This is a genomic window from Pseudoalteromonas sp. 2CM41L (genome assembly GCF_023161905.1).
In the GTDB taxonomy this organism is placed as follows: domain Bacteria; phylum Pseudomonadota; class Gammaproteobacteria; order Enterobacterales; family Alteromonadaceae; genus Pseudoalteromonas; species Pseudoalteromonas atlantica.
Genome location: NZ_JALNTN010000003.1, coordinates 1 through 115,343, shown reverse-complemented (window position 1 = coordinate 115,343; position 115,343 = coordinate 1). Strand labels below are relative to the sequence as shown.

Genomic DNA, 115,343 nt, shown 5'->3' with positions numbered 1-115,343 from the left:
GAGCCGCTTGTCAGTTAAGTGCCCTCCACTTAGTTCTAATAACGTGGGCGTGTTGACCTTTGGCGTTTGAATTTGCAGCAGTATGTTTGGTTTTTAGGCAAGGCAGAGCCTATGAAGTGTGGTTACTCCCCATAAATAGGCGATAACGTAGCATAAATGCCAAACATACGCTGCCCTTTGGGTTCTGCCTAGGGGCGATAAACTCTTTCTTGCCTACATGGATGTAGATAAGGGGCGTGAGCAGGACGCGGAAGCTTTGCTCGGTTTTTACTTATTCTTACATGGATGTAAGTCATTAGAATAACGCAGGAGCAGTTATCGAGCCCACTAGGTTACAAACCTCGCGTCGCGATTTGATCGCCCCTAGATTGAACAAATCTCAATCCGCAAAGATCAACACGCCCTATACACGTAAATTTAAAACACCTAAACATACTGCTATTCGCTTAAAGCGCTATGGCATCTAGTTTATTTATGCACCCTAAGGAACCCTATGTTTGATTTAATAAGCAAACGCAGCGCTAATTTAAAAAATGATGTATTAGCCGGCCTAACCGCTGTGCTTACGCTCATTCCCGAAGCTGTTGCGTTTACCTTTGTAGCGGGAATTGACCCAATGATGGGGCTTTATGGCTCATTTTTTGTTGGCTTTATTACCGCCGTGTTTGGCGGCCGCCCAGGTATGATTTCGGGTGCTGCTGGCTCTATGGCTGTAGTCACCACCGCCTTTATTATTATGTTTGGGCTCGAATACTTGTTGGCCGCCGTGGTATTAACCGGTGTGCTGCAAGTTGTGTTTGGCGCTTTTAAAATGGGCAAATTTATTAGGCTGTTACCTCACCCTGTAATGCTTGGCTTTGTAAATGGCTTAGCTATTGTGATTGGTATGGCGCAATTTGGCCAATTTAAAGAAAACGTTCGCGTAGTTTACGATAAGCAACACGATATGTTTACCTACGCAGGCGATTGGATGCAACTAACCAGCCCAGCTATGCTTACCATGACGGGGCTAATTGCGTTAACTATGGCAATTGTGTATTTTTTACCGCGCTATACTAAAGCAATTCCTGCCCCTCTTGCTGCAATAGCAGTATCTACAGCGCTGGTCACCTTTACGCCACTTGAGTCCAGAGTCTGCCAAGTTATTGCAAAAAGCCGGTGATTTGGTTGAGGTTAACATTGTTGAAGACCCTAAATACCCTGTAGCCAACGACGCTATGGCGTAACACGTCACTTAGGTAACTCACTAAAAAAGCTCAGAATTTCCCGAGCTTTTTATAAATATTGATGAAGGGCTATGAAGGTAGATAAATTAAAGTTTACTAATCTTTTATTTTATATTAATGAGATCTATAAATTTAAAAGATAAACTGCTCGTTTTTTACTCCTAATACGTTATGGTATTTAAATAATAAATATACATAATAAAGTTAAGGAGCAGCCATGAATACCCCGCAATCAGATCATATCCCGCAAGAAGCCTTTGATTGGTTCGACGAATACGCCCACGGTTTAATGGACCGACGTACATTTATGAAAAAACTAGGTGGGTTAGCTGCACTTGGGTTTTCAATGAGTGTACTTACATCAGCGCTATTACCTAATTATGCGTTTGCAGAGCAAGTATCATTTAACGATGATGATATTAAAGCCACCTACGAAGAATTTGATTCGCCAAACGGGCATGGTAAAGGCAAAGGCTACTTAGCAGTACCTAGCAAAATTGAAGGTAAACTGCCGGCTGTATTAGTTATTCACGAAAACCGTGGTTTAAATCCATATATTAAAGATGTAGCCAGGCGCTTAGCCAAAAAAGGCTTTATTGCCTTTGCACCCGACGCACTCTTTGCGCTTGGTGGCTACCCAGGCAATGACGATGAAGGCCGCGCCATGCAAAAAACCATGGACAGAGCTAAAATTCAAAACGACTTTGTAGCTGGGGCTCACTTTTTAAAAAATCATTCTAATAGTAACGGCAAACTGGGAGCTGTAGGCTTTTGTTTTGGTGGTTATATTGTTAATTACTTAGCGGCGGTTGAGAGTGGTTTACTGAGCGCGGGCGTGCCCTTTTATGGCACACCTGCCAGTGAGTCACTGCACAAAAATATTAAAGCGCCTTTAATGATTCAATTAGGTGAGCTTGATAAACGCGTTAACGCTACATGGCCTGATTATGAAAAAAGCTTAAAAGCTAACAATGTTGAGTACACTATGCACATGTACGAAGGCGCTAATCATGGTTTTCATAACGACTCTACTGGGCGTTATGATGAGCAAAAAGCAGAACTTGCTTGGCAGCGTACCTTAGCGTTTTTTAATGAAAAACTAAGTTAACAATAAGGTAATGCCACCAGCTTGAAATGGGTGGCATTTTTTTTTAGTTAATTTAGCTCTGTAATGTGTAAAAGCTCACCAGATGGTCCCCATAAATAAATCACTTTACCCCACGGCTCTTGTTTTATCCCTTCAAAGCGAATATCAAAGTGAGTTAACTTACTAATGGTGTTAAAGGCTTCGTTTATGTTTAATACGCACACTTGCAGCATTAAATTTTCAGCAAATTCTTGGTTGTAGTAACGATTAATACCAATCGACTTAAATATTTAATCATTCTAGCGTGCTAAATAGAGCGCTAACAGCGTTATAAATTTCTTATGTAGAACAACTACATGACGATATTTATGCCTTGTTATCACGCTATTTAACTGTCGCTATAAATGCCTAATAACTTAACACGATTGGTATAAAAACAAACTACATTCACCTGATGTTGCAATACTTAAATCAGCTGATGCAGGCTCAACATTAAAGCCAAGCGCCTGATAAAAGTCGCACGATTGCTGATAATTTTTACACGGCACAAACACTCTAATAACATCAACTTGCATTATCAGTCCTTCATTAGCCAAGCACGCTTTTATCAATAATCCCTTTTGCAATAAGGGCTTTTAAAATACCGGCGCTTTTTTCTCTAAAGGCATCGCGAAGTAAGCGCACCGCCGGAGTGATTGACTGCCTACTTGGACACACCAACCAAAGCTCTGTAGGCGTGGGTTTAAAGTTTGGCATAACACTTATGACATTACCGGCAAGTAATTCATTAGACATATCTAAGCACGATTTAACCGCCAGCCCCTTGCCCGACACACACCAGCGCCTTACTAAATCGCCATCGTTAGCCGCATGGCCACCGTGCAATTTTACTTTAAACTCTTCGCTGGCATCGCTAAATACCCATACATCTTTAATTATATCTTGCAGTTGATAAAACAGCCCTTTATGTTCTGTTAAATCATGTGGATGAGCAGGCGTGCCATGTGTATCAAGGTAGCTTTGTGCTGCGCATAAAATACGCGGTACATCGCAAATTTTAAAACCGTACATGCTGGCATCGTTAGGTTTACCATAACGCAGTGCAATGTCGACCGAGTCACGATAAAAGTCGATATTACTGTCGCTTATATTGGCGCGCAAGCTGAGCTGAGTGTGGGTTTGCATGAACTCGTCAAGCCAGGGGATCACAATGTTGCGCCCTAAATCAGAAGAAAGCGCAATACGCAGCTCGCCATCAATTATATCGTCATCGCTTTTAAGTGTATTTTTGGCTTGTTCAAGCATTGCCAATGCTTGCTGGCATTGCGGAATGTAACGCTCGCCGGCTGCAGAAAGCCTTAAATGGCGAGTGGTGCGTATAAATAGTTCAAAACCTAAAGCCTGCTCTACCCTTTTAACAGCAGCACTTGCTGTGGCGGTGCGCATATCTAAATTTGATGCTGCAGCAGTAATACTTTTAAACTCTGCCACTTTTAAAATTACCTGTAAGTCTTCTAAAAGCATTGTGTATTAATCCATTATCAACTTAATAATTTAATTATTATTTTTGGCAAAATTAAGCGCTTTAGGTTTGCTTACAGTGTATTGAGCAATCAAAAAGTGATTTATTGTCTATTTATATTTGACAATGCTTATCTATTGCGCGGTTTATCAATATAAAGGCAAATATTACACTGTACCCATCAGCTAGTCACTAACCACTATTTATTAAATTAGGACAATCTTGAGGGCGTTTATTAGTAAACCCAGCTTTTGGGCATTAATAGTATGTTTAAAAAGCAAATTTGTTTAAAGCAAGCGCTCGCCCTTCCAATTAACTAATATTATTTGATAAAGATTCAATCATTACCCTGTTTATTGCATAAAAATTCTCACCTATTATTCACCTCAACGCAAGCGAAGTCATTTAGGCTATTTAAATCGCTTTACTCTATTTTTTAGCATAACGGGTATCACAGTATGAAACGATTAAAAACCACCTTAGCAATAGCAACCCTGTCATTAGCCGCAAGTGCTTTTTCAAGCGCCTATGCAGCAGACGTTGGCCCCCTTGAAACGGTGACTACTTTTAATAAATATCGCGGCGCAGGTATAACTATAACACCTGCAGGGCGAATGATTGTAAGCATGCACCCGCTTGATGCACCAAAAACGCGAGTAGTTGAAATTATGGCAAACGGTGCTCAACAACCTTTCCCTAACGAAGATTGGGCTGACGGCCCCGAGCTTGGCAAAGTTGGCCTTGCAGCCGTAATTGGCGTGCATAGCGACAGCAAAGGTGTGGTGTGGATTTTAGACATGGGCAGCGAGCAAGTAGCCCCAAAACTAATTGCCTGGGACAGCGTTGCCAATACCTTAGTTAATACCATTGAATTAAATAAAGACGCTGTACTTGATAACTCGTTTTTACAAGACTTTGTTATTGATGAACGTAACGACAAAATTTACATTGCCGATATGTCTTTTGGTAACTTTATGGGCGCCACTAAACCTGCGTTTATTGTTGTTGATTTAAAAACCGGAGAATCAACGCGTGTACTTGAGGGCAATGCTAAGCTAATGCCAGAGGAGCGCGATATTGTCATAGAAGCCTCTCCTGTTGCATCTAAATCAGCAAAAGGTGAAACAACAAACCTACGTTTTGGTTTAAACCCAATTACCATTGATGATAAAAACGAATGGGTATACTTTGGCGCATTTACAGGCACAAGTGTTTACCGTATTCCAGCAAAAACACTTGCTAATAGTACGTATTCAGATGCTAAAAAAGCAAAAAGCATTGAAGTGTTTGGCCCTAAAAACCCAAGCGATGGCATGACCTACGCGCCAGGTGGCGGTATTTTAGTAACCGACCTTGAAAACAATGCCATTGGCTTAACGACTAAAGGCCACTACGAGATAATTGTTCAAGACAAACGATTATCATGGCCTGATAGCCTAGCAGTGAGCAATGGTTGGATTTATGTAACACAAGATCAGCTCCACCAGCACCCTGCATTTAGCCAAGGCTTTGGTAATGCAAAACCACCTTACGTATTAACGCGTTTTCGCTTTAATCAAAAATAATTAATTATTTTTATAAGCCAGCCATACCCGCTGGCTTTTTAGGAGTTAAGTTATGTTACTCGATACCCCTATTTGTGACTTTGGCTGGTAAGCACCCAACTTTACGTTAAGAACCCCGCAAGGCGAGCCTTTTACCTTAGCCGACAACCTAGGCGAAAATGCCTTGTTAATTATGTTTATTTGTAACCATTGCCCTTATGTGCAACGTATTGCAAGGCGCTTAAGCGAAGATACCGCGTTATTAATAAACGAAGGTATAAATGTGTTAGCTATTATGTCGAACGACTATAAAAGCGTCCCTGCTGACTCCCCAGCTAATATGGAAAAATTTGCTAAGCAGCACGGCTTTTTGTTTCCCTACCTTGTTGATGAAAACCAACGCGTAGGCAAACAGTATGGCGCGGTTTGCACGCCCGATTTTTTTGGTTTCAATAAACATGGGGCACTGCAATACCGTGGCCGCTTAGACGATGCAAAAATGAATGACGATGCACATCGCACTCCTGAGTTAGTTAATGCCATGCGCCAAATTGCGGCCACAGGCAAAGGTCCTGAGCAGCAAACACCCAGCATGGGCTGCTCTATAAAATGGAGTAATTCATTATGAGTACAATACATTTAAAATTGGGCGTAACCGATTTATCGTTTCACCATGTTACGGCCTCTTTAGTGAGCCATGTTTTAACTGATATGGGCTTTACCGTTGAGCGTATTTATGCGCCGCATCAAGATAACTTTAAAAACCTTAAATCTGGTGAAGTAGATTTACTCGCCTCAGCATGGCTGCCTTCAAGCCACGGCATTTATAAAGCCGATGTTGAACAAGTTATGCCACTCGTTGAGCTTGGCTTACATTATGAGCCATATGCACACTGGGGCGTACCAGATTACGTACCGCAAAGTGCAGTAAACGAAATTAGTGATTTGCTAAAGCCAGATGTGGTTTCAAAAATGCAAAAAACAATTCAGGGCATTAATGCCGGTGCTGGTATTACCCGTTTTTCTATTAATATGATGAAAGAATATGGGCTGACGAGCGCAGGGTATGAGTTTTTAACCGGCACAGAGCATGACTGCTTTAGCGCGTTTGAAAACGCCGTCGCCACCCAAACCTGGTGCGTAGTGCCGTTATGGAAGCCACAATTTTTGCATTACAAGCACACAATACGTGAGCTTAAAGAACCACAAGGGTTACTTGGCGTTGTTGATAGAGCTGTTTTACTCCTACGAGAAGATAAACAAGCGCTGTTTAGCCAAGCACAGTTAAACACCCTTGATAAATTACGCTTTTCAAATGAGATCATTGCCGAGCTTGACTATAAAGTATGCAAAAACTTACAACCACTCGATGACGTAACGCGTAATTGGCTTAATAACAATCCAATTAAAAAGTAATTTGTGCTTTGTTTTTTTAAAAAAGGCTCAATATAGACACTACTTGGCTAAAATAGCCACTTAACGGAGATAACCATGACCCATCCAATTATTAATGATTTAGAAAAACGTTATACAACTAAACGCTACACAACCAAGCGTATTCCTCAAGATGATCTAGATGTAATTTACGAAGCTATGCGTCTTTCTCCTTCATCTATTAACTCGCAGCCGTGGAAATTTATTGTTATTGAGTCAGACGAAGCTAAAGAGCGTATGCACTCTACGTTTGCTAATAAATTTCAATTTAATCAGCCGCATATTAAAACTGCATCGCACGTTATTTTATTTGCTTACAACCCTAAATATAAACGTGATGACTACGCACAAGTCATTGATGCAGACATTAAAAATGGCCGTACTCAAAGTGAAAACCGCGAACAAGCTTTTGGCGCGTTTGCTTTTGTTGATATGAATACCGATGAGCAAGGCAACAATGCAATGTGGACCAAAGCGCAAACTTACATTGCCCTGGGCAACACAATGCACGCCGCAGCACGCTTAGGCGTTGATTCAACACCTATGGAAGGTGTAGATGCACAGCTTATTGGTGAAGTGTTTGAACAAGAGCTCGATGGCTATATTTGTGATGTAGCGTTGGTACTTGGCTACCACGATGACACTGAAGATTATAACGCTAAGTTACCTAAATCTCGCTTAGCAAAAGAGCAAGTTATACAGGTTTTATAAAAACCTATTAAAAAAGCTTAGCGCTAATGAGTGCTAAGCTTTTATATTCATTTTATTTTTTAGCAATAGCTTGCAGTACCGACGCTAAACCTGTGTGGTATGTGCCTTCAAACACTTCTCGCTTTAGCTCTTCTAAATGTACAAAGCTAAGCTCGGCTAAGTCATCTTGTAAATCGCTTTTTGAGGTTTTAGTATCGACACTAGGGCCGCCTCCGGTATTATAATTTACTTGCTCAGGCGTATAGGCCTCAAGTAAAAATACCCCACCTAGCTTTAAACCTTTAACAGCGCGCTTATATACCGCTGAACGCACGGCACTTGGTAAAGGGCAATAAATAGACACTACCGCATCCCATTTTTCTTTTCCAAAATCAAACTTCGCTAAATCGGCGTGTACTAGCTCAATGTTTACGTTGTGCTCTTTGGCAAGCTTTGCCGCTTTTTCAAGCCCTACTTTTGAGCCATCAACCGCGGTAACGCTGTAACCCATTTTTGCTAAAAATACCGCATTTCGTCCCTCACCTTCGGCTAAGCTAATAACATTGCCTTTAGGTAATTGCTTATAGTGCTCGGCTAAAAAATCGTTTGGCTGTTTGCCATAAGCGTATTGCTGAGTGTTATACCTTTCATCCCACATAATAGCTCCTGGTATTATTTTGCGCATTCATAGCGTTGAATAAGCCTGCTTAATAATTCCACTAATAATATGTAGTGTAAATAGGTAACTAATTTTTTAATGTTATTAATATACTACTCAGCCATGCTCACGCACACTGCTAAGTGCTGGATTAAAAAGGGTGATTTTCAGAGCTAAATAAAAAAGCCAGTGACGAGGTCACCGGCCAAAAGAAGGCAATACGAAGGGAGTCGTACTGGCTGTTAAAACTTTTTCAGTATGCGCTATCTTAATAACGGCACATGAGATTCTAATGCCTGATAGTTCATCCATTGGTTTAATTGCTCTGGCCAGGTAATGGTTGGCTCGCAATATAAACCGCGTAATATAGAAAAATAAATAGCGCTATCAAGCAAGCTTAATGACGTTTTACCATTATTAATATTGAGCTGCTTTTCGGTGCCAATTAAAAATTCATTTACTTGTAAAACGATCTCAGGAGTTGATGCTATTAGGTTTACAAAGTTAAGCTCTGTCGATTGCTTGTTATCTTCCCACGCTATTCGGCTAGATTCTGTTTTAAACTCTTTTAAATCCAATGGCCAGCGCGGCAAACCAATTTGCAATAAAGGCGCAAACGAGCCACCTTGCCACTCAATAGCCCCTTGCGTTGGCTTGTTTGATTCGCTAGAGCCAGCAAGTTCAATAAACAGGCTAATAATTTCGTTACTTTCACTCATAACAGTGCCGTCATCTTTCTCAAGAATAGGTACCATTTTTTTACCAATTAGTTTTGTGGGTGTTTCAGTGTCGTCGTAATCAAGTACAACGTCATCAAGCTTAATGCCTAATTTACCTGCTACATATTTAACACGCGCACAAAAAGGACAATGAGAGTAACTGTATAGTTTCATAATTAATTAAAGCCTAAAGCGGGTTAAGTACCTATGGCCGTAAGATACCCAAATAGTCAGCGCAGAAAAACCGCATTTAGGTTGAAACTTTATCTTGTAAAAATTGATAATCACGCTTTAATACCAGTCCGCATAATTAAGTGATCTATTTTGAGGATGGATAAACGTGTTGATAGCAAGGCAAAAAATTCGCTATTTAGTCGTTCTAAATGAGAATTTTTTAACGCAGATAGCGACACGTTTAGCCCCTGAAAATGATTAAGCGTTAATGCGGATTGGTATAAGTAGTAAATAAAATAAAAAACACGCCATAAAGGCGTGCTTATTTTACACATTATAGTTAGCGCCCTATTACGCCCTCAGCTAAAGGTTTAAATCTAAATATATAATAAGGTGCTTTATTTTGAGCATTGCCGTTATTAAGTTGTGCCGAAAGCGGCAATTGCGCAGCGCCGGTGTACATGTAACCCTCTGGTCCAATGCTTACACCATCTGGCCAAATCATGTTTTTATCGTACGTGTAATCACGGTACGTACGTGTTTTGGCATCAATAACGCCCACAGTACGCTCACCCACTATGGTTAAATATAAATTATCATCAGCATCAATACTTAAACCACCGTTTACTGGTTTTTGTGCGTATTGCTCTACACGTTCGCCTAGTTGTTTATCGGTTAATTGCTCGTTAGCAATGTCGGCCATTTTTATACGGTAAACATACTTTTTATTAAGCGGAGCAAAGTAAAGCCATTGCTGCGCGTTATCAAGCACAATGCCATCGGCACCAATAAAGGCATTAAGTTGCTTTTGGTTATCAGTCCCTTCATCAATCATTATTGGCATTGTGTAATCGGGTAATGCACTTTCGTGACCTTGCAATACTCGCCGGCTCTTACCTGTTTTAGTATTAACGATAATAAGGGCGGCTTGCTTGCCATTTCCGCCATCCGCAATACCTTCATCAGCGATCACCAATGTATTGTATTTGCTCGATATAGCTAAATCATTAAGTTGAGATTGAGCAACCGATATAGGGCTAGGTAAGTAAATAATTTTATTAAGCTTATTGTTTAGCGCATCCCATGCTATCAGCTTTGGCGTAATACGCGGCTGCGCCTGGCCTGAGTCGAGTATCCATACATTACCTCTGTCATCTGCCCTTACCCCTAATACCCAATTTAAATAGTTAGCGGGATTTTTTAAGCTGCCATCACTTTTATAAGGAATTTGCATTTGCGCATTAGGAAATGGCACCACATCACCACTTTTTAAAAGCTCCCCCACTTTTACTTTTGGGTTATAAAAAGGGTGATAACTAAAAATAAAGCGCTTGTTTAGTGTATACGTAATACCGCCCACAGCACCGTCGGTTTGTGCGTAAACCTCAGCGGGTACCGTGTCATTTGCAAAAGCCGAGGCACTTATTAGCAAGGCTATAGCGCTTAGCCCTAATTTAGATTTATTTAAAAACATAATTTGCCCTACTTTTGCTTAATGTAATTAGCTGTGCCGTCTATCCAGTCTTGTCGAGCTGGGGCAAAAAAATCAATATCTACCGTATCTTGGGTAAAGTGAAATTCGTGCGGTACATTGGCCGGTATCACCATCATGTCACCCGCTTTCATAAGGTATTGTTTACCGCCAGAAAACACTTTAGCTTCGCCTGACATGATCCACGTTACTTGTTCATTAGGGTGTTTATGAAGCGTTACTTTGCCGCCTTTTTTAGCCACCCATTTTACAAACGTTGATTGCGTACCATGAAAATATTGGCGTGTTAAATATGGGCCCATTTGCTCTTTGGGTTGGCTGTCGAGATTAAGTAAAAAAGGGGCGTTGGTAATGTGCTGATTATAACTATCCATTATGCCCATTTGGGGTGCAGGCGTTATTTGCTGTTCAATTTTACTTTGCGCTGCCCATACGCCACTGCTTGTTAAAGTAGTTGCTAATAAAAGCGTGTTAATTTTCATAGTTTCACCTAAATAATAAACTGTGTGCAGCTGCACTGACTATTTAGGCAAAGTTTACAGGCTGAGGATTTTTGAAAAAGCCGCCTAGGCAAGAAACATTTTCAAATAAAAACGAGTAATTAATTACTTATTACAAAATAAAAACCCAACAGTAAAGCTGGGTTTTACTTAGGTAATGCTTAAAAACGCTTAACTGACCTTTAATTCTTGCATTTGTATGTACTGTACTAAGTCTTCAATCGTTACCACTGTCATGCTGTGTTTATTAGCATAGTCACTTACCTGTGGTAAACGCGCCATGGTGCCATCAGGATTAGTGAGTTCACAAATAACTCCAAACGGTTTTAAGCCAGCCAGCTGCATTAAATCAACAGATGCCTCGGTGTGACCGCGGCGAACTAAAACCCCACCTGTTTGTGCTTTTAAGCCAAATACATGGCCTGGGCGCGATAAATCACTGGGTTTGGCGTTATCGGCTGTGGCGGCTTTAATCGTTGTTACTCGATCGGCGGCCGATACGCCGGTTGTAACACCGTGTTTAGCCTCTATTGTGACTGTGTAGGCTGTATTATTTTGGCTGGTGTTGTGAGTTACCATTTGCGGTAGCTCGAGCTGCTTAATACGCTCATCGCCCATACACAGGCACACAATACCGCTGCCTTCGCGGATCATTTCCGCCATTTGTTGGGTCGTTAAATGCTCGGCAGAAAAAACAAAATCACCTTCGTTTTCGCGGTTCTCGTCATCAACAACAAGTACGCCTTGGCCTTGCTGCAAAGCAGCAATGGCGTTTTCTACGCGGGTGTGGCTTTCGCCAAATTGGCTAAGTAAAGACTGAATCATTATTATATTCCACATAAAAATAAATAGATTCAGGACACTGAAAGGCATGGCAAAACGCACAAACTAAATTGCGCACTTTTTGCCACTAAACAGCTTATACCAATCCGCTTAATTAAGTGATTTATTTTGAGGTTAGAAAAACGTGTCGCTCAAAATAATTAAGTATTATTGCGAATTGGTATTAAACACGCAGCCACAGGCCACGTGTTTGCATACGCTACAAGCTATATTCTCTTTCATCCGGACTATAACCGTCGGCTCTGGCATCTCACCAGATCTGCTTGACCTTTATTTAATACATTAAAAAAACGATTATTAAATAAAGCGCTCGCGGGCTCGTTTTATTCAAAAGCTAATGAGTAAAACATACCGCCGGTGGGGAATTTCACCCCGCCCTGAGAATGTACCGTGAACTTATCTGTTCACGGCCTGCGCATTATACGCGTGTATTTATACGTTATTCAAAAATAAACGTTAAATAAGCTCAGTATTTAGTGAGGCATTGAGTACGTTACCTTGGTTAATATCGGCCGTGAGTGAGCATTTTGCGCCATTAACTAAGTTTAAATTTGGCTGCACATGGCCAATATCAGCATCTATTATTACCGGGAATAAACACCCACCCAATGCCACATCTAGCGCATGGCGGTAATCAAATGCATCGTGATGACTTTGTGTTATTTCACTGCGCCCTAAAATAAGGCCGTTAATATCATCAAATACACCGGCAAGTTTGAGCGACAGTAAAAATCGCGCCACGGTGGTAGGGGTAAGCTCTGAATTTTCTAGGTATAAAATTAGCCCTTCGTTCGCACTGTGTTTTTTAAAGTCGTGCAATGCTAAAAATGGCGAATCTAGCAATAACCCTACGGTATCAAGGCAGCCGCCAAATAAGCGCCCAGACATCTCTATTGTGCGCTCATCGGTGTAATTTAGACACTGCCACTGGGTAGGCTCGCTTGGCGCTAGCAGCTCATCGGGGTTTTGTGCGTAATTGGGTTTATTTTTTTGGTAATAAGCAGAAGGTCCTTGCTCAAATTTACTTCCCGACTCGTAGGTAATGGTTTCAAAAATTTGTAAGCTGTAGGGGTTTGTTTCATCTGGGTGCAGCTGCATTAGGTTGGCACTATGAAGTGTTGCCCATTGGCACTTAGCCGTAAGTGCACAGGCAATTGTGCTCACATCAGAAAAGCCCACCAGCCATTTAGGCTTGGCCTCTTTTATGGCGTTAAAATCCAGTAGTGGCAATATTTCCATTGCCAGCTCTCCGCCCATTGGCGGCATAATGGCGGCAACCTCATCGTCTAGCAAAAAGCCCATTAATTGCTTGGCATGCGCTTTTGCATCTAATTCATCGCGGGGTTTATTTTGGCGTAAAAACTCCCCTTCTACTACCTCGTAACCACGGTGTTTTAAACCGTCTATCACTCTATCTAATCGTGCATGGTATTTTTCTTTTAAGCCCGACGAAAGCGAGCAAATAGCAATTTTAGAGCCTACTTTTAAAGGCGCTGGATAAAGTATATTAGCCATGAATGTTCCTTTTAATAAAGTGATTCCACTGTGTAAAAGCCGTTATGCATTTACACATTACCTATATGAATGTACCTATATCAACACGCACACTCTTTATGCAATATGAATAAGCGTAGAGTGTGTTTAGCATTTATGCAGTCACCATTTTATTTATAAATTTTTTAACGGGTAATGGCACGCGCTTTTTTAGCAATCCAATTATGCCAATCCGTTTAACTCAGCTCTTTATTTCGAGGGGTGGTGTTATATATGGGGTTTATGAGGATAAGTTGGCATTAGCTAGTTTTTAGGCATAAAAAAACCGATGCAATCGCATCGGTTTTTGCTTGTACATTACTGTGAGCTAAATATTAAAGATACTCAACGTCAATGATTTCGTACTCAACGTCGCCTTTAGGCGTTTTAATGGTCACAGCATCATCTGTTTGTTTACCAATTAAACCGCGCGCAATCGGTGAGTTAACAGAAATTAAGTTATTTTTAATATCTGCTTCGTCATCACCCACAATACGGTAGGTTACTTCGGCATCTGTTTCTACATTTACAATAGTGACAGTAGTACCAAAAATAACTTTACCTGTATTAGGCATTTTAGTTACGTCAATAATTTGCACATTTGAAAGCTTAGCTTCAATTTCTTGAATACGGCCTTCACAAAAACCTTGTTGCTCACGCGCTGCGTGGTATTCAGCGTTTTCTTTTAAGTCACCATGTTCACGTGCAATCGCAATATCATTTACGATTTTAGGACGGGTAACTGTTTTTAATTCGTTAAGCTCTTCGCGCAGTAACTCTGCGCCACGAACTGTCATCGGAATTGATTGCATACTTTTCTCACTTAACACCAAGGCCTAGTGGCCTTGGTACATTTCCTTAGTTCAATCGCTGGTGTAGCTCTTGAACTGACGTCACTTTACTACGGTCGTCCGCTTGGTTAGCAGTACAGTTAGCAAATGCCGCGTTCAAGGTTGTCGTGTAGTTGGTTTTGTTTTGCAATGCACCACGACGCAACACCTTCGAATCTTCGATCGCTTGGCGACCTTCGGTGGTATTTACGATATAGCTGTACTCTTTATTCTTGATGTTATCAAGAATATGCGGGCGGCCTTCATATACTTTGTTTACACGGCGTACTTCAATACCGGCCTCTTTTAAAGCCTCTGCTGTGCCACCTGTTGCATCAATTTCAAAACCAAGGTCTGTCATGGTTTTAGCAAGTTCTACAACACGAGACTTATCGCTGTTACGAACAGATAGTAACGCGCGACCACCGCGTGGTAAAGTGTTGCTTGCACCTAATTGTGCTTTTGCGAACGCTTCGGCGAAAGTATCGCCAACACCCATCACTTCACCTGTAGAGCGCATCTCTGGGCCACGGATAGGATCCACACCTTGGAACTTAGCAAACGGTAAAACAACTTCTTTAACGCTGTAATACGGTGGAATTACTTCTTTAGTAATGCCTTGGCTTGCTAAAGACTGACCCGCCATACAACGCGCGGCTACTTTTGCAAGTGCAATACCGGTCGCTTTAGATACAAACGGTACAGTACGCGCCGCACGTGGATTCACTTCAATTAAGTACACTTTGCCATCTTTTACAGCAAATTGTGTATTCATTAAGCCCACTACGCCAAGCTCAAGTGCCATATCGGTTACTTGTTTGCGCATAACATCTTGCACTTCTTGTGATAAAGAGTGTGCAGGTAATGAACATGCTGAGTCACCCGAGTGAACACCCGCTTGCTCAATGTGCTCCATTATACCGCCAATAATTACTTGCTCGCCGTCACAAATTGCATCAACGTCCACTTCGATTGCGTTATCTAAGAAGTGATCAAGTAGTACCGGCGCTTCATTTGAAGCTTGTACCGCTTCGGTCATGTAACGACGTAAGTCTTGCTCATCGTAAACAATTTCCATTGCACGGCCACCCAGTACGTACGATGGACGCACAACAAGTGGAAAGCCAATTTCACCTGATTTAAGTAATGCTTCTTCAGTTGATGTAACTGTTGCGTTTTCTGGTTGTAGTAAATCAAGACGCTCTACTAACTGCTGGAAACGCTCACGGTCTTCTGCGCGGTCAATCGCATCTGGTGAAGTACCAATTACTGGCACACCATTCGCTTCAAGTTCACGTGCTAGTTTAAGTGGTGTTTGGCCACCGTACTGTACAATCACACCTTTTGGTTTTTCAACACGTACAATTTCTAATACGTCTTCGAGTGTAATTGGTTCAAAGAATAGACGGTCAGAGGTATCGTAATCGGTAGAAACCGTTTCAGGGTTACAGTTAACCATTATGGTCTCATAGCCGTCTTCGCGTAGCGCAAGGGCTGCGTGCACACAACAGTAGTCAAACTCAATGCCTTGGCCGATACGGTTAGGACCGCCGCCAATAACCATGATTTTGTCTTTGTCTGACGGGTTCGCTTCACACTCTTCATCGTACGTTGAGTACATGTAAGCTGTGTCTGAGCTAAATTCAGCAGCACAGGTATCAACACGCTTGTACACAGGTACAATGTTTAACTGATGACGCTTTTTGCGAATTTCGGCTTCAGATACACCAGCAATTTCAGCAATACGTGGGTCGGCGAAGCCTTTACGCTTAAGTTTACGTAAAAACTCGGCATTTAAGCCGGCCATGCCACCTTCAGCAATTTTAGCTTCGTCTTTTAAAATGTCTTCTATTTGTACTAAGTACCAAGGATCAACTTTGGTAAGTTCAAATACCTCTTCTACGCTCATACCGTGGCGCATTGCATCGGCAATGTACCAAATACGCTCAGCGCCTGGCTCGCGTAGTTCACGGATGATTTTTTCGCGCGCTTTCGGGTCATCAAGTGCCACAATTGGGTTAAAGCCCGTTGCGCCTACTTCAAGACCGCGTAATGCTTTGTGTAACGATTCTTGCTGGTTACGACCAATCGCCATTACTTCGCCCACTGATTTCATTTGCGTTGTTAAGCGATCGTTCGAGCCGGCAAATTTTTCAAAGTTAAAGCGAGGAATTTTTGTTACTACGTAGTCGATTGATGGCTCAAATGACGCTGGTGTTTTGCCACCTGTAATGTCGTTTTGAAGCTCATCTAACGTGTAACCAATTGCTAACTTAGCGGCAATTTTAGCAATAGGGAAACCCGTTGCTTTAGATGCCAGTGCTGATGAGCGAGATACACGTGGGTTCATCTCAATGATAACCATACGGCCATCATCAGGGTTTACACCAAACTGTACGTTTGAACCACCGGTTTCAACACCAATTTCACGCAGTACCGCCATAGAGGCATTACGCATTAATTGATATTCTTTGTCGGTTAGCGTTTGTGCTGGTGCAACGGTGATTGAATCACCAGTGTGTACACCCATTGGGTCAAAGTTTTCGATAGAACATACAATGATACAGTTGTCTTTTTTGTCGCGAACAACTTCCATTTCATATTCTTTCCAGCCAATCAGTGATTCATCAATCAACAACTCACTTGTTGGTGATAAATCTAGGCCGCGCTCACAGATTTCGTTAAATTCTTCCATGTTGTAAGCCACACCGCCACCGGTGCCACCCATAGTGAAAGAAGGACGAATAATACACGGAAAACCAATACGTGTTAGCGTATCGTGTGCTTCATCCATAGAGTGAGCAATTTCAGCACGTGGACATTCAAGGCCAATGTTTTTCATGGCTACGTCAAAGCGTTCACGGTTCTCTGCTTTGTCGATTGCATCAGCGGTTGCGCCAATTAGCTCAACGCCGTGTTTAGCCAGTACACCGTGCTTATCTAAATCAAGTGCACAGTTTAATGCAGTTTGACCACCCATTGTTGGTAGTACTGCATCTGGCTTTTCTTTTTCAATAATTTTTTCTACCACTTCCCAATGAATAGGTTCGATGTACGTTGCATCGGCCATTTCTGGGTCAGTCATGATAGTTGCTGGGTTTGAGTTAACTAATATAACTCTAAAGCCTTCTTCTCTAAGTGCTTTACACGCTTGAGCACCAGAGTAATCAAATTCACAAGCTTGACCAATTACAATTGGGCCTGCGCCTAAGATAAGAATGCTTTTTAAATCGGTACGTTTTGGCATTATTACTCCAGTTAAATTAGTTATTACGCGCTTGCATCAGGTCGATGAAGTGGTCAAATAATGGGGCAGCATCGTGCGGGCCTGGGCTTGCTTCTGGGTGACCTTGGAAGCTAAACGCTGGCTTATCAGTACGATGAATACCTTGTAGTGTTCCATCAAATAACGATTTGTGCGTGGCACGTAAGTTACTTGGTAGTGTGTCTTCATCGGCAGCAAAACCGTGGTTTTGTGCGGTGATCATTACTACATCGCGGTCTAAGTCTTTTACTGGGTGGTTACCACCGTGGTGGCCAAATTTCATTTTTACTGTTTTAGCACCTGAGGCCAGTGCTAATAATTGATGCCCTAAACAAATACCAAAAATTGGTGTGTCGGTTTCTAAAAAGGTTTTAATTGCATCAATAGCGTAAGTACATGGCTCTGGATCGCCAGGACCATTAGATAAGAAGATACCATCTGGGTTTAAAGCAAGTACATCGGCGGCTGAGGTTTGCGCTGGTACAACGGTTAATTTACAACCGCGATCAACTAGCATACGTAAAATATTACGTTTAACACCGAAGTCGTAGGCTACTACATGAAACTTTTCATCATCGCTGCTAAGGGTTTTAAATCCTTGGCCTAATGTCCAGCTTGATTCGCGCCACTCAAAATTTTCCTTGGTTGAGACAACTTTTGCTAAATCCATACCTTTTAAACCTGGGAAGGTTTGCGCGGCTTGTAACGCTTTGTTTTCGTCTAACTCGTCACCGGCAATAATACAGCCGTTTTGTGCGCCTTTGTCGCGCAAAATACGGGTAAGCTTTCTGGTGTCGATGTCCGCAATACCTAAAATATTACGTTGTTTTAAGTAATCATCTAACGATTGCTCGTTACGAAAGTTACTTGCTAGCAGTGGCAAATCACGGATCACTAGGCCTTTAGCCCAAATTTGATTCGCTTCTTCGTCTTCGCTGTTGGTACCCGTATTGCCGATATGTGGGTACGTCAAAGTTACGATTTGTTCCGCGTATGATGGATCAGTCAAAATTTCTTGATAACCAGTCATAGACGTATTGAATACTACTTCACCGACTGACATGCCGTCAGCGCCGATTGCAGTACCGCGAAACACTGTGCCGTCTTCTAGGACTAACAGAGCGGATTTAGTCAAGTTAAACCTCCTAACAGTAAAAAACGGGAGTAAGCAAATGCTTAACACCCCGCCAATACCCAGAGGGAGCGTCAAAACCAGATTTTTTTGTGAGCTTAAATTGTTTTACGCAGTCTTAAATGATGCCGATATAAAACGCTAAACCTTCAATCATTTTTCTTGCCTAAAACTCTTTTCATTCCCACTGAAACCCCTGGTTTTACTAGCCACTTGGGTATAATTGGAAACACGCATTTAGTAATTTTTGGCAAATTGGCTGCATTCTACATGAAGATGCTATTTAGGTCTAACGTTATTTAGATAAACACTACAAATAAGTCGCTTTAGGCAAAAATAGACCCAAACAGCTAAAAAAGTAACTAAACTACTTCAGATCTAGCACATCTTGCATATCATAAAGTCCTGCTGGTTTATTTTGTAACCACTGCGCAGCCCTTATAGCTCCTAATGCAAAGGTCATTCGCGAACTTGCTTTGTGGGTTAATTCAAGCCTTTCGCCCATAGTTGCGAAATAGGCGGTGTGTTCACCTACTATGTCCCCGCCTCTTAGTACTGAATAGCCAATTTCATTTTGTGATTTTGCGGTTTCTACTTGGCTGCGGTCGTATACCGCTACTTCATCGTGATCCCACCCTTTAGCCTGTGCAATAGATTCACCAATGGCTAATGCTGTGCCCGAGGGCGCATCTATTTTATGACGATGATGCGCTTCAAAAACTTCTATATCTAGGTCATCACCAAACTTAGTGGCCGCTGTTTGCACTAGGTTAAGTAGCACATTAACGCCAACGCTGTAGTTACGCGCAAACACAATAGGAATATGTTTAGCAGCATTTTCTAATAATGCCATGTCTTCGCTAGTTAAACCTGTGGTGCCTATAACCATAGGCAGTTTTTTATCGAGCGCTGTTTTTAAGTGATTGCGCATACCTGCTGGTAACGTAAAGTCGATAAGTACATCAACATCAGCAACCTTGCTCTCGTCGCTAAAGCTAATGGCTTTGTCGGCTGCACTGTTTACTTGATTTACATTAATACCCAATAACGATGAGCTGCTGCGAACATACGCACCACCAAGTTGTGTTTGCTCTTTAATTGTCGCGGCTTCTAATAGGGCTAAGCCCATTCTGCCGTTAGCACCAAAAACACCTATTCGATTCATTGTTATTGCCTTAATCTGATTTAGTTGGATCTGTTGTTGCGTACCCTGACTAATTTGCCGCCCTAAACTTGCTTTGAGCAATTATTAGCCGCATATAATCGCACACCGGTAGATATTATCTAAAAGTCGTGCAATAGTCAGGTAAGCCCTTAATTAAATAATAATAACAATACCAGTTTACTTTAGCCATCTATACATTTAAACTTCTCTTTCGCGTCGATTTGGTCTTTGGCTTGCGGGCGCTGTGGTCATCTACTTTTCTATTAAAGAGTGATCTACTAAATTCAGCTAAAAGAGGAGTTTTGGCTGTGGTTATACTAACTGGTTATGAGGAATACAATGCAGCCAACATTTAATAAAAACAAAGCAATTCTATCTTTGCTTCCCCTTCTTACCTTTGTAGCCCTTTTTTTAGGCTCAGGTTTATATTTACAATCGCAAGGGGTTGATTACGCTTTTTACCAGCTCCCAGCGCCGGTTGCTATACTACCCGCTATTATGCTTGCCTTTATTTTAAACAAAGGCACTGTAAACCAATGTGTTGAAACCTTTATTAAAGGCGCAGGACACAACAACATTATTACCATGTGTTTAATTTACTTACTTGCCGGTGCATTTTCGGCAGTAGCAAGTGCCACCGGTGGTGTGGATGCGGTTGTAAACGCTGGCTTGTCACTTATTCCCCCGTCGCTGTTATTACCTGGGCTATTTTTAATTGCTGCGGTTGTCTCTACTGCAATGGGTACATCAATGGGTACCATTGGTGCTATAGGGCCAATTGCTTATGCGGTATCCGTTAAAACAGGCATCGACCCTGCCCTAATGGCCGGTACTATAGTATCGGGCGCAATGTTTGGTGATAACCTTTCTATTATTTCAGACACAACCATTGCTGCAACGCGTACGCAAGGCTGTGAAATGAAAGACAAGTTTAAAGAAAACTTAAAAATAGCGGTTCCTGCTGCCGTATTAACCATTGCTTTGCTGCTTTATTTAACACCTGCTCCACAAGCAGTAGAAACTAAAGATTTTGATTTATTATTAGTGCTGCCTTATGCCTTTATTTTAGTATTGGCTGTTGCCGGTATGAACGTGTTTGTCGTGCTATTTAGCGGTATTGTATTTGCTGCGCTAATGGGCTTTACCGGCAGCTACGAAGGCGCAAGCTTTGTAAAAGATATTTACAAAGGCTTTACCGATATGCAGGAAATATTTTTACTTTCTATGTTTATTGGTGGCTTATCTGAATTCATTCGTATTAACGGCGGCCTTGATTTTCTGGCACAAAAAATTCAAGCCATTACAAAAGTGATTGCCAAGTGGCACCGCAAAGTAGCTGATCAGCTTGGTATAGCTGCGTTGGTATTAACCAGCAACGTGTGTATAGCCAATAACACGGTATCAATTATTGTTGCAGGTCCTATTGCTAAAAAACTTGCTGATGATGGCGAAATAAGTGGTAAACGCTCTGCAAGTTTACTTGATATTTTTGCTTGTGTTACGCAAGGCTCACTGCCCTATGGTGCTCAAGCATTACTGTTAGGTGCTACGTTTAAAATTAGCCCGTGGGAAGTATCAACGTCATCTTACTATTGCTTTATTTTAGCTTTTACTGCCATTGCCGTTATTTGTTTGCGCCGCAATAAAGCCTAAATTTTGTGCAAAATCTTATGTTGCAGCTTAATAAATAAGCTGCAACATATGTTAAAATAATAATCTACATATCAATACCTTGTGCTATAATGCGCGCTTTCGCGTGTCACTAAAATTATAGTTAAATACAGATTATGAAATTTAAAAAATTACTTCCCCTCGTTACCCTTACGTCAATCGCTTTATCATCTTCTGCCCTTGCTGCTAATTGGAGCAGTACCGCATTACATGTTAATAATGGCGACCAAAAAAACCCATTTACCAAGCAAGAATCAGACACTACTGTTTACTCGCTGCAACATGCATCGGGCTATGATTACGGTGATAACTTTTTCTTTATTGATTACAGCAAAGACGATACAACCGACGGCTACCAAGATAGCGACTTTTACGGCGAATGGTATTCAACGCTAAGCTTATCGGCTATTAGCGGTGAGAAAATTGGCGCTGGTGCATTACTAGATGTAGGCCTTACTGGCGGAATTAACGTTGCCGGCGATGCCAAAATGATGAAATACCTACCGGGTGTTAAATTAAGCTGGGATGTACCTGGGTTCAACTTTTTTCAAACACTTGTCACTGCCTATATTGATGACAGTGAAGGCGTAGCAAAAGGCGGTGCCCCTATTGAAACTAACAGCTGGATGTTTGATGTAGCCTTTGAATACCCGTTTACCCTAGGCTCGCAAAAATTTAGCTTTAAAGGACACGCTGAATACATTGCAGAGCGCGAAGATGAGTTTGGTAACGACGTAGAAGCGTGGATACTTGCACAGCCTATTTTAGTATGGGATATGGGCCACGCGTTAGAAATGAAAGAAAACACCCTATTACTGGGTATGGAACTGCAATACTGGCATAACAAGCTAGGCACTGAGGTCACTGAATCGGTTCCACAAATACACGTTGAGTGGACTTTTTAAGCCCAGACAGTGTAAAACAGAGTCAACATTACTTTTAAACGGAGCACTTAAACAGTGCTCTTTTTTTTGCCATGAAAACTATTTAATTGAACAGCCTTTAATACTTAGTTATTGTCTTACTTTAATTAAAGCCGTGTGCTTGCCTTTAATAGGAGTAAGGAAATGCCAGCGATTAAAGTTATTTGTTTGTCTGCATTATTAGCCTTTACTAATAATGCATTTTCCAGTACTACAGAACCCTCTAAAACCCTCTCTTACGATGCACTTTTAACAAATTACCAGTATGATTTTAAAGTAAATTATTTTGATATTGCATCACAAAAGCAATCGCTAAAAATGGCGTATATTTATTTAAAACCCACACAAAAAAATATGCCAACAGTGACGCTAATGCACGGTAAAAACTTTAATGCCGACTACTGGAGCCCCACAGCCCGTTACTTACAGTCGCTTGGGTTTGGGGTGCTGATCCCCGATCAAATTGGTTTTGGTAAGTCTTCAAAGCCCGCTAACTATCAATATTCATTTGCGGCGCTTGCGCATCATACACATGCATTAATGGACTCGCTAAAGCTTGAAAAGTCGATTGTTGTTGGCCACTCTATGGGGGGAATGCTAGCGAGCCGTTTTGCATTAATGTACCCAGATACAACCACTAAACTGATTTTGCTTAATCCAATAGGGCTTGAAAACTACTTACACTATGTAAAATACGAAGACACCAACTTTTTTTATAAAAATGAGCTTAACAAAACGCCCGAAGGTGTTAAAAAGTACCAGCAAAAAAACTATTACGACGGTCAATGGAATGCTCAGTATTCAGCATTAACCGACTTTATTACAGGCCAAATACAAGGCCCAGATAAAGAGCAAATTGCCTGGGTTAACGCTAAAACCTACGATATGATTTTTACCCAACCGGTGATCACTGAATTTAAAGACTTAACCGTGCCCGTTAAATTAATTATTGGTACGCGTGACAGAACAGGCCCTGGCCGAAACTGGAAAAAAGACGGGATAGATTATCAGCTGGGGCGTTACGACAAATTAGGAAAACACGCTGCTGCGCTTATTCCTGATGCGCAACTGTTTGAGCTTGATAATTTAGGTCATTTACCGCAAGTAGAAGATTTTGAGCGATTTAAGGCAGTGTTTAAACAAGCATTAAGTGAGTAATAGCTTGATGCTTAATAAAATAAAGCCCCTGTAAGTAAACCGCTTATAGGGGCTTTTTATATAAAAACTAATTTACAGCGTACATTGCGGGTTTTTACCCTGCGATTTAGCCGTACTTTGCTCGCTAAGAGCTTCGCTCATTTGTGCTTGTAAATTATTAATTCGATTGCTCGGTGCAGGGTGAGTAGATAAAAACTCAGGTGTGCTACCACTGCCTGCTGCGCTCATATTTTGCCAAAGCGTGACCGACTCTTGTGGGTTAAAGCCAGCCTGCGCCATTAAATCTAAGCCAATGGTATCGGCCTCTGATTCGTGTGAACGGCTAAACGGTAAAACTACGCCGTACTGCGCCCCTAAACCTAAACCTTGCATAATTTCGTTGCGGTATTGTACGTTGCCCATTTCAAGCGCTGCGCTGCCTAATTGCATACCAGTATCTAAAATTGAGCTTTGTGATACACGCTCATTTGAATGCTCTGCTATGACGTGGCCCACTTCGTGCCCTAGTACGGTTGCAAGCTGATCTTGATTGGTGGCTATTTTTAATAACCCCGTATGAACACCGATGTAGCCACCAGGTAATGCAAAGGCATTTGCCGACTCATCTTCAAATACCACGACTTCCCAATTTTGTGAGGCGTATTCTTTTGGTAAAACAGCCACGACCTTTTCAGCAATACAATTTACATACGCATTGGTTTTTGCATCTTTATTGATTGGCTGTGACTCCTTCATTTGAGCAAAACTTGCGGTGCCCATTTCACTCATTTGTTGCTCTGAATACAGCGCAATTTGAGTACGCCCCGTAGGCGATGTTTTACAGCCGGCTAAAACTGCGGTTGCGAGTAAGGCAAGGGCTAGTTTTTTCATGGTGTTTCCTTCAAGTCTTTAATTTTTATTAGTTGTAGAATAGCAAACACAGTGCCAGTTTAGAATCTTTGCTCCTTATTACGCCGCTTTTTATTTTTAATAAATAAATGACCTTGCCAGACAAACTAAGTTTATACCCTTGCATAGCCCTGTTACACTATAAGCCTTGTTTTTAGTGAATGTTGAGTGACTACATGGACGCCTCGGCCTCGTCTTTTAATACCCGAATTTTGTTACCCTTGTTAGCCAGTATTGTTGCTATTACGCCGCTGGCTATAGACATGTACTTACCGGCCATGTTGGTTATTGCGAACGATTTACAAACCACTATGCCAAATGTACAAATTTCGCTAAGTATTTATTTGGCTGGCTACTCGCTAGGCATGTTATTTTTTGGCCCTATTGCCGATCAACTCGGTCGACGAAAACTAGCCCGGACTGGCTTAACCTTATTTGGTGCAAGCTCATTTGCGCTGGCTTTTACCACCGAAATACACACCTTTTGGGTACTTAGAGCCGTGCAAGCATTCACCGGCGCGGCAGCTACGGTGGTTGTGCCTGGCGTAATTAGGCATATTTATCAAAAAAACACCGCTAAGGGCATGTCGTATGTATCTATGATTATGATGGTAGCGCCCTTAGTTGCCCCCTCTGTGGGGTCGTTTATTTTAGGGTTCTCGGTATGGTCAACTATATTTTTGGTTCTTGCTGCCTATAGCTTTTTAATTTTAGCGTTTGTACAAGTGTATTTAATTGATATCCCCATTCATAAAAATGAGAAAAAAGGCCTAGCCTTGTTTTTCGACAGCTATAAAACGGTACTTAGTAATAAAGATGCACGTGCAGACATATTAAGCTCTATGTTTGTCTCGTTTGGCTTTTTTTGCTTTTTAACCTCAGTGCCTTTTGTATACCTAGATTTATATAATGTATCTGAGCAATTATTTGGGATTTTATTCGCATTTAATGTCATGGCACTTATGTGTGGTAACTTTTTAAATACCCGAATTGTACCAAGAATTGGCTCTCGAAAAATGCTGTACATAGGGCTTGTATGTGGCTTTGCCTCTGGGCTGGCACTGCTTACGTTTAGCTTGTTGCAGCTTTCTTTATATTACATTGTAGCGGCCATTGCGCCTTTAATGATGAGCCTAGGGGTAACAGCAAGCAATGCTGATTCATTAATATTAATGAAGTTTGAAAAAAACACCGGTACCGCCACCGCTGTTATTGGAACGCTGCGCTTTGGCAGTGGCGCGCTCGTTGGCCCATTGCTTGCTGTGGTGCATGCAAAAAGTGCTGTGCCGTTTTCAAGCTTAATGTTTAGCGCCGTGCTATTAACTATGCTGGTGCAGTTAATCCACTATAAAATAGACAAAAAAAATGCCTCATAATGAGGCATTTTTTATAAACAGTGACTAATTAAGCGTCTGCTGCTTTAGATACCATAACCATTGCAGGGCGTAATAAACGACCATTTAATGTGTATCCTTTTTGCATTACTGCAAGTACCGTGTTTGGTGAAACATCGTTACTTGGTTGGATAGACATTGCTTGGTGGAATTCTGGATTAAATTGCTCACCTTGTGGGTTAACAATTTCAACGCCAAACTTTGCAACCGCATCGTTAAAGCTTTTAACTGTCATATCAATACCTTCAAGCAATGGCTTTAAGGTTTCATTTTCTTTATCAGAAAACTCAATAGCGCGCTCTAGGTTATCGATTACTGGAAGTAATTCGTTAGCAAACTTTTCCAGTGCAAATTTATGTGCTTTTTCTACATCTTGTGCAGCACGACGACGAATGTTATCTACATCTGCGGCGGCGCGTACAACGCTGTCTTTTTGATCCGCAATGGTTTGCTTAGCAGCTTCAAGCTCTGCGTATAGCATTGCAATTTCAGCTTCAGGGCTTTGCTCTTGGTCTGCTTCGTGTTGCTCTGCGGCTTCTACTGCTGCTTCAACATCAGCTTCCATTTGAGCTACTTCTTCGTTTAGTTCTACTTCTTGCTCTGGGTTTTGTGTCTGCTCAGACATAAAATACGTGCTCCAATTCTTTACAACTGCGGTAATTATGGGGATTGAATAAAAAGATTCAAGAGTTAGATGGCTCTAATAATTTAAATTCTTGGATTAATTGTTCAATTTGCGCCGATTTAGGGCAAATTACGCAAAAGCGGCTTTGATACTCTTGATTTTGAAAGTACGGCACACTAATTACTATCAGCTCATTGCACTCTGTAAACGGTAAGTTTTCAGTGTTTAAAACTGATACACCGTTTTTAAACGCGAGTTTATCTTCGACAAAATTTAAAAATGAAACGCCAATATTTAAGCTTTGTTCGCAATCGACCTTTTTATATAGATAGTTTTCGCCTACTACAATACTGTTATCTGATCCAAGCTTATGACTAAGCTGGCGCGTCCACTGTGTCAGTGAGTCATGGCAATTACGCGGTGCGGTATTTGCCATTGCTTGCATTCTGTACAAACCTTCCATTAAGGTTTGTTGGCTAAATACTGTGTTTAACCAAGTTGCAAATTGATAACGCACGGCATCTGAGGAATCATCAGGTTTGTTGATACAAATATTGTGGCTTTGCCCTGCTCTATCTATTAGCAGTACAAGCCAATCGTTAGAATCAAACTCAAGTACTTCTACTCTAAACACTTGTTGCGAGCTTGCTTGTGGTAAGCCTACACAACAACATACTTGATACTTTTTACTTAAGCCATGGGCAAGCTCCACAAGTTGTGCTTGTTGTGGCTGCCAATAATTAGCAATTTCAGCTAACGGAAAAAACTCATCAAACCAATAATCAAACCCTTGGTTTGTAGGTACACGCCCTGCCGATGTATGAGGGGAATATAACAAGCCTACTTTTTCAAGTCGCGCCATAGCATTTCGTACCGTGGCAGAACAAACCGCCATGCCTTTTTGCTTCGCTATTTTTGTTGATGGAACGGGTAACCCTTCACCATTACAATAAAGGCTCATCACTGCTGAAAAAATTTGTTGATCTCGCGGGTTTATATTCATGTTATCTACATCTTGTTGCATGAAAGAGATATCGGGGCAGTTAAAACAAATTCAAGCCTAAAGCACGCTTTAAGTGAATATGTTGTTGCATGCATTACAATAAAACACTGCTGCAACTATTTTTAAGCATTAAATACAAAAATTAAAGGGGTAATTTAATCTGTTGAGCCAATAATCAGCTCTTAGGTGAGCTTGGCAATATACAGGCGTAATTGAATCATTATCATATTGGTAAATCTGTGTTTTCAAACACTTCTGTTTTGAGTTACCCTACAAAAATATTATTACTTTTTATTGCAGCCGTTATGCACTCACCGTTTAAAACTATTGGCCTTATAGGTAAACCAAACCACCCTAAAGCTGCGGCTACGTTACAGCGTTTACATACTTTTTTATCGGCTCTTGGCTTTACCGTGATTGTAGAAAAGCGCACCGGTGGGCAGTTATCGGATGTCCCTGATACTCATCAAGTTGACCTTGTTAGCTTAGGCGAGCAAGCCGACCTTGCTATTGTTGTAGGGGGTGATGGCAATATGCTTGGTGCTGCACGCGTACTGGCACGCTTTGATGTAGCTGTAATAGGCGTAAATAGAGGTAATTTAGGGTTTTTAACCGACTTAAACCCAGAAGGCTTTGAAGGTAGCCTAGAGCAAGTTTTAAGCGGCGAATATTTAGAAGAAAAACGCTTTTTGCTCGAGGTAGAAGTATATCGCCATAACGAACTTAAAAGTGCGAATTCAGCCGTTAACGAAGCGGTGCTGCACGCCGACAAAGTTGCCCACATGATTGAGTTTGAAGCATTTATTAATAATGACTTTGTGTTTTCTCAGCGCTCTGATGGCTTAATTGTATCAACCCCTACCGGCTCTACAGCTTATTCTTTATCGGGTGGCGGGCCCATTTTAACACCTGAGCTTAATGCAATTTCGTTAGTGCCTATGTTTCCGCATACATTATCAAGCAGACCCTTAGTGGTTGATGCCGATAACGAGGTACGCTTAAAGTTAAGCCTTGAGAACACCGACAGCTTACAAGTCAGTTGCGACAGCCATGTAGTGCTTGCCGTTTTACCCGGCGATGAAGTGGTTATTAAAAAAGCCGACAGAAAACTGCGCTTAATTCACCCAAAAAACTACTCTTACTACAACGTTTTACGTACTAAACTTAATTGGGGCAGCCGTTTATACTAATTTTATTGCCAAGCGTAGTGCTTTAGCGCAAAATACAAGACAAATAAAAATTAATCAAACTAGGAATATCTAGCAATGACTTATGTTGTTATCTTTGCTTTGTTATTACTTATCACTTTGCTTGGCGCTTATATTAGAGTTGAAAACAATAGAAAAAAAGCGTTAGAAACCAAGAAAAAACAATTTAACGAACGTGTTGCCCAAGTAAACACTCGCCTCAAAACCAAGCTAAACAATTTATTAGAAGCCAAAATAATAAGACCTAAGTATGTAGCGCAAATTCAGGCAATTGTGGCCAATTTTTTTGTGGTTCAGCCCCATACTGATGAAAACCTGCAACATTTAGAAGATATTAACGACAGCTTAGTGAGCACGCTTTCGATTGAGTTTCAAAAAGCACTGCAAAGTGAAAACGCCCAAGCGCTACAAGATAATATACAGTACTTTGTGAGTGAGTTACCCCAGCAAGGCATACTATATAATAAAGCGTTTTATCATGAAATTTTGCCCTCATTGATTGTACAAATTAAAACTGACACACCTGAAAACCCAAGCGAAAGCCTTGAAAATACTGACGAAACACCTTCTGATGAAAGTACTGACTCTGATAGTCAGCTTTCTCAAAATGCGAGTGTTGCTTAAAAAGTAAAAAATTAATTTGCAAAAAACCTAAACACTGTATAAATTAACAGTTGATTCACTGGATGGATGAACAGTATGTTAATTGGTTTAGAAATTAAAAATTTTGCAATTGTAAGTAACTTAAGCACTGAGTGGCATAACGGCATGACGGCGATCACGGGTGAAACCGGCGCGGGTAAATCGATTGCCATTGATGCACTTTCACTGTGTTTAGGTGAGCGCGCTGAAGCGTCGGCGGTTCGCCCTGGCACAGATAAAGCAGAAGTGTGCGCACAGTTTGATTTAACTGCCCTTCCTCTTGCTAAAGCATTTTTAGAACAACACATGCTAACGAGTAACGACAACGAATGCCTACTTAGACGCGTTGTATGTAAAAATGGCCGCAGCAAAAGCTATATAAATGGCAGCGCTGTTACAGCAGCTCAACTTAAAGAGCTGGGACAGTATTTAATTTCTATACACGGACAGCACGCTCATCAGCACCTTTTAAAAGCTGAACACCAGCTGCAACTGCTTGACGCCTACGCAGGCCACAACCAGCTTGTAAAAGCGGTTAGCCAAAGCTTTAAATTATATGCAAACCTGCAAAAAGAATTCAAACAGCTTGAGCAACAGCAATTACAACAAGCCGCTCAAAAACAATTACTCGAATACCAAGTTGCCGAATTAGATGAGTTTGCCTTACAAGACGGCGAGTTTGAACAAATAGAAGCCGAACATTACAAGCTAAGTAATAGCCAAACCATTTTAGAAGCCTGTCAGCGCGAACTTCAACATTTATACGAAAGTGATGAGCAAAATGCCTGTTCAATGCTGCAACACAGCGCTCAGCAATTTGCCGAGCTTGCAAATTATGACGAAAGCTTAGCAAGTGTAGCTGCATTATTAGATGAAGCCGCAGTGCAAGTTGAAGAAGCAAGCAGAGAAGTAAGAAACTACGCAGAGCAGGCCGACTTAGACCCTGCAAGATTAACAGAAGTAGAAGCGCGCTTAAGTGGCGCGATGGACTTAGCCCGTAAGCATCATATAAAGCCTCAAGAGCTGGTTGAGTTTCATCTAGGTTTAACACAAGAGCTAGAATCAATTAGTAACAATAGCTCACGTTTGGCGCAATTAGACGATGAAATAACTAATGCGCTAAGTGCATACCAGCACGCCAGTGAGCAGCTAAGCGAAAGTCGCCATAAATATGCTAATACATTAAATCAATTAATTAGTGAAAGCATGGCTAATTTATCGATGGAAAATGGGGTCTTTGAAATTCAGCTTACCCAAGAAGCTGAGCGCCAACCCAATGCATTAGGTTTTGATAGCGTCTCGTTTTTGGTCTCTACTAATCCTGGGCAGCCATTGCAACCTTTAGCTAAAGTTGCCTCGGGTGGTGAGCTGTCGCGTATTAGCCTTGCCATACAGGTGATCATTGCCCAAAAAGTGACAACACCAACGCTTATTTTTGACGAAGTGGATGTAGGTATATCAGGTCCTACCGCCTCCTCTGTAGGGAAGTTACTACGCCAACTAGGAAAATCAACACAGGTTATTTGTGTAACCCATTTACCTCAGGTTGCAAGTAGTGCGCATCAGCAGTTTTTTGTAGCAAAAGAAATAGCACAAGGCGAGACCTTTACTCAAATGCTCAGCCTAAATAAAGACGGCCGTATTAATGAAATTGCACGCTTACTTGGTGGCGATAATATAAGTAAAACCGCTAAAGCAAATGCTAAAGAGCTTATTATGGCGCACGCCTAAGTTATACTTTTGCTACAACAGTGGAGAGACGTTTTAAATGCAAAGCATGCTGATAAATTTTTGCCATGTTACTGGGTGGCTACTTGTTGTTTTAAGCTTTTTACTTATCGGGTTTAGTAAGTTTAAGCACGCAGAATTTAAGCTAAAACTGTTTAGCTTTTTAAAACTTATATTGGTTTATCAAGTAACGGTGAGTGTTTGGCAGTGGTTTATTATTGGCAACATAGTAGCTAATAACCAATGGTTACTTTTATTAGCACAGATACTGTGCAGTGCAATGTGCTATTTAAGTTTACAGCGGCGAAAAAGTAAAAGCCGCCCCAACCTTGATAGTTTTTCTATGGATTAACTAACACAAGCGTTAAGAGCAAGTTCTATTTTTACCTTGCTCTTTTGCTTTGTATAATCGCTCGTCGGCCAGCTTTATGTCTTGGGCTGTGGTTGTATCTAACTGGCTTTGCACAAGCCCCATACTTATAGTTAATACCACCGATTTCCCATTCATGCGCACTGGATTTTTTTGTAATTCTGCATGAATTTTTTCTGCAATACTTTGCCCCTGATCTTTGTCGCTGTTTGGTAGTGCAATTAAAAACTCTTCACCGCCCCACCGAGAAGCAATACCTTGCTTTGGCATGCTCTTTTTTAAAATATTGGCAAGTTGGGTTAACGCTTCATCACCAAAGTCGTGGCCGTAGTTATCATTAATGTTTTTGAAATTATCAACATCAGCTAGCAAAATTACATACGGCTGCTTATTTTTTTTATGAAGATGTTTAAGCTCAGCAAGTTCTTTCATCATAAAACGTCTGTTAGGTAAATCAGTTAAGTGATCTATTGTGGCAAGGCGCTCATTTTTTTGACTCAGCGCGACTATTTTTTCATTGTATTTTTCGCGTGAGCGCTCATAAAAACCACTTAATAAAGCAACAATAATAAAAGAAATGACCACCCTTAGTGGAAGTGCTTCAGGCTGATAATCATAAATATTAAAGTTATCTGTAATAATAAAGCCGGCGATCACGGCAAATAAAAAAGCAACAATATCAAATGTTCCTTTTTTTAGGCCTCTAATAGAGTAAGTCACCGGTGATACAATAAATATCCAAATTGGCCCAGTACCTTCAGCTCCGCCCGAGATCACTAAATACAGCATTAAACAGTAAAGGTTATATAAAATGGTGGTCGCTGATTTTTCGACTGCGCGGTAAAGGCTAAAAGCCCACGCATAAAAACCAGCTGAAACTAGCAGCATAATACCAAGCACTACATCAGCATTAGACAATGCATTACACGCCATAGCGAAGGTAGCTATAAATCCGATGGTCGAAAAAAAGCGAACAATTAGCTTTCTTTCTCTGTTGTCTGAGTATGCATTCATATTATTATTTTTTATTTGCAAGCGAGCTTTAAAAGCTCATTTTCCGAGGATTTAAAAAAGAAGTTAGCAGCAAGTTTGTACTGAAATAGTACTTTAAGCAAGATTTACACGTTAATTATTGGTTAATGACAACTTTTTAATACTTTTTAATTTGAAAAAAGCAAAAAAAAGCAAGCCAGTTAGCTTGCCTTTATTATATTTAAAACTTAACGAGATAATTAAACCTCTAAATAATCCATAATACCTTCAGCAGCGTTACGCCCTTCAAAAATAGCCGTTACCACTAAATCAGAGCCTCGCACTATATCGCCACCTGCAAATATTTTCGGATTAGTTGTTTGATGAGTAAATTCACCTTGCTCTGGTGCGTTAATGCCGCCCCAGTGGTTAATTTCTACATCATACTTTTCTAACCAGTCCATTTTGTGTGGTTTAAAGCCAAACGCCATAATAACCTGGTCTGCCTCAAGTACGTGCTCAGAGCCTGGTACAACTTCCGCTCGGCTACGGCCGTTTTCATCAGGCTCACCCAGTTGTGTTTTAACCATTTTAACGCCTGCAACATGGCCATTATCATCAAGTACAATACCCGTTGGCTGTACATTAAAGGTAAAGTTTACACCTTCTTCTTTAGCGTTTTTAACTTCACGCTTAGAGCCTGGCATATTTTCTTCATCACGACGATAAGCACAAGTTACTTTAGCTGCATTTTGGCGAATAGACGTTCGCACACAGTCCATCGCGGTATCACCACCGCCAAGTACCACAACCTTTTGATTGGCCATATCAATGCACGCTTGGTTTTTTTCATCGTAACCCATAACGCGATTTGTGTTACCAATTAAAAATGGCAGTGCGTCGTGTACGCCTGGCGCGTCTTCGTTTTCAAGACCAGCACGCATACTCTGATACGTACCTACACCTAAAAATACCGCGTCGTAGTCAGCTAAAATTTCGTCCATAGTGATATCTACACCCACTTCAACGTTTAGCTTAAATTCCACACCCATTTCGGTGAAAATTTCACGGCGCTTTTGCATTACTTCTTTTTCAAGTTTAAAAGAAGGGATACCAAAAGTAAGTAATCCGCCAATTTCTGGGTGACGGTCAAAAACCACTGGCTTTACACCGTTACGTACTAAAATATCTGCACACCCTAAACCAGCCGGACCCGCACCAATAATAGCCACTTTTTTATCCGTCCATGTCACGTATGACATGTCTGGTTTCCAGCCCATTTTAAATGCGGTATCGGTAATGTATTTTTCAATATTACCTATCGTTACTGCGCCAAACTCTTCATCAAGCGTACATGAACCTTCACACAGTCTGTCTTGTGGACATACGCGTCCACACACTTCAGGTAAACTGTTTGTTCGATGAGAAAGCTCAGCCGCTTCTAAAATACGGCCAGTTCTAATTAGTTTTAACCACTGTGGAATGTAGTTATGCACTGGGCATTTCCATTCACAGTAAGGGTTACCACAATCTAAACAACGGTCAGCTTGTGAATTTACCTGATTCTCAGAAAAGGGTTCGTAAATTTCCACGAAAGATTTTTTACGCGACGAGATTGGTTTTTTGCGCGGATCAACACGCTGCACGTCTATAAATTGATATACATTTTCGCTCATACTGCCCCCTTATTGCGCTTGAACACGAAGTTCTGCGCTACTGCGAGCGCGGTGCCCGAGTAAACTTTTTACATCACTTGATTTTGGTTTAACTAGTTTGAACATAGGTAAGTACAGTTCAAAATTAGCTAAAATGGTTTCTGCTCGACATGAACCCGTTAGCTCTAAATGCTCGGCAATTAGGCCACGCAAATGCTCTTGGTGCGAACTTAAATCATCAAGTGTTACTACTTCTACAAGCTCTGGATTAATGCGTTTTTCAAAGTCACTTCGCTCATCTAAAATATAAGCAAAACCACCTGTCATACCCGCACCAAAGTTAACGCCTACATTACCTAGCACACATACAACGCCGCCAGTCATGTATTCACAGCCGTTATCACCTACGCCTTCAACAACGGCTTGCACGCCAGAGTTACGCACTGCAAAACGCTCACCAGCACAGCCTGCGGCAAATAACTTACCACCTGTAGCACCGTACAAACATGTGTTACCAGCAATAGTCGCTTTATGACTTTCAAACGATGATCCCAGTGGTGGGCGTATAACAAGCTTACCACCAGCCATGCCTTTACCCACGTAGTCGTTTGCATCGCCAATAAGGGTCATTTCAAGGCCACCGGCATTCCAAACACCAAATGATTGCCCTGCTGTACCATGTAGCTCAATAGATACTGGATCTGCTGCCATACCTTGATTGCCGTGCTTAGAGGCTATGTAACCCGACAGCATTGCGCCCACTGAACGGTCTGTATTACATATGCGGCTCACGAGCGAAATACCCGATGAGGTATCAATCGCTTGTTGCGCTTTACCTAGTAACGTTTCGTTAAGTTCACCTAAATAGTGCGAGCTATTTGGTGCGCTACAAAATAAGGTTTCGCCCGTTGGGTTATTTGGCTGAGCAATTACAGACGATAAATCTATTTTCTTTTGCTTCGCTGTTTTACCTTCAATCGCTTCTAATAAGTCTAAACGGCCAATTAAGTCAGTTAGATTAGCAATACCTAAGCTTGCCATAATTTCACGTGCTTCTTGGGCTATAAACTTAAAGTAGTTCATCGCCATTTCTGGTAAGCCGTGGTAATGCTTTTGACGAAGTGTTTCATCTTGCGTTGCAACACCGGTCGCACAGTTATTTAAATGACAAATACGTAAGTATTTACAACCCAGCGCCACCATTGGGCCCGTACCAAAGCCAAAGCTCTCTGCACCTAAAATAGCGGCTTTAATGATATCTAAACCTGTTTTTAAACCACCATCTGTTTGCAGGCGAATACGGTGACGAAGACCATTTTCAACAAGCGCTTGCTGAGTTTCTGCAAGGCCAAGCTCCCACGGGCTACCCGCGTATTTAACTGACGTTAATGGGCTTGCACCGGTACCACCATCGTAACCTGAGATAGTAATTAAGTCGGCGTACGCTTTAGCTACACCTGTGGCAATTGTGCCTACACCCGGCTCAGATACTAACTTCACCGATATCATCGCTTCTGGGTTTACTTGTTTTAAATCGAATATTAGCTGGGCTAAATCTTCAATTGAGTAAATATCGTGATGCGGTGGTGGTGAAATTAATGTTACACCGGGTACCGAATAACGAAGTTTTGCAATATACGGCGTTACTTTTTCGCCTGGTAACTGCCCGCCTTCGCCAGGTTTAGCACCCTGCGCCACTTTAATTTGAATTACATCCGCATTACGAAGGTAGTGCGGCGTTACACCGAAACGACCCGAGGCAACTTGTTTAATACGTGAGTTTTTCTCGGTGTTGTAGCGCAGCTTATCTTCGCCGCCTTCACCAGAATTTGAACACCCGCCTAAGCGGTTCATTGCAATGGCAAGCGCTTCATGCGCCTCTGGAGAAAGTGCACCAATACTCATAGCTGCAGAGTCAAAGCGCTGGTATAAAAATTCAGCCGGCTCAACATCATCAATGCTAATGCCTTTTTCAGGTAATTTAAGCGCTAACATATCGCGCAGCGTTGCAATAGGACGGTTATTAACTAAATCAGCATAGGCTGCGTAGTCTTTATAATCGCCTGAACGTACGGCCTTTTGTAGCGTTTGAATAACATCTGGGTTGTAAGCGTGGTATTCACCACCGTGAACGTATTTTAATAAACCGCCATGGCTCAGTAATTTACGCTTACTAAAAGCAAGTTTATGTAGCTTTTGCTGATCAATATCAAAATCGCTAAAACAGGCGCCTTTAATACGACTTGCCACACCTTTAAAGCACATGTCTACCATAGCATCAGATAGACCAACCGCTTCAAAAAGCATTGAACAACGGTACGATGCAATTGTACTTATGCCCATTTTAGACATAATTTTGTACAAACCTTTATTAATAGCTTTTCGGTACGAAAGCGTCACTTCGCAGTACGACTTATCAATCACTTTGCTGTCGCTCATCGCAACCAGTGACTCGTATGCAAGGTATGGGTAAATTGCGGTTGCACCAAAACCAAGTAATACGGCAAATTGGTGTGCATCGCGTACGCTACCCGTTTCAATAATAATATTAGACTCACAACGTAAGTTATTATCTACTAAACGTTTTTGTACAGCACCTACCGCCATAGCAGCAGGAATTGGTAATTGGGTTTCGCTAAAGTTACGGTCAGATAAAATAAGCATTACACAGCCGGCTGCTGCTTTTTCTTGTGCAGCGTCGCAAATACGTGCAACCGCTTTTTCTAAACCTTCCTCTGCTGTGTATGTAATATCAATTTTACAGTAGCTGTAATGCTCGTCATCGGCATTAAGTAGCTGCTGCATGTCTGCATACATTAAAATTGGCGTATCAAACTGTAGGCGCTTAGCGTGGCCTGTGGTTTCATTAAATACGTTTTGCTCACTACCAATACACGTTGCCAGTGACATTACGTGGTTTTCACGCAGCGGATCGATTGGCGGGTTAGTCACTTGCGCAAACTTTTGGCGGAAGTAATCGTACAATGAACGATGCCCTTCGCTAAGTACTGCAAATGGCGTGTCATCACCCATAGAGCCGGTTGCTTCTTGGCCGTTTTCACCCATTACGCGAATAACACTATCGAGCTCTTCGTTAGTGTAACCAAACATTTTTTGGTATTTAACAAGTGTTTCGTCATCAAATGAGCGATTACCCGCATCTTGCTCGGTAAGCTCTTCAAACGGGGTTAAACGTTTAACGTTTTCTTCAAGCCATGACTTATAAGGATGACGCGATTTTAAATCTTGGTCGATTTCATCTGAGTGCCAAATCTTGCCTAATTTAGTATCAATTACTAACAGCTCACCTGGTCCTACACGGCCTTTTTCGACCACTTCATCTGCAGTGTAATCCCAAATCCCTACCTCAGAGGCAAGTGTAATAAAGCCATCTTGAGTAATAACATAGCGCGCTGGACGCAGGCCATTTCTGTCAAGGTTACAGGCTGCAAAACGCCCATCAGACATAACAATGCCCGCGGGGCCATCCCACGGTTCCATATGCATAGAGTTAAAGTCGTAAAATGCGCGTAAATCATCATCCATAGCACGGTTTTTCTGCCATGCAGGTGGCACAAGCATACGCATAGCACGGAATAAATCCATGCCACCGGCTAAAAACAGCTCCAGCATGTTATCTAAGCTTGAAGAGTCAGAGCCGGTTTCGTTTACAAACGGCGCTGCGCTTTGTAAATCAGGAATAAGTGGCGATGAAAACTTATACGAACGTGCACGAGCCCATTGGCGGTTACCTTCAATGGTATTAATTTCACCATTATGCGCTAAATACCTAAATGGTTGTGCTAAAGGCCAACGCGGCTGGGTATTAGTAGAAAAACGCTGATGGAATACACAAATAGCGCTGGTCATACGAATATCAGCTAAGTCTAAATAAAAGTTAGGCAAATCTGCAGGCATCATAAGGCCTTTATAGATAGTCACTAACCCCGATAAACTCGCAATATAAAACGACTCATCCTCTGCTAAACGCTTTTCTGCACGGCGACGTGCTACATATAAACGTCGCTCTAAATCTTTAGAACGCCATCCTTCAGGCGCACTAACAAAAATTTGCTCAAAACCAGGTAATTGCTGTGTAGCAATTGGCCCTAGCATTGAAGGGTCAGTAGGCACTTCACGCCAACCGAGTATTTTAAGTGTTTCTTGTTCTAATTCTTCACATAAAACCTGTTTTGCAGCTTGTGCTAAAACGGGATCTGAATTTAAGAAAACCATGCCTACGGCGTAATTTTTACCTAAGTGCCAATTATGCTCACTCGCAATAGCACGGAAAAAACTGTCAGGTTTTTGTAGTAATAAACCACAGCCGTCACCTGTTTTACCATCGGCAGAAATACCACCGCGGTGCTGCATGCGATCAAGTCCAGTAATAGCTGTACGAATAAGCCGATGACTAGCTTGACCATTTACTTGGGCTATTAAGCCAAAGCCACAATTATCTTTTTCTAATCTTGAGTCGTATAACATAGACCCCTCCCTTGCTGCACTGTTAACGTGAATGAACTGCTCGACGATTTGCTAACAGACGCACAAAACTAGCCTCTATAGTAAATAGAGTCAATATTATTTTGAATACATATTCACATTCTTGAATATTTCTCACTTCAAGGCAAGATTTCTTTTTCACCCATAAGTTTTAACATTTAGCGCTTATTTGCGCGTTATTTTTTCATGACACTGGTGTCAATTTTAACATTTTGTAAAAACAAAGGCGTTAAAGCAATACCCTTTACGTAAACGTAAAGCACCAAAGCAGTGAATAAATATTCACTAATTTCCCACAGGTTCAGTTAACATTTAGATAGTTTAATGCGTTTTAAATAAATTAGAGGTTTAGGATCACGCTTTTTTAGCGTTCATTAGTATAGTTATTAATTGTGGTGTCGTTTTTAGTGCAGATGTAGTGAATTTTTATTTAATGCCAATTCGCTTGATTGAGCGAACTATTGTAAGGCTGGAAAAACGTGTTGATAGCTGGGCAAAAAACTCGCTATTTAGTTGTTCTAAAAAAGAATTATTTAACGCAGATAGCGACACGTTTAGCCCCGCAAAATGATTACGTCTTATTGCGCATTGATATAAAACTCATATTTTAATTAAAATTCGCGCTTATATTAAGTAGCTTTGTTGCTTACTTATCCTGACTAGGTGCACCTAAACGAGGAGCGAGGGCTGAGTTTGCTAACTATTGAGCACAAATTAATGGTTATAATCACCCACTGATGGGCTGACCAAGATATTAAGACGTAATAAAGTTATATATAGGCACAAAAAAGCCACGTAAAACGTGGCTTTAATAATCTAGCAAAGTAGCAATTACTCTGCGTCAGCTTCTTTATACTTAGCTGCAGTTTCAGTGATCAGTGGCTGTAATTCACCACGTTGAAACATTTCAATGATAATGTCACAACCACCTACTAATTCGCCCTCAACCCAAAGCTGTGGGAAAGTAGGCCAATTTGCGTATGCTGGTAACTCAGCGCGAATATCTGGATTAAGTAAAATATCAACATAGGCAAATGGTTCGCCACATGACATTAGAGCTTGTGACGCTTGTGAAGAAAAACCACAATTTGGTAATTTAGGCGACCCTTTCATGTAAAGGATAATTGGGTTTTCTGAAATCTGCTGTTTAATTTTATCAATGGTTTCCATCTACAACCTCAAAATGACGATAGCTTGATATACCTAGGGCTTGAAAATAAATCATTGTGGCCACAGATATATAACTTAAAATGGGCAAATAAAGCCGCAATTGAAATAGTCTTTAGCAATAGCATTGCTGTTTGCTTAAACTTGAGTAAAATACTCAACAATTATAGTAACACTATATTTTCGTTTGGTATAGGTAAGTGGTCTGTTCTATCAGGCATTACGTACTATCAAGCGAGTTATCAACCAAAAGAAGATGGAGATAAAAAAATGGCATTTGAACTACCGTCACTACCATATGCAATTGATGCACTTGAGCCTCATATTTCACAAGAAACTCTTGAGTATCACCACGGTAAGCACCACAACACTTACGTTGTTAAATTAAACGGTTTAATTCCAGGTACTGAATTTGAAAACAAATCTTTAGAAGAGATTGTTTGTTCATCTGAAGGTGGCGTATTTAACAACGCTGCACAAATTTGGAACCACACTTTCTACTGGAACTGTCTATCTCCAAATGGCGGCGGCGAGCCAACAGGTGCTATCGCTGACGCTATTAACGCTAAATGGGGCTCTTTTGACGCGTTTAAAGATGCATTAAACGACAAAGCGGTTAATAACTTTGGTTCTAGCTGGACATGGTTAGTTAAACTAGCTGACGGTTCATTAGATATCGTAAACACGTCTAACGCAGCAACGCCGCTTACAGACGAAGGTGTTACACCAATCCTAACTGTGGATTTATGGGAACACGCTTACTACATTGATTACCGTAACGTTCGTCCTGATTACCTTAAAGGTTTTTGGGCGCTTGTTAACTGGGAATTCGCGAACGCTAACTTCGCTTAATTAGCTATTATACGCTGATTTAAAAAGACGCCTCGGCGTCTTTTTTTATGCCTTTATAAAATTCAAACCGCCTTTATACGCGCGAAATTGCTAATTTAGCCACATGATCTTTTTTCACTTAAATTTTTAATTTTATTGCACAAAAATATCAATCTCTGACTAAACTTTAAAAAGTAAGCACCTTTTTAAAGCGGGTTTCGGAGGTTATTATGACTATTTTTGAGCACTACCAAGCACGATACGAAGCAGCACAAGAAGAAGAATACAGCATTAGCGAATTTCTAGAAATTTGTAAAAATGACAAATCAGCTTATGCCAGCGCCCCTGAGCGTTTACTTATGGCAATAGGCGAGCCGCAAATGGTTGATACTGCAACCGATGCACGTTTAAGCCGGTTATTTTCTAATAGAGTGGTTGCACGCTACCCTGCCTTTGCAGACTTTTACGGCATGGAAGATGCCATAGAACAAATTGTCTCCTATCTAAAGCATGCGGCTCAAGGCCTAGAAGAATGCAAACAAGTCCTTTATTTACTCGGCCCTGTTGGGGGAGGTAAATCTTCAATTGCAGAAAAACTAAAATATTTAATGCAACAAGTGCCTATCTATTCAATTAAAGGCTCTCCGGTAAACGATCACCCTCTCAGTCTGTTTGACCCAGTAGAAGATGCCAGCGTTCTCGAAAAAGAATACGGTATTAAACCACGTTATTTAAAAACGATTATGTCGCCATGGGCTGGTAAACGATTAAAAGAATTTAACGGCGATATTAGCCAATTTAGAGTCGTCAAACGCTACCCCTCTATTTTAAATCAAATAGGTATAGCCAAAACCGAACCCGGTGATGAAAATAATCAAGATATTTCTGCATTGGTGGGCAAAGTAGATATTCGCCAGCTTGAGCACTTTGCTCAAAACGACCCCGATGCCTACGCTTACTCAGGCTCTTTATGTTTAGCAAACCAAGGTTTAATGGAGTTTGTAGAAATGTTTAAAGCCCCTATCAAGGTGCTGCATCCACTCCTTACCGCAACGCAAGAGGGTAACTACAACGGTACCGAAGGTATTAGCGCTCTGCCCTTTAACGGCATGATTTTAGCCCACTCAAATGAGTCAGAATGGCAAACATTCAAAAATAATAAAAACAATGAAGCGTTTTTAGATCGTGTTTATATTGTAAAGGTCCCTTATTGCCTGCGCGTGACCGAAGAAATAAAAATTTACGACAAACTTATTCAGCATAGTGAACTTGCCAGTGCACCGTGTGCACCAGGTACGCTTAAAGCGTTAGCGCAATTTACTACCTTATCTCGATTAAAAGAGCCTGAAAACTCTAGTATTTACTCAAAAATGCGGGTCTATGATGGTGAAACCCTAAAAGATACCGACCCTAAAGCAAAGTCTTACCAGGAGTATCGTGATTACGCAGGGGTAGATGAAGGCATGACCGGCCTTTCCACTCGTTTTGCTTTTAAAATTTTGTCGCGCGTATTTAATTTTGATACCACTGAGGTTGCAGCTAATCCAGTGCATTTATTTTATGTTTTGGAGCAACAAATAGAGCGTGAACAATTTAGCGCCGAAGTGGAAGAGCGCTATTTAAGTTTTTTAAAAGGCTATTTAATTCCGCAATATGTTGAGTTTATTGGTAAAGAACTACAAACCGCATATTTAGAGTCATACTCTGAATATGGCCAAAATATTTTTGACCGCTATGTGATTTATGCTGATTTTTGGATACAAGATCAAGAATACAGAGACCCAGATACAGGACAGTTATTTGACCGCGCCTCGTTAAATGCAGAACTTGAAAAAATAGAAAAACCCGCCGGCATTTCTAATCCCAAAGATTTTAGGAACGAAATAGTTAACTTTGTATTACGTGCACGCGCTCACAATAATGGTAAAAACCCGTTATGGACAAGCTACGAAAAACTACGCACTGTGATTGAGAAAAAAATGTTCTCAAATACCGAAGATCTACTCCCTGTTATTTCCTTTAATACAAAAACCTCCGCTGAGGATCAACAAAAACACGAGGACTTTGTTAACCGCATGGTTGAAAAAGGCTACACGCAAAAACAAGTGCGTTTACTTTCTGAGTGGTATTTACGGGTTAGAAAATCGCAGTAACCTTCATGTAGTTTAGGGGGAACAGTATGGCGCATTTTATAGATAGACGCTTAAATGGTAAAAACAAAAGCACGCTTAATCGTCAGCGCTTTATTAGGCGCTATAAAAAGCAAATAAAAGAAGCAGTGTCTGATGCGGTTAATAAACGCAGCGTTACCGACTCAAGTTCAGGGGAGAGTATATCTATCCCGCAACGAGATATTAGCGAGCCCATTTTTCACCAAGGTAAAGGGGGCGACAGAGAACAAATTCACCCTGGCAACGATCAATTTTCAACAGGTGACAAAATTGAGCGCCCTAAAGGCGGCCAAGGTGGTGGCGCAGGCGATGGCGATGGCGATGCAAGTGATTCAGGCGAAGGCCAAGATGACTTTGTGTTTTCTATTTCTAAAGATGAATACCTTGATTTACTCTTTGAAGACCTAGAACTGCCCAACTTACAAGAAAACCAGCTAGATAAGCTTGTACAAATGAAAACTCATCGGGCTGGTTTTTGTAGCGATGGTATGCCCAGTAATATTGATATAGTACGCTCATTACAGGGCTCACTCGCCAGAAGAGTCGCCATGAGCGCGGGTAAAAAAAGGCGCCTAGCAGAGCTTGAAGGCCAACTTGCGATGGAGCGTGAGCAAGCCGACAGCGACCAAGCCATCATTGCGTTATTACAAGAGGAAATTGAGCAACTTAAACAGCAAATAAAAGCCGTACCATTTATTGATAATTACGACTTACGTTTCCGTAATTATGAAAAACGCCCCCACCCCACCAGCAAAGCCGTTATGTTTTGTATTATGGATGTATCAGGCTCAATGGATCAGGCCACAAAAGACATGGCAAAGCGTTTTTATATTTTGCTGTATCAATTTTTGACCCGAAGTTATAAAGACATTGAGGTGGTTTATATACGCCACCACACACAAGCTAAAGAGGTCGACGAACAAGAGTTTTTTTATTCTCAAGAAACTGGCGGCACTATTGTCTCCAGTGCCCTTAAATTAATGAACGAAATAATAAAAGAGCGCTATGATTCAGAGCAATGGAATATATACGCAGCGCAAGCATCTGATGGCGATAACTGGGCAGACGACACCCCACACTGCGGTGAAATATTACGCAATAAGCTACTTAATGCGGTACGCTACTTTGCCTATATAGAAATTACCACGCGTGCGCACCAAAGCTTATGGCGCGAATATCAAAACATCACCCAAACCCATAGCAACTTTGCAATACAACATATTCAAAGTGTTGAAGACATTTACCCTATGTTTAGGGAGCTATTTAAAAAAAATCGTCAACAACAAGGGGCTGCTTAGCCTAAGCGAGGTTTACTATGAGCACTGAACGAATTAGCGATGGCCCAGATTGGACCTTTGAGCTGCTTGAGCAATACCAAACTGAAATAGCCCGTGTTGCAGCGCATTACCGGTTAGACACTTACCCTAACCAAATTGAGGTAATAACAGCTGAGCAAATGATGGATGCTTATTCAAGCGTTGGCATGCCTATAGGCTACAGTCATTGGTCATATGGTAAAAAATTTATACAAACCGAACAAAATTATAAGCGTGGGCAAATGGGGCTGGCTTACGAAATTGTGATTAATTCAAACCCCTGTATTGCTTATTTAATGGAAGAAAACACACTCCCTATGCAGGCACTGGTTATGGCGCATGCCTGTTATGGCCATAACTCATTTTTTAAAGGAAACTACTTATTTAAAACATGGACTGACGCCGACTCCATCATAGATTACTTAGTGTTTGCTAAAAATTACATTAGCCGCTGCGAAGAAAAATACGGTATTACACAAGTAGAAAGCTTAATTGATTCGTGTCACGCATTGATGAATTACGGCGTAGATAGATATAAACGCCCGCAGCAAATTTCCCTTTTTGAAGAACAAAAACGCCAAAAAGAGCGTGAAGACTACATGCAATCTCAAGTAAACGAGCTATGGCGCACTATCCCCGCTCAACAGCAAGAAGCTAAAAAGCAAGAGAGGCATTTTCCGCAAGAGCCGCAAGAAAACATTTTATATTTTATTGAGAAAAACGCGCCTTTATTAGAGTCTTGGCAGCGAGAAATAATACGTATTGTGCGAAAGATATCGCAATATTTTTATCCGCAAAAACAAACCCAAGTGATGAACGAAGGCTGGGCCACCTTTTGGCACTACACCATTTTAAACCACTTATATGATGAAGGTAAATTAACCGACTCCTTTATGATGGAGTTTTTGCAAAGCCATACCAACGTGGTTTATCAGCCACCTTATAACAGCAATTACTATTCAGGTATAAACCCGTATGCATTGGGTTTTAATATGATGGTGGATATTCGCCGTATTTGCGAAAACCCAACAGATGAGGATAGACGCTGGTTTCCTGAATATGCAGGCACTAATTGGCTAGACACACTACATTTTGCGATGGAAAACTTTAAAGATGAAAGTTTCATAAGCCAATTTTTATCACCTAAGTTAATTCGTGATTTTAAGCTATTTACTATTGTCGATCACAGCCGTAATCCACATCTAGAGGTAGGCGCAATACATGATGATAGCGGTTATCAGGCTGTACGCGAAGCGCTTTCAGCGCAATATAATTTGAGTAATCACGAACCTAACATTCAAGTATATAATGTTGATGTTAGAGGCGATCGTTCTTTAACGTTGCGTTATGTTCCTCACAATAACATCCCCCTTGCTGACTCGCATAAAGAAGTGCTAAAACACCTTTACAGGTTATGGGGATTCAAGGTTCAATTAGAGCAAGAGACCAGTACAGGCGATGTGTCTACTCTTGGCCAATGCCCAGCAGATGATACTCGCCATACTACAGAGTAAATAAAATGCCTGATAAAAACGGCACTTTAATCAAGCCCTTGTTAAGTATTGACTGCCAAGGCTTGCGGCGCAATTAGGTGCATCCTTGGTTACTTTAATTTAGCAGTAATATTACCGCTGCCTTAATTTTAGCAGCGCATAAAAAAAGACGCTTATGCGTCATTTTTTATATCCTCAAAATCGGTTACTCTGTTACGGCCATGCTCTTTTGAGTGATACAGGGCTTTGTCAGCGGCTTCAATCCACCGCTCATGTTTTGCAAAGTCAGGGCTATTTCCTGCAAAACCAACACTCACAGTCATCTCTATTTTTGTGTTTTTATAAACAAAAGGGTTGGCTTCTATTAACGCTCTTATGCGCTCGGCAAATATTGCTGCGCCTTGCTTGTCGGTATCGAGTAAAGTAACAACAAACTCCTCCCCACCATAACGCCCTGCTATATCAGTTTCGCGAAGCGTCGTTCGTAGCAGTTCTGAAAGGTGGCGTAGCGCTTCATCGCCACAACTATGGCCATGCTCATCATTAATTTTTTTAAAATGATCGATATCAAACATCAATAATGTGCTGCTGCCACCGCTGCGCTTAACACGTAAAAACTCTTGGTGCAGTGTGCTTTCCCAATGCCCACGGTTAAACAGTTGCGTTAAGCTGTCGGTTTGGCTTACTTGCTCCAAACGCTTATTTAAATCTTCTAATTCTTTTTTATTGACCGCCACATCGGTAACATCATAAATAATGATACAAATATGACTGACCTCACCTAGTGTGTTGGTAAGTGGAATAAAGGTCGCATTTTGGTACATATAATCCGCTTTACCGGTAATGGGGCGGTAGTTTTTAAAACGAAAGATGTAAGGTTGCTGCTCCCAGATAGTAAAAGAGCGGTTTTTAAGTACAAATACAGACTCTGACTTGCTTCTAAACCATTTCTCATCAATCGAAGGAAATAAATCAAATAGGTCTTTGTCTTTTACAGCACTTGGTAATAGCCCAGAATGGTTTTCCATAAAGCCATTCCACACACACACTTTATAATTTCTATCCAGTACAACCAGGCCCACATCAACCGTGTTAAACATATCCATTAACCAATGGATCTCATTCATTTCTAAATCAGCGGCCATAACTTAGTCTTCTAATAGGTAAGCAACTTTGTATTTCAAAGTTTTAAGTGAATCTTCGGTAAATAACAGCATAAGATCGCAGTTAATATCGTGGTTTTCGATGCCGTAGCTTATTTCTATCGCTAAGGTTCTTTGCCAACGAGATTTATTTGATTTAACCAATTCAGATACATCGCGATGTTGGCCAAGTACAATGGGATGACCTTGGCTAAAAGACATATCTAGCTGTTTAGAAAGCCCCGTTAAAATTGAGCCTATTAAAATATTACTAATATCCATAAGTAGCTCAAGCTCAACTTTGTCGTTCAGCTCACCGTCGTAATTCATCAGTGACGCAATTTCTTTAAAGCTTGAGTCGTTTAATAAAAGTAATGCCTCGCCTGATACGCCACCGCCAATAAAGCCTTGGCACACCCCTGATGTGGCAGCATTATTGTCAATTGACTGCAGCGCCATATCCAGTTCATTAACTTCAAGCACATTCACATTCGGAATTGGCAGCTCTACAAACACATTCAAAAGCCGTGCAAGCAAATCGCCTGCTTGGCCCATAGCGACATTTGTAAGCTCTTGGTATATATCGCGCACATCTGGGTCTACTTGTTCACCTAAAGAATGAGCAAGACGCTCGCGCATGGCTTTATCTTTAATGCCATGATGCTCGATAATATCGGCAAGTTTTTCAGGTGAGCAAGGTTTTTGGATAAAATCAATGGCGCCTAATTCAAGTACGCGTTGGTGCGCATTTGGCTGAATATCGCCAGATACAACCACGGTTAGGATATTAAGGCCTTGCTCTTTCATGGCCATAAGGACTTCGTAACCGTCCATTTCAGGCATGTTTAAATCAAGAAAAAGAATTTCGGGCTCGATTATTTTTAGTTTTTTGATGCAATCAACACCATCTTGAGCAAACTCTACTTTAATATCCCAGTCATCTGGTAAAGAGCGAGCTAGCTGGCGCCTCGCTAATTTTGAGTCGTCACATATTAATACGGATGTTGACATACTATCTCTCTATTATTTAACCCAATGTTGTCAATAGGCCTTATGACTTTATTAAAGATACATTTTGTAACTACATGTTAATAAAAGTTCTTGCAGTTTACAATTTATATATCACAGAACTTATTATTACTTTTACAGTGATATTTAATCGCTTGGTCAGTGATATTGAGTATAATACACTCAAACCTATTGCGTTAATTTAAAAGGAAATAACCTATGGTACGCTCTCTTATTTTTGCACTAAGCACACTGGCTTTAAGCTCAGTTGTGCACGCATCACAGTACCCAGAAAACACGCTTGATGCAGGTAAGGTCTCTGCTCAAGGTAAGCCTGTCACTTTGTTAGGTAAAGGTGTAAGTGTAGGTGATAATGCGCCAAATTTTAAAGTGGTTGATGGTGGTTTTGCCCCTGTAAATCTTAATGATTATAAAGGGCAAGCTGTATTAATCAGTGTGGTGCCAAGTTTAGATACTGGCATTTGTAGCTTACAAACTAAACATTTTAATGAAAAAGTAGCGACGCAATTTCCTGCTATCGCAATACTGACCATCAGTGCCGATTTACCTTTTGCTCAAAAACGCTTCTGTAATGCTGAAAACATCGACAAAGTAACAGCCCTTTCTGACTCTGTATGGCGAGACTTTGGCCAAAAATATGGCTTAATTATAAAAGATATGGGGCTACTAACTCGCGCTGTGCTTATTTTAGATAAAAGCCATACAGTGATATACAAACAGCTCGTGTCTAATTTATCTACCGAGCCAAACTACGACCCAGTAATAGAAAAGCTAAAAACGTTATAGGTAACAGGGCGTGTTGACCTTTGGTGGTTTAATTTTAAATTGTTAAAAGCTACTAAATACAAAAAAACCGCCCAAGGGCGGTTTTTTAATACCTAAGCTGTGTTTAGATTATATTAACCTAAAAGCTCTGCTAGTTGCTGGCTTACTGTTTCAACAGCTTGCGTACCATCAATTTTATGGTACTGCGTGTTACCTGCTTGCGCTTCAGCTTGGTAGTAATCAACCAATGGCATAGTTTGCTCATGGTAAATAGCTAAACGTTTACGAACTGTTTCTTCCGTGTCATCTGCACGAATAATAAGCTCTTCGCCTGTTTCATCGTCTTTACCTTCCACTTTTGGTGGGTTGTAAACAACGTGATAAACACGGCCAGAGCCAGGATGTACGCGACGTCCACCCATACGCTCAACAATTACTTCATCAGCAACGTCAAACTCAATAACGTGATCAACCACAACGCCATTTTCTTTCATAGCATCTGCTTGTGGAATAGTACGTGGGAAGCCATCAAGTAAAAAGCCTTGTTCGCAGTCTGGTTTAGCAATACGCTCTTTCACTAAACCAATGATGATATCGTCAGAAATTAACTGACCTGCATCCATTACTTTTTTCGCTTCTAAGCCAAGTGGTGTACCTTCTTTAATGGCTGCACGAAGCATATCACCGGTAGAAATTTGTGGAATACCGTATTTGTCCATTAAAAACTGAGCTTGAGTACCTTTACCAGCACCTGGCGCGCCCAAAAGAATAATGCGCATATCATTGTCCCCTAGTATGGATATTTATTTTAAAGCCTGAATTCTTCCACAAGCGCTGCAGATACTCAAGCAACTTATACTAATTGCCTACTTTAGAGCACATAAAAAAAGGAAGCATACGCTTCCTTTATAATTATGGTTATATTTTAGGCTCTTTTAGCAATTAAAAGAGCCTGTTAGCCTTACTTATTTAAATCAAGCATTAACTTGTTTAAACGTGTTACGAACCCGGTAGGATCTTTTAATGTACCGCGTTCAGCAAGTAAAGCTTGGTCTAGTAATACATGAGACCACTGTGCAAACTTATCTTCGTCTTGCTCATCGTTTAAGTGCTTAACTAACTGATGCTCAGGGTTAAGCTCAAACACTGGCTTAGCCTCTGGTACAGGTTGCCCTACTGACTCCATAAGCTTTTGCATTTGCGAGCTCATGTCGTTCTCATCGCTCACAACACAGGCAGGAGAGTCTGTTAAGCGATGCGTAAAGCGTACTTCTTTAACTTCTTCGCCTAGCGCTGTTTTAATGCGCTCAATTAAGCCTTCTACTTCTTTTTCAGACTCTTCTTGCGCTTTTTTCGTTTCTTCGTCGTCAAGCTTACCTAAATCAAGGTCGCCACGGGTAATTGACTGGAATGATTTTTCGTTAAACTCAGTTAAGTGGCTCATCATCCACTCATCAACACGGTCACTTAGTAATAATACTTCGATGCCTTTTTTGCGGAAGATTTCTAAGTGCGGCGAGTTTTTAGCCGCTGTAAACGAATCAGCAACTACGTAGTAAATTTTATCTTGCTCATCGTTCATACGCTCAATGTATTGCTCAAGCGATACATCTTGTGTTTCTGAGTCGGTATGCGTAGATGAGAAGCGTAACAATTTAGCAATGGCTTCTTTATTCGCTGTATCTTCTGCTGGGCCTTCTTTGATTACTTGGCCAAACTCGTTCCAAAATGTTTGGTAGTCTTCGGCTTTGTTTTTAGCCATACGCTCTAGCATTTTTAAGATACGAGATGTACATCCTTTACGAATCGCTTGTGTTACTTTGTTATCTTGTAAAATTTCGCGCGATACATTTAGCGGTAAATCGTTTGAATCAAGTAACCCTTTTACAAAGCGCAAGTAACTTGGCATAAACTGCTCAGCGTCATCCATAATAAAGACACGTTGAACATACAGTTTTAAGCCACTTTGGCGCTCACGGTTCCATAAATCGAACGGCGCTTTTTTAGGGATATACAATAAGCTTGTGTACTCAGTTTTACCTTCTACTTTATTGTGCGCCCAGTTTAGCGGCTCTTCCCAATCATGGCTTACATGTTTGTAAAACTCTTTGTATTCTTCATCAGAAACCTCTGACTTATCACGTGTCCATAGAGCGGTTGCACGGTTAATGCTTTCCCACTCACCTGGAACTGCTGGGATTTTTTCGCCGTCTTCGCCTTCAGACTCAGGCACTTCTGCTTTATACATTTGTACAGGCGTAGAAATATGATCTGAGTATTTAGTAACGATGCTACGTAAACGGTATTCATCCGCGTATTCTTTTTCTTCTTCACGCAGGTGTAAAATAATATCCGTACCACGGCCTTCTTTTTCAATTTCTTGTAACGTGTACTCACCTTCACCTTGTGATTGCCACTCGTACGCTTGTGTTTCACCCGCTTTACGCGTGCGCACTGTCACTTCATCAGCTACAATAAAGGCTGAGTAAAAACCAACACCAAATTGACCAATTAATTGCGAGTCTTTACTTTGGTCACCGGTTAAGTTTTTGAAAAACTCAGCAGTACCCGACTTAGCAATAGTTCCTAAAGAACTAATCACTTCTTCACGCGTCATACCAATACCATTGTCAGAAATGGTAATTGTGTTCGCTTCTTTATCTGCGCTAATACGTACACGTAAATCGGCATCACCTTGGTAAAGGTCGCCATCAGAAAGCGCTAAAAAGCGTAGCTTATCGGCGGCATCTGATGCATTTGATACAAGTTCACGTAAAAATATTTCTTTATTCGAATATAACGAATGAATCATTAAGTTTAATAGTTGTTTTACTTCTGTTTGAAAGCCTAATGTTTCTTTTTGTGCTGCAGTCATTTATGTATCTCCAATTAGCAAAGTGTCTGCGTTATGCACTTAATATGGGGTGAGGTGGAGTAACTTCAAGGGAAAAATTTAAAAAAGCAGCTTTTGCGCTGACATAAATAAAAAGCCACATAAAAATGTGGCTTTTAGAGTTAAATTACGGTGTGTTTTTAGCGTGCTGGGCTTTTAAAGCGCTGACTTGTTCGTGCAAATAATTAGCACTTACCTGCTCAGCTTCAATCGGCTCTCCCACACTCACCGATACTAACGACCATTTAAGGCGTGGTAGTTGCCACTTGGCTTTACGGCTAAACATACTGCCCCACAAGCCACCTAAGTGAACGGGTACAACAGGCAGAGGTGTGCGCGCTATAATGCGCTCAATGCCCCGCCTAAACATGTCCATTTCACCATTACTTGTTAGTTTTCCTTCAGGAAAAATACCAACTAACTCACCGCGTTCAAGCGCTGCGGCAACCTCATCAAATGCTTTTGAAAACGCCTTTGGGTTGGCTTTTTCGCTATCAATTGGAATAGCTTTTGCCATTTTAAATAGCCAATGCAGCGCTTTTGAGTAATAAATGGGGGCAAACACCATAAAGCGTATAGGCCTAGGCGAAGTGGCTAAAATAAACATCCAATCTACAAAGCTTACATGGTTAGCCACAATAACGGCTGCGCCTTCGCTTGGAATATTTTCATGCCCTTTTGTGCGCACGCGATACATGCATATGGCTAAAATATAGATAACAAAGCGCAAGAAAAATTCCGGTACCTTAGTGTAAATATAAATAGAGATAAGCAAATTAAGCCCCGCCAAAAGCAATAGTAGCGACGAAATATGCCACTCTAAAACAGAGAGCGTTACAATACTTAATATGGCACTGCCAACCATAAAGAGCGCATTAAGCACATTATTAGCAGCTATCACCCGTGAACGACTTGCCTCCTCGGTACGCTGTTGAATAAGCGCATACAGCGGCACAGTATAAAAACCGGATGCAATACCAATACCTGCCATCCAAACAAAATGCCATACCATGTCGCCTGTATTAAGCACGTGTTTAAGCGTTAATAAATTTTCAGAGGGCGCGATATATTCACTAATAGCCGGCTCTTGGCTTAATAAATACAAAAATAGCGTAATTAAAATAGCGCCAAAAGGTACAATGCCCAGCTCAATACGTGAGCGCGAGAGCTTTTCGCACAACAAAGACCCCACGGCAATGCTTAGCGAAAACACCACCAGCGCACTGGTTACAACGAGTTCATCGCCACCCATTACATGCTTAACGTAATTAGGTAATGCCGTTAAAATAACCGCGCCTATTAGCCAAAACCAGCTTATACCCAACACCGATTTACCAACCGATTCTGTTTGAGCATTAAGCGCTTTAAATACATTTTTAGTGGATGAAAAAATATTATAGGTAAAGTGCAAATTAGGATTATTGGCTTGGCTTATAGGAATAAAGCGGCTACTGAAAAAGCCAAGTACTGCAAGTATCAGCACGGCAATACTAATAATTGTTGGACCTGTTGTTTGAGTAATGTAATAGGTGCCAAAAATAGTACCAATTAAAATAGCGACAAAAGTGGCAGACTCAACCAAGCCATTGGCTTTTGTTAATTCGCTAGGCGCCACATGCTGCGGCAATATTGAATACTTAAGCGGGCCAAAAAAAGTACTTTGCAAGCCCATAAAAAACACGGTGGTCAGCATTAGCCATACATATTGTGTAAAAATAGAGGCTGCGCCAATAACCATAATCGGTATTTCGAAAAATTTAACAAGCCGGATCAGCTTTGATTTTTCTGTTTTTTCGGCTAATTGCCCCGCCATTCCTGAAAATAAAAAAAACGGTAATATAAATAAGCCCGCTGCAAGGTTTGAATACAGCGCACCATCGCCAAGGGTTGCAGCTTGAAACACTAACAATATAAGCACGGATTGCTTATACACATTATCATTCATAGCCGACAAAAACTGCGTTACAAATAGCGGTAAAAAGCGCTTACTGCTGAGTAAGCCGCCTTTATTGTCGTGTTTATTATTTTGCATAGTACTCCTTACTAATCAGATAAATTCCTGATGTTTTTATACCAACTTGAGCGATATTTTTAAGGCGCGTGAGCCGTGCAACTATCACGTTATCTAGTTGTTGTTAGTCAATAATTTATAACACAACGTCGCCAAGTTTAACTCATTTATTAATTTAATATGATTACCGGCAAACTCACACACGTTATACGGTAATTAAATAGCAAACACAAAAAAGCCCACATATTTTACTATGTAGGCTTTTAAAACGATTTCAGATAGTTGTGTTAGTCCTGCATAACCGCTCGGCGGCCACTAAATGCATGCATTAACGTTGTGCCATCTACTAAATCAAGCTCGCCACCAACAGGTATACCATGCGCTATACGCGAGGCCCCTACTTTATATTTATGGCAAAGCTGGGCAATATAATGTGCAGTGGTTTCGCCCTCAACCGTGGGGTTGGTTGCTAAAATCACTTCGTTAATACCGCCGTGCGAGAGCTTTTGTTCAAGTATATCAAGGCCAATTTCTTTAGGGCCAATACCGTCAATTGGCGATAAATGCCCCATAAGTACAAAATATAAACCAAGGTATTGGCCTGTTTGCTCTATTGCCAACACATCGGTAGGCGATTCAACAACACACAGCACACCACTGTCTTGGCGTTTTGTACTTAAGCAAATATCACACTGCGCTTGCTCAGTAAAAGTGCGGCACGACTGACAATGCCCAACCGCGCCCATGGCTTTGGTCAATGCGTTACCAAGTTGAGTACCGCCTTTACGATCGCGCTCTAATAAATGAAACGCAATGCGCTGAGCCGACTTAGGACCAATACCCGGTTGGCAACGTAGCGCTTCTATAAGCTGCGTTAAACTATCTGAAAGTTGCATATTTGCTTAAAACGGCATTTTCATACCTGGTGGTAATTGCATACCGCCAGTTACTTTGCCCATACGCTCTTGCGTTTCGTCAGCAACGCGGCGAACAGCATCGTTACATGCTGCAGCAAGTAAATCTTCAATCATGTCTTTGTCGTCTTCCATAAGGCTTTCATCAAGCTCAACACGACGCACATTATGATTACCAAGCATGGTTACTTTTACAAGGCCTGCGCCGGCTTCGCCAACAACTTCCATTGTCGCGATTTCGTCTTGGGCTTTTTGCATGCGCTCTTGCATTTGCTGCGCTTGCTTCATCATGTTACCCATTCCACCTTTAAACATAATTTTCTCTCTTTCTTTTAAACTCTAGTTGTCATGAAGATAAGGGCGATTGTATTTAATTACAATGCCTGAATACTGTTTTCGTCAATTTCGGCGCTAAATAGCTGCTGAAATTGTACTATGTTTTCATCAGATGTGATCACATCAATTGCTTGCTGGTGTCGCCCTGCATCTATTTTTTGCTGAATTAAATAAGGCGAGTCAATCACCCCTTTTGCAAAGTTAATACTCAGCGATACGTTATGCCCGTATATGCTTGATAACGCCGCATCGAGCTTTTGCCTAAGCATGGGCGTATCTAAGTGTTTTTGCGATTCATCCACGTCAATATGTAAACTGTCGCCTTGCTTAGTAAAAATCGAGTGTAATGCAAATTGGCGCATTCGCCCACCAAGCCCCATACGCTTAATTAAATAAGCCCACTCATCTTGCTGATGCGCAAATTTAATCTCGCTAATTGGGCTTTGAAAATCATCAGGAACCGGTATAGCGGGCTCTTGCTCTATTACCTCAGGCTTTTTTTGCGGGTTAATTTGCTCAAGCAGCTCAGGCGCTAAGTTTTCAGTAATTGTTTGATGCTTTTCTTTAAAATCAACCTTACGCGCTGGCTGGCTTTGCGTTACTGGCTCAGCTGGCGTTTGGCTCCCTGTTACTGGGAGCGTTGGCTTTTTTTCGCTATCGCCTTGCGCATGGTCATGCCATGGCGGTGAATCGTTTTGTGACTCACTCGCTTGCGGGCTTGTATTATGTGGCTTTGCTTCGCTGTGAGGCGTAGCTAGAGCAGGCAATTTTGGTGTTTGCGCTTGCTCAGGGGTATTTACACTCCCCCCTGAAAGCCTGCCTGCCCCCGATATATTTCTATCCCGTAAAATTCGCGCAATTGCTGATTGTGCTTGAGCTTCTTGTTCACGCACACTGCTATCTTTAGCATCGGCGTTTTCAGGCGCGGGTTGTGTGTGTAGCGCTACAGGTTCAGGGTTATAACCTTGCTCTACCGCACTGCTCATAACATCATCAAATTGTGCTGCTAAGCTTTGCTCCATATTACTGTGTTGCAGATAAGCATCGTCTTCACTTTGGCGCTCAGCAGCATCGTCACTCTTAGCAATGTGCGCACTTTGCTGCACTGGGCTCGGTATATCGTTTTGCAGGCTTTGAGCCGCAGCTGATGCGCTGTTGCTGTTTTGCTCACTTGGCGAGCGTGTTAGCTGCTCTGTGGGCGGTTGCTCTAAGGGTTCATCACTTGTTTGGCTTTGCGCTGTGCTTTGGTTTTGGCTTTTCTCAACCATTACTTGCGGAGCAGGAGTTTCGTCTTGCGATGGTGTTTTATTTTTATTTAATATATCACGCAGCGCATCGGCACGGCCTTTACTACCGGTAGGCGCAGGTGTTACTGCACTTGGTGTGTCACTAGTCTCAGGAAGCGATTGAGCAGGCGTTGTACCTGCAGACTCAAATGCTAATAAACGCAGCATTATCATTTCAAAGCCTAAACGAGGCTCTGGCGCCCATTGTAAGTCTTTTTTACCGTTTAATAGTAACTGGTAATAAACCTGTATTTGTTGAGCCTGGGTGTGCTGTGCAACATGGCTAATATAATCGGCATTTTTATCATCAAGTTGCGCTGCTTGAGGGACAAGCTGAGTTAATTGAATAAGGTGAGTTAATGCAATTAAATCATCAAGTAGTGCAATATAGTTAGGATTACGGCTCGCTACTTGGGCTATTTCGTCCATCAGTGCGCCACCATCTTGTGCTAACAAAGCAGCAAGCAAACTTTGGCTGTAATGGGTGTCCATTAAACCAAGCATAGCTTGTACGGCTTGATTGTTGATGTCGCCGTTGGTTTGCGCAATAGCTTGATCTGTTAAGCTCAACGCGTCACGCATACTGCCATCGGCGGCTTTTGCAATAATACTTAGCGCATCTTTATCAAAGTTCAACTCCTCTTGAGTAAGGACATGCTCAAGCTGAGTTTTAATTTCGCTTTGCGAAAGTGCATTTAAGTTAAACTGTAAACAGCGCGATAAAATGGTAACAGGTAACTTTTGCGGATCGGTGGTTGCTAGTAAAAATTTCACATGCTCTGGCGGCTCTTCTAACGTTTTTAATAACGCGTTAAAGCTATGCTTAGAGAGCATGTGTACTTCATCTATTAGGTATACTTTGTAACGTCCACGCGTGGGTGCATATTGAACGTTATCAAGAATTTCACGAGTATCTTCTACTTTGGTGCGAGAAGCGGCATCGATTTCAAGTAAGTCAATGTATCGCCCTGCTTCTATATCAGTACAACTGCTACATTGCCCACATGGAGATGCCGATATACCCTCATCACAATTTAAGCTTTTAGCAAAAATACGCGCAATGGTCGTTTTACCCACACCACGGGTTCCAGTGAATAAATAAGCGTGATGCAGTCTATTTTGCGTTAGCGCATTAACAAGCGCTTGCTTTACATGAGACTGGCCAACCAATTCATGAAAGGTTTGCGGACGCCATTTTCTCGCTAGAACCTGATAACTCATCAATTACTCGCCTTCAAACTCAACCAGTTTTAAGATTTTAATACCCATTTTTTCTATACGCTGCTCACCACCAAGCTCTGGTAATGAAACAACAAACGCTGCATCAGTGGCTGTGCCGCCTAATTTTGCAACTAGCTTTGCTGTGGCTTCAATTGTGCCACCGGTAGCTAATAAATCGTCAACTAATAATACTTTGTCGCCTGGGACAATAGCATCAACATGAAGCTCTAATGTGTCTTCACCGTATTCAAGTAGGTAATCTTGGCGAATCACTTCGCGTGGTAGCTTGCCTGGCTTACGAACAGGAATAAAAGGGATCCCTAACGCGTAAGATAGCGGTGCACCAAAAATAAAGCCGCGAGATTCTGTACCAATAATTTTTGTAAAGCCTTGGTTTTTATATTCGTTTATAAAAGCATCGATTGTTGCTTTAAAGGCTTCTGGATTTGCCATTAGTGTTGTTACATCACGAAACATAATGCCTGGTTTAGGATAGTCGGCAATGGTTGCGATACTGTTTTTAATAATAGCGGGTGTTACTTGAGTCATAAGTTTAATTGCTCAATAGTTTATATTTCAAAGCAGCTGATTATAACCTTAACTGACGTTAAAATGCGAGTTTGCTGTTATTAATACCGAGGTGGTTTGAAAATTATAAGAGTGGAGGAAGAAAAGAAGCTTAAGGCTGATATAAACAACAGCCTTAATAGAGCAAGGAGCTTTAAGTTAGGCTTGTGATCCAGCCTAAAATCGCATTTAAACAGCCAATACCCACAAAAACTGCTAAAAAAGCAATAAAGTAAGTAGCGTTAAACGGATCTTTAAAGTCTTTATCATCTGACATTGGTATAACCTTTTTTTAAGCACGACAAATAAGGCTGCCATGATAGACGAAGTAAAAACATCTATAAAGACCTTAATGTTGATTTTTTGTCACGATAATACCGCGCTCGCACATTGCATTAAGCGTACTTAACGCACCATGCGCAATTTGTTGTTCGCTAAAATTAGGCGCGTGGACTAAAACCTGCTGGCATACACTCTCAAAGTCTATGCCCGCATTAGATTCTATTATTGAAAGTAACAAGGCGGTCATTGCATTTGTAGCTAAAAACTGTACGTCGTCGTTATCATCTCTGTATACAACAAAGTAATTAGGCTGCTCAGATGGCGTGCTGGGTTTATATTCTGTGCTGATATTTTGCACCGCATACTGGTAGCTTAAATTACGCGCTACACTCGATAAGTAAAGTGTAGAACTGGTTAGTTCAGTGCTTTTTAAGCGTTGCTCATTGGTATCTTCATTAGCCACGGAAACATCAAGCTCTATCCACTCATAATGTGCCAGCTCCAGCATAAATGCATAATCGTACTCTTGCAGGGTATAGCTGCTCGATAAGTAATTAATAAATTCCCCTGCTATGTCTAAAAAATAAGGCGACTTACAGTCATGCTCACTAAAAAATGCCCTTATTAATTTTTGCCATTGCTGCTGTGTATATAAAGTTTTAAGCACCGGAAAACCAGATGAGATAAACCCTGCAATATTATTAAAAAATAAGTCGCGGTAAATCGCCATGCGTCTATCTTCAATATCGTTAGGCTTTGGGTTATGCTCAGGCTCACGTATGTGCGCCATAAACTCATTTTGGCTGTCAATAAAGCTCATATTTCTTCCTTTATGCTAATTGCTGAGTAGGCGATGTGCATAACTGCTTATTTTGTAAATCGTGAATAATATCAAGCTCTTTTGTAAGTGTATTTATACTTGGAATATTAAAGTCACGCTCCAATAAGGTAGGAAACACCCCATGCGCTTGGTACGCTTTATCAAGCAAATCCCATACGGGGTCAATAACATCCGCGCCGTGGGTATCAACAATTAAATCATCGGCTTCATTGTAGTGCCCAGCTACATGTCCATATGCAATGCGTTTTGAAGGTAGCCCTAATAAAAACGCTTCGGCGTTGTAACCATGGTTAATTGAATTAACATAAATATTATTTACATCAAGCAGTAGCTTACAATCAGCTTGCTCTAAAATCGTGTTTGTAAATTCAAGCTCAGATAACTGCTGGCCAGGCGCCGCATAATAAGAGACATTTTCGATGGCTATTTGGCGCTCTAAAATATCTTGCACTTGTTTGATGCGAGGTACAACGTGTGCAATGGCATCTTCAGTAAAAGGGATTGGCATTAAATCGTACATATGCCCTTTTCCAGAGCAGTAACTTAGGTGCTCACTGAATAGTTTAATGTTGTGCTGATCAAAAAACGTTTTTAGCGATTTAACAAATTCAATATCAAGAGGTTCAGGCGAGCCGATAGAAAGCGATAAACCATGGCAAACAAAATTATTGGCGTCAGTTAAGGTTTTAAATTGTTTTTTAAAGCGCCCTCCCAGCTTAAGCCAGTTTTCAGGCGCTACTTCCATAAAATCAATTTGCTTTGGTGTATGCGCTAGTAGTTCATCAAGCATCTCTCGACGAAGACCTAAGCCCACCATCCCAAATGCTGAGTTCTGTGTTGCTCTCATCATTATCTCCTAAAACAAAAAGGGCCTTTTGGCCCTTTTAGCATAACGTATATCTGAGTAAATCAGGTACTTAAATCAGCCTGTTATTGGCCGCCACATTTGCCTTCGCCGCATTTACCTTCTTTTTTACCTTTTGCGTCACCACCGCATTTGCCTTCGCCGCACTTACCTTCTTTTTTACCTTTTGCGTCGCCGCCACATTTGCCTTCGCCGCACTTGCCTTCTTTTTTACCTTTTGCGTCGCCGCCACATTTGCCTTCGCCGCACTTACCTTCTTTTTTACCTTTTGCGTCGCCACCACATTTGCCTTCGCCGCACTTACCTTCTTTTTTACCTTTTGCGTCGCCGCCACATTTGCCTTCACCGCACTTACCTTCTGCCGCATCAAGCTGGTATCCGGTTACTAACTGTTGAAATTCAAATGGGTTTGCTTGTGCATCTGCAGAGGCAAAACTTGCAGAGCCAACAACTACTGCACCTAAGGTTAACGCGATTGAGTTTTTCTTTACTGTATTCATTGTATGACTCTCTTATATAAGTGTGTATTAAGATAACGCAAACTAATTATTGTCAATTATGCGTTGCTTGTATAATTAAATAGACCCGCTATCAAATAAAAACTTTCATTTATTTTCATTTTTTTTACTTTTAAATTTATACAAACAAATATGGGCAGTAATTTAAGTTTTATCAAACCATACTTTGCAGGTACACTACGCACCCGTTTTTTCAATAAAAATACTCTATGAAACTTGTTTTAGCGCCTATGGAAGGTGTTGTTGATTTTAAAATGCGCCAACTTCTTACCAATATTGGTGGCTTTGACCTATGCGTGACAGAATTTGTTAGAGTAATTGATAAATGTTTACCGGCTAAAGTGTTTCATCGCTATTGCCCTGAGCTCAATAATAACGGTTTAACCAAAGCCGGTACTCCTGTGCGCGTACAGTTGTTAGGGCAAGTGGCCGACGTATTAGCAGAAAATGCGGTTAGAGCTATCGAATTAGGCTCCCACGGTATAGATCTTAATTTTGGCTGCCCTGCAAAAACGGTAAATAAAAGCCGCGGGGGCGCTGTACTGCTAAAAGACCCTGATCATATGTATGATATAATCAAAGCGGTAAGGGATGCGGTCGATAGTAAACATCAAGTAAGCGCTAAAATACGCTTGGGCTTTGATGATGATAGCAATAGCCAAGAAATTGTAGATGCCGTTGTAAGCGCAGGTGCAGATAGTATTGCAATACATGCCCGTACTAAGCGTGATGGTTATAACCCACCTGCATACTGGGAAAAAATCCCCCCGCTAATAAAGGGTAAAAACATAGCCGTGGTTGCCAACGGTGAAATTTGGCAAGTGGAAGATGCCCTACTTTGCCAATCCCGAAGCCAGTGTAGCGATTTAATGCTAGGGCGCGGTGCGCTTTCTCACCCTGATTTGGCGAAAAAAATTAAAGCTCATGTTAATAATGAACAATATAATGGCCTAGAGTGGGAACATATAATTTATCATTTGATTCACTCTGCTATTCATCAAGACCCCACACAAGATGAAAAATATTTTGCCTCTCGTACTAAGCAATGGCTGGGTTATCTAAAACGCCAATACCCACAAGCCAATGCACTATTTGATGAAATAAGACGTCTTAAAGTAAAAGGTGATGTAGCACAGGTTTTAAAAAAATACGCTAAGTCTCCGCAACTTGATTCAAATCATAGCGTATAAGCAGCGCAGCTCAGATAATACCGGTATAACGAAACGCTAAATGAAGGTTATACCAATATGCTTTATCAGCAACAACTGCACAGTGAAATAGCACACGTTAAATCAGTAATATTAGCGATGCTGAGCCAATCAGCACACCCTGCCCATCTTAAGCTACGTGACGTTGTATTAACTAGCCAGCATAACGAATGGCTTGACACGGCCACCTACCACTTAGGTCCTGAATATCAAACTTTAGTTAATAGGCTGACAGAATTAGAAGCGGCAATAAGCCAAATTGATATTGGTCAATACGGCTATTGCTGCGATTGTGAAGAGGCAATTTCTGAGCGGTTACTTAAAAAAGACCCTGCAACACAGCGCTGTGAAATGTGCGCAAAGCGCACATAAGCGTTTAAAGTGTTAATAGTTGCTCGGCAAAACTAAAAGCGTGGCCTGGGTAAAGCACACTATCTTCAACTAAATACTGCGCATCGCGCTGTGAAATAGCTAATCGTTTTACTAAGTTCACTTTTGCCTGAGATAAAGTCCATGCATGGTAATGTATGCCCACATCGGTTTCCATTAGCGCAAGCATTAGCCTTTTATCTTCTGGGCTTAGCTGGCTATTTTTAGCCATAGCGGGCAACAGCATGTAATCAGTTTGCCAATCAATCCCTTTTACTTTTGGCGCCTTGCTTAAGTATTGGCTAATAAACGAAGTACTATGATGCTCGTTATAGCTCAAATTAGGCGCAGTATGCGAGTCAATTTGAAGATGCTGATTAATAGTATCAACCCATTGCAAAGGCGACTTAACTGCCCCACTGAAGTAATTTAGTTTACTTTGATACCATTCACTGCCATTAGCAAGTCCACGTAAGCCAATGCTTCCCCTTGGTTTGTATTGGGCCAAGTAATCATTAAACTCTGCAATCTGGGCTTTTAAATCGTTTACGCTAGATTGTTTTAATAATGACGTTTGTAAGTAACCCTGCAGGAGGTTTAATTCAACCTTGTTTAATCTCAAATTGCTTTGCAGCGCACTGTCTAATTGATCTTGAGTGTACTTAAGCCACTCAATTACCTCGTTAGCCATAGTACTTTGCATTTGCGCTGATAATAAGTTATCTAACACATTGACCTGTGCAGGCCAGCTGAAAAAGCGCTCAGGAAAACGCTCAGCAATAATTAAGTAATTTAGCTGCTGTGTTTGCGCGTTTGAAAGAGTCATTGTTTGTAGGCGCTGATACATCTGATGACGAAGCGATAAATACGCTGAGGAAAAAGGCAGTACTTGTTCAGTGGATACACTTTCAGTGCCCACAGGCTTTAGCGCCGTGTTTAAACTTTTAATACTCTGCTGCGCAGCATCATAAGATTCAAAAGGCAGTGGTTGTTTTGAACAAGCAACCAAAAACAGACTAAATAGGACAGACAAAAGATGCGTTTTATTCATTATAAATTCCAATAAAAAAAGCCCCATAGGGGCTTTTTATATAATTGCTAAAACAAATTAAAGTTAAATTTTAACACCGTTGCGAGCGGCTTTATCTTTAATAAATGTAGACCAACCTTTAGCAAACTTACGTGTGCGTGGGTCGTCCATTGCTTTAGTAATAGCAGCATAAGCTTGCTTGTATTTAGCTTGGTAGTAGTACGCTTCAGCTAAGTCTGAATAAATGGTGCCTTTTTTGTCAGAGCCAAGCTCTAACGCTTTGTTCAAACGAACAACAGCAGCACTAAAGTTCTCAGATTGTAAAAGTAACGATCCTGCTTTGCGGTAAAGCTCTGCATCGTCGTCAAATTTAGCAGCTTCTTCGTAGTACTTAGCAGCTTTTTCGATGTCTTTAGAACGGTGGTAGTTACTAGCAATTGCGTTAACATTTTGCTTAGTACGCTTAACTTTGTCTTCTTTAATCGCATTTTCAAGGGTTTTAGCCGCTTTAAATGGAATTTCGTTTAAAGAGTAAAAGTTAGAAAGTACTTTGTAATCTACTTCCGCTTCAAAATAGCCATTTTTGAATGCTACTTCCATGGTCGCTAGACCTTTAGAGTAGTCTTCGGTTTGTAGGTAGTATTTACCTAAACTAACCCAGGCTTTTTTGTCATCTGGCCAAACTCGTACAATCTCTTCACCAATTTTCACCATGTTGGCGTAGTCTTTAAGTTCAAAGTAAGAACCTAATTTTAATTGGTAAGGGGCCTTGTTAGGCTCCTTTTGTAAAGAGATTGCCTTGTCGGCAGGTTTAAAAACATCACGAAACTGACCTAACTGATAGTTAGCTTGCGCGATACGAGTATACACTTTAGGGTCTTCTTCGCCGGTGAAGTCCATCCAAGCTGTATAAGCTTTTTTGGCTTCTTGGAACTTTTCAGTACCTGCGTATAAATCACCTAATAGCTTTAAAGTTTGCTCGTGATCTGCGAAGTTTAAAATATCAGGGGCAACAGCTTGTCTAGAGTATTTAATCGCTTCATCGTACTTCTCTTTTTGCGCGTACATGCTACCTAAGTAACGATTTACAGTCGCTTTATCGAAGTCGTTAGATGCGTCAATCTCTTTTAACAAGGCAATTGCTTCATCAATTTTGTCTTCATTGTACAAGTCAAACGCTTTAATTACCTTTTTACCAGTACGCTCGCCCATGATTTTAGTCTTGGCTTTTTTACGCTCTTCAATTTTAGCGTAATCCGGCGCTGCTAATACAGGTGCAGTTATAGCTGCACCTGACACAGACATAAGAATTGCAAGAGCAGTTACTTTAGATAAATTTCTCATTACTCGCCTCCTTAGCCTTGGTTAAGTTTAAAGTCTAGTTGAACTTGTAAACCAACTTGTTTCTGTGGTTTACCGTCAATAATTTTAGGACGGTATTTCCACTTGCGTAATGCACGTTTAGCTTCACGGTCAAAGATACGTTTTGGTTCTGCGTCAATAACTTGAACGTCAGTCACGCCACCTAACTCATCAATTGTGAACGAAAGTTGAACCCAACCTTCTTTACCATCACGCGCTGCTTGCGTTGGATATTTTGGTTCAATACGAACGATAGGTGTCGCATCACCATCTCGTCCAAATGCACCTGGACCACTTAGTCCACCAGCCGAACTTCCTACATCAATGCTACCCATGTTAAATGACATAGCACCAGGGTTAGGATTGTTATTCTCCGGCTGTGGCGGCTGCGGTTTAGGCGGCTGCTTTGGCGGTGGCGGAGGCGGAGGCGGAACACGCTTCCTCTCCTGCACCTTAGATTCAGGCGGATTCGTCATTATTTCGACTATGATCTGCTCTTTTTGTTCAGTATTACGGTCAGCCCCACCAGAGATGAGGTAAGCCATGAAGTAGAACAAGCCGAAAGTAACTGCCCCACCTGCAATCAGTGAAAACAGAAAACGAATCATTACTGATCTCCAGCTATTGAAATTCTCAGGTTGTCACCTGTCGCTTTGATCTGGTCCATAACTTTAACCACTACGCCGTGCTTTGCTTCTTTATCAGCTTGCAAAATCACAACATCAGTAGGTTGTTCTGCTAATAAACTTTCGATTTTTGCTGAAACACGTTCAACATCAACTTGCTGTTTATCAATCCAGATAGCACCATCACTGCGAATAGCAACAAAAATGTTAGCATTTTTTTGCTTCGTAGCTTGGGCCGCTTTAGGTTTATTGACCTCGATACCAGCCTCTTTAACGAACGATGTAGTTACGATAAAGAAAATAAGCATGATAAATACGATGTCAAGCATTGGCGTCATATCTACCGCTGCTTCTTCTTCTTCACGAAAACGTTGTTTACGTGCCATATTTAATTCTCTCTCTAGTGATGAGGCATGCTATCTACAAGTTTGGCTTTCACCATTCTCGCTCTTGCCTCAAGGCGTGAGCTAAAGAAAACTCCAGATAGTGCCGCAACCATTCCAGCCATTGTTGGGATTGTTGCCATTGAAATACCTGATGCCATTAAACGTGCATTACCAGTACCTTGGGTTGCCATGGTTTCGAAAACCGCGATCATACCCGTTACAGTTCCAAGTAAGCCTATTAAAGGACAAACAGCTACTAATGTTTTAATCAACAACATACGCTGATCTAATTTTTCAGACGCTTCAGAAATCCATGCTTCACGGATTCTGTGTGCGTACCAAGACGTAGTGTCTTGGCGGGCATCCCACTTCGCTACAATATCCTTCGTTAAACGAGGAAATTCAGCAAGTAGGAACCAATAGCGCTCAATCATTAAAACCCACATAAGAAAGAGTGCTATCGCGACCACGTATAATACCTGGCCGCCTGTGCCAACAAAATCCCTGATAGATTCCCATATCTCCATCAGGACTAGCATTAGGCTTTCTCCTTCTCCGCGTGAGTAGCAACGATACCTGCGCTTTGCTCATCAAGGATATGTAATACTGACTTACTACGACCTGCAACAATTGAATGAAGTAGGATAAGTGGTAGTGCAGCAATTAGACCTAGCGCTGTAGTTACAAGAGCTAGAGAGATGTTACCAGCCATGATCTTCGGATCGCCCGTACCGAACAATGTGATTGTTTGGAACGTTAAGATCATACCGATTACTGTACCTAGTAGACCAAGTAACGGTGCGATTGCAGCAAGAATCTTGATGATGTTGATGCCAGCTTCAACACGTGGCGTTTCACGTAAGATAGCTTCATCAAGTTTAAGCTCAAGGTTTTCAACGTCTTGGCTCTTGTTGTCATGGTACACTTTAAGAATACGACCCAGTGGGTTGTTTGTATTCGGTGTAGACAAGTTTTTAAGCTGAGACTTGATCTTAGAAGTAGTAAGCGCTAAGTCAACGAAACGTACTAAGAAGATTAGTAGACCAACAGCTAATAAAACTGTGATGATGTAACCAACTTCAGCACCTTGCTCGTAGTATTCCATAAGCGTTTTCTTCTGCGTGTTGATACGTAAGATTGCACCACGAGTCGGGTCAATGTATACGCCAGCGTAATTGTCAGAAGAAGTACCTTCAAGAGCAGAGATACCATCTAAAATGTAGCTATCAGGTTGTTTACCTAAAGGCTGAATAGATTTTGTCTCTGGCGAGTAGATTAAGTAACCTTCGTCAGTAACTAAGTTAAAGTTACCGATACGTGTTACTTGCTTAACTGTAGAGTTACCGTCAAGACCTGACACTTCAGTTTCAAAAGTAGAAACTTTTGCTGACTCAGTCATTTCTGTTTGAAGTGCAATCCAAAGTTCTTCAAGTTCACGAACTGTTGGAAGCTCTTTAGCAGCTGCTAATGAACGAAGTACTTCAGCACGGCCTGGCTTTTCAGCACTTACTAGTGAAGCTTCGATAGAACCGATAGCGTCTTGCGCTGCACGACGTACAACACCAAACATTTCACCAAGAGTACCTTGTGCGTTTTGAAGCGCTTGCTCTTTTTCAGCTAATGTATTTTCGTTTTGTGCATATTGCTTAGCTAAGCTGTCACCGCGTGCTTTTTCAGACGCTAATTGGCTTTTTGCTTTGTTAAGTAATGCTTGCTTGTCAGCACGTTCTGACAAGAACTCTTGCTCACGTTGCTTATTGATTTTACCTTCAGAGATACGTTCTTGCTTTACTTGCTCAAGAATTTTATCTAAAGCATCAGTATTTGCATGTGCATTAAGCGCGGTACCTGCAGAAACAGATAGTACTGCTGCAACAGCAAAACCTTTAAATAGTTTCTTCATTATTCGATTACTCCGCGCCAAAGATTGGTAGTTTAACAAGTTCTAGTGTCGCTTGCTTACGCGCCATACGAATCACTTCTTTAACTGGTTTTAGGTATTCTTCACCTAATTCTTTCCACTCTTTAGTGTTGTTGTCCCACACCCAAGCGTGTTTTAAGTCAAAAGATTGTGCTACGTAAGTGATACGACCTAAACGACCGATATCAACGTTAATGTTTTTACCATCAACTTCTAAAGTACCTTGAGAAGCAGTTACAGCCGAGCTGTAAGCAGTTTCAACTGTGTATGCTTCAAGAACTTGGCGGAATTTCTCAGACGTCGTTACAGACGCAGAAGCCATGATTTCACGAAGTCTTTCTACACGAGCAAGACGAGAATCAAGATTGAACGGAACGTCCGCTTTGATGAATTGCTCAAGCGTATCGATCATGCGATACATCAAAGGCACAACGTTTTGTTTAGTGTTGTCGATAGTAGCGATTTGACGGTCAAACGATTCGATTGACGCATTTTGGTCAGCGACCAAACGTGCTACGTGATCGTTGTACACTTTCATAAGTTCAGTCTCATCAACAATACTACGGTACTCAGCGATTAGCTCTTGAGTTTGACCGTATACGTTGTCAATTTTAGTTTGAGACTTAACAGCAGCCTTTTGAATTTGCTGACCTGCTTTTTGCACGTCATTCAAAGGATCTGCAATCACATTGCTGCTTGCAAATGCAAAAGCGCCAACCAACGCAGATGCTACAAGACTCTTTCTGATTTTAACAGACATAGTTCCCAACCAATTAAGTAATGTTACTTTTATAATTTAATTATCAACCTTATTAAGGATGACAACCCTGATATCTTTTAATAGATATCAACCCTCCAATAATGCTAAATGCAATACGCCCTGTCAACTTGATGTTAGCTATTCTAAGTAAATAAATACCTTGAAAAAGCTAAAACTAAAGTATTACAAAAAATACTGTTAACATAAATGCAACCAGCATTAAGGCGTTTTAGCATTATATAGCCCCTTTAAAATTAAACACTAGTTAAAAATTAGACACTTACATGAAACAAAAATGCAACATCTAAACAAAACTGAATTGCACCTTAAAAAAAAACAAAAATAATAAAAATGTGACAATTTGATGAACTAGATTTGGTTAAATTAGGCTAAAAACACATCTTAACTTACAAATCCTGCGCTTCATCGTATAAAAATACAACAATTCGAAAGTGGTTTTGAGATGATGTATAAATATTACTGCATTTAAGTTAATGGCTTTAACTTTGCTAAGCCCAAGTTAAGCCTTATTAAAGCCAGTAAAACACTCAGTTAATTACACGGTTTTTTAATACACACTATGCGTGTGGTAAATGTATTGTTTAACCTTGGTGAAAGTATGCAGATTGTGAGCTGTTAGTGTATTGAAGCGGCGTTGCTATTAAATAGGGTTTTTAACTATTTAAATGGCAAATATGTTAAACGTGTTTGAAGCTATAGCGAGAAGTAAATTTTAACGTTTGACTGTATTAGGGAGTGAACAAACAATATTAGAGAGTATAAAAACAATGAGGAAGATTTTGAGGAATTATGGTGAAACAGAAAACTGCTTCACCAAGATGAACTAAGGTTCACATAATTAAAATTATGCTACTTCTACGTTCTCAGCTTCAGGGCCTTTTTGACCTTGTTTGATGCTGAAAGTCACTGCTTGACCTTCGCTAAGAGTGCGAAAACCAGAACCAGTGATTGCGCTGAAATGTACAAACACGTCAGGACCATTTTCTTGTTCAATGAAACCAAAGCCTTTAGCTTCGTTGAAAAATTTTACTTTACCAGTAACCGACATACTAAATTTTCCTGTAAGTCAATAATTAAAATTCAGCCATATTATTATGGCTATATCCTCCCTGAGTCAGTGCCCAAAATTCTGGAGGTATAGTACAGGAACAAGTTTTAACCTAACCGGTAACCTTAAACGCAGCACAATATCCGTAAATTCAATACGCAAAAACTCAAAGCAAGTTAAGGTTAACACATTAATTTTTTTTTGGCTCTATTAATTAAGATTTATTTACTCAGAACAAAAATAAATAAAGCATTATATGTAAGTGGTTATTTTTAAAGCTAAAACTGAACAAAAAACGACAGCTTTTTTGCTCGTAATTGTAACAATTCATGTATAACAGCTTAGCTTAACAAATAAAGTACCTCGTAAAGAGCGTTAAAACTCGCGTAAAGATTGAATTTCAAGCAAATAAAAAGCCGTACAGCAAGCTATACGGCTTTAATACAATGCTAATTTAAAGCAGTTTACTTAACCTGCCAGTCAATCGTAGCTTCTGCTTTAATAGGCACAACTTGTGAGTCACCAAGCGTGTAACTTGCGGGGACTTGCCAAGGCCTTTTCTCTAGGGTAATTGTATCGGTGTTACGGGCAAGTCCGTAAAAGTCAGGCCCAAAATGGCTTGCAAAGCCTTCTAGTTTGCCCAATGCGCCCGCCTCTTCAAAGGCTTCGGCGTAAAGTTCAATCGCAGCATGTGCTGTATAGGCGCCAGCACAACCACATGCCGCTTCCTTTTTATCTTTATAATGTGGTGCTGAGTCAGTCCCTAAAAAGAACTTTTTATTTCCGCTTATAGCTGCTGCCATTAACGCTTGTTGGTGAATATTGCGCTTTAAAATAGGTAAACAGTAATAATGCGGACGTATGCCACCAGCTAACATGTGGTTACGGTTGTACAATAAGTGATGCGCGGTAATAGTTGCCGCCACATTTTGCGGCGCGGCTGTTACAAAATCAACGGCGTCTTTTGTCGTAATGTGTTCTAGCACTATTTTCAGCTTTGGAAAATCCGCTACAACATCGCCTAAAATCGTCTCTAAAAATACTTTTTCACGGTCAAAAATATCTATTGATGAATCAGTCACTTCACCATGCACTAATAACAGCATGCCCACGTCTTGCATCGCTTCTAATACTGGGTAAATATTCTTTACTGATGTAACCCCTGAGTCTGAATTAGTGGTTGCCCCTGCTGGGTACAACTTGGCAGCAACAATTTTGCCCGTTGCTTTGGCTTTTTTAATTTCTTCAGGTGTGGTTTTATCTGTTAGGTAAAGCACCATTAAGGGTTCAAAGTTGCCCTGCGGCCCCGCTGCCATAATTCGCTCTCGATAAGCTAGCGCTAAATCAGTGCTCGTTGCTGGCGGTACAAGGTTTGGCATTATGATGGCGCGGCCCATGTAGCGGCTAATATCACGTACTGTATCTTTGAGTTGCTCACCATCACGTAAATGGACATGCCAATCATCTGGACGAGTTATGGTTAATGTGTTTTTTGAATCGGTATTAATGCTCATTACTTTTTTCCACGGCTGAATTTATCCGATCATAGGCATATGGAAAGATCTAGTAAAGTGTTATCTAAACTATTCCCCTCTATGAGTGCTGCAAAATGCTATTGGGTTTAAGTTTAACGACGATTACACTCGTTTAAGCGTTTTATTTTGAACATGCTTTAAATTTGGGTTAACTTATCAGTGCTAATACAAATAAAAAGAATAAAATTACCCTATGTCGAATCATATCGATACCTATAAAGCGCTCGAAGTTAAAACTGAACAACTGAGCATAATAAATCAGTTTTCCTCAAGCTTATTACAGCTCGATACCTTAGAAGAGTTATTTGAGTATGTAACCACTCAAGTAGTAAACCGCCTTGGGTTTGTTGATTGTGTTATTTACCTGGCTGATGAAACACGTTTACAGCTAAATCAAGTCGCTTCTATGGGCATAACCCACGCCAGAGACGAATACCAAGCAGAGCGCAAAGTTATTGGCTTTAACGAAGGTATAACCGGTTATGTTGCCCGTACAGGCACAGCTATTATTATTGGCGATGTAACGCAAGACCCTCGCTACATTGCTGATGAACGCCCTGCTCAATCAGAGTTATGTGTGCCACTTATATACAAGGATCATGTTTTAGGGGTTATTGATTGTGAACATCCAATAAAAAACTACTTCACAAACGCCCATCTAGAAATATTAACCACGGTTGCGCATTTATTAAGTGCTAAGCTAAACCAAGTAAACACGGTCAATAGCTTAACGCACACAGTAAAACAGTTAAATGATGCGCAAAAGCTTGAAAACAGCTTACTGCAAATCGCTAATTTAACGTATAAAGCCAGTAACCTAGATACCTTTTTTGAAGCTCTTCACAGCATAATAAATAGCTTACTTCCTGCAGATAACTTTTTTATTGCCCTTTACGATAAGCAAGTAGACATACTCGATTTGGTTTACATCGTTGAAGAAGGCATTCAAACGCACGCACACAAAAAAATATCAAAAGAGCAATTAAAAGACACAGCTTCGTATTACCTACTAAAATCAGACCGTGTACTGCTATTAAATCAAAACGATTATCAGCAACATATAAATAACGGCGACTTTAAACTTGTTGGCCGTCTTTCTGAATCCTGGCTAGGTGTGCCTTTTAAAGCAAATGATAGAATAAGCGGTGTAATTGTTGTTCAAAGTTACGATAAAAAGCTGCATTACAACGAACACGACAGCGCCCTTTTAACCTACGTAAGTAGGCAAATTAGTATGGCCATAGATAGGCAGCTTGCAAGGCAAGAGCTTGAACACAAAGCATTGCATGATGAGCTAACAGGCCTCGCTAATCGCTCGTTACTTATTGAGCGTATTAAACATGCAATTTTGCGTTTATCGCGTGTTAAAAAAGGCACGAGCCATGCCTTGCTTTATTTAGATTTTGATCGATTTAAAAGTATTAATGATTCGCTTGGCCATGAGGTTGGCGATCATTTTTTAATTAAAATTTGTGAGCTAATAAAAGGCACCGTCAGAAACACTGATACGTTTGCACGCCTAGGTGGCGACGAATTTGCTATTTTTATGGAAAACATCACGCACAGAAACCAGGTTAGCGAAGCGTTAAAACGAATAAACACAGCCCTTGCTAAGCCACTTAATGTGGATAGTCATTTATTGCAAGCATCAACCAGCATTGGCATCGCCTTTAGTGAAAGCAGCGACGATAAAGCCTATTTGCTATTACAGCAAGCCGATGCCGCTATGTACGAAGCTAAATCAAGCGGGCGTGGCCAAGTTAAGTTTTTTAATAACACCATGCGTAAAAAGCTCAAAACACATGCCGATATAGAAAACGACTTACAACACGGCATTGAACACAACGAATTTGAGCTTTATTTTCAACCTATTTTTACTATAGCGACAAGCGAAGTTGTCGGCTTTGAGGCATTAGTGAGATGGCACCATCCTAAAAAAGGGTTTGTGCCACCAAATGAATTTATTCCGATAGCCGAAACCACTGGGCAAATTATTAACCTCGATTTGCACTTGCTTGACCTTGCTGCACAACATATTGCGCACTGGCACACATTAGGGCATCGCTTTTTAAAAGTAACGGTCAATGTGTCATCGCGTCATTTTGCCAGCCTCGACTTTGTTGCCCAAGTTCACGCATTATATAATAAATACCAACTGCCTTTAGGGTCGTTGTGTTTAGAAATCACTGAATCAGGGCTTATTGCTAACCTTGATTTAGCAACTCAAATAATAGAAGGGCTAGCCCCACTTAAAGTAAAGTTATGCTTAGATGACTTTGGTACTGGATACTCAGCACTTGGTTACTTACACCAATTACCTATTCATATTTTAAAAATAGATAAAAGCTTTATCGATCACCTCAACAAAACCAATAATCCGTTAGTAGAGGCCATTCTCTCATTAGCGCAATCACTAAACTTTGAAGTTGTGGCTGAGGGAATCGAAACGCAAGAGCAACTAAATATTTTACAAGCCACTCAATGTAATTACGGGCAAGGCTTTTTAAAGTCAAAACCAGTTACAGCACAACACGCCATTAAGCTTATCCACAAACCCCTGTAGTAGCTGTTATCCAAAGGCTTACTTTTTCACAACCAAAAAGGTGTAAAAAGTAAGCCCCGTAATACCCATTCGTTTATTTAAGCGCTCAGTTTTGAAGTAATAAAAACATATTATTACTGTTTAAGCTTTAGCCCATTAAAAACAGACCTGTTATTACGCGTTGTGATAATTACTTATCCCTCTTAAAAACCAGTGCCATTTATTAAGCTGCCCTGCCCATAACGCGCTTTAAACAGCCGCTGCATAACCCAACAAAACAACTTGAGCTAAACTCATGCCAAACTCATCAAACTAGTAGCAACCAAAGTACCCACATTAGTTAATTTAACTTTAAGGGCTTATTTTAGTAAATAATAGATTATTTTAGCCATCTAGACGTTGAAACGTTTTTTGTAAAGGCGTAGTATGTAGTAAATCTGAGCCAAACTCACTTTTCCCTTGAGAATTATTAAAGATGATTGATATAAAACACCTGAAAACTATTGCGACATTAAAAGACACCGGATCGTTAGTTAATACAGCCCGCGAATTATTTTTAACGCAATCAGCTTTATCTCATCAAATTAAAGACTTAGAAAACAAATTAGATTGCCAATTATTTGAAAGAAAAACGCAGCCTGTGCGCTTTACGCCACAAGGAATGCTATTACTCGAACTTGCCAACGAAGTTTTACCTAAAGTAGAAGCCACTAAGTGCCGTTTAAAAGAAAGCCTTAATCAACCTATTTCCCAACTGCGCTTAAGTGTTGAATGCCATGCATGTTTTCATTGGCTGCTGCCTACAATTAAAGAATTTAATAATTTTTGGCCAGACATTAAAATTGACTACGAACGCGGCTTTAGCTACGACGCTATACCTGATTTACTCAACGATGAGCTCGACTTAGTATTGACCTCAGATATACGCGATCCTGATAAACTTGAATACGCTCACTTATTTGATTTTAAATTAAAGCTTATCGTCGCCCCTGATCACGACCTAGCTAAAAAAGCATATGTAACGGCGCTTGATTTAAAAAACGAAACCATTATTTCGTATCCTATTCCGCGCGAGCGACAAGATATATTTAAACACTTTATTCAAAATGCCCGCTTTGACGGCACCTTAAAAAATGTAGACCAAGGCTTATTAATTTTTCAGCTAGTGAGTGCAGGAATGGGTGTAGCAGCGCTGCCTGATTGGTTGGTAACACCTTACGAAAGCCAAGGTTTAATTAAATCTATCCCGCTTGGTGCACTAGGCCTAACCCGCCCTATGTACCTAGCCATGAAAAAAGACATGAAAGACAACCCCGTTTATCGCCATTTTTTAAATACCTGTAAGCAAAATAACGGTCGATAAATCACAAACGAATAAGTAACATAAGGCCTATTGTGTTTTATGTTGCTTTTTATGTTTGAATTAAAAAAATTATTAGGTGGCTTAATTATGCCGCTACCACTATTTGGTTTACTTGCGTTTGTAATGCTAGTGTTGGCGTTTCGTGAACGTAAGTCTGCTTTAGTAATCGCAAGCTTAAGTCTATTGGCGCTTTTAGTATTAAGTACGCCGTTTGCTGCGCATCAACTGATTAAAAACAATGAGCCCGCGTCATTGGCTTTTAATGCACTAAAACACCCAACCCTTGATAAAATTGTTGTACTGGGTTGCGACATAAACCCTAACCCCGCTTTAAGCGCTAATAATCAGCTAGGAAACTGTGCGCTTACTCGCTTGGTAGAAGGGGTTAAGCTTGCAAAAAAAAACCCTAATGCAACGCTTATCGTATCTGGCGGTGGCTATAATAAAGTAACAAATAGCGCGTTAATGAGCCAAACAGCAATAAATTTAGGGGTGAGTAAAAACCGCATAAAACAAAACCCACAGGCAATGGATACAGCCGCAGAAGCCAAACTACTCGCGCCTAAGCTCGTTGATTTTAAGGTTGCACTGGTTACGTCTGTGCTACACATGCCGCGCTCAATAAACTTGTTTAATGCCCAAGGCATTGAGGTAATTCCTGCCGCTACGGATTATCACAATTTTGCGGCTTTACCTTTGTATAAACAATTTATACCAAATGCTGAGGCATTACGTGTAGTAACGCAATATGCCCATGAAGTGATTGGGAATGCGTGGATAAGTATGCGCCGCTGGATAAACCCAGAGGCGCTGTAGAGTATATATAAATTTATACTGGGTTATCTATATCTATAAAGCTCACATCAAAACCATGTTCTTTGGCAAGTAGCTCACCAAGGGCTTTAATTCCGTAACGCTCGGTTGCATGATGCCCTGCTGCAAAAAAGTCTATATTTTGCTCTCGCGAGCTGTGAATAGTTTGCTCTGAGGCTTCACCCGTTAGGTATGCATCAATCCCCTGCTCTGCTGCTAAATCGATATAACCTTGCCCGCCTCCTGTACACAGGGCAATGGTGTTAATTTTTTCATCGCGTACCACACTACTTAAAGGTTCGCGGTTTAAAACTTTGGCTATTTTATTTGCAAACTCGCTACCTGTAAGCGGAGTTTTTAACCGTCCTTTCATAGCAACGCTATTAGTAACGGGTTCAAGTCCTGTCTCTATTTCAATATCGAGCAAATTAGCAAGCTGGGCGTTGTTACCTATAACAGGGTGAATATCAAGCGGTAAATGATAGGCAAATAAATTAATATCGTGCGCTAACAAAGCCCCTATACGGCGTTTTTTCATGCCTGTAATAGGTTGCGATTCACCTTTCCAAAAATAACCATGGTGGACCAAAACAGCATCGGCTTTTTTTTCTATTGCTGCATCAATGAGTGCTTGGCTTGCAGTCACCCCCGTAACAATCGTTCTGATTTCATTTTTACCTTCGACTTGCAGCCCATTAGGACAAAAATCTTTAATTGTGTGAGGCTTTAAAATGTCGTTTAACAGTTGGTTAAATTCTCTACGTTGCATACTTATTACCTTACTCAGCACTGAATTTTGTGCAAATTTTGGCGTTTATGGGGCTAAAATGGAAGGAAAATCGCAAAAAATTGAAAAACAGTTGGAAAATAGGTATAAATACGGCTTCTTTATCTGTGTTCACAACGTATAGGGTCTCTGATGAGCAAACTAGACAAAACAGAAGTTTTATCTGCCTTTGAAGCTGCATATGAAGCTGCCAATGGTAAAAAACCTGAAATTACTACAAAACCTGGCTGGTACAGCATCGATGGTGGCAAAAACTTACGCCTAGCTGATGTAGCAGAGCTAACGAAAGAATTAAGCTCTGGCAAATCGCCTGCACAAGCTGAGCAAAAAGCGCCTGCGAAAAAAACTAAAACTAAAGCTGCTGCGCCTGTTAAAGCACAAAAAACAGCGCCGTTTACTGTTGTAACACAAAGCGAAGACGGCTACACAGCTGAAGAGCTTTGGATTGTTGAGCTTGCAAGTAAAGATCACGACTGTCGCTTACCGCGCGGTGTTGTTTAAACAACACGTGATTAATAAAAAAGCCGCGTTAAGCGGTTTTTTTGTGCCTGTTTATCACCTTCTATCAATTCGCTTTATTAAATAATTTATTTTTAGCTAAAAAAAAGCGGCTAATAGCCGCTTTTTAAGCGTGTATTACAATTATAGCTTTTCAAAATAAAGTGGTTTTCGCTGCTTTTTACCCACTTCGTTCATTGTGCTTGCATCAAATAAGCGCCCATTGATCATGGTGTAATCGACTTTATCTGAATCGCGAATATTTTTCAGCGGATCGCCATCAATAACAATTAAATCGGCAAGCTTACCTACTTCTAGCGAGCCTATATTTTTATCAAGCCCCAAGTATTTAGCAGGGTCAAGCGTAGAGGCTCTAATTGCTTCAAGTGAACTCATACCGCCTTGAGTAAACATCCACATTTCCCAATGTGCACCTAAGCCCTCGCGTTGTCCGTGAGCACCTAAATTTACCAGTACACCTAAATCTTGCAGCTCTTTAGCAACACGGGCGTTATTAAAGTGGTTATAGTGATGATCGGGCGCTTTTACTCGGCGCATAGCACGTGGCAACAGCTGATTTTTAGGCACAAACTTACTTAAACGCGGGTGATTCCACACGTCTGTTTTATCGTACCAGTAGTTTTCTCCCCAAATTCCGCCATAGGCGACAACAAGCGTTGGGGTATAACCAACATCACTTTGCGACCATAATTGTTTTATATCATCGTAAATATGCTCAACCGGAATTGAGTGTTCAATGCCCGTATGCCCATCCACAACCATACTTAAGTTATGTTGTAGCAATGAGCCGCCCTCTGGCACAACCATCATCTCTAGCTCACGCCCTGCTTCAATAACTTGTTGGCGCTGCTCACGGCGTGGCTGGTTATACGATTTAACACTAAACGCGCCAACCTTTTTAAGACGCTCTAAATGAAATTTAGCATCATCTAGCGAATCAATATGCGAGGTGTAACCAGGCATATTTGCTCCATATAAAATGGTGCCGGTAGAAAAAATACGTGGCCCGACAATCATGCCGGCTTTTTGCATTTCACTGGCGGTAAATATTTCAGAGGTATCGTTTGATGGATCATGAATTGTTGTGACACCTAACGCTAAACCAGCATAGTTTTTCCAGTTTTGCTGAGGAATAATTTCATCGCTGGCTTGTGAGCCATGGGCATGCGCATCAACAATCCCAGGCATAATTGTTTTACCTGCTACATCGATAATTTCAGCCCCTTTGGGGATCGTTACCTCATCAGCACTACCAATCGCTTTTATGCGTTTACCGTCTGTGATGATGACACCATTTTCAATGACTTGCTCACCCTTCATGGTAATAATGTTGGCGCCCTTTAGCGCAATCATGCCCTTTGGTGCAGCCATTTTTTTACTAAAGCTAATATTCTCACCGCTTTTTACTTTAAAGTCGGCATCATCGGCTTTATCAATAGCAAACATACCATCAAGGCTTGCATGGTATAGCTCGGGCCCTAAGCTCCAGTAGAGAGTGTTACTTTGAGCACTCCAACTTATATTTTCACCCGCACGCACAGATAACAGCTCAATAGGAAACTGGTTATCTTTAGGGCTTATTGTGATAGGTGAGCCGCTTTCTACCAGCGGGGTAACAAATACTTTAAAGCGCTCAGCAAACGCTAAGTATTTACCATCTGGTGAGACTCGAAATTCAGTCGCATGCTCTGATTCGTAAAGTTTACGAACGTTTTTAGTTTCAAGCTCCACAACACTTAAGGTAGGCTTAGGCCAAGGGCTCATGATAAATACACGGTCATTGGCGCTACCAAACTTAGGTTGATAACCACTTTTAGAAATAAGCTCGCTCTCTCCCCCTTTTGCGCTTACTTTATAAATACCTGGGTTGAGTGACCACTTAGGATTTAAAATACTTCCGCCGGTGGCTTTACGATAAACGATTGTTTTGCCGTCAGGACTAAAAGTAGGCTCAACGTATTTACCCGGCTCGCGGGTTATCGCCTCGCCGCGCCCGCTGCGGGCAGAGACAACACGTACAGTGCCTTGCTTAGTATCACTCCAGGTTGTGTAAACAATCTTTTTACCATCGCGGGAGTACTGCGGGAACAGCTCATAATGATCAGTTTGTTTGGTTAAGCGCTTAATTTTACCAGAGTCTAAATCGCGTTTATAAATATAACCTAATGCTTCAAAAATCGCAGTTTCACCATCGGGGCTAACCTGCACGTTGCGCAACATTTTTACATCAAACTCATCGGTATCTAAATTTTGAGTAAAGCGTACTGCGGTTTGTATTTTTTTACTGGTGTTTACTTTAAAGGGAACACGCGCAACAGCTTTATCATCAACAGCAATTTTATGTATTGAACCGGAAGCCCAAAACACCAGTTCTTCGTTATCTGGGGTCCACGCAATTGTCGGATACACACCATGAATAGCCCAGGTTTCTTGCATATCGCGTTCAAGCTTGTCATAAAGCTTGGTGTGCTCGCCACTGGTTAGGTCGTATAAGTACAAGCTTGTTTGAAAGTCATCACGTCTTATATAGGCAAGCTTTTTACCATCAGGTGAAGGTGTGGGTCTTATTGCACCGCCCATGCCTTGTATTATGGTTTCTATTTCGCCTGTTTCTCTATCGTAGCGCTTAATTTTATAAATACCGGCAACAGAATCTTTAGAGTAGTGAAAGGTTTTACCTGGCGTCGCGTCATGAGAAAAATAAACATAGCGCCCATCTGGTGAGAACATTGGCTCACCTAAGTCTTTTTGGTCGTTCTCACGTTTAGTAAGCTGAACACCTTTACCACCCGCTTTGTGATAAAGCCACACTTCTCCAGCCCCAAGTGAGCGACTAGCGGTAAAGTGTTTGCGTGCGACAAGGTAATCGCCATCAGGGCTCCATGCGGGGCTGTTTAAAAGTCTAAAGGTTTCGTCAGTCACAGCGTGTTGATTGCTACCATCAACATCCATAACCCAAATATTATCACCACCGCCTTGATCTGAGGTAAACGCAATGTGTTTCCCATCGGGGCTAAAGCGAGGCTGCATTTGCCAAGCAATATCTGAGGTGAGTTTAGTTGCTTCACCTCCGCTTATAGGCATAGTGTAAATGTCGCCAAGTAAGTCAAACACTAGCGTGTTGCCATCAGGACTAACATCAATGTTCATCCATGTGCCTTGCTCTGTGCTAATGGTGGCATCTACAAACTCGCCTTTTGGTGAGTCTACCTGCCACTTTTCTTGCTCTTCGTTTGCGTGCGGCTGACCTATTGCAAGGGCGACTGATAAAGCCAGTGCAGTGTGAAGCATTTTTTTCATGCATTTCTCGCTTGTTATTATTGCAGTTAAACTCTCTAACACGATTGCAACAAAAACAGCGCTAACTTGCCAGCGTTATCAGACCAAGTACCAAAAATTAATGCCAAACTATGGGGTCAAATTGGTAGTAATCCACCAGCATTCTATAAATTTCAGGGTCGTATTGCCTAAGCTGCGCTGGCTTTTCTAAAAAGGTCTCTGTGAGTACTGCAAAAAACTCAGCCTCGTTGGTGGCCCCATAACTATGAATAACGTGAGGCATGTTATAAGCAACATGACTTTTTAACTGCACAAAGGCACGGCTAAACACTCGAGCCCATTCTTTATAAGCATTGGGGTTTTTTAATAATGGAGTGCCAGTTGTTTTTCCGGTTTCTTGGTCTAACTGGTGGGCAAATTCATGAAACACTAGATTATGGCCATCGCTTGGTAAACGGTTGCCTTCAAGTACATCGTGCCAACTTAGCACTAACGTGCCACCAGGCCACGACTCACCTAGGCGTACCGCGTTGTGGTAACTAACCAGCCCAGCACTATCTCGTGTAGATTGCGGCGCATAATACGCACTGGGGTAGAGTAAAATTTCTTTCACGTTTTTATAAAGTGGCCAAGGTTTATTAAGCACTAACACACAGGCATCGGCCGCAACTATCAGCTTCATGGCGGGGGTTAGCTTTAGTCCGTCTCGGCCTAAAAAGCGCTTTTCATTTAAAAACCATATTATGTGGCGCTCAAGCTTGGCTCTGTCGTTATCCGTCATCTTTTTATAGATAGGCATGCAACGAAGGAGTATTTCTTTTTGTTGAGAGTTTAAAACAGCGTTTTTATATTTTTTATTCCAAAGCCAGTTTTGTAGTGCCTGCCAGCGCCAATAAATTACAACAAAAATAGCCAAAGCAAAAATGAGTAGCCCGTTTATCATGGGGACATCCAAAATAAGTTAGTCTCTTATTAATATGTGCGCATGCACTCATTTTCAATCAGATAATTTCTGTGCAATTTCGTCCGCTATTTTTAGCTTTGTATAAAGCTTGATCTGCCCGCGATAAAAGACGGTCGTAATCACCGACGTTGGTTGAGTCAGACAAGCCAAAACTGGCTGTTACACTTAATCCCTCACCAATGGCCGAAAAGTCATGCTGTGCAATGCTCTCGCGCAGTGCTTCGCATATGATTTTTGCTTCGCTGGCGGTTTTATCTGCAAAAACAATTGTAAACTCTTCACCGCCCCAACGTGCTATATGCTGGTTTTCTTGGCAGCCATTTTTAAGCAGCTCTGCAATAGTACAAATCACCTTGTCGCCAATAATATGCGACCAGTTATCGTTAATACGCTTAAAGTGATCAATATCCAGTATAGCTATGGCTAACGGCCGGTTTTGCTGTTTGTAAGTGGCAAAATTATGGGCAAGCCAGCTATCAAAAGCACGCCTGTTAGGCATGTCGGTAAGTTGGTCGTGTGTTGCTTGGTATGCAAACGCATTGGCTTGCGTTTGTAGGTCTTGGGTTTGCTTTTCTACGCGATTAGTCAGCTCTATTTCTATTTTTTTGTAGTGGTATAAACGGTATTTGTATATAGCAAAAATAACCATTAAAAATAATACAAATACTGCAAACTTAAATTGCGGTTTTTGCCAAAAAAATGACTGAATTACAATATTTACAGCTTGCTGATTATCTTGCCACTGTGCGTTAGGGTAACTTGCTCGTACCATAAAGGTATACTCCCCTGGCGGTAAGTTAGTGTACTCAGCACCGGTCATATGTTGGCGATTAACCCATTTATCGTTAAAGCCCTTTAATTGGGTTTGAAAATTTAATCGCTGCGGCATAATAAAGCTCAGCCCTGCATAATGAAACGATAAACGCGATACCCCCGGTGGCAAAAATACCGACTCTCCTTCAAGCGGAAGCGCAATAGGCTTACCATCTACAAAAATATTTTCAATAATGGTCGGCAGCGCAATTTGCGTTGATGCTTGTAAGCGCGCTGGTTTTACGGTACTCACCCCCTTTGCGGTTGCAAACCAAATACTCCCATCGTTATGCGTTACAGCCGAAGGGGTTGAACCTCCGTTGGCCTGCGCACTTAACATCCCATCGCCTTCATCATACAGTTGATAGTTAAGCACGGCTGCTTTAGCGCTCGCGGGAGCATCGAGGATTTGCTGTATATGATTTTTATCGATTTGAATAATTCCGCGGTTGCTCGAGAGCCAAAATGAGCCATTGTGCGGCACCACTTGAAATAGTTTATCGATAGGTAAACCTTGCTCTAAGCCAAGCATGGCCACTTTTCCGCTTGTTAGCTCATAGCGCACTAAGCCCCTATCTGTGGCCATCCAAGTATAGGTATCATCAATATAAAACCCAAACGCATATTGCGCAGAAAACTCACGAGGGAATTCAACCGTTGTAAATTGCTCACTAACAATATCAAATACCACCACCCCATTGCCGGTACCTACCCAAATATTGCCCGCGTTATCTTCACTAAGTGCAAGTACAAACCCACTTGGTAAGTCTTTTTTATTTGTAAATTGATTTAAGCTGCCATCTTCATTAATGCGCGTCAGCCCCATGGCAGAGCCTATCCACAAACGGTTTTTAGAATCAAATAATAAAGCCCTTACTTCGTTACTCCCAAGGCCAGTGCTACGATTAATAAACGGCGTAAAAGTATTATTAACTATTTTTAAAACACCTGAGGTATACGTACCTGCCCACACACTACCGTCGGGTGCTTCGTGTAAACTGAGCACAGAATAAGGACTGCTTTGTTTAGAGCCTGAAACCAAAGTAGCGCGGTTGTTTTTTATTATATTTAAGCCAGAGCTTCCCCCCACCCATAAACTGCCATCGGAGTGAGAAAGCACTGTGCGGGTATAATCCCCCGCTAAACCTCTTTTTTGGGTCCACGATGAAAACGGCGACTCACGCAGGCGAAACAACCCGGCGTTAGTGCCAATCCAAATACTGTTTTCTCTATCTTGTAACAAAGATAAAATACGGTTGGCGGGTAATCCGTTATTGGCATCTAACTGCTCTACGCCATCGGGCGATAGCCTAAATACCCCTTTATTAATTGTGCCAAACCATAAGTCTCCATGGTTATCCTCTAATAAGCTAGAAATAGATTCATTGCTAAGCTTTTCATGTATCGGCTGAAACTGCGCCTTGGTTTTGATCCACGCGCCTTTTTCGCTTCCCACAATAAGCGAGCCACCACGGGTAATTAATAAGTTATAGACAGGTGCATTTGGTAAACCAAAGTGTGGTGTCATTAAGGTCGGTATTTTGTTGTGTATTTTATAAAGGCCTGCACTGGTTGCTGCCCAAATAACCCCATCGTGATCTTCTATAACCCGATAAGCACTTACATTTTTAATAATTGCAAGGTCGGTATCGCTGTTATGTTCACGATAAAACACGCCGTCGTTTTCAAGGGCTAACCATAGGCTTTGATCAGCACTTTCAATTAAATGATTAACCATGGTTGATGCTGATCGCTTGGTATCCCACTGCCTATGTTGATATAAGCTAATTCCTCCGCGCGACCCCGCTATGTATAACCCACCACTATTTGTGGGAGTGAGTGCCCTTAAACCCGAGTCGGGTAAGTTATTAATATGAGCACGGGTTAATATTGTAAACTCTTGGCCATTAAAACGTGCCAAACCTTCCCATGTAGCAACCCATAAGTAGCCATCTTGGGTTTGCGTAACGCTATTAATACTGTTGTGTGGCAATCCAGAGCGGGTATTCCATGTTTCAGAAAAATAATCACTTAACGGTAAACGGGTTTGCTCTTGGGCTTCACATAAAAACATGACGAAAAAAGAACATATAATGCTTAATTGTCTCATCATCAACTGCCTTAGTTATTCTTTTACTTGTGTGTAAGCGTTTTATCGTTATTTAAAAGGAGTAGGAAAGAATTTACTTGGCACTGAGCACACCAAAATTGTGCGCTCCAACAAAGCGTTAAAATCCCTATACGCATTGGGTGAATACACTAGGGTTTGTTTAAGCGCTAAAAGCGCGTTAATTAAAACTAAACAATAGCGTAAACAACTAATAATACGTGCTAAAAAGCACCTTAAATAAGTCGCTAAAACTTAATGTCGTAAACGTATCAGCTAATCGTTACAAATTAACTTATATCGCCTATCTAACTAAAAATACTACCATAGCAAATAAATACATTGCATTAACTAAATTCAATTAATCTTTACAAAAGTCGTCAATATTGTTTTGTAATACGTTTATAAATGCTGCGACGTGTAAACCGTCCATTAGCGAATGATGCACATCAATCGAAAACGGCATTAGGCCCGTGGTTTTATCGTATTGACCAAACACAAATTTAGGAATACCTAAGCTTTTCCCTTCACTAAATGCATGCGAAAAACTACTAAAGTTCAGCCAAGGTAAAACCGATATATGTATCAAATCGGCCTGCCCTTCGGTTTCATTAAACGCCTGAGAAAATAACGGTTGAGATTTAGCATTGGCGCTTATCGCAGTGGCGTGCTGAGCAAATTCTTCAAGGCAAGGCGAATAATTAAAGTAACTAAATATAAACGAATCATCGCTAGCAAGCTCGACCACACTGGCTCTTACTTGCTTTAACCGCCATGGACGGTCATTAATAATTCTTAGCATAATCGGGTTATAAGCGTGGCAAGCTTTTAATGTGGCATGCACATATGCTTGAAAAAAAGACAGTTTATTTTGTTTACAATATTCAAATAAAGGCTTGGCGTTAAGTGTTACGCACACATTAAAATATGGCTGGGTAAAGTTTTTAAATAATTCGAAGTGTTGTTGGCGAGGCCATGTATCAAGGTCGATGGGCTCCATTAAGGCGTTTGTATCAGTCATAATATCCATAAGCTTGTCGTTAACGATTAGGCCGCATTGCCTTAAGGGTCTTGGCCACAAAAATTACCACGCCACAGAGTATAAACAAAAAAGGCGTACCACTGTACGCCTTAGTTTAAATAAACGGCTAAATTTACAGGCCGTTTTGAATTATCTCTTGCGCTAACTCATCGGCAATCAAGTGCGTTGATTTTTGCTCTTTTTCACTACGGGTGAATATTTCGGTTAAGGTATCAAAAATACCTTCAACATGTTTATTAGACGCCGCCTCACTGTAGCCTTGTGGTGCAGTTTCGTAATACACATTAATAATGCCACCAGCGTTAATAACGTAATCGGGTGCATACAAAATACCTTTTTCACGAAGTACTTCACCGTGACGAGACTGCGCTAGCTGATTATTAGCACACCCAGCAATAATGGTTGCCTTAATACGTGCAATGGTTTCATCATTAATGGTGGCACCTAATGCACAAGGTGCGTATACATCAACATCAAGGTCATAAATTTCATCAATACCCACCTCCGTAGCGCCAAAGTCATTTACTACGCGCTCTACAGCATCTTGATTGATATCTGTTACAAATAATTTTGCACCAGCTTGCGCTAAATGCTTACATAAACCATAGGCGACTGCACCTAAACCTTGTACAGCCACTTTAATGCCGGCAAAATCTTGATGCCCACGTTGGTGCTGTAATGCCGCTTTAATTCCTAAAAACGTACCGTAAGCTGTAAAAGGTGACGGGTTACCGCTTTTCCCTTCCAAGCCCAGCACATAATTTGTTTCTTTATTCATTAATGCAACGTCATCACATGTAATGTTTACATCTTCGGCAGAATAGTAACGGCCATTCAATCGCTCTAATTGACGACCAAAAGCTCGAAATAACTGCTCTGATTTAATCTCTTTTGCATTGCCAATAATAACTGATTTACCACCACCAAACGGTAGGCGAGCAACCGCATTTTTATAGGTCATCCCTTTTGAGAGACGTAAAACATCGTAAACGGCATCTTCATCGTTGGCATAGTCCCACATTCTACAACCACCAACAGCAGGGCCAAGGTTAGTATTATGTACGGCAATAATTGCTTTTAAACCTGACGCTTCGTCAGAACAAAAAACCACTTGTTCGTGGTTATCAAATTCAGCTTGATTAAACACAGCCACTGTAATTACTCCAAAATAGTTTACCCGTGAGAGGGATGAGCGCTGGAAATTGACGAAACTTTACCACTTCATTTTTAAGGGTGCCACATAATGAGAAGTTAAACCCGTAAAAAGCAAGCCTTGTGAATTAATAAATCTAAATAACAATAAAGTATGGATAGAAAATTCAACAAAAGGCACATAAATTAAATTTAAAGCTAACAACACCGTTAAAAAGCGCCCTCACATTTACGTGAACGTAAAGGTAATACCAAGTGTAAACCTTGTATTACACAGCTGCCCTCCCAGCAAAGTCGCACAGTGTATAGGTTTATGAAGAAAAAAGCAGATTTACCACAACTGGTCTGAGGTGTTTATTTGAAGGGGCAATTTGCGCTTTTTTAATATTTCATAAAACAAATACAAAAAAAGCGAGCCTAAGCTCGCTTTGTAATTAGATTACGTAAACCTTTATTTAAGCTTGCCGTCTAGCTCTTCAATTTTAGCTTTCCAAATTGCAGGGCCTTGCGTGTGTGCGTTAGCACCTTCGCTGTCTACGGCAACCGTAACTGGCATATCTTCTACTTCAAATTCGTAGATTGCTTCCATACCTAAATCTTCAAAGGCAACCACGCGTGCTTTTTTAATTGCTTTAGATACTAAGTATGCCGCACCACCTACAGCCATTAAATAAACCGATTTATGCTCTTTAATCGACTCAACTGTAGCAGGACCACGCTCAGCTTTACCTATCATGCCTACAATGCCGGTTTTTTCTAGCATCATATCGGTAAATTTATCCATACGTGTTGCAGTTGTAGGGCCTGCAGGGCCTACAGCTTCATCACCTACAGCATCAACTGGGCCAACGTAATAAATAAACTTATTATCAAAATCAACGCCCTCAGGTAAACCTTCACCTGAATTGATCATATCTTGTAAGCGTTTATGGGCAGCGTCACGGCCTGTTAAAATAGTGCCTGAGAGTAAAACAGTTTCTCCCATTTTCCACTCGCGGGTGTCTTCTTTAGTTAACGTATCTAAATTAACACGGCGAGTTCCTTCACCTACTTCAAACGTCACTTCTGGCCAGTCTTCTAGCTTAGGTGCTTTTAAATCTGCAGGGCCTGAGCCGTCTAGTGTAAAGTGTACGTGGCGCGTAGCTGCACAGTTAGGGATCATCACAACAGGTTTTGATGCCGCATGCGTAGGCGCTGTTTTTACTTTAATATCAACAACCGTTGTTAAACCACCTAAACCTTGCGCGCCAATACCTAGCTTGTTAGCACGTTCAAAAATTTCTAAACGCAGTTTTTCTTCCGTTGTTTCTGCACCGCGCTCCATAAGCTCATGAATATCAACCGGGTCCATTAACGACTCTTTTGCCATTACAGCTGCTTTTTCGGCGGTTCCACCAATGCCTATACCTAGCATGCCTGGCGGGCACCAACCAGCGCCCATTGTTGGTAGCGTTTTTTCTACCCATGCAGCCACATCGTCAGATGGGTTTAGCATAACCATTTTACTTTTGTTCTCTGAGCCGCCGCCTTTCGCTGCAACCATTACTTCTACTTCGCCACCCGCCACTAAATCAATGTGTACAACTGAAGGGGTATTATCTTTAGTGTTTTTACGTGTGCCAGCAGGGTCAGCTACAATAGAAGCGCGTAGTGGGTTATCTGGATTTAAATATGCGCGACGTGTGCCTTCATCAACCATTTGTTGTACGGTTAAATCTGTTTTATCCCACTTAACATCCATCCCTACTTTTACAAAACAGGTAATAATACCCGTGTCTTGACACAATGGACGCTTGCCTTCAGCCGACATACGCGAGTTAATTAAAATTTGCGCGATTGCATCTTTTGCAGCCTTGCTTTGTTCTTTGTTGTAGGCTTTTTCTAACGCTTGAACAAAATCAAGGGGATGATAAAAAGAGATATATTGCAACGCATCTTCAATGCTATCAATAAAGTCTTGCTGACGGATTGTACTCATAGTGGTTCCTTAAGTTAGCGTTACGCTTAAGCGTAATCTATACCAAACCGGTGACGGTGGTTTGCACTGTTTTAATTACAACGTAGATTTGATACTAAACGCTGCCAAAAAAATTTGACTTATGATACCCTCCCAGCCCGTTTCGAGCCAGTTCTTAAAGGGGCAGTAAATGCTAAACAATGAAAAAAATTGTGTAAAATTAGCCATAACACAAAACTGCATTGATGTTTTCGCGCATTTTGCGCATTTACCCTATGCCGTATTACTAGACTCAGCCAATAGCGAGCACATAAATAGTCGCTTTGATATTATTGCGATAGAGCCTCACGCTATTTTAGAAGTAAACAATAATCATAGCGTATTTAATCAGCAGCTTGACTCGCGTAGCCCCTTTACAATAATGAACGATGAGCTAAGTAAACTTAGCGCGCAAAAAGCCGCTAATAACCTGCCTTTTAACGGCGGCTGGCTTGGTTATTTTGGTTACGATTTAGGGCGTATTATTGAGCACATGCCACGCACGGCAAAACACGATATAACGTTGCCACAAATGGCCATTGGCCTTTATTTAGATGCGCTGATATTTGATAAACACCAGCAAAGCTGGTTTTACGTTTCTCAGCCTGAGGTGAACCGTTTAGCGCTTTACCAGCAGTATTTAGCAAACGATATAGTACCAGCACAGTTTTCGCTCACCAGCGATTGGCACTCAAATATGAGTGAACATGAATACGCTGACAAATTTTCGCAAATACAAGATTATTTAAAAAGTGGTGATTGCTATCAAATCAACCTAGCACAGCGCTTTAGTGCCGGTTTTAAAGGCGACCCTTTCCAAGCCTACAAAGTATTACGTGAGGCTAATAAAGCGCCATTTTCTAGCTTTATTAACCACCCACGTGGCGCCATTTTATCAATATCGCCAGAGCGCTTTATTGCAGTTCACGACAATATAGTTGAAACAAAACCCATCAAAGGCACTTTGCCACGCATGGCCGACGCAATCGCAGATCAACAACAAGCGAGAGCCCTTGAAAACTCAACCAAAGACCGCGCAGAAAATGTAATGATTGTTGATTTACTGCGTAACGATTTAGGTAAAGTTGCAAAACCTGGCTCTGTAAAGGTGCCCTCACTTTTTGCTATTGAGAGCTTTCCGGCAGTGCATCACTTAGTGAGTACCGTAACGGCAGAGCTAGATGAAAGTAAAACGTGTGTTGATCAACTTGAAGCAGCATTTCCCGGAGGGTCAATCACTGGCGCGCCTAAAATTAGAGCTATGGAGATAATTGAAGAGCTAGAGCCTCATAGGCGTAGTATTTACTGTGGCTCTATAGGTTATTTAAGCGCCTGCGGTAATATGGACACCAGTATTACAATCCGTACATTGGTTTGTCATAACGAACACATTTATTGCTGGGCCGGCGGTGGTATTGTCGCTGATTCTAAAGTCGAATTGGAATACCAAGAAACATACGATAAAGTGAATAAAATACTTCCTTTATTAAAACAGTAGAACGCTTTGAATAGTGAACATATTATGGCGCGGTTTCAGCTAAGCCCTACTGCTGCGCCAAATCAAATAAAAGATACCCGTAAAAAGCGTGCCAGTGCGGTTATGCTGCCTATTATTGATGTTGATAACCACGCGCATATTTTATTGTGCAAACGCCCTACTTATTTACATCATCACCCTGGGGAAATTTGTTTACCCGGCGGTAAGTTTGAGCAAAGCGATAAACACCTGCGCACCACAGCGCTTCGAGAATTACACGAAGAGCTTAATATAGCGCCAAGTAATGTTAAAGTGCTCGGGCAGCTGCCACAATACTCTACCCTAACAGGCTTTAGCATTAGCCCATTTGTGGGTTTACTTGATGAACACACAGTATGGGAGAACGATTATAATGAAGTGCAAGCTAGCTTTTTACTGTCGCTTACCCAGCTTTCAAACGAGGCCAATTGGCAGCCTATTCCTTTTCAACGTTTTGGCAAAACCATCACCTTGCAAGGGTTTAGTACACCGCACGGATTACTGTGGGGAGCAACGGCTAGCATTATAAAAAACTTTACAAAACAGCTTGCCCTACCAGTGTAAAACTTACGGCCAAATAGTTACATAATATAGAATTAACGTTATGATACTCGACCGTTCAAAGAACAGCTTTCGGGCTGAGTAAATAAAGTAGAGACCCATAGTATGATCAGTGCATTTGATATGTTTAGCATTGGTATTGGCCCATCGTCGTCACATACCGTTGGCCCAATGCGTGCCTCGCGCTTATTTGTTAATGACCTACAAGAGCAACAACTTTTAACCTCTGTTACCGATATAAAGGTAGAGCTTTATGGCTCACTGGGTCAAACCGGCGTAGGCCATGGCTCTGGTAAAGCCGTTATATTAGGGCTTGCCGGCTACGACCCAGAAACAATAGATGCCGATTTAGTTGACGATATCCTTGCCACCATTGAAAAAGAGCAAGTGATATACCTCAACCAAACCCATAAAGCGAATTTTCCTAAGCAAGGGGCTATTGTTTTTCATCGCCGTAAAACCTTACCTAAGCACTCTAATGCCATGGAAATTATTGCCTCAAATAATGGCGAAAAAGTATATAGCAAAGTGTACTACTCTATTGGCGGCGGCTTTATTGTTACCGATGAAGAATTTGAAAACGAAAAACAAGCAGCCCTTGATATACGCGAGCAAAACCCGGCTCCTTACCCGTTCGAAAGTGCAAAAGATTTACTAGAGCTGTGTAAAGAATCCGGCTTTAGTGTATCTACTTTAATGATGCATAACGAAAAAACGCTGCGCAAAGAAGACGATATTAAAGACGAGTTGTTTAATATTTGGCAAGTAATGAAAGCCTGTATTGAACGTGGCATGCGCACCGAGGGAATTTTACCAGGTGGTTTAAAAGTTAAACGCCGTGCACCTAGTTTGTATTTAAAGCTAAATGTAGAAGTGAGTAATGACCCACTCAGAGCAATGGATTGGGTGGATTTATTTGCCTTAGCTGTAAATGAAGAAAATGCCGCCGGTGGGCGCGTAGTCACGGCGCCAACAAATGGTGCTGCGGGTATATTGCCGGCCGTTTTAATGTACTACCACACATTTATTAAAGAAGTAGACCGCGACATAGCCACACGCTATTTATTAACCGCAGCGGCGATTGGTATTTTATACAAAAAAAATGCCTCTATTTCGGGCGCAGAAGTAGGCTGCCAAGGTGAAGTAGGTGTTGCCTGTTCAATGGCCGCTGGCGCACTTACTGAAATTGTTGGTGGTAATGTAGTACATGTTGAAAACGCCGCCGAAATAGGCATGGAGCATAATTTAGGCCTAACCTGCGACCCTGTAGGCGGATTGGTACAAGTACCGTGTATTGAGCGCAATGCCATGGGCGCCATTAAAGCAATTAATGCCTCTCGCCTAGCAATACGTGGCAGTGGCGAGCAAAAGGTGTCGCTTGATAAAGTGATTAAAACCATGCTCGATACCGGTAACGACATGAAAACCAAATATAAAGAAACCGCACGCGGTGGATTAGCGGTAAACATTATTGAATGTTAAGCGTATAAAAACAAAAAACCGCGTATTTTAGCAATACGCGGTTTTTTAGTATTTATATACTTAAAGTCTTACTATTTTACTGGCAGTTCTATGTCGGCAAATAACGCATCAACATCTTCTTGATTACGTAATAAGCTTGCTCGCTCTACTCGCTCTTTAGTTAAATGCGGGGCAAAACGCTCAATAAAGTCATACATATAAGTACGTAAAAAACTGCCCTTTCTAAAGCCAATTTTAGTTGTGCTAGCTTCAAATAGATGGCTGGCATCAATACACACTAAATCTGTGTCACTTAATTGATCAACGGCCATTGAAGCAACTACACCTACACCTAGCCCTAACCTTACATAAGTTTTAATTACATCGGCATCGGTTGCAGTAAACACAATGTGCGGCTCAAGGCCGTGCGCATTAAATGCTTTATCAAGCTCAGAGCGACCAGTAAACCCAAATACATACGTAATAAGCGGATACTGAGCTATATCGGCAACGGTTAAATTGTCGGCCTTTTGTGCTAGAGGATGATCTTTTGCCACCACAATGCTGCGGTTCCAATGATAGCAAGGCAGCATAACTAAATCTGAGTATAAATGAAGTGCTTCAGTTGCAATGGCAAAGTCTGCGTCACCGCGCGCTGCCGCATCAGAAATCTGTTGTGGTGTACCTTGATGCATATGCAGCGAAACAGCTGGGTATTTTTTCATAAAGCCCTGAATAACACTAGGCAAAGCATAACGAGCTTGCGTGTGTGTAGTGGCTATATTTAGTTTACCCTGATCAGGCAGCGTGTGCTCATTAGCAACCGCTTTTATACCTTCGACTTTAGATAAAATTTCGCGAGAAATGTTAATTATTTCTTCGCCGGCACCTGTAACATGCGTTAAATGCTTACCACTGCGGCCAAAAATTTGTACACCTAGCTCATCTTCAAGCATGCGCACTTGTTTAGATATACCAGGCTGTGAGGTAAATAAACTCTCAGCAGTTGCTGATACGTTTAGCTTATGGTTTTGAACTTCTACGATGTATCTAAGTTGTTGTAATTTCATGGTTGCAGTTTTTAACGTTATTATTAAGCTTATATGATGGTAATACTAAGCAAAACCAAGTTTAATTTAGCTAAAACTTGGCAAAGTAAGCACGTATATTTTCATTATTTAAGCATTAAGGCTAGCATAATAAACCCGCTGCAGATAGCGATGTTTATTCAGGTTCAACTTATAATACATTATTCTTATATCTAATTTTTAACATATTTTTAAGTTAATCAGCGCAAAGCTACCCTCAAAGCATATATTTGATGTAATATAAAAAAATAGATTATGAATCCGAGAATTAAGCCATGATCGTTTCGATTATAATTGTGCTTATAGTGGCACTGATAGTGATTGCACTATGGGTAAGCGCTGTACAGCAGCATAAAGAAAAGCAAGAAGTTGAACGTCGCAAAGAATTAACAAAACAAAAAGCGATAATTGAAGAAACCGAAGAAGCACTTATGAATAGCGCTAATATTCCGCTTTCTGAAAACATTATACGCGTTTTACAACGTAGATGTTACGAAGCACTAAACGCTATGGTGAACCATTCACCTAATTCTAAAGCATTAAAAAGCAGAATGAACGAAGCTAAAGAAAAGCTAAGTGTTGCAGTTCAAGGTAATAGCAGCGACAATTTATCGTTACCAAGTAACGATAAGCAGTTAGTCTCGTTAATTCAGGGCATAAAAAAGCTTAGAGTTATTATGCGCTCTGAGCACAGTAAAGGCCGTGTAGATAGCCAAGTATTTGCAGCAGAAGATAAACGCCTTGAAAAGTTACAACTTAGAATTAATATAGAAAGTCAAATTAAACGCGGTTTATCTGCTCGTTCAGCGAGCATGGTGGGCTCTGCTAGGCAATATTTTGAAAAAGCCTATGCCACACTTAGTGCCGTTACCTATTCTGATGAATACGTAAACGCAAAACGCCAAGAAGTTGAAGCCTATTTAGAAGAAATAAGCACAGAACTAAAAGCATCAAACGCCACTGCCCTGAAGAAAAAAGCAGAAGCAGAGCAAGATGACTTAGACGTATTATTTGCACCTAAAAAGAAATGGTAATTTTAAATACCCAAAAGAAAGCCCATACATAATGTATGGGCTTTTTTGTATCTGTTAAGCTTTTACCAATGGGTAAATACTAACGTATTTTGAGGCACTACCTAGCGATAACTACGTTATAAACGCTCATTTACCACAACATAGATACGCAAGGTATAACAATGCAGTGGCAATGAGCGATAGCCACTAAATAATAAATGTTTACCCACCCTCAAACTAAGCCTCTTAGCTAAAAGAATGGGTATTAGCTATTATGATAAAAATGCAAACTTGATAATAAATAACGCTGTTAAAATCCACACGCTAATACTAACCTGGTCGCGTTTACCACACAGTACTTTAACCGCAGTATACGATATAAAACCAAGAGCAATACCATGCGCAATAGAGAATGTAAGCGGCGTCATAAGTAGTACTACACTTACCGGAATTGCATCGCTCATGTCATCCCAGTTTACAAACTTAAGGTTTTGCAGCATTAATACCGCAACGTATAAAATAGCACCCGCTGTTGCATAAGCCGGCACCATTTGCGCAAGCGGCGCAAAAAACATCATTAGTAAAAAGCATATACCCACAACAACAGCTGTTAAGCCAGTACGCCCTCCAACCGATACACCGGCCACAGACTCAATATAAGAAGTAGTGGTAGAAGTACCTAACATTGCACCCGCAATAGTAGCTGTACTATCGGCACTTAAAGCACGCCCTAAACGTGGCATATTGCCTTTTTCATCGGCTAAGCCTGCTTTTTGAGTTACCGCAACTAACGTGCCTGATGTATCAAATAAATCAACAAACAAAAACGCAAAAATTACACTCAGCATAGAAAGCTCAAAGGCCGCTGCAAAATCAAGTTGCATGAAGGTAGGTAAAATAGATGGTGGCATTGACATTACGCCGTGGTACTCAACTAAGTCGAGGCTTAACGCAATGCCCGTTACTAGCAAAATGCTAATAAGTACGCCGCTTTTTATATCACGATAAAGCAAAGCAGCAATGACAAAAAAGCTTAAAATAGCTAATAAAGGACCTGCCGATGTAATATCACCAAGCTGTACTAATGTAGCTGGGCTTGAAACAATAATGCCTGCATTTTTAAGCGCAATTAACGCTAAAAACGCACCAATACCAGTGGCAATAGCCTGCTTTAAAACCAAAGGAATAGCATTAATTATCCACTCTCTGACCTTAAACAAACTTAATATTAAAAATATACAACCAGACATAAATACCGCACCTAATGCAGCTTGCCAGCTATAACCCATGCCCAGTACAACACCGTAAGTAAAAAATGCGTTTAAGCCCATGCCCGGCGCAAGTGCTAAAGGGTAATTAGCCCACAATCCCATAATAAAACAGCCAATAGCAGCCGCAATACAGGTAGCAACAAATGCAGCACCTTGATCCATGCCTGCTTCCGCAAGCATTGCAGGGTTTACAAATACAATGTAAACCATAGTAATGAAAGTAGTGATTCCAGCAATGCTTTCGCGTCGCACATTGGAGTTATTTTCGCGGAGTTTAAATAGAGCTTCGAGCATAATAGACTTGTGATAGTAAAAAGTGACGAGATTTTACCATAAAATTAAGTATAAACAGGACATTTTACCTTGCGATATACTAAACTGTTGACGTAGAAACTATAAAAAAGAAAATATATGAATAAGACTCAGCCTAGCGGACAAGACTTAGAGCAACAATTAAACAATATTTTAGATTTTGTAACACAGCCTACAAACCACAGCGCTGAAAACAATAGTGATGTCAGTGAGCAAACAACACTTAACAAAGCCCTGTATTATTTAAAGCATAACCAAGCACCGTTGGCAGCTAAGTGGATGCGCCTTGCCGCAATGGCCGGAAATCATCGCGCCCAGTTTTATTTAGGGTTATTTTTTGTCAAAGGCCAAGGCGTACCAAAAAGCGTATTTCACGCAGCAGCATGGCTGAGTTTAGCCAGCAGCCAAGGCTACGAACCGGCAACCGCTGCTTTAGATGATTTAAGAAAATATATCGACACCAAACGTCTTAAAGACGCTCAGTGCTATGCAGCCAGTTTGTATGAGCAAATCCACCAAATTCAGTTTGCCCACTTAATCCCAAAAAATGACTAACTACTGTATAGCTAACAGCTAAGCACTGTAAAACACACTAAAATAACTGTATAGCCATCCCTTAAGTACTGTATAACGCTGCTACACTTTATACAGTACTGCAAACACCCTCAGCTTTCACTTACACGGCTTAAATTATAACCCTCTGTTTTTAAAGTGTTATTTTTATTATTTATTTTTTAAATGTTCTTTCTCATTCAAGCTTGGAATTGGGAACTATATACGGCGGGGATTTAATAAGTGAATTTCCAATAGGAATTTGGAATATTTCCCATTCAATGCTGGAATTAAGCTATTTTCTCAATTAACGCTGGAATGAAGAAATTTAAAATACGAGACCTAATTTTCCCGGTAAATTTAAGGCGAAAAAAATAGCCCTAATTGAGCTAGCTTCTAAAGATATATTCATAATAGATTATATTAGCAGGGAATAAAAATAAATTTCCATGCCCTACCTTGAGAGAAGTATTGATGGGGGGTAGTCAATTCGTTACTAATATTGTTTTTCCAGAGGGGTTGTGAACTATTCGCAGTTACCGTAATGCTTTTTAGTTACTAAATCCAACGATAGGTTTAGCCTAGTTAGACATCATCTAACTAGGTTTAGTTTGATAAGTAATCACAATTTTAGATAAATCTAATTTGGGTTTTCCAAAGTATGTGAATCTAGACTCCAGCTTTCGCAAGCAGCAATCGTTTAAACTTTCCTTTTTGTATACTACGAAATCAGTTAAATAGGCATTCATGTAAAGTAAGCAAACTGGTTCAGCTTTGCAGCAATCTCTAACTAGCTTCTCGCAATCACGTGACCTTTCAAAATTTGCAGTTCTATTCAATACAAGGTGAGTACTTACAAAGTGTCGGATAGAGTCAGCATCAATTAACTTCTTATCTTTTGTAAGTTTGAGAAAACCGTCATTTATTAATTTAAGGAGCGTTTTGTGATCCAACTTGAGAATTTTTATTACATCTTTATGCTTCATATCCTTAAATGACTGCCATTTACTTTTAAGCACTTCTTTAAGTCCAACTTCAGATATATGCAAGGAGTTTACATAACGCAAAGAGCTATTCACTTTAAATTGAGCTTCAACTTTTCCAGATATTGCATAATCAACCAATTCCTCAACGCTTAAATCAAATAAATCATAGATATCTTGGGGGATGTCATCAATTATATAAAATTTATCTAAGATTTGTACTTGAGCATTTCTTGGCTCATATGTCTTAGACATAATGTTTTTGATAGCTTCAAGGTCAAAAAATGACCTTTCAGACAGAATGCTACACCTTAATGCTGGTAGCGTATTTTTCTTTACCATATACGTCAATGACTTCATTTTTATCCCTAAGAAGTTTGATAGCATCGCACCATCTACTTGAAAGCTTAATTGATTGATATTAACTCCTTTATGGAAGCGATGTTTGATACTGTAAAAGTTAGTATCAATGTCATTATTATGATATTTCAGCAAAATTTTCTCTGCTTCAATTGGTGACGTTAAACCTTTTTTAATATTAAATGAGCTAATCTGCGCTCGAAGTTCATCTATCCCAAACCGAGTAACAAGTTGCCCCATTCCTTCTAGGTGTCTGCGATGTTTTAAAAGCAAGCCTTCCCATACATCACCAAGCTCTACACAACATAAAAGCTTGTATACGTCTTCGAATAATAATCTCAAGAACTTTATATTTACTCTATCTAACTTTAGCTTTGCAGTAATAAAATCCAGAGGTCGAAAAACTGACTCAGAAAATTTTAAAAGTGCGTTTTCAAAAGCAGGCCTTTCAACATCCTCTAAACTTAAAATATGCTTTTCAAATAAGTATAGGGGCTCTTTTAAATGTGGCTTACTCTCCTCACAAGACAGCACGTTTAGAACGTTAATCAATGGAGCCTGATGTTTGATACAAATGGTTGTTGAGACATTTTGCCAATTAACATCATGTAAGGTATTTTCTTTAAAGCATTCAGCACACACTTTTAATTGTTTAGAAAGCGAGGTTGAGCTGCGAAACGCCGAGAACTGAATGCCCTGTAATAACTTATACTTTATAATATCTTGTTTTATTTGCTCTATGCTAAACAGCAAATCAACGTGCTCAGTTTTATAAAAGTTCCAAGCGAAAGGCACATGCATCTGATTGGACTTAAACAATTTAGCAACACTTACAAAGCCATAAAAATGAGCTATCAATGCACAAGCTCCATATGGCGTAATCGTTATTTTACACTTCATAATGAACCCCTAACTCTTTTTTAAGTATCATGAACTTCTGGCTATATGGATTCACTTGAGTACGACCTTTGATTAGCTTGGGACTAAATGTTTGAACCAAGTCATCTAATAGCATCTCGTCTCTATGACGCTTAGCGGCATGTAAAATAGCCTTGCTTAACACTTGAGTGAGCTGTCGTAAGTCGCCATTGGTAGTTACAAAAAGCGGTAGGTTTATTCGAGGGTCCGTAAAATCAATGCGTGTGAATTTTAAATTTTCGTTCAGTGTAAGTAAGTAGCTCACATAAACTCTGTAATTGCTTAAGGTAGATACTGATAAAAGGGACTTTTTGATTGTAAGAGAGTTCCTAGAAGCGAACTGCTCATTAATTGACAGAAGGTTTTGGACTTTTGACGTACCTGCAAAAACTAAATACACATTAAGCTCATCAACAAGCTCTTTTAAATAATCAGCTATTTGACGAACTGACTTTATACCTACTTTTTCGACCACTTGCTGAAACTCATCAAACAATAAAACTCGATAGCGCTTGGTTTGCATTTGCTTAGCAATACGTATGCGTAATTGGACCTCTGTACCTTCTATAAGACCCGGCTCACCAAACCCTTTAAGAATGGCTCTATATAAGTCTAATGGGCTCATATTAGATGGGGAACGTATATAGCATGCTTGCTCTGAGCTCGTAGGGGGTGCTGTATTAGCGTATTGTTCATTAAAACGAGTCTTAAATTTTTTTAGTAACGTCGTTTTCCCCGAGCCCGAATCACCAACGATAAGCGTACAGCAGCCACTATTAAGCTCAATAACATTACTTGCTTCGGATAAAAGTAAATCGAGCTCTTCTTTGTTTTTTGCACAAACAAAAGTCTTTTCTGTCAGCATCTTTGCTTTAGTCTTGAGCGTGTTATCTCCGTGTTCGGTAAAAGCTGTACTCATAACTCATCACCCACATTAAATTCAGGCATTGTTGAATTTTTAGATTCATCAGCCTCTGCAGCTCTTACTGCATTCATAATTTGATCGCGTGCGTTAGAGTCATTCATGTCGATCGATTTGGTATTATCAAACTTAAGTTTATTTGGTTTTTTACGACCTGTTTCATGCTCTTTATTTTCAGCTTGCTTTGCTTTCATCTTTTGAAAATTATTTAAGCCCCTTGTTACCTTTTTATAAGAGTAATGTTTTCGAGGTGATGAGCTAATATCATTAAATTTTCCAATGCGAGCAACATCTAATTCAGCCTGCTGAAAACCTACTTCGTCATGATGACTCTTAGCTCGTATCGGGACAATTACAAACGTCTTATCAGCCCTAACAACGATGCTTCTTGTATCAATATCACTGTAAAAACAATCAACCTTTTCTACACCTGACATACTTAGCTCCTTGAGTTCGGAGTTTGCATATTGTTCATTTTTCAACTTAATAGAACCATTCTTATAAAGCGTGTGATTCATACTGACACCGCCACGAAAATGTTCAGGTATAAATTTAGGACTAGGTTCACATATAAGAAGTGGGTTTTCGCTTACTTTCTTTTGCCAAACGTCAATTGGAGCTCTTTGGTTTAGCCCGCCATGCCCAGAAGTATGGTATGTCTGTGTTATAAATTTCTGAAGTTCTTCGTCAAACTCCTGCAATGTCATCGAAGCGTGTTGTTCAGCCGTTTCACCCTGCTCTAAATGTGCATTATTAACACGCGTTTTAGAGCCCAAGTAGCCCGGCAGCCTAGATAAAAACTCTCGACGCAACGTCCTGAAAAAACTTTCAATAAATGGTTTACTCCATGGACTATAAGATACAGTCACCAATGGCATTATACCGAGCCCTAATGCCATGATTTTGTATCCATTACCTTTGGTTGCGGTAGTAGCATCGGAATAGAGTTTGGTGGGAATGCCATTACACGGCCAATCTATATTCTCTTTAGGCATTACAATATTTTTTAAACATTCAATTGCTAAATCAGATGATTCCGAAACCTTCTTACCTACCTTTATAGAGTAACCAACAATGCAGCGAGTACATGTATCAATCGCAAACATGACAGCAAGCGTGCCAAGATAAGTCCTAGTTTCACTTTTAATGCCAAGGTTGATGTAAACAGCATCCATTTCGACTCGCTCTAATGGTTCTTCACCGATATACTCCCTACCTAACTTATAGCGCAAACCCTTTTGTTTCTGCTTACTAATCGTCCTATTTATAACCATCTCAGCCTCTATATCCGCGAGCCGTCTGTATATACTGGATTTAGACGGGACCTTTGGGTATTTAACTGGATCTTCTTTATTGAGCTGCTTAACTTTTATACATATCAAATCACAAATTTTATTCGTAGACTTTGCGGTCTTGTCACTACGAACAAGATAGTAATCCATAAAGAAATCATAGATGATATCTTCAGTTTCTTGAGTAAATCGCTTTTTACCCTTGTTGCACGAAGCTGCGTCGTAATTTATTAGTTTCCTAGGATCTTTATCTGAATCTAAGTAAGCTTTCACCTTTGCTTGACACGTGCTTTTACTGAAACACTTTGAATTAAATTTATTCCAGTCAAATAACATCCGACTTTCGTCAATATTCGCATTCGATGTGTAATTTTTTGAATGCCTAGCAAGGTGATCTACAACAAAACTATGCCACATCTCTTGATCTTTAATTTGCTTATCACTTAAAAATGGTACTCCTGTTAAGTGGGATGTACTTTGATCATAAAAGCTCGCTTCATTATTATTAATTTTTCTCGTGAGCTCTTGATGAGAAAGCACTTTTACATTCGCACCCCCTATTTTTTTTTGTGCTGCATCTAATGGTGAGAGAAACATTAACTTGCTGAGTGAGTTTTGTTGTACAGCATCAACAACGTAGAAGAGCTCATCAACTCTTAATTTCATACCTTCTATTATCATGCCGGACATAACTCACCCTCATAAATATTGCTAAATAAAACACTTTCACCAGAAAAATTAGATGAAAACCCTATTTTCAAATAATCACGGAGAATGCAATATGAAATTAAGTTAGTGTCTATGTTTAAACTTTCACAAATACTAACTGCTGTAGCGAGTGAAGTTGGCACTGACAATATATTTAAAAGATAATTTAAAGCGTCAAAATTAACTTCTCCAAGTGCCGTTGCATTTCTCTTAATCATCATCATATTTGATAACGCTAATCGTGAAGGTAGGTGCTTTTCTGTCATGACATGAAACTCTAACCCATGTTCGTTAAATGCTTTCTTTATCAAACCATGCTTTCGATTTTGCTTTTCATCAAGGGCTTCTGAAACTTTAACCTCTATAAACTTAGTTACATTATTACAGTCAGTTATAGAGTAATCTGGGGTGTAAACTCTAACACTTTTTCCATCAAGATATTTTATGGTAAATGGTTGGCTTTTCACTGAAACAATAGTTGGATCAAACTCAAACATCACAGCAAAGTGTGCCTCATTGAATGACTCAAAAAAATGAGGCGATGAATCTTTTGTAGTTGGAAATAAGCCTGATATATTAAATCGACTGAAGCGTTCTAAATTACGTCTCATGTCATTTTTGCGATATGCATTATCTATTTTTGTATGTCTTATATTTTTAGCCATACCTAATTCCCCCATCAAAAATTAAACTTTAGTTAAGTTTATGATGACGTCAAATATCAATATCGCAAGAAAAAACAGATCTTTTTAACAGTCTGAAAGCTAAAACTATAGTTAACACTCAAAAAAGATAGAAAACACTAAAAAACCCTTATTTTTCATGTGTATTTACACATAAAAATAATAGTTAACATATTAAGGCAATAGCAACGAAGTATAAGCAGGAGATGTTTTAGAATATTTAAATCTAAAAAAACACCCAACCTGACTTTAAAAGCAGGTCACTAAAAATTAAAAAACAAACTTTTTAGATGCAGAGGCTGACTTGAACCTGACTGAATGAATTCAATATGTAAGCTAGATTGAAAAGTTAGCTCCACTTAACTGCGACTTCGTCATAACTGAGCTATAAGTAGATGTATCATCCACAGTACATGAATTAAAACGAAACTCTTAAGTATGAATCTAAAATCAACCGAGACAGCTAAAATTGCATTAAAAACATACTTCAACATTATGAAAGAATGGGATGTGAGTGAAAGTAAGCAACTAATTTTACTCGGTAGGCCTGATGAATTTACCTTTGAGAGGTGGAAAAGAGGTAGCGTAACAACACTAACCAGTGATGTGCTGGAACGTATTTCTTATGTGCTTGGTATTTATAAAAATTTAGGGATACTCTTTTCACAAAGAGCACAAGCCAATGAATGGCTAAATAAACCAAACGAAGCTTTTAATGGCTCTACAGCACTAAATTTTATGCTCCTAGGGACAATCGCAAATTTGCGTGAAGTAAGATACTATTTGGATGCGCAGCTTTGATCTCAAGCACTATAAGCATTTAAATTGCAATATTTATATTTTATATACCCTGTTTTCTTAGCCTATTAAATTTTAATAGGCTAAGAAAACAGGGTATATAAAAATTGGATTATTGCTAGTTTCGACTTTTAAAGAAACACTAAACAAATCCGAAACTGAGCTAAAACCTATCTTTAGTAAGGTGCCAACCAGCTCCATACCTACATTTGTATGGTCGAAGGCTTATCCCTTGCTCATCATAGATGATATCAGCACGTAATCGCGCTTCACGCTTAGATCTATATGCATCTTTAACTGTCCCGTCTCCACCGGTACAGCGCTCACATTTTTGACTAGGGGTTTGTCGATTTTTTGGCGATAAATGCCAATAATTACAATTCCTACATTTATATGGATCTAAATCATTACCGTAGTTTTCTTTTGCATAATTAGCAGCTTCCTGCGCCTCTTCTTCAAATAAATATTCAGATAGTGGCTGACCAGATACTTTACCAAAACAAGTTTCACTCTTCATATCAGACCCTTAATTATTAATTACATCAATATCAATTTTTCGATATCTTGATAAAAATGTTTTAGGGTTAAACTTAATCTGAGTCAGCGCATCTTCAATACCGCAATTAATTATACTGTCGCTGTATTTATAACCTTTATTACCCGATGAATTCTGATAGAAGCGACCATGAGGATCTATCATCAAATAAGACTCTGTCATAGTTGAATTAGATTCCGGAAAAAGTGGTAACCCTAAGCCACTATGTCTTTTTACAAATTGATGAAATTTATCTTTTGAAACCAATAATTCATCATTATCAGACGGCATTACATGTAGAACCTTCCATTTGTAAGGCTGTATTTCATCAATCAGATCTGAAAAATCCTCCTCCCAATTTAGACTGCTTACGACTGTGTTTATTTTAGTTTTTACTCCGTGTTGGCTATTAACTAAGTTTTTAATAGATAGCTTTAAATCGTCGGCACTTAACGAATTCCCCTTTCTATCGATTCGACCAATTTTCTTTCGTGTATTTAAGTATTGGCTATCAAAACTAATACCTATCATATCTAACAAATTTTCAGGAAAGTCTATTTTGTTATTTATTAAATAATGACCATTAGTGATAATCGACGTTTTAAACCCCTTCTGCTTAGCTAGTTGTAAGGCGATATAAAAGGTACTTCCTAACATCATTGGCTCACCGCCTGCAAAATTCAGTCGAACGTCTTCGTATTGCAACTCACTCTTTAACGTTGGTGAGCCTTTGATAAAATAATTAGCTAAATGATCAAGAAGACTTTCAATGTCTTCTAAAGAGCGGTGCAATTCTTTAGGACGCCCCCACTTTGCAAAGCAGTATGTGCAGCTGTAATTACAGACTTCGGTTATATGCCAATTAATCACTAGCTCTTTAATAGTTGCATTTTGAGCCTTAATTAATTCCATTGTTTCGCTCCTCCTAATCCATTAGAGAAAGAGCTGTTTCTTTTGAAATTTAGTTCATAGTTTTGTCTATTAAATAACTGAAAATTAAATTTATCAGATGAGCGTATTAAAAGTAGTCGGTAGTTTCTTCCAATACGAAACCGTATAAGAGAGTTATTAGACTTTATTTTTTGACCACCAAACCACGAATATGGCTTACCGGTTGCAATGGCATTAATTAAACTTTCAATTTTATTTCGCTGGTTAGCTGAAAGGTTTTGCCATAAGCGAGTGTTGAAACTATTAATAAATAGTTGAGGGATATTTTCTTTTTTTAACTCTTTTTCAAAGGTTAAAGGATGTTTTGATGACGACATATTTGAGCACCTTTTTGTTGTTGGTGCTCCTATACGCTAATGAAAGTATTTTTTTTCGCTTTTTATTTATGAAGGGAGTAAAACAATAGTCGCGACAGACTTTGCATCTCTTAAAACTAATTCAAACTCATTACTTTTACTATCAGTATCTACAAAAGTAAGTAATACAGGGCCTTCATGTGGTAAAAAATCCCAAGCATCACTTGATTTAATCCACCCATCACCGCAGTTATATGAATAATAGATACTAATTAATGCCTCAGTATTAAATTTAATTTTTAGCTCTGACCCCAGCTCGATAACTTGCTGAGTCCCCCATTTAACTGCAACTTCTAATGAACTACTCTCAGCATTAACTTGAGCGTTATTTAATGTAGCGCTAAATAAATCAGGGCTAGGGCTAAAAATACTGATAGAGGGAGCATCAAAGCTTTTTTTTGCAAAAGATTTCACTTTATTATAATTAGTCACCATAGAAGGCCATTTAACGACAAAACGACAAAAAGCATCTAATTTTTCACGGCGCTTTACAGCATTACTCCAAAGCTGCTCAGCTTCAGGATGACCCAATAACTCAGTCCATACTGAACTCTCAGACTCTATACCTTGCACCATTTCATCCAAAGTTAGTTTATCAAGTTTCATCTTGTAACTCCTTGAGTGATGATGGTTTGGCTCTAAGCAGTTTTAATTTTTTCATGCAAATTAAGCGGTCAGGGTCACTTTTGTTTATTTCATATACATCTAACACTGCACTTTTAGCAATCGATTTAAAGAGTGAGCGCTCTAAAATATCGCGATCATCAATACTAGATAATATTTCATGAAATTGGTGAATGATATTTTTAATTACTAATCTAACCTTATGTTTTTCATGATGTGACTCAGTTTTATTCGCTACATATTGAGGCCGATTCAAACCTTTAACTAGATACTTTTTTTGATAGAAATCAAAGTTTCCAAATCGACTATCTAAATTTAAAAACAAAGTTAAATACCTAAAAGACGCATCAGCTTTATAACGTGTTTTTTGAGTGTCTGAAACCTCATTTTTTATCTCATCTAAATCAGCATAATTTTTTAGGCTCTTTGATGAAGCTAACTCCCTTAATAGCTTCTTATTAGCAAGCAACCAATACCCAATGATATCAGGTGCTACACAATGATTTAATTGTTCTAGATTGCTTGCTAACTCACTTATTTTTAAATCATTATCTACTGACTGGGAAGATTGGTAGTTCTCTTCTAGTTCGACTTTAACTCTATTTCCGGTATATACCTTTCCTGCTGTTTTATATTTAACCCAAAAAGCTATCTGGGAGAACAAGCGAATATTCTTGGGCATTTCAATAGGTAAATTACTAACTTCAAACTGCTCTGCACAAAATAAGTTAATAATTTTATTTTTAGCCCTATCTTGACTCTGAAAAGCCGAATACGCAGTCTGTTCGTCGAATTCTTCTAAACCCTGATCTATTATTAATTCAATTATTGCCCTATTAGATTCTATATATTCATTGCGCCCATTGAGGGACCAATCATGGATAGGAAGTAAGTCATCTTGCATGTTTTACAAAACCTGATTTTAAATTTAATTGTAATAAAAGCGCATTTACTTGATGTCGTTCGTCAGATGATAAATTTACTTTAGGAATAAAAATGTTTGTCTGCTCATTTACACCACAAAACCGCAACCCCGCCCAAGCAGAGGGGTGCTTAAAGTTATACTCTAAAAGATTAAAATCAATTTCACTTGAGTTCTTTATTTTACCCGAAAGCACAGGCCCCATTAAAGCATTCAGTGATTGGTTTGCAGAGTTACATCCAATTGAACACAAATAATCCTTTTCGCCGTTTAATTTGATTCTACGTAGTTCCTCATCCGCTCCCAGCTCGACCCACCACTGCTGGGCGCTAAGCAGAGCCTCTGAAGCCCCCATACCATTTATAACGAGACTATCGTACTTTGACTTTATATGCGCAGTAACAATTTCAGGAATTGGCCATAATGAACCTATGGCTGTTTTAGCGCCATATTCTAGCATTCTCATATCTAAGCCAAGTGCTTCATTCACTTGGCTCGGAAAAAAGTTTAATGGTATATTCGCGCCGCTTTGGCAAGCCCATAACTCTATTCGCTCAGACCCTCTCACCGCATCACGCATTTCAACATCACGAAGCGTATAATCGCGAAATAACAAAGATGGCCTCTCTGGATATTTATGCTCACAGTGACCATAAAAGCTAAATACCTCTGATTGAGTTAATTGATTAACAACATCCTCAATAGTTTGAGTATCTTTACAGATTATTTTATTTTTCACTGCGACATTTTCAAATAAAGTACCGCCTCCGCATACATTCGTATCACATGTTTTTTTATCAAAATAGTTAACTCGCTGATATAAATACATGAGTGAAGGCAACCAGTTAACTTCATTCACTAAATGATACAGTTTCTCACCAGCTTTACCTGTCGCGGACCAAGGTATGTGTGATGCAAAGAAAGAAGGGAGTAATGATACTTTTAGCATATGGCTGGGAAGTATCGCTTTCCAATCAATAAAACCTAGATCCCACTCTATATTCGCATCTTTGTTATTAGCTACAAATGCAGCAATATTATTAACAAGATCCTTAGGCATATTAAATGAGTAGCCCTTTGCTATAATTTCGTTATTTTGCAGATACGCAACAATAACCAACGCATCATCATAATGATCTTCAATATCTATCTTTACTAAAACTTGCTCAGGATGAGAATAGATAGCTTCAGTTAAGTCGTCCAAAGTAATTTGATAGGTACGCTGTCTTGCTTTTAAATAATCAGGGTCTAACTCATCGGTTAGTTTTCCCAGTTTCTGGAAATCTGTTAAGCATATACTTGCTTTTTGTTTTAAATAATTTACAGGGTCAGTCGCTTTGCTCGCAGACTCTACAATAGAGGCATATAACCTTTTATCGAATAACGAAGCATTATCTATGTTGAATTGCTTTTTTTCTTGAGGCTTCAATAATAAGGCAGAATCAAACAACCACTGATTTAAATCTTTTTTTTCTGTCTTTTCCCCGATAAGCGCTAATTCATTTAAACCATAATATACACTACCTAATTGCCTCTTAGCACTTAGTAGTACTTGCGTTACTGGATTCTTTGAATAAAGCCAGAATGTACTCGCGCTTTCGCAAAAGCGCATTCCACTTGAATTCTCTAAGGTTTGGAAAGCGCGTAAAGCAGCATCTTTTTTTACTAATACTCTAGCTAAACCTGAGCTTGCTTGCTGAATCAATACACTAACTCTATCAGACTCCTGATCGGTTTCGGTTGATTGTCGATTTTTCATTAATGATTGTAGTTTTGCAGATAATATCTTTATATCACTATCTGATTGGCTTTTATTTGCGCTCATCACCAGCTGCATTATTTCAATGCTAGGGTTTGATATATCCAAGTAGGGGTTAGCTCCCATCAAAACCGAAGGATCAATACCAAACATTGGTGCCATTTCAAGGATTTCGTGGCATACAGTTTTATGCTGCTCATCTTGAGAAAAGTGATTTAATCTTACAAATGTAGGCAATAAAACTTGCTCAGGTTTCATACTTATATAGTTTTCTAACCCTTGATTGGGAAAATTAACTCGCGACCAGCTAAGTGCTTCCATAAAACATTGATATGATTTTAGTTGGGCATCACAGGCTTCATCTTTTTTTCCTAAATCGAATAACGTAGCTGATAAATTAAGATAGATAACCGAAAGCTGGTTTAAACGAACAAAAGAAGGCATAGGCTTTTCTAACACGCAAATAGCAGCCTTATGTAAACTTACCGCCTTTAATAGACTTTCCTGACTACTAAAATGCCATAGGTGTTCATTAGCAGCTCTCCGGTACGCAGCTCCTAACTGAGATAAACTTGCTGCGTGTTTCTCAGGAAATTGCCTGCGCTGTTTACTTTCAATAGCGCGATTAAAAAACACTTCAGCTTTTTTTAAGTTTGAGTGCGGTGCTCCCGCAATGTGTGCAAAATGAGTAAAGTAAAAAACACCTAAGTCATGACATGCAGCAGCCTTTGCATATTCATTTTTTTCAGCTATTTTTATAGCCCTTAAGAAGCTTTGCTCAGCTTGTTTTAAATTGCCGGCTTCTGAGCTAGTACTAGATAATCGAACACCTTCATCAATACATTTATAATAGCTAGGCTTTACTTTTTTAGACTGTATTTTATGCTGTGATAAAGCGTAGTTCGTAAATTCCTTTTGACCTTTGAAATCCATTTTTTTCCTTTTTTAATTTTTAGCTAAACCTTAATTTGTAGGTTAATAGTCTAACGACTATGAGCATCATATTTAACTTACACTAATCTATGCGTTTTATTCTTTTTAATTACTTATGCACTACCTCGATTACCCATACAATTTATCGGGCTAAACAAATACATATTTCATCTCTATATAGATAAGTTTGCATACTACAATTTGGCCGACCTTACTCTTAGATACAGTTTTGAGAGCAAAGTTTTGGGTTAAGTGTAAATCAATTAAAGCTCATGCTTTCTAGGTCAGCTTTAGTTATATATCTAGAGCAAACTCCTCTTGTAAAAGAAGAGATAGTCGACACTCCCTCTTTAGAGGTTAGGAACTTTAAAAATTTCTTTTTAAGCTTGATGTCATTGAAACGGATTCGATATATACAATCTGAATAAAGGGTCGGAATTCCTTTATACTCTCTGCTTTTTCCAACCACTCTAGAGCCAACTCTACACATAATGATATCTCCGTAAGCAAGATGTTGCTCTCCTAAAACAGTAGATGCTACCTTCTCAGTAAAATCAGAATTGAAAGTAGTACTATGAATATAATTACAATTTAATATTTTCAGCTCTTTGTGAGTCTTAGCCCCTCTTGATATATGGGCACAATCCGACAATCGATACTGTTTTGTACTATTAGAGCATTCACGTACGTAATTGGAAAAATCCATTCGAGTGCGAGCGTCAGAAATAGATATTTCTATAGACTTCCCATCTTGACTATCAGTAGTAAGCCTTAAGGTTTTCTTTGTTGGCTTAGACTTTTTTATATACAAAATATGAGTTTTAGCTTCTGTATACTCAAATGCAAAAGATGTCACTTCCTCTACTTCTATTACTTCAATCTTTTCAATTAACCTTTCACGAAATTTCGCTGAGTGATAGCCACTAATCAAGGTGTCTGGGACTACAATTGCCAATATTCCGTCATATCTCAACAGTTCAAGATATTGGCAGATAAAAACATATTCAGCCCTAGTCTTTGTTCCCAATTTAATATCATACCCAATGATTCTATTTAAAAGCTCTTGAAGATACTCATTGACCACAACATTTCCTAAAAAAGGAGGATTGCCAAGAGCTATGTCAAACGTTCCTTTAGACAAAAAATCCAAATTTTTCATTGCATCAGCATGAAAAACATTCCAGTCTGGGTTTGATTTTTTTAGTAGGCAAACATTTTCATTATCGATATCTACGGCTGTGATTTGCGGAACCTTTACTTGCTGGCATAAAGCATTTAGCAAATTACCTTCTCCAGCAGCCAGTTCAACTACTTTTTGAGGTAGAGGGAATGATTTTATCACCTTAGAAATCATGTTTTTAGATATACAATCTGGTGTGTAAAATTGACCTAAGATATTCTTTTTATTCATAGTTGTTATTCACAGCTGTTATTTATGTATAATCATTCAAAACAAATGATATCGAATTGACGTCAACGGTACCAGCAATTTAGTGAGGTTAGGGTTTAAATTGGATAAATTAATGGATGAATTTGAATATAGAGCGGATCACATGACTCTAGATGAGCTCGAAGAGATCACCGCAGAAAGCCAGTTTTATAGCGGGGTAATCAAGAAGCTTTTATCTCGTGGTTCGAAGTTAATCGTTGGTCCGAGAGGAGTGGGTAAAACTCACCATATGAGGATTGCTTACAAGCAAGCTTTGTGTCAACGATCTAAACCGTTACCTATATACATGACTTTATCTAAGTATCTACGACTGGAGCCCCTCAAAAATAGCTCATCTATAGCAATTCAGTACTTCCATTGCTGGGCTCTATCTAAGATATTGTTAGGTCTTAAAGACACATTCGAACACCTTGAAAAAGATACCGATAAAATCCTAGCCCCTTATGAAATCCAATGGGATGACCTAAATCTCTTCTGTGATCAAATAGAGAAGCAACAAGTTAGGGATTGGCACAACTCTTTACTAGACAAAATATCAGTGAGCATGGTTAGTAATATCGTTGATGAGGCGATTCTGCTGTGTAACCGAAAACATGCGATCCTACTTTGCGATGATGCAGCTTTGGTACTTACGAAAGATTACATGGTTGAATTTTTTGACATATTCCGTGCTCTGAAATCAGCAAAAATCTCACCCAAAGCTTCGGTTTATCCAAATACTGAATTTGGCCCTCGCTTTCATATTGGACATGATGCGGAAAGTGTTCCTTGTTGGCCAAGTATTGCCGACGATGAATATGTAAAGCTTTTCGAGGAGATATACTCAAAACGCTACAGCACCGATATAAAGGACGATATAAAGAAATGCTTCATGTATGCTTCATTTGGAGTACCAAGAGCATTTATTAATCTTATCAACCAATTCCATGCATCTACTAAGGCGACCATGCAGAGTAAATTGAATTCTGTTATTACTGAGCAAGCAGAAATAATATTAAAAGAGTTCAAAACCTTATCAACCAAACAGCCACAATATAAAAACTACGTAGCCGTTGGTCAAAAACTCATAAATAAGATTGTTTCTGATATATCCTTAGCAAACCGAATTTCGATTGCAGACAAAAAACAGCAATTCTTCCTTGGTGTTTTACAACAAGATGAGTATGGGAAAAAAGCTAAAGATATTCAGTTGATGATTAGGTTGTTAGAAGAAACAGGTTTGCTAGTTAGAGTAAATCCGGTGAAGCATGGCAAAAATAGTTCTGGTCCAAGAACATACGAAAGATTCATCCCTCACTTCACATTACTTCTCAATGAGGGGGCTTATCAAGTAAGTAAAGCAGGCTATGCATCTCACTTTGCTGAGCTAATACAACTCCCAAAAGAGAAACACCCTTTAAGAAAGAATAGCTTTACAGAATTTCTTACTGAAGAAGATATTGATAGCCTATCACTAAATCTCCCAAGTTGTTCTAATTGCGGAAACCTTAGAAGTAGCGAAGAACAAAGGTTTTGTATGTTCTGTGGTACTGAGCTGTTAAATAAATCGACATTTGAAGAGCTTACTAGTAAAAAAATTGATGAGCTACCTTTAACTAATTGGTTAAAAAACAAAATAACAGAGGAAACAAGAATAGAGACTATTGCTGATATTTTATTCGAGGTAAATCCTGCTCAAGAGTTGAGGAAAGCTAAAGGGGTGGGGGAAAAAAAAGCTACTCGTGTGATTCAAGAAGCAACTAGAATTATGGAGGAGTTTCTTTCCTAATGTCTAAAAACAAAAAAAACTTAAATATAAAAGTATCGGGTGAATCACCAACGGTAAAATTAAATACCTCTGGCTTATTCAGGTCTCACTCAATTCAAAATGAATCCCCTATTGACACATACATTAAAAGAAATAAGGCACTTTTAATCAAGTTGGGTTCTTTGGATAGAGATGGTCACATTGATGCATCAACGGACAGCCATTTATATAATCTTTTTTTATTAGGTATGGTTTCAAATGTAGAGTCATTCTTTAGGTGCTTATTAAGAGAGTTAATTCTCATTGACAAGCTTTCATATGAGCAGTGCCTAGAGCAGCAACTTACATACGCAGCGGCAATGCATCACAATGCCAAGCTGTTACCAGAAGCTCTGCTTGAGCAATGTACATTCATTTCTCTTAAAAACATAAAAGAGACAACTAAGAATTACCTAAATATTAGTATAAATGACTCTCCACTACATAAAGAACTTGTTGAATGCATAAAAAGTTTTGAGCAACTATGTCAGATACGACATTGTATTGTTCACAGGGCAGGGCTATTGGGATCGAAAAACGCTATAAAATTAGGTATAGAACAGCACAAAAGCTTCTTTGAAAATCCTATCTATTTAGACCTAAATTTTTTACAAGAATCAAACGCCATATGCCTTAACTGTGTACGCAACTATAACAACTTTATTTTTAACACCGTTTTAGCTAGATACGTTGAGTCCAATAAAAGCAATATCACGTGGAATTACAATATCGATAGAAAATGGTTTAAGAAGTATTACGATCAATTCAATTCTGAAGAGCTAAACCTTGATGCGCAAAGGCGAGGAACAAAACATTACTCTGCAAAAGTCGCTTACGATGAGCTACGTAATCACTATGACATTGCTCATCATTGACTCATGAACGCCTCTAATTGCTCTCACGACTTTAATTCAAGTGGAGTAACTTTAACTCAACGAGGAGCTTGAACATAGAAATATTAATCTTGAGCTCACTTAGTAGAGTTAAAGTCCTAACTCGGAAATGTCCAATAACGAGTTTGTCTAACCGTGCGCTCCTCGCTCATAAACGCCTTACTACATTTTTAACTTAAGATAACTTAGCTTGTGGGGAACTCTTTTAATATGTGCTACAACATTCAACCGCAATGCATACCGTATTAAATCAAGAAAAATAAAGTATGGAATATTAATTTAGGATCTTTATTTAGTGTTTCAATTAGTTTAAGCCTAAAACTAAATTCCAAACCTTATGAGAAAAACCCAAATAAGGAACAACAATGCCATCGCTACAAGCCTTGCCACATATAGCTCTTTATTCCAGATGTGTGAAAAACCATTCCAAAACTGAATGAGAAAGAACATAAAACCATTAATTGTATAAAAAATAACAAAAAACGCTTGCACACAACAACTGTATAAACTACTGTATACATGTACTGTATATAAACCCAGTGAGTGAGACCTATGCTACAGCCAATTACCGTAAGAACCGTTAAAAGCTACCAACAACATAATGAAAGTGAGTCGGTAAACCTAATAAAAGTAGAAGATGAAATTTCTGCTACGTTTGAAATGCTAAAAGTGTTGCACCAATACAATAGCTCTAACGCGTGGACCTTACTGATTGCGCCCGACCATGTGCCTAGTAAAGCCTTGCTAGATAGCTGCTCTATAGATACCAGCAAACTGCTTGTAATAAGACAAAAGCATTTAGTAAATTTAGAGTATGTGCTTAATTCAGCACTTCATAATGGTAACTTTGCAGCCATAATCACGTGGACCGATATAGTAAGTGAGCAGCAGCTTGTTAATTTATCACTTAATTTAAACAAAAGAAGCGCTAAGCTATTTTGCTTTACTAAAAAAACCAGCACTACAGCAATATCACTTACTCAATAAGCTTGGTAAAATACATTTTTAATTTATGTTAATTAGTATTTTATGAGTGTAACCAGTACTAGCGCTTGCTTATGCAACAGTCAGCTTAATTATGGAGACTGTTGCCAGCCTTATCATCTTGATATAAAAACCCCAGCAACACCTGAGCAACTAATGCGTTCGCGCTTTAGTGCTTATGCATTAAAAAATGCATCTTATGTATTTAAAACTTACGCCAAAGAAAAACAAGCACAAAACCCAGTAAATGAAATTGCTGACTTTGCCAATAGCTGCCGCTTTGTAAAATTAGTTGTGCGCGATACGCAGCAAAGTGATGAGCGAGGTTATGTTGCCTTTAACGCGTATTATTTTTACCAAAACTTATATTGTGAGTTGGATGAGAAATCAGACTTTATAAAAGAGGACGGTGAATGGCGTTATTTAGAGGGTATTATTAATCCGGTCGCCGATATAAAAGTTGCCAGAAACGACCCCTGCCCATGTGCAAGCGGTAAAAAATATAAAAAGTGTCACAGTGTATAAAATAAGCTAAACACTTAGCATAAAAATAGCTTTTTATTTAAGCGCTACTCTATACCACTAAACATGTTAATAACTGCCATAAACAAAAAATGGACCATCTAGGTCCATTTTCTACAATATTGCTATTGGTTTATTCATCATCATCTAGATCGAACGATTCACGCTGCGCAGGTCTAGCTAAAATCTCAACATAGAATGAAGTAAGCGCCTGCTTTTCGATTTCGCTGATCTTGTTGTTAATTTCAGCTACGTGAACGACTTCGGCATCATCGGCACTTGTGCCAAACTTACAGTCAAACGCCCAGTAATCAGCTTCAACAGGTAGCGTTTTATTGCGCTCTCTTTTCAAATATTTTTTCACTTCATGCTTTGCAGCATCAACCATACGAGGGTATTTGATTTTCTCATGATTTAGCGTGAATGTTTTCTTCATTACGTTCCTAATTACCTTGATTTAATGATAATGGCACTCAAGTCATACCATTTGCAGCCATTATAGCAATTGCATTTAATTTGTGGATGCTTTTTTTAAACAAAAAAAGAATTGTTCTATTTTATTGCATAACCGATTATTAAATATAAGGTGTTTTAGGCTTTTGAAACGCACAAGTGTTAAATTATTTTTATGCGTTAGCAACAAGCAATGGCTTATGTATAGCCTCATTAGTTAAATCGTCATAAAATGCCGCGGCGTCCATTTGTAGACTTGCAAGCGCGGTGTGCGTGTCATTTAAGCGCCTGCGTACTGATAGTTCACAATTATCGATTACTGTTAAAGGAATATGTAACTTGTCATCTCTAATCGCTAGTGGCTCAGGGTTTAAGCAGTGGCTTAATTTTATTGCTTTCATACCTGCTTGCTCGCCTTGTTGAACAATCACCGATGCATGCTCTTGCCCTATGGTCATATCAAATTTTTCGGGAGCTAATAATTGCTTTGGTCCAGCACCAAAGCGCTCCCTTAACTGTTCTTCGTCTTCATAAGCACTATGCGTTTCACTTTTTGGCAAGTGAAATTGACTAAAATCCAGCGCATCGTGCGATAGCATCGCTAATAAAAGTGAGAATTCGCCTCTGCGATTTTCATGCACACTTTTATTTAGCCTGGTCTTTAGTTGACTCTCTGTGATTAACAAATCATCGATTTGCATAGTCTTTAGCCGATTATGATAACTGATAGATATTTATCGGCTTTATTTCAAATTTCTTTAGCTTTTTTCTTTACTTAAATACGCAGTTTGCTATTATCAGCGCCGTTGCATTGGAGGGGTTCCCGAGCGGCCAAAGGGATCAGACTGTAAATCTGACGGCTCAGCCTTCGCTGGTTCGAATCCAGCTC

97 protein-coding genes, 2 pseudogenes and 1 riboswitch are annotated in these 115,343 nt (G+C 40.1%); of the genes and pseudogenes, 35 read left to right on the top strand and 64 right to left on the bottom strand.

Translation table 11 applies throughout. The features are described 5' to 3' along the window. Positions 1 to 493: 493 nt before the first annotated feature. Positions 494 to 1,105: pseudogene (locus MTF64_RS05395) on the top strand (SulP family inorganic anion transporter); the annotation flags it as partial. A gap of 338 nt (positions 1,106 to 1,443) precedes the next feature. Continuing rightward, positions 1,444 to 2,334, top strand: a complete 891-nt coding sequence (locus MTF64_RS05390; RefSeq protein WP_248450829.1) for a dienelactone hydrolase family protein — start codon at positions 1,444 to 1,446, stop codon at positions 2,332 to 2,334. A 47-nt stretch (positions 2,335 to 2,381) separates the two neighbouring features. On the opposite strand, the gene MTF64_RS05385 is transcribed toward MTF64_RS05390, so the two are convergent. From MTF64_RS05385 to MTF64_RS05375, 3 genes are all read right to left on the bottom strand, one after another. Beyond that, positions 2,382 to 2,546 carry a hypothetical protein gene (locus MTF64_RS05385; protein WP_232510967.1) on the bottom strand — a complete coding sequence of 55 codons (165 nt, stop codon included), beginning with the start codon at positions 2,544 to 2,546 and terminating at the stop codon, positions 2,382 to 2,384. Positions 2,547 to 2,729: 183 nt separating this feature from the next. After that, on the bottom strand, positions 2,730 to 2,888 hold the full coding sequence (locus MTF64_RS05380) for a hypothetical protein (RefSeq protein WP_248450828.1): 159 nt from the start codon (positions 2,886 to 2,888) through the stop codon (positions 2,730 to 2,732). A gap of 13 nt (positions 2,889 to 2,901) precedes the next feature. Further along, on the bottom strand, positions 2,902 to 3,837 hold the full coding sequence (locus MTF64_RS05375; protein WP_055255044.1) for a LysR family transcriptional regulator: 936 nt from the start codon (positions 3,835 to 3,837) through the stop codon (positions 2,902 to 2,904). A 456-nt stretch (positions 3,838 to 4,293) separates the two neighbouring features. On the opposite strand from MTF64_RS05375, the gene MTF64_RS05370 reads away from it, so the two are divergent. The 4 genes and pseudogenes from MTF64_RS05370 to MTF64_RS05355 all read left to right on the top strand — a co-directional run bounded on the left by MTF64_RS05370 (position 4,294) and on the right by MTF64_RS05355 (position 7,524). After that, the gene (locus tag MTF64_RS05370) at positions 4,294 to 5,400 is read left to right on the top strand and encodes an L-dopachrome tautomerase-related protein (RefSeq protein ID WP_126007471.1); all 1,107 of its coding nucleotides are present in this window, start codon (positions 4,294 to 4,296) and stop codon (positions 5,398 to 5,400) included. A gap of 103 nt (positions 5,401 to 5,503) precedes the next feature. Continuing rightward, a pseudogene (locus MTF64_RS05365) lies at positions 5,504 to 6,007 on the top strand (thioredoxin family protein); the annotation flags it as partial. Beyond that, on the top strand, positions 6,004 to 6,795 hold the full coding sequence (locus tag MTF64_RS05360) for a glycine betaine ABC transporter substrate-binding protein (RefSeq protein WP_248450827.1): 792 nt from the start codon (positions 6,004 to 6,006) through the stop codon (positions 6,793 to 6,795). The pseudogene MTF64_RS05365 and the gene MTF64_RS05360, both read left to right, overlap by 4 nt. A gap of 75 nt (positions 6,796 to 6,870) precedes the next feature. Next, the gene (locus MTF64_RS05355; protein WP_054983121.1) at positions 6,871 to 7,524 is read left to right on the top strand and encodes a nitroreductase family protein; all 654 of its coding nucleotides are present in this window, start codon (positions 6,871 to 6,873) and stop codon (positions 7,522 to 7,524) included. 52 nt (positions 7,525 to 7,576) lie between these two features. Here MTF64_RS05355 and MTF64_RS05350 read toward each other — a convergent pair whose 3' ends face one another. From MTF64_RS05350 to dapB, 10 genes are all read right to left on the bottom strand, one after another. Then, complete coding sequence (locus MTF64_RS05350) at positions 7,577 to 8,161, bottom strand: class I SAM-dependent methyltransferase (protein WP_248450826.1); 585 nt, start codon at positions 8,159 to 8,161, stop codon at positions 7,577 to 7,579. 263 nt (positions 8,162 to 8,424) lie between these two features. Continuing rightward, positions 8,425 to 9,054 carry a glutaredoxin 2 gene (gene grxB, locus MTF64_RS05345; protein ID WP_248450825.1) on the bottom strand — a complete coding sequence of 210 codons (630 nt, stop codon included), beginning with the start codon at positions 9,052 to 9,054 and terminating at the stop codon, positions 8,425 to 8,427. Positions 9,055 to 9,394: 340 nt separating this feature from the next. After that, entirely contained in the window at positions 9,395 to 10,528 is a 1,134-nt protein-coding gene (locus MTF64_RS05340) for a major royal jelly family protein (protein WP_248450824.1), read from the bottom strand. An 8-nt stretch (positions 10,529 to 10,536) separates the two neighbouring features. After that, positions 10,537 to 11,028, bottom strand: coding sequence for a cupin domain-containing protein (locus tag MTF64_RS05335; protein ID WP_248450823.1), 492 nt, complete (start codon positions 11,026 to 11,028; stop codon positions 10,537 to 10,539). 189 nt (positions 11,029 to 11,217) lie between these two features. After that, complete coding sequence (gene ribB / locus MTF64_RS05330) at positions 11,218 to 11,871, bottom strand: 3,4-dihydroxy-2-butanone-4-phosphate synthase (RefSeq protein ID WP_004588090.1); 654 nt, start codon at positions 11,869 to 11,871, stop codon at positions 11,218 to 11,220. 224 nt (positions 11,872 to 12,095) lie between these two features. Then, a riboswitch (FMN riboswitch) is annotated at positions 12,096 to 12,278 on the bottom strand. A gap of 67 nt (positions 12,279 to 12,345) precedes the next feature. Then, positions 12,346 to 13,404, bottom strand: coding sequence for a S66 peptidase family protein (locus MTF64_RS05325; RefSeq protein WP_126007485.1), 1,059 nt, complete (start codon positions 13,402 to 13,404; stop codon positions 12,346 to 12,348). Positions 13,405 to 13,757: 353 nt separating this feature from the next. Next, positions 13,758 to 14,234: a transcription elongation factor GreA gene (greA, locus tag MTF64_RS05320; protein ID WP_004588092.1), complete on the bottom strand. Its 477-nt coding sequence runs from the start codon at positions 14,232 to 14,234 to the stop codon at positions 13,758 to 13,760. A 46-nt stretch (positions 14,235 to 14,280) separates the two neighbouring features. Continuing rightward, positions 14,281 to 17,499 carry a carbamoyl-phosphate synthase large subunit gene (carB, locus tag MTF64_RS05315; protein WP_248450822.1) on the bottom strand — a complete coding sequence of 1,073 codons (3,219 nt, stop codon included), beginning with the start codon at positions 17,497 to 17,499 and terminating at the stop codon, positions 14,281 to 14,283. A gap of 16 nt (positions 17,500 to 17,515) precedes the next feature. Next, positions 17,516 to 18,652 carry a glutamine-hydrolyzing carbamoyl-phosphate synthase small subunit gene (carA, locus tag MTF64_RS05310; RefSeq protein ID WP_004588094.1) on the bottom strand — a complete coding sequence of 379 codons (1,137 nt, stop codon included), beginning with the start codon at positions 18,650 to 18,652 and terminating at the stop codon, positions 17,516 to 17,518. Positions 18,653 to 19,016: 364 nt separating this feature from the next. Then, a complete protein-coding gene (dapB, locus tag MTF64_RS05305; RefSeq protein WP_138685009.1) occupies positions 19,017 to 19,814 on the bottom strand; it encodes a 4-hydroxy-tetrahydrodipicolinate reductase in 798 nt (265 codons plus the stop codon). Between the two features lie 339 nt (positions 19,815 to 20,153). Here dapB and MTF64_RS05300 point away from each other — a divergent pair, with 339 nt between their 5' ends. From MTF64_RS05300 to MTF64_RS05290, 3 genes are all read left to right on the top strand, one after another. Beyond that, complete coding sequence (locus MTF64_RS05300; RefSeq protein WP_004588096.1) at positions 20,154 to 21,467, top strand: Na+/H+ antiporter NhaC family protein; 1,314 nt, start codon at positions 20,154 to 20,156, stop codon at positions 21,465 to 21,467. A 134-nt stretch (positions 21,468 to 21,601) separates the two neighbouring features. Next, positions 21,602 to 22,390, top strand: coding sequence for a hypothetical protein (locus MTF64_RS05295; protein ID WP_055015218.1), 789 nt, complete (start codon positions 21,602 to 21,604; stop codon positions 22,388 to 22,390). 162 nt (positions 22,391 to 22,552) lie between these two features. Next, positions 22,553 to 23,566, top strand: a complete 1,014-nt coding sequence (locus MTF64_RS05290; protein WP_248450821.1) for an alpha/beta hydrolase — start codon at positions 22,553 to 22,555, stop codon at positions 23,564 to 23,566. Between the two features lie 72 nt (positions 23,567 to 23,638). Here MTF64_RS05290 and MTF64_RS05285 read toward each other — a convergent pair whose 3' ends face one another. Continuing rightward, complete coding sequence (locus MTF64_RS05285) at positions 23,639 to 24,436, bottom strand: M48 family metallopeptidase (RefSeq protein ID WP_024033379.1); 798 nt, start codon at positions 24,434 to 24,436, stop codon at positions 23,639 to 23,641. A gap of 194 nt (positions 24,437 to 24,630) precedes the next feature. Between MTF64_RS05285 and MTF64_RS05280 the strand changes: the two genes are divergently transcribed. Then, positions 24,631 to 25,830, top strand: coding sequence for a Bcr/CflA family efflux MFS transporter (locus MTF64_RS05280; protein WP_248450820.1), 1,200 nt, complete (start codon positions 24,631 to 24,633; stop codon positions 25,828 to 25,830). Between the two features lie 28 nt (positions 25,831 to 25,858). On the opposite strand, the gene grpE is transcribed toward MTF64_RS05280, so the two are convergent. Next, a complete protein-coding gene (gene grpE, locus MTF64_RS05275) occupies positions 25,859 to 26,473 on the bottom strand; it encodes a nucleotide exchange factor GrpE (RefSeq protein WP_024033377.1) in 615 nt (204 codons plus the stop codon). A 58-nt stretch (positions 26,474 to 26,531) separates the two neighbouring features. Then, on the bottom strand, positions 26,532 to 27,497 hold the full coding sequence (locus MTF64_RS05270) for an HrcA family transcriptional regulator (RefSeq protein ID WP_054983110.1): 966 nt from the start codon (positions 27,495 to 27,497) through the stop codon (positions 26,532 to 26,534). A gap of 284 nt (positions 27,498 to 27,781) precedes the next feature. Between MTF64_RS05270 and nadK the strand changes: the two genes are divergently transcribed. The 4 genes from nadK (at position 27,782) to MTF64_RS05250 (ending at position 31,406) form a co-directional block, all read left to right on the top strand. After that, positions 27,782 to 28,666 (top strand): NAD(+) kinase, encoded by an 885-nt coding sequence (nadK, locus tag MTF64_RS05265; RefSeq protein WP_004588103.1) that lies wholly within the window; start codon positions 27,782 to 27,784, stop codon positions 28,664 to 28,666. Positions 28,667 to 28,741: 75 nt separating this feature from the next. Continuing rightward, the gene (locus MTF64_RS05260; RefSeq protein WP_248450819.1) at positions 28,742 to 29,308 is read left to right on the top strand and encodes a hypothetical protein; all 567 of its coding nucleotides are present in this window, start codon (positions 28,742 to 28,744) and stop codon (positions 29,306 to 29,308) included. Between the two features lie 75 nt (positions 29,309 to 29,383). After that, entirely contained in the window at positions 29,384 to 31,057 is a 1,674-nt protein-coding gene (gene recN / locus MTF64_RS05255) for a DNA repair protein RecN (RefSeq protein ID WP_248450818.1), read from the top strand. A gap of 37 nt (positions 31,058 to 31,094) precedes the next feature. Next, complete coding sequence (locus MTF64_RS05250; RefSeq protein WP_004588106.1) at positions 31,095 to 31,406, top strand: hypothetical protein; 312 nt, start codon at positions 31,095 to 31,097, stop codon at positions 31,404 to 31,406. A 12-nt stretch (positions 31,407 to 31,418) separates the two neighbouring features. Here MTF64_RS05250 and MTF64_RS05245 read toward each other — a convergent pair whose 3' ends face one another. From MTF64_RS05245 to MTF64_RS05230, 4 genes are all read right to left on the bottom strand, one after another. Beyond that, positions 31,419 to 32,438, bottom strand: coding sequence for a GGDEF domain-containing protein (locus MTF64_RS05245; protein WP_248450817.1), 1,020 nt, complete (start codon positions 32,436 to 32,438; stop codon positions 31,419 to 31,421). Positions 32,439 to 32,656: 218 nt separating this feature from the next. Next, complete coding sequence (locus tag MTF64_RS05240) at positions 32,657 to 34,072, bottom strand: FAD-dependent oxidoreductase (RefSeq protein ID WP_004588108.1); 1,416 nt, start codon at positions 34,070 to 34,072, stop codon at positions 32,657 to 32,659. Positions 34,073 to 34,081: 9 nt separating this feature from the next. Continuing rightward, complete coding sequence (gltB, locus tag MTF64_RS05235) at positions 34,082 to 38,539, bottom strand: glutamate synthase large subunit (RefSeq protein WP_248450816.1); 4,458 nt, start codon at positions 38,537 to 38,539, stop codon at positions 34,082 to 34,084. Positions 38,540 to 39,388: 849 nt separating this feature from the next. Beyond that, on the bottom strand, positions 39,389 to 39,727 hold the full coding sequence (locus MTF64_RS05230) for a Grx4 family monothiol glutaredoxin (protein WP_004588110.1): 339 nt from the start codon (positions 39,725 to 39,727) through the stop codon (positions 39,389 to 39,391). Between the two features lie 267 nt (positions 39,728 to 39,994). On the opposite strand from MTF64_RS05230, the gene MTF64_RS05225 reads away from it, so the two are divergent. The 4 genes from MTF64_RS05225 to MTF64_RS05210 all read left to right on the top strand — a co-directional run bounded on the left by MTF64_RS05225 (position 39,995) and on the right by MTF64_RS05210 (position 45,556). After that, positions 39,995 to 40,576 (top strand): Fe-Mn family superoxide dismutase, encoded by a 582-nt coding sequence (locus tag MTF64_RS05225; RefSeq protein ID WP_004588111.1) that lies wholly within the window; start codon positions 39,995 to 39,997, stop codon positions 40,574 to 40,576. 209 nt (positions 40,577 to 40,785) lie between these two features. Then, on the top strand, positions 40,786 to 42,708 hold the full coding sequence (locus MTF64_RS05220) for a PrkA family serine protein kinase (protein WP_024033371.1): 1,923 nt from the start codon (positions 40,786 to 40,788) through the stop codon (positions 42,706 to 42,708). A gap of 26 nt (positions 42,709 to 42,734) precedes the next feature. Further along, the gene (locus MTF64_RS05215) at positions 42,735 to 44,024 is read left to right on the top strand and encodes a YeaH/YhbH family protein (protein ID WP_248450815.1); all 1,290 of its coding nucleotides are present in this window, start codon (positions 42,735 to 42,737) and stop codon (positions 44,022 to 44,024) included. 17 nt (positions 44,025 to 44,041) lie between these two features. Continuing rightward, positions 44,042 to 45,556, top strand: coding sequence for a SpoVR family protein (locus MTF64_RS05210; RefSeq protein WP_004588114.1), 1,515 nt, complete (start codon positions 44,042 to 44,044; stop codon positions 45,554 to 45,556). A 152-nt stretch (positions 45,557 to 45,708) separates the two neighbouring features. Here the strand turns inward: MTF64_RS05210 and MTF64_RS05205 are convergent, their stop codons facing one another. Then, the gene (locus MTF64_RS05205) at positions 45,709 to 46,680 is read right to left on the bottom strand and encodes a diguanylate cyclase (RefSeq protein WP_029774351.1); all 972 of its coding nucleotides are present in this window, start codon (positions 46,678 to 46,680) and stop codon (positions 45,709 to 45,711) included. Positions 46,681 to 46,683: 3 nt separating this feature from the next. Further along, on the bottom strand, positions 46,684 to 47,688 hold the full coding sequence (locus MTF64_RS05200; RefSeq protein WP_004588116.1) for a response regulator: 1,005 nt from the start codon (positions 47,686 to 47,688) through the stop codon (positions 46,684 to 46,686). Between the two features lie 216 nt (positions 47,689 to 47,904). Here MTF64_RS05200 and tpx point away from each other — a divergent pair, with 216 nt between their 5' ends. Next, a complete protein-coding gene (tpx, locus tag MTF64_RS05195; RefSeq protein ID WP_024033369.1) occupies positions 47,905 to 48,492 on the top strand; it encodes a thiol peroxidase in 588 nt (195 codons plus the stop codon). Between the two features lie 113 nt (positions 48,493 to 48,605). Here the strand turns inward: tpx and adk are convergent, their stop codons facing one another. From adk to MTF64_RS05145, 11 genes are all read right to left on the bottom strand, one after another. Continuing rightward, on the bottom strand, positions 48,606 to 49,250 hold the full coding sequence (gene adk / locus MTF64_RS05190) for an adenylate kinase (RefSeq protein WP_004588118.1): 645 nt from the start codon (positions 49,248 to 49,250) through the stop codon (positions 48,606 to 48,608). Positions 49,251 to 49,432: 182 nt separating this feature from the next. After that, on the bottom strand, positions 49,433 to 51,346 hold the full coding sequence (htpG, locus tag MTF64_RS05185) for a molecular chaperone HtpG (protein WP_004588119.1): 1,914 nt from the start codon (positions 51,344 to 51,346) through the stop codon (positions 49,433 to 49,435). A gap of 145 nt (positions 51,347 to 51,491) precedes the next feature. Beyond that, positions 51,492 to 53,396: an MFS transporter gene (locus MTF64_RS05180; protein WP_248450814.1), complete on the bottom strand. Its 1,905-nt coding sequence runs from the start codon at positions 53,394 to 53,396 to the stop codon at positions 51,492 to 51,494. Positions 53,397 to 53,662: 266 nt separating this feature from the next. Beyond that, a complete protein-coding gene (gene recR, locus MTF64_RS05175) occupies positions 53,663 to 54,271 on the bottom strand; it encodes a recombination mediator RecR (protein ID WP_004588121.1) in 609 nt (202 codons plus the stop codon). A gap of 6 nt (positions 54,272 to 54,277) precedes the next feature. Continuing rightward, a complete protein-coding gene (locus tag MTF64_RS05170) occupies positions 54,278 to 54,604 on the bottom strand; it encodes a YbaB/EbfC family nucleoid-associated protein (protein WP_004588122.1) in 327 nt (108 codons plus the stop codon). Positions 54,605 to 54,663: 59 nt separating this feature from the next. Continuing rightward, positions 54,664 to 57,132 (bottom strand): DNA polymerase III subunit gamma/tau, encoded by a 2,469-nt coding sequence (gene dnaX / locus MTF64_RS05165; RefSeq protein WP_248450813.1) that lies wholly within the window; start codon positions 57,130 to 57,132, stop codon positions 54,664 to 54,666. A gap of 3 nt (positions 57,133 to 57,135) precedes the next feature. Further along, positions 57,136 to 57,681 carry an adenine phosphoribosyltransferase gene (apt, locus tag MTF64_RS05160; protein WP_004588124.1) on the bottom strand — a complete coding sequence of 182 codons (546 nt, stop codon included), beginning with the start codon at positions 57,679 to 57,681 and terminating at the stop codon, positions 57,136 to 57,138. A gap of 172 nt (positions 57,682 to 57,853) precedes the next feature. Then, positions 57,854 to 57,976 (bottom strand): hypothetical protein, encoded by a 123-nt coding sequence (locus tag MTF64_RS19905; protein ID WP_004588125.1) that lies wholly within the window; start codon positions 57,974 to 57,976, stop codon positions 57,854 to 57,856. 72 nt (positions 57,977 to 58,048) lie between these two features. Next, positions 58,049 to 58,801, bottom strand: coding sequence for a putative DNA-binding domain-containing protein (locus MTF64_RS05155; protein WP_064385198.1), 753 nt, complete (start codon positions 58,799 to 58,801; stop codon positions 58,049 to 58,051). A gap of 10 nt (positions 58,802 to 58,811) precedes the next feature. Next, the gene (locus MTF64_RS05150) at positions 58,812 to 59,639 is read right to left on the bottom strand and encodes a DUF692 domain-containing protein (RefSeq protein WP_248450977.1); all 828 of its coding nucleotides are present in this window, start codon (positions 59,637 to 59,639) and stop codon (positions 58,812 to 58,814) included. A gap of 113 nt (positions 59,640 to 59,752) precedes the next feature. Beyond that, on the bottom strand, positions 59,753 to 60,187 hold the full coding sequence (locus MTF64_RS05145) for a hypothetical protein (RefSeq protein ID WP_126007513.1): 435 nt from the start codon (positions 60,185 to 60,187) through the stop codon (positions 59,753 to 59,755). Positions 60,188 to 60,414: 227 nt separating this feature from the next. Between MTF64_RS05145 and MTF64_RS05140 the strand changes: the two genes are divergently transcribed. Continuing rightward, on the top strand, positions 60,415 to 61,395 hold the full coding sequence (locus MTF64_RS05140) for a tRNA-dihydrouridine synthase (RefSeq protein ID WP_248450812.1): 981 nt from the start codon (positions 60,415 to 60,417) through the stop codon (positions 61,393 to 61,395). Between the two features lie 57 nt (positions 61,396 to 61,452). Beyond that, positions 61,453 to 61,785, top strand: a complete 333-nt coding sequence (locus MTF64_RS05135; protein ID WP_248450811.1) for a conjugal transfer protein TraR — start codon at positions 61,453 to 61,455, stop codon at positions 61,783 to 61,785. Between the two features lie 4 nt (positions 61,786 to 61,789). Here the strand turns inward: MTF64_RS05135 and MTF64_RS05130 are convergent, their stop codons facing one another. The 9 genes from MTF64_RS05130 to pyrC all read right to left on the bottom strand — a co-directional run bounded on the left by MTF64_RS05130 (position 61,790) and on the right by pyrC (position 70,450). Next, on the bottom strand, positions 61,790 to 62,833 hold the full coding sequence (locus MTF64_RS05130; RefSeq protein WP_248450810.1) for a hypothetical protein: 1,044 nt from the start codon (positions 62,831 to 62,833) through the stop codon (positions 61,790 to 61,792). A gap of 63 nt (positions 62,834 to 62,896) precedes the next feature. Continuing rightward, on the bottom strand, positions 62,897 to 64,156 hold the full coding sequence (locus MTF64_RS05125) for a hypothetical protein (RefSeq protein WP_004588132.1): 1,260 nt from the start codon (positions 64,154 to 64,156) through the stop codon (positions 62,897 to 62,899). Between the two features lie 11 nt (positions 64,157 to 64,167). Then, entirely contained in the window at positions 64,168 to 64,782 is a 615-nt protein-coding gene (locus MTF64_RS05120) for an energy transducer TonB (protein WP_004588133.1), read from the bottom strand. Further along, positions 64,782 to 65,186: a biopolymer transporter ExbD gene (locus MTF64_RS05115; RefSeq protein ID WP_004588134.1), complete on the bottom strand. Its 405-nt coding sequence runs from the start codon at positions 65,184 to 65,186 to the stop codon at positions 64,782 to 64,784. The genes MTF64_RS05120 and MTF64_RS05115 overlap by 1 nt, the downstream gene beginning before the upstream one ends. Positions 65,187 to 65,200: 14 nt before the next feature. After that, entirely contained in the window at positions 65,201 to 65,725 is a 525-nt protein-coding gene (locus MTF64_RS05110) for a MotA/TolQ/ExbB proton channel family protein (RefSeq protein WP_004588135.1), read from the bottom strand. After that, positions 65,725 to 67,089 (bottom strand): MotA/TolQ/ExbB proton channel family protein, encoded by a 1,365-nt coding sequence (locus tag MTF64_RS05105; protein WP_004588136.1) that lies wholly within the window; start codon positions 67,087 to 67,089, stop codon positions 65,725 to 65,727. Before MTF64_RS05105 ends, MTF64_RS05110 begins: the two co-directional genes overlap by 1 nt. Positions 67,090 to 67,096: 7 nt before the next feature. Beyond that, positions 67,097 to 67,867 (bottom strand): DUF3450 domain-containing protein, encoded by a 771-nt coding sequence (locus MTF64_RS05100; protein ID WP_004588137.1) that lies wholly within the window; start codon positions 67,865 to 67,867, stop codon positions 67,097 to 67,099. An 865-nt stretch (positions 67,868 to 68,732) separates the two neighbouring features. Continuing rightward, positions 68,733 to 68,936 carry a cold-shock protein gene (locus MTF64_RS05095; RefSeq protein ID WP_004588138.1) on the bottom strand — a complete coding sequence of 68 codons (204 nt, stop codon included), beginning with the start codon at positions 68,934 to 68,936 and terminating at the stop codon, positions 68,733 to 68,735. A 464-nt stretch (positions 68,937 to 69,400) separates the two neighbouring features. Next, entirely contained in the window at positions 69,401 to 70,450 is a 1,050-nt protein-coding gene (gene pyrC, locus MTF64_RS05090; protein ID WP_248450809.1) for a dihydroorotase, read from the bottom strand. 214 nt (positions 70,451 to 70,664) lie between these two features. On the opposite strand from pyrC, the gene MTF64_RS05085 reads away from it, so the two are divergent. The 3 genes from MTF64_RS05085 (at position 70,665) to MTF64_RS05075 (ending at position 75,192) form a co-directional block, all read left to right on the top strand. Next, a complete protein-coding gene (locus tag MTF64_RS05085) occupies positions 70,665 to 73,034 on the top strand; it encodes a GGDEF domain-containing protein (RefSeq protein WP_024033357.1) in 2,370 nt (789 codons plus the stop codon). Between the two features lie 454 nt (positions 73,035 to 73,488). Further along, positions 73,489 to 74,376: a LysR substrate-binding domain-containing protein gene (locus MTF64_RS05080; RefSeq protein ID WP_004588141.1), complete on the top strand. Its 888-nt coding sequence runs from the start codon at positions 73,489 to 73,491 to the stop codon at positions 74,374 to 74,376. Between the two features lie 51 nt (positions 74,377 to 74,427). Further along, positions 74,428 to 75,192 carry an ElyC/SanA/YdcF family protein gene (locus tag MTF64_RS05075; protein WP_248450808.1) on the top strand — a complete coding sequence of 255 codons (765 nt, stop codon included), beginning with the start codon at positions 74,428 to 74,430 and terminating at the stop codon, positions 75,190 to 75,192. Between the two features lie 13 nt (positions 75,193 to 75,205). Here the strand turns inward: MTF64_RS05075 and MTF64_RS05070 are convergent, their stop codons facing one another. Next, on the bottom strand, positions 75,206 to 75,958 hold the full coding sequence (locus MTF64_RS05070) for a Nif3-like dinuclear metal center hexameric protein (RefSeq protein ID WP_055254995.1): 753 nt from the start codon (positions 75,956 to 75,958) through the stop codon (positions 75,206 to 75,208). 150 nt (positions 75,959 to 76,108) lie between these two features. On the opposite strand from MTF64_RS05070, the gene MTF64_RS05065 reads away from it, so the two are divergent. Then, positions 76,109 to 76,477 carry a hypothetical protein gene (locus MTF64_RS05065; RefSeq protein ID WP_004588144.1) on the top strand — a complete coding sequence of 123 codons (369 nt, stop codon included), beginning with the start codon at positions 76,109 to 76,111 and terminating at the stop codon, positions 76,475 to 76,477. A gap of 141 nt (positions 76,478 to 76,618) precedes the next feature. Here the strand turns inward: MTF64_RS05065 and MTF64_RS05060 are convergent, their stop codons facing one another. The 6 genes from MTF64_RS05060 to MTF64_RS05035 all read right to left on the bottom strand — a co-directional run bounded on the left by MTF64_RS05060 (position 76,619) and on the right by MTF64_RS05035 (position 87,830). Further along, a complete protein-coding gene (locus tag MTF64_RS05060; RefSeq protein WP_248450807.1) occupies positions 76,619 to 79,795 on the bottom strand; it encodes an amidohydrolase family protein in 3,177 nt (1,058 codons plus the stop codon). A gap of 97 nt (positions 79,796 to 79,892) precedes the next feature. Continuing rightward, entirely contained in the window at positions 79,893 to 80,717 is an 825-nt protein-coding gene (locus MTF64_RS05055) for a M90 family metallopeptidase (protein WP_248450806.1), read from the bottom strand. Between the two features lie 58 nt (positions 80,718 to 80,775). Beyond that, positions 80,776 to 83,664 carry a two-component regulator propeller domain-containing protein gene (locus tag MTF64_RS05050; protein WP_348984473.1) on the bottom strand — a complete coding sequence of 963 codons (2,889 nt, stop codon included), beginning with the start codon at positions 83,662 to 83,664 and terminating at the stop codon, positions 80,776 to 80,778. A gap of 355 nt (positions 83,665 to 84,019) precedes the next feature. Further along, complete coding sequence (locus MTF64_RS05045; protein WP_248450975.1) at positions 84,020 to 84,658, bottom strand: chloramphenicol acetyltransferase; 639 nt, start codon at positions 84,656 to 84,658, stop codon at positions 84,020 to 84,022. A gap of 154 nt (positions 84,659 to 84,812) precedes the next feature. Then, complete coding sequence (locus tag MTF64_RS05040; protein WP_248450805.1) at positions 84,813 to 85,853, bottom strand: Glu/Leu/Phe/Val dehydrogenase; 1,041 nt, start codon at positions 85,851 to 85,853, stop codon at positions 84,813 to 84,815. Between the two features lie 450 nt (positions 85,854 to 86,303). Beyond that, the gene (locus MTF64_RS05035) at positions 86,304 to 87,830 is read right to left on the bottom strand and encodes a fumarate hydratase (RefSeq protein ID WP_004589406.1); all 1,527 of its coding nucleotides are present in this window, start codon (positions 87,828 to 87,830) and stop codon (positions 86,304 to 86,306) included. A gap of 169 nt (positions 87,831 to 87,999) precedes the next feature. On the opposite strand from MTF64_RS05035, the gene pabB reads away from it, so the two are divergent. The 3 genes from pabB (at position 88,000) to MTF64_RS05020 (ending at position 91,407) form a co-directional block, all read left to right on the top strand. After that, positions 88,000 to 89,346, top strand: a complete 1,347-nt coding sequence (gene pabB / locus MTF64_RS05030; protein WP_248450804.1) for an aminodeoxychorismate synthase component I — start codon at positions 88,000 to 88,002, stop codon at positions 89,344 to 89,346. A 6-nt stretch (positions 89,347 to 89,352) separates the two neighbouring features. Then, the gene (locus MTF64_RS05025; RefSeq protein ID WP_039972509.1) at positions 89,353 to 89,928 is read left to right on the top strand and encodes a CoA pyrophosphatase; all 576 of its coding nucleotides are present in this window, start codon (positions 89,353 to 89,355) and stop codon (positions 89,926 to 89,928) included. Positions 89,929 to 90,030: 102 nt separating this feature from the next. Beyond that, positions 90,031 to 91,407, top strand: coding sequence for an L-serine ammonia-lyase (locus MTF64_RS05020; RefSeq protein ID WP_004589403.1), 1,377 nt, complete (start codon positions 90,031 to 90,033; stop codon positions 91,405 to 91,407). A 71-nt stretch (positions 91,408 to 91,478) separates the two neighbouring features. Here the strand turns inward: MTF64_RS05020 and cysB are convergent, their stop codons facing one another. After that, a complete protein-coding gene (gene cysB, locus MTF64_RS05015; RefSeq protein ID WP_024032357.1) occupies positions 91,479 to 92,456 on the bottom strand; it encodes an HTH-type transcriptional regulator CysB in 978 nt (325 codons plus the stop codon). 293 nt (positions 92,457 to 92,749) lie between these two features. On the opposite strand from cysB, the gene MTF64_RS05010 reads away from it, so the two are divergent. After that, entirely contained in the window at positions 92,750 to 93,508 is a 759-nt protein-coding gene (locus MTF64_RS05010) for a hypothetical protein (protein ID WP_248450803.1), read from the top strand. Between the two features lie 251 nt (positions 93,509 to 93,759). On the opposite strand, the gene MTF64_RS05005 is transcribed toward MTF64_RS05010, so the two are convergent. After that, positions 93,760 to 95,052: an NCS2 family permease gene (locus MTF64_RS05005; RefSeq protein ID WP_004589400.1), complete on the bottom strand. Its 1,293-nt coding sequence runs from the start codon at positions 95,050 to 95,052 to the stop codon at positions 93,760 to 93,762. A gap of 117 nt (positions 95,053 to 95,169) precedes the next feature. On the opposite strand from MTF64_RS05005, the gene MTF64_RS05000 reads away from it, so the two are divergent. Continuing rightward, positions 95,170 to 95,625, top strand: coding sequence for a sel1 repeat family protein (locus tag MTF64_RS05000; RefSeq protein WP_055254982.1), 456 nt, complete (start codon positions 95,170 to 95,172; stop codon positions 95,623 to 95,625). Positions 95,626 to 96,218: 593 nt separating this feature from the next. Here MTF64_RS05000 and MTF64_RS04995 read toward each other — a convergent pair. The 4 genes from MTF64_RS04995 to MTF64_RS04980 are packed head-to-tail and all read right to left on the bottom strand — an operon-like array spanning position 96,219 to position 101,470. Beyond that, positions 96,219 to 97,865: a hypothetical protein gene (locus tag MTF64_RS04995; RefSeq protein ID WP_248450802.1), complete on the bottom strand. Its 1,647-nt coding sequence runs from the start codon at positions 97,863 to 97,865 to the stop codon at positions 96,219 to 96,221. Next, positions 97,855 to 98,802 (bottom strand): TniB family NTP-binding protein, encoded by a 948-nt coding sequence (locus MTF64_RS04990; RefSeq protein WP_096739404.1) that lies wholly within the window; start codon positions 98,800 to 98,802, stop codon positions 97,855 to 97,857. Before MTF64_RS04990 ends, MTF64_RS04995 begins: the two co-directional genes overlap by 11 nt. Next, positions 98,799 to 100,787, bottom strand: a complete 1,989-nt coding sequence (locus MTF64_RS04985; RefSeq protein ID WP_248450801.1) for a hypothetical protein — start codon at positions 100,785 to 100,787, stop codon at positions 98,799 to 98,801. Before MTF64_RS04985 ends, MTF64_RS04990 begins: the two co-directional genes overlap by 4 nt. Then, entirely contained in the window at positions 100,775 to 101,470 is a 696-nt protein-coding gene (locus MTF64_RS04980) for a TnsA endonuclease N-terminal domain-containing protein (protein WP_248450800.1), read from the bottom strand. The genes MTF64_RS04985 and MTF64_RS04980 overlap by 13 nt, the downstream gene beginning before the upstream one ends. A gap of 456 nt (positions 101,471 to 101,926) precedes the next feature. Between MTF64_RS04980 and MTF64_RS04975 the strand changes: the two genes are divergently transcribed. Beyond that, positions 101,927 to 102,289, top strand: coding sequence for an MbcA/ParS/Xre antitoxin family protein (locus tag MTF64_RS04975; protein ID WP_248450799.1), 363 nt, complete (start codon positions 101,927 to 101,929; stop codon positions 102,287 to 102,289). A gap of 160 nt (positions 102,290 to 102,449) precedes the next feature. Here MTF64_RS04975 and MTF64_RS04970 read toward each other — a convergent pair whose 3' ends face one another. The 7 genes from MTF64_RS04970 to MTF64_RS04940 form a co-directional block, all read right to left on the bottom strand. Continuing rightward, positions 102,450 to 102,803 (bottom strand): hypothetical protein, encoded by a 354-nt coding sequence (locus MTF64_RS04970; RefSeq protein ID WP_248450798.1) that lies wholly within the window; start codon positions 102,801 to 102,803, stop codon positions 102,450 to 102,452. A gap of 9 nt (positions 102,804 to 102,812) precedes the next feature. Then, positions 102,813 to 103,733 (bottom strand): viperin family antiviral radical SAM protein, encoded by a 921-nt coding sequence (locus tag MTF64_RS04965; RefSeq protein WP_248450797.1) that lies wholly within the window; start codon positions 103,731 to 103,733, stop codon positions 102,813 to 102,815. Continuing rightward, positions 103,724 to 104,089, bottom strand: coding sequence for a hypothetical protein (locus MTF64_RS04960; protein WP_248450796.1), 366 nt, complete (start codon positions 104,087 to 104,089; stop codon positions 103,724 to 103,726). Before MTF64_RS04960 ends, MTF64_RS04965 begins: the two co-directional genes overlap by 10 nt. Before the next feature lie 66 nt (positions 104,090 to 104,155). Further along, complete coding sequence (locus MTF64_RS04955; protein ID WP_248450795.1) at positions 104,156 to 104,734, bottom strand: hypothetical protein; 579 nt, start codon at positions 104,732 to 104,734, stop codon at positions 104,156 to 104,158. Beyond that, entirely contained in the window at positions 104,724 to 105,656 is a 933-nt protein-coding gene (locus MTF64_RS04950) for a hypothetical protein (protein WP_248450794.1), read from the bottom strand. The genes MTF64_RS04955 and MTF64_RS04950 overlap by 11 nt, the downstream gene beginning before the upstream one ends. Next, positions 105,646 to 108,366, bottom strand: a complete 2,721-nt coding sequence (locus MTF64_RS04945) for a CHAT domain-containing protein (RefSeq protein ID WP_248450793.1) — start codon at positions 108,364 to 108,366, stop codon at positions 105,646 to 105,648. The genes MTF64_RS04950 and MTF64_RS04945 overlap by 11 nt, the downstream gene beginning before the upstream one ends. A gap of 259 nt (positions 108,367 to 108,625) precedes the next feature. Next, entirely contained in the window at positions 108,626 to 109,777 is a 1,152-nt protein-coding gene (locus tag MTF64_RS04940) for an N-6 DNA methylase (protein WP_248450792.1), read from the bottom strand. A gap of 112 nt (positions 109,778 to 109,889) precedes the next feature. Here MTF64_RS04940 and MTF64_RS04935 point away from each other — a divergent pair, with 112 nt between their 5' ends. The 4 genes from MTF64_RS04935 (at position 109,890) to MTF64_RS04920 (ending at position 114,004) form a co-directional block, all read left to right on the top strand. Further along, complete coding sequence (locus MTF64_RS04935) at positions 109,890 to 111,584, top strand: hypothetical protein (protein ID WP_248450791.1); 1,695 nt, start codon at positions 109,890 to 109,892, stop codon at positions 111,582 to 111,584. Further along, positions 111,584 to 112,477 carry a hypothetical protein gene (locus MTF64_RS04930; protein ID WP_248450790.1) on the top strand — a complete coding sequence of 298 codons (894 nt, stop codon included), beginning with the start codon at positions 111,584 to 111,586 and terminating at the stop codon, positions 112,475 to 112,477. The genes MTF64_RS04935 and MTF64_RS04930 overlap by 1 nt, the downstream gene beginning before the upstream one ends. Positions 112,478 to 113,047: 570 nt before the next feature. Continuing rightward, a complete protein-coding gene (locus tag MTF64_RS04925) occupies positions 113,048 to 113,482 on the top strand; it encodes a SulA-like leucine-rich domain-containing protein (RefSeq protein ID WP_029774255.1) in 435 nt (144 codons plus the stop codon). Positions 113,483 to 113,524: 42 nt separating this feature from the next. After that, a complete protein-coding gene (locus tag MTF64_RS04920; RefSeq protein ID WP_029774254.1) occupies positions 113,525 to 114,004 on the top strand; it encodes a YchJ family metal-binding protein in 480 nt (159 codons plus the stop codon). Between the two features lie 130 nt (positions 114,005 to 114,134). On the opposite strand, the gene MTF64_RS04915 is transcribed toward MTF64_RS04920, so the two are convergent. After that, positions 114,135 to 114,437 (bottom strand): DUF6172 family protein, encoded by a 303-nt coding sequence (locus MTF64_RS04915; protein ID WP_004589192.1) that lies wholly within the window; start codon positions 114,435 to 114,437, stop codon positions 114,135 to 114,137. Between the two features lie 190 nt (positions 114,438 to 114,627). After that, positions 114,628 to 115,155: a VC2046/SO_2500 family protein gene (locus tag MTF64_RS04910; RefSeq protein WP_248450789.1), complete on the bottom strand. Its 528-nt coding sequence runs from the start codon at positions 115,153 to 115,155 to the stop codon at positions 114,628 to 114,630. Between the last annotated feature and the right edge of the window lie 188 nt (positions 115,156 to 115,343).

Coding starts and splice junctions, on each gene's coding strand:
- pabB (WP_248450804.1), top strand. CDS start 88,000: ATGCTAAACAATGAAAAAAATTGTGTAAAATTAGCCATAACACAAAAC.
- MTF64_RS05350 (WP_248450826.1), bottom strand. CDS start 8,161: ATGTGGGATGAAAGGTATAACACTCAGCAATACGCTTATGGCAAACAG.
- MTF64_RS04910 (WP_248450789.1), bottom strand. CDS start 115,155: ATGCAAATCGATGATTTGTTAATCACAGAGAGTCAACTAAAGACCAGG.
- MTF64_RS05205 (WP_029774351.1), bottom strand. CDS start 46,680: ATGGCCGCTGATTTAGAAATGAATGAGATCCATTGGTTAATGGATATG.
- MTF64_RS19905 (WP_004588125.1), bottom strand. CDS start 57,976: ATGTCAGATGATAAAGACTTTAAAGATCCGTTTAACGCTACTTACTTT.
- recR (WP_004588121.1), bottom strand. CDS start 54,271: ATGCAACTTTCAGATAGTTTAACGCAGCTTATAGAAGCGCTACGTTGC.
- MTF64_RS05300 (WP_004588096.1), top strand. CDS start 20,154: ATGCAGCCAACATTTAATAAAAACAAAGCAATTCTATCTTTGCTTCCC.
- apt (WP_004588124.1), bottom strand. CDS start 57,681: ATGACTCAAGTAACACCCGCTATTATTAAAAACAGTATCGCAACCATT.
- MTF64_RS04930 (WP_248450790.1), top strand. CDS start 111,584: ATGTCTAAAAACAAAAAAAACTTAAATATAAAAGTATCGGGTGAATCA.
- MTF64_RS04940 (WP_248450792.1), bottom strand. CDS start 109,777: ATGAATAAAAAGAATATCTTAGGTCAATTTTACACACCAGATTGTATA.
- dapB (WP_138685009.1), bottom strand. CDS start 19,814: ATGAATCGAATAGGTGTTTTTGGTGCTAACGGCAGAATGGGCTTAGCC.
- MTF64_RS05270 (WP_054983110.1), bottom strand. CDS start 27,497: ATGCAACAAGATGTAGATAACATGAATATAAACCCGCGAGATCAACAA.
- cysB (WP_024032357.1), bottom strand. CDS start 92,456: ATGAAATTACAACAACTTAGATACATCGTAGAAGTTCAAAACCATAAG.
- MTF64_RS05360 (WP_248450827.1), top strand. CDS start 6,004: ATGAGTACAATACATTTAAAATTGGGCGTAACCGATTTATCGTTTCAC.
- MTF64_RS04915 (WP_004589192.1), bottom strand. CDS start 114,437: ATGAAGAAAACATTCACGCTAAATCATGAGAAAATCAAATACCCTCGT.
- MTF64_RS05005 (WP_004589400.1), bottom strand. CDS start 95,052: ATGCTCGAAGCTCTATTTAAACTCCGCGAAAATAACTCCAATGTGCGA.
- MTF64_RS05000 (WP_055254982.1), top strand. CDS start 95,170: ATGAATAAGACTCAGCCTAGCGGACAAGACTTAGAGCAACAATTAAAC.
- MTF64_RS05055 (WP_248450806.1), bottom strand. CDS start 80,717: ATGATAAACGGGCTACTCATTTTTGCTTTGGCTATTTTTGTTGTAATT.
- MTF64_RS05035 (WP_004589406.1), bottom strand. CDS start 87,830: ATGAGTACAATCCGTCAGCAAGACTTTATTGATAGCATTGAAGATGCG.
- MTF64_RS05065 (WP_004588144.1), top strand. CDS start 76,109: ATGAGCAAACTAGACAAAACAGAAGTTTTATCTGCCTTTGAAGCTGCA.
- adk (WP_004588118.1), bottom strand. CDS start 49,250: ATGCGCATTATTCTTTTGGGCGCGCCAGGTGCTGGTAAAGGTACTCAA.
- gltB (WP_248450816.1), bottom strand. CDS start 38,539: ATGTTATACGACTCAAGATTAGAAAAAGATAATTGTGGCTTTGGCTTA.
- MTF64_RS05240 (WP_004588108.1), bottom strand. CDS start 34,072: ATGAGCGAAAATGTATATCAATTTATAGACGTGCAGCGTGTTGATCCG.
- MTF64_RS05335 (WP_248450823.1), bottom strand. CDS start 11,028: ATGAAAATTAACACGCTTTTATTAGCAACTACTTTAACAAGCAGTGGC.
- MTF64_RS05295 (WP_055015218.1), top strand. CDS start 21,602: ATGAAATTTAAAAAATTACTTCCCCTCGTTACCCTTACGTCAATCGCT.
- MTF64_RS05290 (WP_248450821.1), top strand. CDS start 22,553: ATGCCAGCGATTAAAGTTATTTGTTTGTCTGCATTATTAGCCTTTACT.
- MTF64_RS05215 (WP_248450815.1), top strand. CDS start 42,735: ATGGCGCATTTTATAGATAGACGCTTAAATGGTAAAAACAAAAGCACG.
- MTF64_RS05200 (WP_004588116.1), bottom strand. CDS start 47,688: ATGTCAACATCCGTATTAATATGTGACGACTCAAAATTAGCGAGGCGC.
- MTF64_RS05060 (WP_248450807.1), bottom strand. CDS start 79,795: ATGAAAAAAATGCTTCACACTGCACTGGCTTTATCAGTCGCCCTTGCA.
- MTF64_RS04975 (WP_248450799.1), top strand. CDS start 101,927: ATGAATCTAAAATCAACCGAGACAGCTAAAATTGCATTAAAAACATAC.
- MTF64_RS05075 (WP_248450808.1), top strand. CDS start 74,428: ATGTTTGAATTAAAAAAATTATTAGGTGGCTTAATTATGCCGCTACCA.
- MTF64_RS05230 (WP_004588110.1), bottom strand. CDS start 39,727: ATGGAAACCATTGATAAAATTAAACAGCAGATTTCAGAAAACCCAATT.
- MTF64_RS05225 (WP_004588111.1), top strand. CDS start 39,995: ATGGCATTTGAACTACCGTCACTACCATATGCAATTGATGCACTTGAG.
- MTF64_RS05170 (WP_004588122.1), bottom strand. CDS start 54,604: ATGTTTAAAGGTGGAATGGGTAACATGATGAAGCAAGCGCAGCAAATG.
- MTF64_RS05385 (WP_232510967.1), bottom strand. CDS start 2,546: ATGCTGCAAGTGTGCGTATTAAACATAAACGAAGCCTTTAACACCATT.
- MTF64_RS05280 (WP_248450820.1), top strand. CDS start 24,631: ATGGACGCCTCGGCCTCGTCTTTTAATACCCGAATTTTGTTACCCTTG.
- MTF64_RS05125 (WP_004588132.1), bottom strand. CDS start 64,156: ATGAGAAATTTATCTAAAGTAACTGCTCTTGCAATTCTTATGTCTGTG.
- dnaX (WP_248450813.1), bottom strand. CDS start 57,132: ATGAGTTATCAGGTTCTAGCGAGAAAATGGCGTCCGCAAACCTTTCAT.
- recN (WP_248450818.1), top strand. CDS start 29,384: ATGTTAATTGGTTTAGAAATTAAAAATTTTGCAATTGTAAGTAACTTA.
- MTF64_RS05095 (WP_004588138.1), bottom strand. CDS start 68,936: ATGTCGGTTACTGGTAAAGTAAAATTTTTCAACGAAGCTAAAGGCTTT.
- MTF64_RS05260 (WP_248450819.1), top strand. CDS start 28,742: ATGACTTATGTTGTTATCTTTGCTTTGTTATTACTTATCACTTTGCTT.
- MTF64_RS05140 (WP_248450812.1), top strand. CDS start 60,415: ATGAAACTTGTTTTAGCGCCTATGGAAGGTGTTGTTGATTTTAAAATG.
- MTF64_RS04965 (WP_248450797.1), bottom strand. CDS start 103,733: ATGGAATTAATTAAGGCTCAAAATGCAACTATTAAAGAGCTAGTGATT.
- MTF64_RS05010 (WP_248450803.1), top strand. CDS start 92,750: ATGATCGTTTCGATTATAATTGTGCTTATAGTGGCACTGATAGTGATT.
- MTF64_RS04945 (WP_248450793.1), bottom strand. CDS start 108,366: ATGGATTTCAAAGGTCAAAAGGAATTTACGAACTACGCTTTATCACAG.
- MTF64_RS05080 (WP_004588141.1), top strand. CDS start 73,489: ATGATTGATATAAAACACCTGAAAACTATTGCGACATTAAAAGACACC.
- MTF64_RS05390 (WP_248450829.1), top strand. CDS start 1,444: ATGAATACCCCGCAATCAGATCATATCCCGCAAGAAGCCTTTGATTGG.
- ribB (WP_004588090.1), bottom strand. CDS start 11,871: ATGATTCAGTCTTTACTTAGCCAATTTGGCGAAAGCCACACCCGCGTA.
- MTF64_RS05340 (WP_248450824.1), bottom strand. CDS start 10,528: ATGTTTTTAAATAAATCTAAATTAGGGCTAAGCGCTATAGCCTTGCTA.
- MTF64_RS05155 (WP_064385198.1), bottom strand. CDS start 58,801: ATGAGCTTTATTGACAGCCAAAATGAGTTTATGGCGCACATACGTGAG.
- MTF64_RS04960 (WP_248450796.1), bottom strand. CDS start 104,089: ATGTCGTCATCAAAACATCCTTTAACCTTTGAAAAAGAGTTAAAAAAA.
- MTF64_RS04995 (WP_248450802.1), bottom strand. CDS start 97,865: ATGAAGTGTAAAATAACGATTACGCCATATGGAGCTTGTGCATTGATA.
- MTF64_RS05220 (WP_024033371.1), top strand. CDS start 40,786: ATGACTATTTTTGAGCACTACCAAGCACGATACGAAGCAGCACAAGAA.
- MTF64_RS05020 (WP_004589403.1), top strand. CDS start 90,031: ATGATCAGTGCATTTGATATGTTTAGCATTGGTATTGGCCCATCGTCG.
- MTF64_RS05380 (WP_248450828.1), bottom strand. CDS start 2,888: ATGCAAGTTGATGTTATTAGAGTGTTTGTGCCGTGTAAAAATTATCAG.
- MTF64_RS05375 (WP_055255044.1), bottom strand. CDS start 3,837: ATGCTTTTAGAAGACTTACAGGTAATTTTAAAAGTGGCAGAGTTTAAA.
- htpG (WP_004588119.1), bottom strand. CDS start 51,346: ATGACTGCAGCACAAAAAGAAACATTAGGCTTTCAAACAGAAGTAAAA.
- MTF64_RS05325 (WP_126007485.1), bottom strand. CDS start 13,404: ATGGCTAATATACTTTATCCAGCGCCTTTAAAAGTAGGCTCTAAAATT.
- greA (WP_004588092.1), bottom strand. CDS start 14,234: ATGCAATCAATTCCGATGACAGTTCGTGGCGCAGAGTTACTGCGCGAA.
- MTF64_RS05115 (WP_004588134.1), bottom strand. CDS start 65,186: ATGGCACGTAAACAACGTTTTCGTGAAGAAGAAGAAGCAGCGGTAGAT.
- MTF64_RS05355 (WP_054983121.1), top strand. CDS start 6,871: ATGACCCATCCAATTATTAATGATTTAGAAAAACGTTATACAACTAAA.
- MTF64_RS05210 (WP_004588114.1), top strand. CDS start 44,042: ATGAGCACTGAACGAATTAGCGATGGCCCAGATTGGACCTTTGAGCTG.
- grpE (WP_024033377.1), bottom strand. CDS start 26,473: ATGTCTGAGCAGACACAAAACCCAGAGCAAGAAGTAGAACTAAACGAA.
- carB (WP_248450822.1), bottom strand. CDS start 17,499: ATGCCAAAACGTACCGATTTAAAAAGCATTCTTATCTTAGGCGCAGGC.
- tpx (WP_024033369.1), top strand. CDS start 47,905: ATGGTACGCTCTCTTATTTTTGCACTAAGCACACTGGCTTTAAGCTCA.
- MTF64_RS05100 (WP_004588137.1), bottom strand. CDS start 67,867: ATGTCTGTTAAAATCAGAAAGAGTCTTGTAGCATCTGCGTTGGTTGGC.
- MTF64_RS04935 (WP_248450791.1), top strand. CDS start 109,890: ATGGATGAATTTGAATATAGAGCGGATCACATGACTCTAGATGAGCTC.
- MTF64_RS05045 (WP_248450975.1), bottom strand. CDS start 84,658: ATGGAGCCCATCGACCTTGATACATGGCCTCGCCAACAACACTTCGAA.
- MTF64_RS05070 (WP_055254995.1), bottom strand. CDS start 75,958: ATGCAACGTAGAGAATTTAACCAACTGTTAAACGACATTTTAAAGCCT.
- MTF64_RS04925 (WP_029774255.1), top strand. CDS start 113,048: ATGCTACAGCCAATTACCGTAAGAACCGTTAAAAGCTACCAACAACAT.
- MTF64_RS05370 (WP_126007471.1), top strand. CDS start 4,294: ATGAAACGATTAAAAACCACCTTAGCAATAGCAACCCTGTCATTAGCC.
- MTF64_RS05145 (WP_126007513.1), bottom strand. CDS start 60,187: ATGAATACAGTAAAGAAAAACTCAATCGCGTTAACCTTAGGTGCAGTA.
- MTF64_RS04950 (WP_248450794.1), bottom strand. CDS start 105,656: ATGCAAGATGACTTACTTCCTATCCATGATTGGTCCCTCAATGGGCGC.
- MTF64_RS05180 (WP_248450814.1), bottom strand. CDS start 53,396: ATGCAAAATAATAAACACGACAATAAAGGCGGCTTACTCAGCAGTAAG.
- grxB (WP_248450825.1), bottom strand. CDS start 9,054: ATGAAACTATACAGTTACTCTCATTGTCCTTTTTGTGCGCGTGTTAAA.
- MTF64_RS05110 (WP_004588135.1), bottom strand. CDS start 65,725: ATGCTAGTCCTGATGGAGATATGGGAATCTATCAGGGATTTTGTTGGC.
- MTF64_RS05250 (WP_004588106.1), top strand. CDS start 31,095: ATGCAAAGCATGCTGATAAATTTTTGCCATGTTACTGGGTGGCTACTT.
- MTF64_RS04955 (WP_248450795.1), bottom strand. CDS start 104,734: ATGAAACTTGATAAACTAACTTTGGATGAAATGGTGCAAGGTATAGAG.
- MTF64_RS05085 (WP_024033357.1), top strand. CDS start 70,665: ATGTCGAATCATATCGATACCTATAAAGCGCTCGAAGTTAAAACTGAA.
- pyrC (WP_248450809.1), bottom strand. CDS start 70,450: ATGAGCATTAATACCGATTCAAAAAACACATTAACCATAACTCGTCCA.
- MTF64_RS04990 (WP_096739404.1), bottom strand. CDS start 98,802: ATGAGTACAGCTTTTACCGAACACGGAGATAACACGCTCAAGACTAAA.
- nadK (WP_004588103.1), top strand. CDS start 27,782: ATGCACTCACCGTTTAAAACTATTGGCCTTATAGGTAAACCAAACCAC.
- MTF64_RS05120 (WP_004588133.1), bottom strand. CDS start 64,782: ATGATTCGTTTTCTGTTTTCACTGATTGCAGGTGGGGCAGTTACTTTC.
- MTF64_RS05135 (WP_248450811.1), top strand. CDS start 61,453: ATGCTTTATCAGCAACAACTGCACAGTGAAATAGCACACGTTAAATCA.
- MTF64_RS05050 (WP_348984473.1), bottom strand. CDS start 83,664: ATGATGAGACAATTAAGCATTATATGTTCTTTTTTCGTCATGTTTTTA.
- MTF64_RS04980 (WP_248450800.1), bottom strand. CDS start 101,470: ATGGCTAAAAATATAAGACATACAAAAATAGATAATGCATATCGCAAA.
- MTF64_RS04970 (WP_248450798.1), bottom strand. CDS start 102,803: ATGAAGAGTGAAACTTGTTTTGGTAAAGTATCTGGTCAGCCACTATCT.
- MTF64_RS05245 (WP_248450817.1), bottom strand. CDS start 32,438: ATGAATGCATACTCAGACAACAGAGAAAGAAAGCTAATTGTTCGCTTT.
- MTF64_RS05105 (WP_004588136.1), bottom strand. CDS start 67,089: ATGAAGAAACTATTTAAAGGTTTTGCTGTTGCAGCAGTACTATCTGTT.
- MTF64_RS04985 (WP_248450801.1), bottom strand. CDS start 100,787: ATGTCCGGCATGATAATAGAAGGTATGAAATTAAGAGTTGATGAGCTC.
- MTF64_RS05150 (WP_248450977.1), bottom strand. CDS start 59,639: ATGGTGGGCTTAGGTCTTCGTCGAGAGATGCTTGATGAACTACTAGCG.
- MTF64_RS05285 (WP_024033379.1), bottom strand. CDS start 24,436: ATGAAAAAACTAGCCCTTGCCTTACTCGCAACCGCAGTTTTAGCCGGC.
- MTF64_RS05130 (WP_248450810.1), bottom strand. CDS start 62,833: ATGAATAAAACGCATCTTTTGTCTGTCCTATTTAGTCTGTTTTTGGTT.
- MTF64_RS04920 (WP_029774254.1), top strand. CDS start 113,525: ATGAGTGTAACCAGTACTAGCGCTTGCTTATGCAACAGTCAGCTTAAT.